Below are 115343 nucleotides of genomic sequence, written 5' to 3'. Positions count from 1 at the left end.
CCAGGTCTCGCGCGACGGCACGCTCGTGCAGTGCGATCCCCACCAAATCGATGCGATCAACCTTGCCCAAATGTCTGGCCCCATAGTCCACGGTTCGAACGAAGTTCAGGACTTTCTATCCGCAAGAAGCGGATTTTTTCGTTCGGCTGCCTTCAGAAACACGCCGGAAATGTACCCGATGATTCCGGAAGGTGTCTGGCTAAATTCGCGGTGGAATCGCAGTTTCATCGCATAAATATGCTCATTTGCACACCGATCTTGGAATGGCCGCGACGGACTTGCTGAGCTCTTCAAGTGGGGTAAATGGAGGCATGCGCGCGGAGGAGTTCGATGTGGCTTGCCAGCGGTGTCAGGCACCAACCGCAACCACGGCTTTGCCGACGATACAATGCTTTAGCCCAAAGCGAAGGCAGACTGCGGCAGGAAGTGGCAATGCAGGGCGCAAATTTCACCGGCGCTTGCGGCTCAGCGCACGTCGTTCTGCAAAAATATGCACTGCCCACGCCCGAGGGGTCCACCTTACACTTCTCCCGACACAGAGGAGCGGAGTGGTCATGAAATTTAAATCCGGTTTGTTGCTGTTGTTGGCTCTCGCCGCGCCGTTCCCTTCCGCGGTGCTTGCCAAGGATACCGTGAAGCTCGCGTTCATCGGCCCGTTGTCGGGCGGCAATTCCGCACCGGGCCTCGGCGGCCGTAATTCCGCGCAGCTTGCGGTTCAGCTGCGCAATGCCGATCCGGCGGCGAAATACACCTATGAACTCGTTACGTTTGACGATGAGTGCAAGCCCAATGTCGGCATTCAGGTCGCAACCAAGGCGGCTTCCGACAACTCCATCATCGCCGGTATCACGCATTACTGTTCCGCCGTCGGTATTGCCACCGTCGATACTTATTCGCGTTTCGGTCTTCCTGTGGTGGTGTGGGGTGCGATCCTGCCCGAAATCACCTACGGCAACGATTACCGCGAAATCCATCGCGTCAACGGCACCATGATCAACGAGGGAAGGCTGGCCGCGGATTTCCTCACCAAGCAGGGCTACAAGAAATTTGTCGTCGTCCATGACACCACGGACTACGGCAAGGGCCAGAACAAGTATTTCACTGAATATCTCAAGCCGACCGGCGGCGAGATCGTTGCGACATTTCCGGTCAGTCCTGACCAGCAGGACTTTACGGCGGAGCTTACCAGGATCAAGGAGCTCAAACCCGACCTCATTCTGATCGGCGGATTGACGCCGCTCGGCGTTCGCCTGCGCGCGCAGATGGATCGCGTCGGCGTCACGGCCCAGCTTGCCGGTGTGTCCGGCATCATGACGGCCGGTTTCCTCGAAGGCGCAGGCGCGGCCGGCGAGGGCACGATCTCGTTCCACAACGGCGCACCGATCAGCAAATATCCGCAAGGCCAGGCCTTTCTCGACGCCTACGCCAAGGCCGGTTTCCGCGAGGACCCCGACGCCTACGGCCCGTTCGCCTATTCCGCCACCAATCTGGTGATGGACGCGATCGAAAAGACCGGCCCCGATCGCAAGAAGATGAAGGAGGTGCTTAACGGCACCAAGGGCTACAAGGCGCTGGTCGGCGAGATCAACTTCGATGATCACCGCCAGAACATCGTCAACGCCAATGTCTACGTGGCCCAGGACGGAAAGTGGATCTATTGGCCGGATAGCGACTATGCCGCCGGCAAGAAGAGGCTGGCCAGGAACTAGCTCCATCACGGCGAGCTTCGGCTCGTCACTTCCTTCGCTCTTCGAATTTCTTTGCCACCAGGACTCCGCGATGGACATCGGCATTCTTGCCCAGCAGCTTTTCAACGGCCTGATGCTGGGCGTGATCTATGCGATGATCGCGGTCGGCTTCTCGCTGTTCTTCGGCGTGCTCGACGTCATCAAGTTCTCGCACGGCGATGTCGTCACCGTCGGCGCATTCTCCAGCCTCGGCGCGGCCGGGATTGCGGGAGGTCTGGTTGCGCTGCCGCCCGTGCTGGCGCTGGCCTCGGGAATAGCTGCGGCGGTGGCGATAGGCGCGCTGGCCGGCGTCATCATCGGGCGCGTTCTTGTGCTGCCGTTGCGCCATGCACCCGGCGTCAACGTGCTGCTGGCCACCTTGATGGCGGGCACCGTGCTGCGCGAAGCCATCAGGCTCGGCGTGCCCAACGGTGGCAATCCAAAACCGTTTCCGGCACTGCTGCCGGGCGGCGCCATCAAAGCCGGTTCGTTCAGTGTCGGCATCGACAGCGTGATGATCCTCGCCGCCGGCCTGCTGCTGGTGCTGGGGACGCACCTTCTGATCACCCGCACGCGATTCGGTCTCGCCATTCGCGCGGTGGCCCAGGATGGCGAGGTGGCAAGGCTTTCGGGGATCGATTTCCACGCGGTGGTTCTGGGGACGTTTGCGCTGGGCTCCGCGCTCGCGGCGTTCGCGGGCTGCATGCTCGGGCTGTACTACCGCGAGATCAATTTCAACATGGGCGTCCTTCTCGGCATTATCGGCTTCGCTTCGGCTGTCGTCGGCGGGCTCGGCAGCATGCTCGGTCCGATCATTGGTGGTTTCCTGTTTGCCGGAGTACAGACCCTGGTCGTAGTCGCGCTGCCGATTTCGAGCGCGTACAAGGACGTGATCGCTTTCGCGGTGATCATCATCCTGATCGCGATCTTCCCAACCGGCCTGATCGCCGAGCGCCGAAGCGAGCGGGTGTAATGAGCAGCATTCCTTCCCCGATCCCCGTCTTGTCGCCGCTTCGGATGCAGCGTCATCCGCGCGCCGTGGTCGTGCTTACGGTGGCTTTGCTGTTTGCAGGCGGTGGCCTGATGATGCATGCGGAGTCGCAGATTCAGGTGCTCGGCCTGCTCGCGGCCTTTCTGGCGGTGTTTGCGATCGCCGATCGCACGCCGCTCGGTCAGGACGTCTCCGCCATCTGCAGCGACTACAGCGGATTCGCCAACGCCGTCGCTTTCGTCTGCGCACTGGGCCTGATCGTCGTCTTTCACGGCGAGCACTACACGCTCTTGATGCTGGCGACCGTGGCGCTGTTTTCCACGGCCTGTATCGCGCTAAACCTTCAACTGGCGTTCGCAGGAATTGCCAATTTCGCCGGCGCGGCATTCTTTGTACTCGGTTCGTATACGGCTGCCGTAATGACGGCGTATGCCGGGATTCCGCATCTGATGATCCTCGTTGTCAGCGGCATCGTGACCGGCGCGATCGGAGTTATTCTGTTGCTGCCGGTGTTGAGGACCCGCGGGCACTATGCAGCACTTGTGACCATCGCATTCGGCCTGCTGCTGCGCAGCCTGCTGGAGGTGAACGACACACTGGGCGGCCCGCAGGGTATGAAGATCAAGGGTTTTTCGATCTTCGGCCTCGACTTCAACCGGATATCATCGATCGGTCCGTGGGACGTGTCATTCTATCTGCCCTATGCAGTGCTTTCGATCTGCATTTTCGCGGTGGCCTTCACGCTGATCCGCCGCATCGAGCGGTCCTGGATCGGGATCGCGCTGGACACCGTGCGCAGCGATGAGACCGCGGCCTCGGTGTTCGGCCTGTCGATCGCCCGCTGGAAGGTCGTAGCCTTCCTGATCGGCAACGCAGTGATCGGTGTTGCCGGGGCGGTCTACGGCATGATGAACGGGTTCGTGACGCCGAACGGGTCCGGGCTCGGCGACTCCCTGTTGATGTTGTCGATCATCGTGCTCGGCGGGCTCGGCAATTTCTGGGGTGCTGTGGTCGCTGCCATGGTGATCCTCGTCATCCCCGAAAAGCTGCAGGCTATTCAGGAATTCCGGCTGCTGATCTTTGCGTTGCTGGTGCTGGGTATCCTGCTGTTCCGCCCGTCGGGCATTTTGCCGCGTCCGATCCGCGATCTGTCGCGCTTCATCGGGCGGCCGGGAGCGGACGCATGAACGCTCCCTTGCTGGCCTGCGGCGGCCTCACGATGCGCTTCGACGGTCTGGTCGCGCTTGATGGTCTCGATATCGAGATCGACAAGGGCGAAACTGTCGGGTTGGTCGGTCCCAACGGATCGGGCAAGACCACGTTCTTCAATGTGGTGACCGGGCTTTACAAGCCATCGGCCGGATCGGTGCGCCTGGATGCGCGCGATCTGTTCGCCAAGCCGCCGCAAATGATCGGCAGGGCAGGCGTCGCGCGAACCTTCCAGCGCTCGCGGCTGATGTTGGACCAAAGCGTCTTTGACAATATCGCGGTCGGCGCCCTGTGCAGGCTCGATCTGGGGCTGTTTACCAACCTTTTTCGCCGCCGCCGCTGGCGCGGCGAGCTGAGCGGGATGGTCGAGCACGCCCGCGCGCTGGCGCATCGCTTTAATCCCGTCATTGCTGACCGGCTGTTTCAGCCTGCCGGCTCATTCACGATGATCGACCGCCGGCGGGTCGAAATCTGCCGCGCACTGATCGGTGCGCCACGGCTTCTGTTGCTGGATGAACCGTCGGCGGGCATGACGCATGAAGAGACGCGCCAGTTGATGGACGATCTGCTGGCGTTTCGCCAGGAGATGCCGGATCTGGCAGTGATCCTGGTTGAGCACGAAATGGATGTGATCCGCCGCGTCTCGGACCGCTGTGTTGTGCTGAATTTCGGCCGCAAGATTTTTGAGGGCACGTTCGATGCGCTGATCGCCAATCCCGATGTCCAAACTGCGTATCTGGGAGTAAGTCAATGATCGCCGGCGCCACCGCAACGCGCAAGCTCTCGGCCATCGGCGTCACCGCCGGTTACGACCGCGCGGATGTGCTAAAGGGTGTCACGGTGGAGGTGAAGCCGGGCACGGTGACGTGTATCCTCGGCGCCAACGGCGCCGGGAAGAGCACGCTGATCCGGACCATTCTCGGCCTCAACCGCGTCCGCAAAGGCGAGGTGTATTTCGGCGGCGCTGCGATCGCAAATATGCCGACCCACAAGATCGCAGCGCTTGGTATCGCCACGGTGCCCGAGGGCAACCGTGTACTGCCGCGCATGACCGTGCTCGACAATCTGAAAGTCGGCGGTCTCCTGATGCGGGACTCCAGGCGTGTGGCCGCGCGCATGGAAGAACTGTTCGAGACATTTCCGCGGTTGAGGGAGCGGCGAGGTCAGTTGGCCGGCACGCTCTCCGGCGGCGAGCGGTCAATGTTGTCGATTGCACGCGGGCTGATGACCGACCCCGAGCTGGTGATATTCGACGAGCCGTCGCTTGGGTTGTCGCCGCTGTTCGTCTCCGAGGTATTCGGAATTGTACGTCGCCTGAAGACGGCCGGGCTGTCGATCCTGCTGGTCGAACAGAATGTGCGGCAGACGCTCGACGTCGCCGACTACGGCTATGTGCTGGTGCAGGGCCAGGTCGTGGCGGAGGGCGATGCGGAGTCGCTGAAGCAGAATGCCGAGCTCCACAAGGCATACTTCGGCGTTCACTAACAAAGAAAGTAAGGGGAGCGAAATGGGACTTCAGGTTTTCGATCGCGTCAATCCGCTGCGCAAGCCAAAGGGCTTTGAACCCGTGGTGCAACGATGGTCCGCCGGCTTTGCCAACAAGTGCGAAACGCTATGCGTGGCGTTTCACGGCATTCAGGGACGCGACGCCGAAAGCGTCTATCGGTCGCCGTTCTTTCCCTGGATCGAAAAAGCGATCAGTCTGCCGAGCGGCCCGACGGTGCACGACCATGCCTGGTTCATCGACCAGAACGGCCTCTATACCCACATCGTCGCGGCTTATTGGGTAGATCGAGAGCGTCGCGATGACTGGCTGGCCGATCCACACCTGACGGCCTGGTGGACCGACGCGGCACGTCTTGCCGAGCCGAGCGGCTATTTCCGTGAAAGCGTCACCGTGCCGGTGGAGCGGCAGGAAACGCTGTACTGGAAGGATTACCCGGCCGCGCTCAGCCGATCGCCTGAAGTGGCGGTCTATCCGACTCCCTATTGCGGCTACTACGGCGCCATGCGGGATCGGATTCCGCTGGCCGCGGTGGATGCGCTGGCGCCTGCCATAAACGAGTTGCCGGCGCCGGTTGTCCGCGATACCCGGTTGGCGCGTTGGCGCATCGTCACGCCGCAAAACTTCACCGTTATTCGCTCCGCCGCGTATTGGGGCCGTTGCGATCCGGCGCAGACCGAAGATTATATGCGCGATCTGCGCGCGCCGCTGGAGCGCGGCATGGCCTATCTGCGGGAGAGTCCCCAGGCGACCGGCTGCTGCTCGCTGCGCTTTCAGCAGACCTGCGATGCCGAAGGCAGGCCGGAACTCGAAACCCACGCGCTCGGCTATTTCCTGTCCCTGGAGCACATGGAGAACTGGGCCGAGCGCCATGCGTCGCACGAGGCGATCTTCACCGCCGCGATCGCGCGTTATCGCAAGTTCGGCAAGGCCAATCAGCTCCGTACCTGGCACGAGGTGTTCGTGCTACCGGAGCAAGGCCAGATCTTCGAATACGTCAACTGTGTGCCCGGCACCGGGTTGTCGGGCTATTTCGTCGGTGAACGCCTGTGATCGCGCAGCGGATATGCCTGCAGGGCACCGAAGCCGGCATGGAAGCGAGCGGCTGCAATCATAAGAAGGGTTCGTGATAATGACGTCATCCGTGAAAGTTGCTGCCGTCCATGCAGCGCCGGTGTTTCTCGATCGCGCGGCGACGGCGGCGAAGGCGATTTCGATCATCCGTGAGGCGGCCCGCGGCGGCGCGCAGCTGATCGCGTTTCCGGAGACCTATATTCCGGCATTTCCGGTCTGGGCGGCGCTGTGGGCGCCGATCGAGAACCACGACCTGTTCGTGCTGATGGCCGAGCAGTCCGTCGCCATCGCGGGTGCGGAAATCGCGGCGTTGCGGCGTGAAGCCAGGTCCCTCGGCGTCACGATCTCGATGGGCATCAGCGAGAGCTCGCCGACCAGTGTCGGGTTGATCTGGAACAGCAATGTTCTGATCGGCCCTGATGGCGCCATTCTCAACCATCACCGCAAGCTGGTGCCTACTTTCTACGAGAAGCTGATCTGGGCCGCGGGCGATGGCGCCGGGCTCCGCGTCGTCGACACGCCGGCCGGCCGTGTCGGAAACCTGATCTGCGGCGAGAACACCAATCCGCTGGCGCGCTATGCGCTGATGGCGCAGGCCGAGCAGATCCACATCTCGAGCTGGCCGCCAATGTGGCCGACGCGGCGGCCGAGCGCAGGCGGCAATTTCAACAATGTCGCTGCCAACCGCATCCGCGCCAGCGCGCATTCGTTCGAAGCCAAGGCGTTTGGCATCATCACCGCTGGCTTCATGGATGCGGCGATGCGCGAATTCCTGATCGCGCGCGAACCATCGGTCATCGACGTGATCGACCGCACGCAGCGGGCGGCGAGCTTCTTCGTCGATCCCACGGGAGAAGCATTCGGAGACGTCCTGCAGGATCAGGAAGGCATCGCCTACGCGGAATGCGACCTGCAGCGCTGCGTCGAACCAAAACAGTTCCACGACGTGGTCGGCTATTACAACCGCTTCGATGTGTTCGATCTCAAGGTCAATCGCAAGCGGCTGGTTCCCGCGACATTCATCGACGCTGTTTCGACCGATATCGCACCCGTGCTGGCCGAGCAGGGCGCGACGGCTGAGGCCATCTCATTCCACAACGGCGGCAATCTGGATTCCTGACCCGATCCGAAGATAATTCAAACCGAGAGAAGGCGCGCCAGCAGGTCATCACCGGTCGTTACACGAGTCTGCCACAACCGCCCAAACGGGCGACGAGTGCCGGATGGTGCCGGTCTCCGTCGTGCCCATGGCGCGATGCACAACTGCGTCATCGTCGGACTGGCGTTCCGAGCGCCAATCTCGCAAGATGGGCCGCGCAAGTCCATTGGTTGCCAAGTTGGTTGCTCAATCCTGTCAGGACTACTCGTGTTCGATTGGAACGATCTGGTTTATTTTCTTGAACTGGCACGCCAAAGCCGCCTCATGCCAGCCGCACGGCGGCTGAAGGTCGACCATACTACCGTCAGCCGGCGTATTGCCGAGCTGGAGAAGAGCCTCTCGGTCAAGCTGTTTGATCGCAAGCCGGACGGCTTTGTCTTGACCGAACACGGCCATCGCCTGTTCGCGATCGCCGAACGTATAGAACAGGAAGCGTCTTCCGTTCAACAGGCGTTGGGCTCGGACGCGAGCACCGCCACGGGGCGGGTGCGCGTTGCGACCATGGAGGGGATCGCCGCCTTTTTTCTCGCGGAACGCTTCACGGAGCTGGCGGTGGGGAGCCCGGGAATAACGGTCGAACTTGTGACCGAGCGGCATCTGATCAGCCTGACCAAGCGCGAGGCGGACGTCTTTATCAGTTTCGTGCATCCCGACGGGCAGCGGCTCGTTGTCAAGAAGGTCGGATCGTTTCGTCTCGCTCTGTATGCGAGCCACGCCTATCTCGCCCTTCGCGGGATGCCGGCCAATCGGGCCGAACTCGCGTCTCATACCTTCGTCGACTATGTCGAGGACCTCATCGCTATCCAGCCGGTGCATTGGCTGCTGGATGTGCTTGAGCCGACTAACGTCGCCTTCCGCTCGTCGAGCATGCATGCGCAGCAGAACGCCGTGGCTGCGGGTGCAGGCATCGCGCTGCTGCCGCTGTTCTCTGCCAAGGCGAACCCGATGCTCGTTCCCGTGCTCCCCGATGAGGTCAAGGTCTATCGCGACGTTTTCCTGTCGGTACACCAAGACATCGAATTCATGGCTCGGGTCCGTTCAGTGAGCCGGCATATCGCCAACGTCTTCGACCGCGACAAGGCTTACCTGAACGAATTCTGAGAGGCAGCCGCATCGCCGGATCATTCACTGATCCGTCAATGAAATGATGCAACAGGCTTGTTCGCACCAAGGTGGGCTGTCCCCGACGCCAACGGGGCGTTTGGGCAAGATGTCGGATCCGGCTCGCGGGAAGCCTGGGACCGTGTGTACACCCAGAAGTCAAAATGGGATCATTGAAGATCGTTGTCAGCTTTCGTGGTCGCGTTGCAAGTGCAACGCGTGATGGCGCGGTTCGCGCGAGGCCGGTCGCTCGGACGGGTCGCGGCCAAGCTTGGGCTTCAAATCCAGGAGGTCGATGAAAGCGTCGGCCTGACGCCGAAGTTCATCGGCGATCATCGGAGGATGGCTGGCAATGGTTGAGACGACGGTGACGTGAACCCCTCGACGTTGCATCGCCTCCACCAGCCGGCGGAAGTCGCCGTCGCCCGAGAAAAGAATCATCTGATCGATATGTTTGGCAAGCTCCATGGCATCAACAGCGAGTTCGATGTCCATGCTGCCCTTCAGCTTGCGATGGCCACTGGCGTCGGTGAATTCCTTGGCCGCCTTGGTGACCACGGTATAGCCGTTGTAGTCGAGCCAATCGATCAAGGGCCGGATCGACGAATATTCCTGATCCTCGATGATCGCGGTGTAGTAGAACGCGCGAAGTATTGTGCCGCGACTTTGGAACTCCTTGAGCAGTCGCTTGTAATCCACATCGAAACCAAGCGCCTTGCTGGTCGCATGAAGATTGGCGCCGTCGATAAGGAGTGCGATTCTGCTACAGCTCGATGACATTCAGTCAATGACTCCCAAATCGGACGGCAAGGAATTAGAGACATCAGTTCACGTCGTGCGTTTGCGCCGCCACGAAAAGCGGGCCGGAGCAGCATCGCGAGTAGACTTGCCCATCAAATCATAGAATGGGACGGGGTCTCGTTGTGGTGCGGAGCGACGCCCGCCGGGCGCGGAGAACGTCTGCTTGAGCTTGTTGATGGCGCGAACGGCGAAGCCTAGTCCGAACGGTATGGTCTGGCGGAAGAAGGCGATCTTCTTCACGTAGTTCTCGACATGCCATTTGACGTGCGCACCGTCGCGGAACAATATCACGTCGCCGACGCCATAGCGCTTCGGTAGTTCGCCCTCGCTCTCGAGTACGATCGATCCTTCGAGGATCATGATGGTCTCGTCGACGTCGTAGTACCAGTTGAACTTGCCCTCGGTGCAGGACCAGATCAGGGTCGTGGCAGTGCCGCATGCGCTGCTCGACAGTACGTGCGAGCGGGCTTCTGGATTGCCCTCGAGGATCCAGGATGGCTCGATCGGCGACGGCTTGAGATCTACATTGCAATGGCCGGTTTCAATAAGCGCAAGCGGCATCGATGACCTCGACGGTTTGAATAAGCATGCACGGCTTCAAAGCATCCCGGCGGCGCTAGTAGCGGCTGTCATTCTTCCGGGAGCCGCATATTATCCCAAAAAAACTGAAGGGGCCACTTTGCCGCAAGTAGCTCTGCGGTGCGCCCAACGGGTTGCTAAACGGGGGTTACCTCCAAAGAGGCACCTCAGGCCGTGTCCAAACTTGAGATGAAGCTACAATGCGAGCTACCCTCTGATCCCTGCCGATTGGCGCCGGGGATGCGGTGCCGCGCAGGCGCCTTATAGATCTGGTCGCGCCGTCATCTTCGTTGCTTCACTCTTGAAAATGCAGACCATCAGATCACCCTGAGGCATCAGCCAGCCGCCGCAGCGAGGGAGCGATTGATGGTTTGGCGTACGTCAGATCGAACTTCGATCACGACGGGGCCGTTGGCCGACATTGCTTCCGCGACGATTTCGGCCACCTGGGCTGCGTTCGTGATCGTATAGCCCTGCGCGCCGAAGGCGCGGGCAAGAGCCGCAAAATCGGGATTGGATAGATCCGTACCCCAAGGGCGGTTCGGAAATGCTCTTTCCTGATGTGAACGGATGGTGCCGTACGATTGGTTATTGGAGATCACGATCGTTATATTAAGCCGGCGGGCAACGGCGGTTGCCAACTCGTTCCCGGTCATCAGGAAGCCGCCGTCGCCGCAAAACGCGATCACCTGACGATCCGGATAACGAAGGCTCGCGCTCAATGCAGAAGGAACACCACTGCCCATCGCGCCGCAGGCGGAGCCGAGCAGTCGAGCTGACGGCTTGAAGCGGAATATCCGGTGTACCCAGGCGGCGAAGTCGCCGGAGTCGGTCGTCACGATACCATCTGCTTTGAAATGCTTGGCGAAGGCCGCAACCGCATGGCCAAGGACATCAGCGCTGGGGATACGCTGCTCGGGCCATGCGTGCACTGCTTCCCGAGCTTTCGCCGCGGCTTCGATCCACCCATCGCGCTCGCGTACGGCGACCGGCAGGTCGAGCCAGGATCTCAAGAAGGGGTGCGCCGACGAGACGATCGCAACATTCGTATGGAAGCGAGTCCCGATGGTATTCGGATCGGGGTAGACGTGAACCAGAGGCTGAGACGTCGGCGATTGTCGCGGAAATCGAAATCCGAGAGAAGACAAGTCGCCGAGCCGGGTTCCGATCGCAACGATCAGATCCGCTCGCTCAAAGAGTCGAACATGAGCTGGCGAGGTGAAGAAGCCAAGGTGCCCAATCCAGAGCCGGTGATCGTTCGGGAATTGATCTTGCATCTTGGTGGTGACTGCCACCGGAATATTCCAGCGCTCGCTCAGTGCGATCAGATCCTTGCGAAATTCCGCCGTCCGACACTCTCCTCCGACCAGCAGAATCGGCCTCTCCGCCTTTCCAAGCAAGGCGGCGGCCTGCTCGACGGCGGCTTGACTGGGCTCGGCTCGCGCGACGCCGTGAACCCTGGCGGTGAGCAGGCCGGCGTCCATCTCGAGAACATCTTGAGGGAGCTCGATCACAACCGGCCCTGGCGTGCCGCTAAGTGCCACGGAAAATGCGCGCGCCACCATCTCGGGTGCCTGGGCCGCTGAATCGATTCTGGTGGACCATTTAATAAGGCCACTGAAGGCCCGCCCGGTGTCGATCTCCTGCACTGCGTCGCGTTTCAAATTCGGCGTGTCGACCTGACCAACCAGCAGTATGAGGGGTATGGCCTCCTGCGAAGCTACATGGAGACCAAGCGCCGCGTTGGATGCGCCCGGTCCGCGGCTCGCCATCACCACACCCGGGCGGCCGGTGAGCTTGGCGTCGGCGACTGCGGCAAGACTGGCGCTTCCCTCGTGGCGGCAAGTCACGAGATCGATCTCGTAGCGTTCGTACAATGCGTCAAGGAGCGCAAGAAAGCTTTCGCCGGGTACGCCAAATGCCCGGTCGACGCCGTGCGCGATCAGAGAATCAACGATTAGATCGGCAACCCGAGAAGCCATGCCACACCATCTCAATTTGCGAACCGCTCCATCTCACGCCGCAAGCTTTGCCGTGTGCGCGAAATCCCAATACAGCTTCCGCGCACGTGCATAGAGGGGGCCGGGCGTGAGCTGCCGGTCGTCGATACGGATGACCGGCGCTACCTTGGCGAAATTGCCGGTCGAAAAGATCTCGTCAGCGGCGAGGAAATCGACATAGCGAAGCGTGGCCTCTATCACGGTGACGCCTTCGCCACGCAATAATTCGATCACCCGCTGCCGGGTGATGCCGTTCAGGAAGCTGCCATTCGGAGCAGGCGTGTAGACAGCCCCATCTTTCGCCATGAACACGTTGGAATTGCCGAACTCCGCGACGTTGCCGAGCATGTCCAGCATCAGGCAGTTCTGGAAGCCGCGAGAGGCGGCCTCGATCAGCGCACGCGAACAGTTCGGATAGAGACAGGAGGCCTTGGCGCCGACCGGCGCGCATTCGGCCGTGGGTCTGCGGAACGGCGACAGCGTGATCGCGCTGCCGACAGGCTTCGGGATCGGCGCTTCGTAGATGCACAGGCACCAGTCGGTCGTTTCCGGATCGAACAGCACTCCGCCCCCGACGCCGTTCTGCGGCCAATACATCGGTCGGATGTAGAGCTCGGCACCGGCTGAGAAGCGGGCGATGCCTTCGTGCGCCAGACCCAGCCAGGTATCGAGATCGACGATGGGCTTGAGTCCGAAGTAGACCGCGGATTGATTGACGCGCGCGCAATGGCGGTCCAGGTCAGGCGTAACGCCTTCGAAAGCGCGTGCACCATCGAACACGGTCGAGCCGAGCCAGAGCCCATGGGTGCGTGGCCCCATGATCGGCACATTGCCCTCGTGCCACTGGCCTTTGAAGAACGTCCATGTCCGCGAATGGCTGACGGACTTGCTGCTCGGAATCATGACGGTCCTCCTAGGCGACTGAGTTACGGTCCATAGATCACCAGTTCGGTATCCGACAGATCGGCAAGCCGGGGGCACTGCGGACCCTTGAAGTATTTCCGGCCGCGCCGCTCGCGATAAACGCCGACCAGGTCCTTCATGCCGCCATTGGCGTCGAGAGCGACCGAGATCCGGCCGCGCCGGAGCAGGAAGCGGCCGATAGCGCCGGCGCAGGCGACATAGTCGGCCACATCGTGGCAATAGATCAGCTGCATCGCCGGCAGCGCGATCCGGCGCTTACGCATCGGCTGCAGGACGAAGGGAAAGCCGCGGCCATCGGCCGCGCGGCAGGCCAGGCTGAGGCAGCCGTAGGCCGCGTGCCGTGCAAGCAGCGCGACGTCGGCTTTGGACAAGCCGCCGATCGCCTGCGCGTCCTGTTGCACGACCTCGACGCGCATGCCCTTCGCCGAACGCGACAGCGCGGGAAAGGAAAAGAACAAGCCGCCGCAATACGCGCGGAATCCCTGGGCCTCGATGGTCGGCCAGGTCCAGTGTGCCGGGCTGATGTTGATGTAAGTGACATGCTCGTGGCGTTGCGCGACCTTGGTCAGCATCGACGCGTAGTTGCGAAAGGCGGGTTCCACATACCAGCTGGAAACATTGCAGCGGATGCAGGTCTCGCCGCCGTCTTCCCGTGCGGTGTAGATCAATAGCAGAACACCAACGGGCGTCCCCTCATGGTCGAGCATGTAGCCAAAGCGCGGGAATCCTTCGGGCACCTCGCGCACGGACGTGCGCCGGAGCCCCTCCATCCAGTAGTCGCGCGAGCGGCCCTCAAAGCCGCGCGTCAAGAGATCGGTGACGGCGGCGAGATCGGCTCTTACTATCTCGCGGCATCGGATCATGGTCCGAACTCCGTCATACGATCCGCTCCCGCTTCTTCGTCAGCAGGTCGGCGAGCGGATCGCGGCCGTCGTCCGGCGCGGGAATCTCCGGACGGGCGGCGCCCAGCTTGCGTCTGTGGCGACGAGCCGGAATTCCGGTTACGGAGCGAACTCCCTTCTTGCGCCTCCTACCGTTACCCATGGTGCCCGAATGCGCGGTATCCGCCGCGGTCCTGGACCGGCTTCGTTCGGCTCCTTCCGTTGAGCGCCAGCGGCCTTGAGCGTGCGGCTCGCTGCGACGCCATGTACAGCAGCCAGTTGCGGTAAATGCGCCTGGCCGGCAGATGCCAGGCGTTTCTCAGATTTTTTGCCAAGTGATCGGCCGGGAAATCGGCGAAAAACTCTGGACGTCTGTCCGCAAGGGCTTTTCGCCGGAAGGTGGTCAGGATCTCTTCCGCCTTCGTGCCAAAATAGCCTTTCGGTATCGTCGGACAGACTTCGTTCTCTCCCCGGAGGAACCGGCCCATGTCCCTTCTGTATTCGCCCAATAGGCTCTGGGTCTCGTATTCCGGATGGCCCTGGAAATGGACGAAAAGGCTCTTCTTCTGCTGCTTGACGAAGCAATCGACGCCAGCCTCCGCCGACTTTGTGAGAACGGAATATCCGCAGCTCGCGATAGCTTCCTCCTGCACCTCGTTCCACCGGGCGTGCGGAATTCTGAAGATCGCGGGAATGTCGTGCATCAAGGGATGATCTCTCGTCTTCGTTTGAGCGAAGACGCCGATGCATTTGGCAGGCAGCTTGTGGCGTTCCACGCCGTCCATGTGCAGTACGGCCGCATGGACGGCGAGACAGGAATACACCGACGAGATCGTATTCTCCCTGGCCCAGTCCATGACCTGGGCGAGGGTGGTCCAATATGGCTCTTCCGTCAGGCGGGCAGCTCTCGGTTCGGCGCCGGTCACGATTATTCCGTCCAGGCTGCCGATCACCAGATCGTCGGTGCTGCGGTAGTATCGACGCACGTAATCGCGCCCCCATTCCGAACGGGGCGTGCTCTCCATCGTGTAGAAGTGCAGCCTGACGAGGAGCCTTCCGGCCGCTGCGCCGAGCAGGTCAAACAGCTGGCGCTCGGTGGACATCAAGGCGGCGTCCGGCATGTTATTGATCAGCCCGATATCGAGACACTCCGCCCGGTTTTCCAGTGACGCCTTTGCGGCGGCGCTTCCGCTCGGTGCTCTCGAGAAGAGGTGGTGGTCGTAGGCGTCTATGTCGACTAGGACAGGCATCGGAATGCCTTCATGGCTGTGTGGGTTCAATCCGCGGCATGGAGCGCCTGATCGAGGTCGGCGATGATGTCGTCGACGTGCTCGATTCCGACGCTCAGCCTGATCATCTCGGGCCGCACGCCGGCCTTTTTCTGCTCTTCCTGCGACATTTGCCGGTGCGTGGTTGATGCGGGATGGCAAGCGAGCGATTTTGCGTCGCCAATGTTGACCAGCCGCTTGAATAGTTTGAGCGCATCGTAGAACCGCTTGCCGGCCTCGAACCCTCCGGCCACGCCAAAGGTCAGCAACGAACACGCCCGGCCGCTCAGATACTTCTGCGTCAGTGCGTGATAGGGGCTGTCCTGGAAGCCCGCGTAGTTCACCCATCCGACGCGGCGATCGTTGCGCAGAAAGCGCGCGACCTTCTCGGCATTCTCGACGTGGCGCTCGATCCGCAACGCGACGGTCTCGATGCCCTGGAGCAACAGGAAGGCGTTGAGCGGCGCCAGGATGGAGCCGGTGTTCCTCAAGGAGACCGCGCGGCAGCGCGCGATGTAGGCGGCCGCCCCGTAGCGTTCGGTGAAGACCAGCCCGTGGTACGATTTCTCCGGCTCGTTCATCATCGCAAAGCGCCGGCCATGCTCCGCCCACGGGAATTTGCCGCCGTCGACGATGATTCCGCCGAGCGTGGTGCCGTGCCCACCCATGAACTTCGTCAGGGACTCCACCACGACGTCCGCGCCGTATTCGATCGGTCTTAGCAGGATCGGGGTAGCCACCGTGTTGTCGACGATCAGCGGCACGCCGTGCCTGTGGGCGACTTCCGCCATCGCTTCGATGTCGCAGACGTTTCCGGCCGGATTTCCGACGCTCTCGCAGAACACCGCCCGCGTCTCGTCGTCGATCAATCTTTCGATGCTCGCCGGACAGTCGTCTTCCGAGAATCGGACCGTGATGCCCTGCCGCGGCAGAATGTGCGCGAACAGCGTATGTGTGGTGCCGTAGAGTTGCGGGACCGAGACGATGTTGGTGCCCATCTCCGCGATGTTGGTCACCGCATAGTTCACCGCGGCCTGGCCACACGCCACGCTGAGCGCCTCGACGCCTCCTTCCATTGCGGCAACGCGCTTCTCCAGCACTGCGTTGGTCGGATTGCCGATCCGGGTGTAGCGGAAGCCATCCACTTCGAGGTTGAAGAGCGCGGCGCCATGGTCGGCGCTGTCAAAGGCGTACGAGGCCGTCTGGTAGATCGGCACGGCGACGGCCTTGGTGGTCGGATCGTTGTCGAAGCCACCGTGGACGGCGAGGGTCTCTCTTTTCATGGAGGTTGGCCCTCTGGCTCTTCGGTCGTGGGCTATCTCGGGATTTCGTTGGAGCATTGCATTTCCTCGAATGCCGAAAATCGTCTAGCGATCGTTCGGCGGGAAGCCGAGCAGGTCCCGCACCGCGGTAGGCCATCTGGCGACGTTGCTGCCGTGTGTGTGGAACATGGCGACGGCGAGGCGGTCCATTCCGAAGGCCACGCAGGCGGTATGGGCCGGCTCCCCGGAGGCATCCGCGATGTCCCAGGCGATGCCGAAATGATCGCGGTGGTAATTGAAGCTCATGCAGGCGGTCGGTTGCTCCTCGGAGCGCAGAGGCACCAGCAGCTCGAACTTCAGCGCCTGCTGCTGCTGGCTCACCGCCTTCATCCGTCCGACACGGCCGAAAAACGGATCGCTGGCGTAGTCGATCCTGAAGGTCAGCCCGAGATCGCTGGCGATCTCCTGTGCAAGCATCATCCAACGCTCCCGGAACTGCGAAACGTGGTCGGGGCTGCCGATGCAGACATATTCGCGCATCCTGAAGGACTGCAGCCGGTCGAGATGGCGCGAGGGCTCGCGACGGAAGCAATCGGCGGCCACGTCGAAAAGCCAGCCATCCGCCGGCACCGGACCGCGGCTTGCCGCGATCGGGTAGACGGGATAGCAGGCGGCCGGCGACAGCACGAGGTCGGCCGGCGACAGCGCGGCAGTCCAGTCTCCCCCGGCATCGAAGCGGCCGACCGCTACGTCGATTTCGCTTTCCGTGCCGTGCAGGCCGCAGACGCAACCCAGCAGGTTCGGGAAGCTCTTCAGATAGCCCGACCGCTCGAGCTGCCCGCGGTTCATGACGGGAGGGAAGCGCATCACCTCGGCGTCTGGTTCGCGATACCGCGTGATCAGCGCCGCAAGCCGCTCCACGATGTCTTCATAGAGTGCGGTGCGGGCATAGATCCCCGGAGAGCCCATCCGGTGGAACAGCACATCGGCGAGATGGTCCAGCGGATCGGCGGGTTCAACCGGTGCGGCGGCAAACATGGCCACGTTCATATCGAGCCCCATTCCTTCGAGGAGAAAATCAATCGCGCAGCGACACCGGGACGGCGCTCATCAGCGTGGCGCTACCCATGCTGGCGAGGATGCGGTCGTTGTTGATCATGATTGGAGCTGAAAGCACGTCGCGGAGGTGGCGGCCAATGCTGACGTCGGTGTCGTTGCGGTAGCCGGACAGGCCGCAGGCGCGCATCGCATGCAGCACGGCCGCGACGGCGAGCTCGGAGGCCTCCACCTTGAGAAGGTTGATCGAGGACTGAAAGTCGATGGACGACAGCGCGCGCTCGTCCTGTTCGCGGGCCGCATAGGACTCGAGATTCGCGGTGATGATGGCGCGCAGTTTCGTCAGCGTCATCTTGGCGGCGGTAAAATGTGACGCGCCGGGAGGCATGTTGCCGCCCGATCCACGGGCGGCCTTGCGGATGAATAGCTGCGCGCGATCCACCGCGGCGGCCGCAATTCCCGCCCAGACCGACGACCAGCACAGGTGGGCGACCGGCGTCATCGTTTGCGCATGGATCCTGTCGTAAGGCACGGGGAATATCTGTTCCGCGGTGCCCTTGAAGTTCAGCTTGAAGCCGGCGCTGCAAGTTCCTCGCATGCCGAGTGTTTCCCATGCGAGAGTGGGCTCCAGCGAATAGTCGTCCCGGGTGATGGCGAGCATCACTTGGTCGGATCCGGCGGCCTCGTCTGCACGGCGGGCGATGGTGACGATGCCGTCTGCCTCGGCGCCGTAGGAAATGACCGTCGCGTCGCGCAGCAGCGAGATCTCGGTACCGGCGCGCTCCACGGCCGCCGAGCTGAAGCGGATGTTCCCGCCGTTCTGGCCTTCCGTGGTCGACGACGCCAGCAGCAGCTGTTCGGTCGCCACGCGGCGCATCAGTTTTTCGTGCCAAGCGCTGCCCCCACCGTGGCGGACAAGACACGCGACCTTGGTCTGATGCATCGCGAAGATCATCCCGGCCGACGCACAGGCGCGGCCGAGCGCGTAACACATGTCGGTTACGTCAGACATCGATGCGCCGTCTCCGCCGAATTCGATCGGGATCTGGGTGCCCAGAAGCCTCTGCTTGCGCGCCGCGTCGATGGCCTTCCGCGGGAAGCGCGCCTCACGGTCCACCGCTTCGACCTCCGTCGCCGCCGCCTCTGCGACGACAGCCGTCCGCTGCTGGAACGAGGCGCGGTCGGAACTGAATTGTACTCGGCTGGTTTCCGGGGCGAAGTTGCGGAACTGGACTTCCTGCACGTTCATGGCCCAAAGCCTCCCATCTAATGGTCGGACGACCCGCCCCTGATGGTTGGACGACCCGCACCGCGTTGAGATGATTTCCGCGCGAATTCGAGGGCGGCAATCTAACCGAGGGCGGCAATCTAACCGACCGTGGCTGCGGAGTCGGCGGCGCAAAGGTGGATATCGATGAGCAATGCGCTTCCGAGCGAGGTACCTCCGAAGTAGAGCTATTGACCTGGGTTGCAGTCAGCTATCTTCGCATCGACGACGATCGTGCCATTTCACGCGATGTATGGGGTTGAAATGCAATACTTAAGCGCCAGCGTTCAAGACCGTGTTCTTTTCGTCGTCAGGAGCGTCCTTGAGCAGAACGCGATCACCGCGGATGTCCACCCGGAGTCGCGGTTGGTAGATATCGGACTGGACTCGATGGATATGGTCGCCCTAATGCTCAAGGTCGAAGCCGAGTTCGATCTCACCCTTCCTCAACCCGAGATTACGCCCGAGAATTTCCAATCGGTGAAGACGCTGGAGCGGCTGATACTCAACCAGCTCGGACCCGGAGCGGGATGAAGCGCTTCGGGAGGCTGTCCGCGCCGACATCGATCAAACTCATCTGCATGGTCAGGTCATGGAAGCAGGGGTGATCCAGCGGGCGACTGGAAGTGGCGCTCCGCGGCGCAGGCCCTCCGTCGCCAAAACCTGGCTGAAGGCCATCGAATTGATCTCGCAGATCGAGGCCGAGCCGCATCGACTGTTCGCTGACGTCGTGGAAGACTGGGCGCAGCGGCAACCCGGGCGCCCCGCTTTGCTCTCGGATGGCCAATCCTTCACCTACGGGGAACTCGCCGCGCGGGCCAACCGATATGCGCGCTGGGCACTGAGCCTCGGCATCCGTACCGGCCGCACCGTTTGCCTTCTGATGCCGAACCGGCCGGACTATCTCGCCTGCTGGCTCGGTATCAGCAGGGTCGGCGGCACGGTGGCGCTGATCAACACCAGGCTGGTCGGACCGTCGCTCGCCCACTGCATCGATCTCGCACGCGCCGATCATATCATCCTTGCCGCCGAGTGCGGGGATGCGTTCGAGACCGCATGTCCGCATCTGGATCGTGTGCCGCCAACCTGGGGTCTCGGTGTCGGCGGCGCAGGCGCCGATCTGGATGCGGCGCTCGCGGCCGCGGACACCCGCCCGCTGTCCTCCGCCGAACGCGGCCACGTCACGATCGATGGACGCGCGCTTCTCATCTTCACCTCGGGCACCACGGGGCTGCCGAAGGCGGCGAACGTCAGTCATCGCCGCATTCTCAGCTGGGGAGGGTGGTTTGCCGGGCTCACTGACGCTTCCGTGGACGACCGTCTCTACGATTGCCTGCCGCTCCACCATTCCGTGGGTGGTGTCGCCGCGCCCTGCAGCATGCTTCGCGCGGGCGGTTCGGTGGTGATCGCGGAGAAATTCTCCGCAACGAACTTCTGGGACGACATCGCGCGTTTCGACTGCACCGTCTTCCAATATATCGGCGAGCTCTGCCGCTACTTGCTGAAGGCGCCGCCGTCCGGGCCAAGAGCAAGACACAGGCTGCGGCTGGCAGTCGGCAACGGGTTGCGCGGCGACATTTGGGAGGCATTTGCCGGGCAGTTTGCGATTCCTCATATCCTCGAATTCTACGCCGCGACGGACGGCAATTTTTCGCTGTTCAACGTCGAGGGAAAACCCGGCGCGATTGGCCGAATCCCGCCGCTGCTGGCGCATCGCTTTCCCGCCTCGATCGTGAAGCTCGATGCCGACAGCGGCAGCCCGGTCCGCGGCGAGGATGGGCTTTGCATCGCCTGCGCCCACGGCGAGATCGGTGAGGCGGTCGGGCGCATCGGCACAGCAGATCGGGGCGGCGGCCCCTTCGAGGGCTACACCGATCCGGCCGAGACCGAGAAGAAGGTGCTGCGCGACGTCTTTGCCGAAGGCGATGCCTGGTTCCGCACGGGCGATCTCATGCTGTGCGACGAACAGGGCTACTTCCATTTTGTCGACCGGGTCGGCGACACGTTCCGCTGGAAGGGCGAGAACGTCGCGACCAGCGAGGTGAACGACGCGATCAGGGACTGCTGCCCCGGCGTTCTCGATGCCTCGACCTACGGGGTCGCTATTCCCGGTGCCGATGGCCGCGCCGGCATGGTGGCTTTGGTAGTAGACCAAGAGTTCGATTTCAGGATATTCGCGGAACACCTGGCGCGCCGGCTTCCGGTCTATTCGCACCCGGTCTTCGTCAGGTTCTGCCGCGCGCTCGACGCCACCGAGTCCTTCAAACAGAACAAGCAGCGGCTGATCCGCGAGGGATTTGATCCCTCGGTCGTGGCCGATCCGCTGTTCCTGCGTGATCCGGCGACCGGCGACTATTGTCCGATCAACCGCGCCGTCTACGCGCGCATCGTGGAGGGCGCAGTCAGGTTTTAACGTCGGCTCGCAAGCCGTTTTTCTTGAGAGGTGAGGTGTTCCATGTCAGTGAGGTCAAGGATTTTCTCGGCGATGCAGCAGATCGCCGAAGAACAGAAGGTCACGCTCCCGCCGCTGCAGGACGATCTATCACTTCACGACACCGGCTTCGATTCGCTGGCGTTCGCTATCCTGGTCGCGCGGCTGGAGGACGATCTCGGGATCGATCCGTTCACCATTGCCGAGGATGCCGCCTTCCCATCGACTGTCGGCGAATTCGTCAGAGTGTACGAGAATGTCCCCGCCTGAGACCTTCGCGTTGCGCGAATATCTCGGCCCGGAGCTGAAGGGTCGTACGATTTCCGATGCCCGGCACAGCGTATCGCTGACCGACATTCGCGGGCACAGCTGTCTGATCGGCCGATCTCGCGAGCTCTCCGGCCGATCGGTGCTGCTTGCGGCGTCGGGGCAGCTGCAGTCCGCGCTCGCCATGATCGAGCTCGACGGTGTCGCCCGCCGCATGCTTCTGTGCCCGCCCGACCTCGATCCGGATCACATCCAGGCGCTGCTTGCGGATGCCGAGATCGACGCCATCGTCACCGACCGGCCGGACCGATGCGATGCCGGCAAATATTTGGTCGTCGGCGTCGGTCTGCCCGATCCTGCGGTGGTGCCATGGAAGACCGAGCGCGCGACAGAATGGCTGATGCTGACCTCGGGCACATCAGGGCCGCCCAAGATCGTCGGACATACGCTCGATGGACTGGCCGGCGCAATCATCGCCGAAGGGGCTGCGCGCCACCCGAATGCGGCCTGGGCGACGTTCTACGACATCCGCCGCTATGGCGGCCTGCAGATATTGCTGCGCGCCGTGATCGGCGGCGGATCAATGGTGCTGTCGGAGCCCGGAGAAGCCATTGCGGATTACGTGGCACGGCTGCGCGCGGGCGGCGTCACGCACATCTCCGGGACGCCGTCGCACTGGCGCAAGCTCCTGATGAGCGGTGCTGCAGCGAACTTCTCGCCGCGCTATGTCCGTCTGTCAGGCGAGATCGCCGACCAGGCCGTGCTCGACGGCCTGGCCCGTGCGTTTCCGCATGCGTCGATCGGCCATGCCTATGCTTCCACCGAGGCCGGGGTCGGTTTCGCGGTCGACGATGGGCGCGAGGGTTTTCCCGCCGACTTTGTCGGGCGGAACCGCGACGGCGTCGAAATGAAGGTCGTCGACGGATCGCTCCGGATCCGCTCCCATCGCGCGGCGCACGCCTATATCGGCGCCGACGCGCCACCGCTCGCCGATGCCGAGGGCTTCGTCGACACCGGCGACATGATCGAGCTGCGCGGCGATCGTTACCACTTCGTCGGACGGCGCGGCGGCATCATCAACATCGGCGGGCTGAAGGTCCATCCCGAGGAGGTCGAGGCCGTGATCAATGGACACGAGTCGGTGCGGATGTCGCGCGCGCGGTCGCGCAAGAGCCCGATCACCGGCGCCATCGTGGTCGCCGACATCGTCCTCGCCGACGGCGCTGATGCGGGTCGCCAGGAAACGATCCGCACGGAGATTCTCGGCCGGTGCAAGGACTCGCTGGCGGCATACAAGGTGCCTGCGGTGATCCGGTTCGTCGAACGCCTCGACGTCACCACAGCGGGAAAACTGGCGCGGGCCGATGCGTAACGTTCTCGTCACCGGCGGCAGCCGCGGCATCGGGCTTGCGATTGCGCGCAGGCTCGTCGCATCCGGCGACTACAAGGTGATCGCGGCCGCGCGCCGCGAGAGCGAGGATCTGGAACGGGCCATCCGCGAGGCGGGCGCGGACCGCCTGCACTTCAGGGCGTTCGATCTCGGCCAAACAGACAAGATTCCCGCCTTCGTGAAGGAACTGCGCGACGCCTTCGGCGCGATCTACGGCCTTGTCAACAATGCCGGGATCGGCACCGAAGGACTGCTGGCCAATATGCGCAATTCCGAGATCGAGGCGTTGATCCGTCTGAACGTGCTGTCGCCGATCGTTCTGACCAAATACGTGGTGCGCCATATGATGGCCGACGGCGCCGGGCGCATCGTCAACATCTCCTCCATCATCGCCTCGACCGGCTACAACGGCCTGTCCGTCTACGCCGCGTCCAAGGCCGCGGCCGGCGGCTTTACCCGTTCGCTGGCCCGCGAAGTCGGCAAGCTCGACATCACCGTGAACGCGATCGCGCCCGGCTTCGTCGACACCGAATTGACAAAGTCCCTAGACGACGACGGCCGCCGGCGCATCGCCGGCCGCAGTGCGTTGCGCCGCTTGCCCGAAGCCGATGACGTCGCTTCCATGGTCGAATATCTCCTGGGAGAAGGCGGCCGGAACATCACCGGCACTGTTCTGACCGTGGACGCCGGCAACACCGCCTGACGCCGCGACGGCAGGCATGCGCCTTCGCGGTGCACCGCATTTCGTGCCCCTTTGAATGGAAGCCAGTTATCGAAAACTCGTGCAGCCTCCCGCGCAGCAAAGAATACGGGAATTAGGAAACGACAGGTTCAATCGAAAACGTTCCGGATTTTCTCATGCAGGGGGCTACGTCTTACTGTGCGCTTCCAGCCGACCTACGGTGGTTACTGAAGTCAAGCTCTCGATCTGGTTGGCCATCGCGTCGCCTGATGCTGGAAGCCGCTTCCTTGGATGTACCCCTTAAGAGTTTCCCAGCAGCGGGCAAGCGAAGTGCATAAGGTGCGTGATGACGCATTGAAAAGGCCATCTCACCGTGCGGCGGTTGATGGCAGATGGGTCGCCCAATGAAAAACAGGTCAATCCTAGGCAAGGATGACGTAGCTGTCGCCTACGAGATCTCGGGCACGTCGCGCATCGATTCGGACAGGACGCTATTTGCCCAGAACACAATGATGCGCCTGCGAGTGGAGGGACGAGCGGCGCCCGTGTGGACCGCTGCCGCTGTCGTCGTGATGACGTGGGCGTCCCAACCGCAGGCTTTCCCGGATCAGGCGCGATACGCGGCGGCGGATGAGCAACGCGCGACGAAGGCTCGGATGGCGGCGCTACATCCGTAGCACAGGGCAGCGCCTTCAAAGCTTGGAAAGGAAGGGGCTGATGAACTGGTCCTTTGGTTTAGCTCCGCGACTTTTGCTCATGGCATTGGCCTCGTTGGCCGCAACTATTCAGCCGTTCGCTGCGGACGCCCAGACTCAAAATGCCCGGATGCAAGGCGTTCGCCCGTTGCCTCGCGAGGTTCCGCGGCAAAAGCCGCAAGTGGCGATGAACGCCTGGACGGTCGGTGTTGCAGGAGGCCTTCTCGAGGGAGCGCCAATCCGCCTGGCGGCGGAGATCGCCCGTGTCGTCGATGACGGAAACAATCTGCACGTTCTGCCGGTCGTGACGCGCGGCGCTACGGAAAATGTGAATTCACTGCTCTATTTGCGCGGCATCGATGCCGCGATCATCAATTCGGACGTCCTGGAGGAATACAAGAGCCAGGTGCCCGATATTCAGCAGCGGCTTGCCTACATCCTGAATCTATTCCCGTCCGAACTTCATATCTTCGTTCGTCCCGAGATTCAGGGTCTGAACGATCTCGTCGGCAAGAAAGTCAACTTCAATACCCAGGGTACCGCGGCGGCCTATTCGGGCCCATTGATCTTCAGTCGGCTCGGCCTCGAGGTGGAAAAGACGTTCATCCCGCATCAGGTCGCGCTCGAGCAGATGCGTAAGGGCGAGATGGCGGCTGTCGTCTTCATTACCTCGAAGCCGGTCGATGCTTTCGTGCGTGGCCGTTGGGAGCCAGGATTCAAGTTCCTGCCGATTTCCTATGACAGCAAGTTCGAGGACTATTACCTGCCCGCCGCGCTGGATGCCACGGACTATCCCAATCTGATCAAGCCGGGCGAACGTGTAACCACGATTGCCGTTCCGACCGCTCTTGTTGCCTTCAATTTTCCCGCCAAATCGAACCGCTTTCAGCGCATCGCGCGTTTCGTCGATCATCTGTTCTCGCGGATCGGCAAGCTGCAGGAGCCTGGCTTCGATCCGAAGTGGAAATCGATCAATCTCGCGGCGACGGTTCCTGGCCTCGTGCGCTTCCCGGCGGCGCAAGCCTGGCTCGAACGCCAGCAGCGCGCAACGCATGCATCGCAATGAGAGGCGCGGCCATCCCAATTGCAGTTGGAATCGCGCTCACAAGCGGGATTGCCTGGACGCAAGGGGCCGTAGATCCTGCGGCGCAGCTTCGCGACTGCAATTCGATGGAGCGCGCCGAAGGGCCGGAGTGCCCCGCCCAGGTGTCTCGGCCGATTGCTGCTGCGCATCAGGTGGCCTCCCAAGGAGACAACTGGATCGTCAGCCAAACAACCTCGCCAGTTGACTATTCATCGTTGATCACCGCGACGACCGCATCGGGCAATGGTGCAGCCCAAGCCGAAATGAAGCTTTCAATTCGTTGCCGCGGAGGGCGGACCGAATTGGTCGTCGCGGGGCCCGGCATCTCCGGCCGCGGCGGCGACTACGCGATTTCCTATCGTGTTAACGATGGTCAGCAGGTGCGGGCCGCGGCAGCGCTGCCAGCGTCCGGAGCCGGGGTCGCGTTCGGAGGGGACGTGATTGGCTTGCTGCAATCCCTTCCAGACATGGGAAGCCTCAGCGTCCACCTTGTACCTCGCACGGGAGGCGCGCTGGACGGAACGTTTTCGCTCCGCGGGTGGGAGGCGGTGCGCGCGAAGATGACTGTTGCGTGCAAATGGTCACACCCGATCGCGAAGCCGAACAGGTGATGGTGTCCGATGAAGTTTGTACATAGGAGAGCCCGATGAACATGTTTCAACATATTGCAAGCGTAACCACCATAGGAGCCATAACAGTCTTATTCGTCCCGTCGTTCGCTGCGGCGGAGCAGGGCGGACGCTACTGGGTGCCCACAACGACGTATCCCACTCTGTACCAGACGCGCGTCGCAGAAAGAGCTGCCGCCCCGCGTAAAGCCACCACACGTAGTAAAGCCATCACGCATAAACGGGAACGGTCCGTTCTCGCCGCGAACGCTCGGCTTGCATCCGACTCCAAGGTGCATCGTCTAGTTTTGCAGGTGAACACGAATGACCCCGCCGCGATGAATCTTGCGCTCAACAACGCAACGAACGTTGCGCAATACTACAAGGATCTCAGTGAGAACGTAAAAATCGAGGTGGTCACGTTCGGGCCCGGCCTGCATATGCTGCGTGATGATACTTCGCCGGTAAAGGCCCGTATTGAGGAGATGGCGCTGAGTAGGCCGGAGATATCGTTCAAGGCCTGCGGCAACACCCAGGAAAGAATGCACAAGGCCGAGAACAAGGACATCCCAATTGTTGCTCAGGCCCAGGTGGTGAAATCAGGCGTGGTGCACGTGATGGAGCTGCAGGAAAAAGGGTGGTCCTACGTAAAGCCCTGAGCGAGGCGGGGGGCTCGCGATGAATAGCGACCCCCGCGCCCTTTGGGATGAAGAGGGGCGCAAGCTAGCGGGAGCGGAGACGGCCAGGTCGGTTAGCTGGCCGGGGCCGTCTCCAGTTACCCGCAACGCTCATCGATGCTCTATCGTTCCCGCAAAGCCTCCTGCTTGTACCTTGCCAGCGGCGAGAGCAGGTAGCTCATCATGGTGCGCGAGCCGGTCTTGATCTCAACCGTCACGGCCATCCCGGGCCCAAGCTTGACGAGTTTCTCGTCTACCTGCATGGCCGCGCGGTCGAGCGAGACACGAGCAGCATATTCCAGCTCCTGACCTTTCGGCTCGCTGCTGTTCGTTGCCGCGCCCATAGCCCGGTCATTCGAAGTGCCCTGTTGCCTGTCGCGCGTGATGGCATCGGACGAAACGCTGAGCACTTCTCCATGAAGAAGCCCGTAGCGCGTGAAGTTAAATGTATCGACCTTGATCTCCGCTTTTTGTCCCGGATGCACGAATCCGATGTCGCGGTTGGAAAGCATGGCCTCGATCTCGAGCTGGCTCTCGCTCGGAACCACCACGGCGAGCGCCTGAGCAGGCGTTACCACGCCTCCCACGGTATGAACGGCGAGCTGTTGCACGACGCCGTCGACCGGCGCGGCCAAACGCTGGAGTTTCGTGCGCCGTTCCGCCTTGATCACCTCCTGTGCAGCGCTCGCAGTTTTCTGCTCGGCTTTCGCGAGCGCGTCATAGGTCGAGCGCCGATACTCCGCGGCCGTCTTTTCCCTCGTTTCCTTCAGTAACGCGATCGCGGCATCGGCTTCGCGCAGTCGGCTCTGCTGCAGCAGGAGGTCCTGCTGAAGGCCGACCAGTTCCTGGTATTCGGAAAGATAGACGACCTTCGAAGCCAATGCCTTGTCCACCAGATTCTTGCGGATGTCCACGCGCTCCTGCAGCACCGGTATCGTCGCCTGCAGCTTCGCGACGCTCGCTGAAGTGGTCGCCCGCTCTGCTTCCTTCTGGCCCTGCTGGCGTTCGATCTCGGCGAGCTTGGCATTCTGTTCGGCGCGCTGGCTGATCAGGAACTGACGATGCATCTCGATCTCCGCGGCGCTTGCGCTCTGCGGTGGCCGGAAGGCGGCAAGCGGATCCTCTGCGAGCCCGGCGCGCAGCCGGGCGGCTTCGAGTTCGGCCGCCAGGAAATCGCTCTTCTGGCGTTCGTTGTCGGCTTCCGTCATCGTCGGGTCGAGTTCGATAAGAGTGTCGCCAGCTTTTACGGTCTGCCCGTCGCGGACGTGGATGGCACGGACGACGCCCGTCTCGAACGGCTGGATCAGCTTGGTGCGCCCGCCCGGCACGATCTTGCCGGTTGCGGTGGCGACGATATCGACGCTGCCGAATGACGCCCACGCCACCGCGAAGCAGAAGACCGCGATGATGCTCGCGCCGATCGCGCGCCCGATCGGCGACGGCGGCGTTTCAGTGATCTCGAGCGCCGCTGGCAGGAACGCGATTTCCTGCTCGCGGCGGCGAGCCGGAGCCGGGGTTTTCGGAAACGGGACGATGTTTCGGCTAGCGGATGTCATGGATACCGGCCTGCAGATAATGGAGGTTTGCGTAACGCCCGTTCGAGCGGATCAGCTCATCATGGCTGCCGTCCTCGACGATGCGGCCATGCTCGAGCGTGATGATCCGGTTCGCATTGCGCACGGTCGAGAGCCGATGGGCGATGACGAACACGGTCCGGCCGGCGGCAATTCGCTTCATGTTCTGCTGGATGGCACGCTCGCTTTCGTAATCGAGCGCGCTGGTGGCCTCGTCGAGGATGAGGATGCGCGGGTCGGTAATGAGCGCGCGTGCGATCGCGACACGCTGGCGTTGCCCGCCCGACAGGCTGCTGCCGCGTTCCCCGACGACGGTGTCGTAACCCTCGGGCAGTTCCAGGATGAAGTCGTGAGCGCCGGCGAGCGATGCCGCCTCGATGACGCGCTCCATCGACATCGTCGGATCGGCCAGCGCGATGTTCTCGCGAATCGAGCGGTTGAACAGCACGTTCTCCTGAAGGACGACGCCAATCTGGCGCCGCAGCCAGGTCAGATCGACCATCGCGAGATCGACGCCGTCGACCAGCACGCGTCCGCTCTCCGGCACATAGAGACGCTGGATCAGCTTGGTGATGGTGCTCTTGCCCGAGCCGGACGAGCCGACGATGCCGACGACCTGGCCGGGTTGGACGCTGAATGACACGTTGTGCAGCACCTCGGGGCCGTCGATGCGGTAGCGGAACGTCGCGTGATCGAACGTGATCTGCCCGCGGATCGGCGGCAGTGCGGCGCGGCCGGGACTGAAGCTCGGCTCCGGGATGGTGTTGAGGATGTCACCGAGGCGGTCGACTGACAGACGGGCCTGATGGAAATCCTGCCACATCTGGGCGAGACGCAGCACCGGCGTGCTCACACGTGCGGCCAGCATGTTGAACGCGACGAGCTCGCCGACGGTGAGATCACCACCGATCACAAGTCTCGCGCCGAAGTAAAGCGTTGCCGCGACGACCAGCTTGTTGATCATCTGGACCGCCTGGCTTGCCGTATTGTTCAGGCTAAGCACGCGGAAGCTGGCGCTTACATAGCCGGCGAGCTGCTCCTCCCACCGGCGCTGCATCTGCGGCTCGACCGCCATGGCCTTCAGCGTCTCGACGCCCGTGACGCTCTCGACCAGGAAGGCCTGGTTCTCGGAGCCCCGATTGAACTTCTCATCGAGGCGCCGGCGAAACAGCGGCGCAGCGAACACGGAAATGCCGATGTAGAACGGGAATGACGCCAGAACGATAAGCGTCAATGTCGTCGAGTAGTAGAACATCACTGCAAGGAAGACGACGGTGAACAACAGATCGATGACGAGCGTAAGCGCCGAGCTCGTCAGGAACTGACGGATATTCTCCAGTTCGCGGACGCGCGCGACCGAATCGCCGACCCGGCGGGCCTGGAAATACGCGATCGGTAGCGCCATCAGGTGACGAAACAGCCGGGCGCCGAGTTCGACATCGATGCGGTTCGTGGTGTGCGCGAACAGATAGACGCGCAGCGTTTCGAGAATGGCCTCGAACACGGTCAGCGCGACAAGGCCTATGATCAGAACGTCGAGCGTACTCATGCTTCGATGCACGAGCACCTTGTCGATGACCACCTGGAAAAACAGCGGTGAGATAAGGGCAAAGAACTGAAGGAAGAACGACGCGACCAGCACTTCGCTGAGAAGACGGCGATACTTGTGGACCGCGCCGACAAACCAGCCGATATCGAAGCGGCGGGAGAGATCGGTCAGGGACGCGCGCCGCGTCATCAGGATGATGTCGCCGCCCCAGATTGCCTCAAGCTCGGCCTGCGTCATTGTTTCGGGCCGGGGAGACAATGGGCGCTGAACCATAAGCTTGTCGTCGACGACCTGGCCGAGGATCAGGAAGCCGCCGTCGCGCAGCAGGGCGATGCCCGGCAGCGGTGTGACCGCAAGCCTGCTCCAGTTCGACTTCTGTGCCCGAGCTTTCAGCCCGAATTCCTTGGCGCAGCGCAGAATTTCGGTAACACCCAGCTTGGCCGCGCCCATGCGATGCCGGATCTGTTCAGGATCGGCCGCAATGCCATGGCATCGTAACAGGATTGCCACTGCCACGAGCCCAGACTCGTCCTCGCTCTGAGGCACGATGCTCGCAGCCTCGAAGTCGGTTCTGGCCGCCTGGAGGGCCATATCGCTTCGTTCGCTGAAGCACGCACGCATCAATGAATTGCAGGCCTGCATTACGGTATCGCGAGCGCGTGTTACGGGGGCGACGGCGCGGCGCGCCAGACCACGCACGGTGACACTCATGTCAGCGAGGGCATGGAGCACCCGATTGATGACGTTCTGCGATCCCGTCAGGATCAAGCGGCCGTCCCAGATCTCCTCGAATTCCGCGCGCGTCATCAGCTGCGGACGCGACGCAGTCGGATGGAGCACGAGCGCCCCGTTGTCGTCGACCTTGCCGAGAAGCAGAAACCCGCCGTCGTGCAAAGATGCGATCCCAGGCAGCTGGATGCTCGCAAGTCGCTTCCAATGCGTCGTTCGTGAACGGACCTTGACTCCAAACTCGCGCGCGCAACGAAGCAGGGCGCGGATACCTATTGTGCTGCTTCCACAGCTATCGCGGAGCTGCTCGGGCTCGGCGTGGACGCCATGAAGGCGCAGGAACAGAGCCAGGGCTCGAAGCCCATGGTCTGCGGCGTGGGCATTCCCATTCTGCATCGCCATAATGTTTTAACTCAACCCTTCGCGGCTACCGGCCGCGTGTGATGTTCCTTCTCTGCATTCCCAAACTTTGATGGTGCCGCACCCGGGTGCTGATGCGCCCGGGTGCGGGAGGGGATCAGTGCGGTCTGGTCAGGATAGCGTCCTGCGCCCAACCGGCCGCTTGCGACACGGCTGACACGATCTGCCCGGAGTCGACCCGGCCGGTGTTACCGGCCAGATATTGGTTCAGCAGCGCAAAGCTCTGGCTTGCCAGGGACGCCGTGGTCGTACCCGTCGCGAGCTGAGGATCCGTCACGAACGCCTGCGGCCTACCGGTTGCCAGCGTGCTGGTGAACGACTCCACATGTTGCTGCAGCCGCTCAAAGCCCTGGTTCGCCAGGAACCCTGCGCTCGTCGAGGTCGAAGCCGGAGGACTGGTCACGCTGGTGGTCTGCGGCGACGTCGTGGTCGTTGTCGTCGTGGCCGCAGGCCGCGGATCCGTCACGATGATGGTCTGCGGCGCGGCCGTCGCCACAGCGCCGGTGACCGGGTCCTTCGCGCTTGCCGTCAGCGAGAGCTCTGCGACGGGATGACCTCCGCCCCTGTAGTTCGATGTCAGAGTCAGTCCGCTCTCGACCTGCGCGGCCGTCAGGGTGATGTCCCTTCCCCTGAACGTCTGACCATCGAGTGCGGAGGTGATCGACTCGTACTTCGGCAACCCCCTGATGTTGACGGTCACGTTATCGTTGGGGTCGGTCGTTGTCACGCCGACTCCCAGGTCGACCGTACCACCTCTGCCGTACACCTTGAGCGAATCGTCCGCGACGGTGAGGACCGGCGCGATCGCTGACGGGGCCGTTGGGGTGGTTGGCGTCGTTGGAGTCGTCGGCGCCGTTGGGGACGTCGGAGTGGTTGGGGACGTCGGCGTCGCCGGGGTCGCATCGATCTGAAGACCGGAGAACGTCTTCACCGCGCCCGAAAGGTTCGCCGCGAGCCCGCCTGAATCCTTGATGCTCGCGCCGGTCGGAAGATTGACTCCCGTGATGGCGAGCGCCGAGGTGTCCTGGTCAGTCGACGCAACAGTGTTCTTGAAGATGAGCGAGCTCGTGCCTGAGCCACTGACATAGGTGGCCTTTCCGCCATCGTTAAGCGACAGCGTCGGCGTGCCGGTGACGGTCACGGCCTCGCTGAAGCCGAGCGTCATTGTGATGGTGTCGCCGTTATCTGCGATTCCCGTCCCCGGTGAAGCGGACGCCTGCGTCACCGTCGGCGCCAGGTTTACCGGCGTGGTTGGCGCAGTTGGGGTGGTTGGCGTGGTTGGGGACGTTGGCGTCGTCGGGGTCGCATCGATCTGCAGACCGGTGAACGTCTTCACCGCACCCGAGAGGTTCGCCGCAAGACCGGAAGTATCCTTGATGCTGGCGCCGCTCGCAAGATTGACCCCGGTGATCGCAAGCGCCGACGTGTCCTTGTCAGTCGGTGCGACGGTCGTTTTGAAGGTGAGCGCACTCGTCCCGGACCCGCCCACATAGGTGGCGGTCGCGCCATCGTTGAGCGACAGCGTCGGCGTGCCGGTGACGGTCACGGCCTCGCTGAAGCCGAGCGTCATTGTGATGGTGTCGCCGTTATCTGCGATTCCCGTCCCCGGTGAAGCGGAGACCTGCGTCACCGACGGCGCGACGTTTGGCGGCGTAATCGGTGTCGTCGGCGTGGTTGGCTGCGTCGGCGTCGTGCCGCCAGCACCCTGCCAGCCGATCGCCTGCGATCCAGTGACCAGCGTCATGTTGCGAAAATCGACGGCAGTCGTCTCGGGCGCCGTCGACCGATAGATGCCATATTCCCAGTAGGTGCCGTCCCCATAGCCGAGCGGGCCGGAATAATCCACCACCTGTTTGCCGTCGATCGAGACGTCCAAATACCCGCCGCCGCTGTTCGAGACATTGGACTGGATATTGATGTCGTAATATCGGCCCGGCACAATCGGATTCGGATCGGTCCACAGAGTCATCATGTGGAGATCGGAAGACGAATTACTGGGATTCCCACCGGGCAGAACATAGCGGGCGACAATTTGCAGATGGTCGCCGTCCATCTGGACCGCGAACGGCGGTGAGGTCCCCACGCCGCCCGTAACGTCGTCATTGTGCATTTGACCGACGATAAACCAGCCATTCGAGCTGTTCTGAGTGTTAACAAATGACCCATTGGGCCCATTGGCCTCCACCATCAACTGATAGTCGATGCCAATCGGAGTACCGGCCGGCATATATGCACCCCAGCTGGTCTTGACGCCCGTCGAGGCATTTTGAATTTCAGAGCGATCAACGTATGAGCCATCAGCACCCGCTGCCCAATTTTCGCCCTGGCGGAGCTCGAACCGCAGGGTCTGCGGGTCGGGGTTGGTTATACTGTAGCTCCTACCCTCCGTCTCAACTTCGTAGGAGTCGCCACCGATAAGAAAGTAGGTTCCAGGCGTGGTCTTGAAATTCGTGATCGTGCCGGTCGTATCCAATTCAGGCCTCCATCGAGAAGTTGTTTCTCGTATCGTTGATGTTGACGAGGGAATTCCACTGCCGCGCATGCGATGACGCGCGACATACTGCATGCTCGCAGCGACTGGCTTCGCGAACACATTTCAACGCATCGCAGCCTCGGACCGCGAGCGGATTTCAATGCATCGCAGTCTGGACCGCGAGCACACTTCAAAGCAGTGGGATTGTGCCCCCCCGACTGCTGGCGTGGGGGTTAATAAGCAAAAGTGGCGAAAAAAATTTCAAAATGTGATTTTATACGCATGTATACCGCGTCGCCAGCATAGCGTTGAAAACATGCGCGATTCACCTACCAATCGGAGAAAATTGAATGGGTCAGCGTGGTGCATAAGTTCCGAGCGCGACGAGTGCGTGATTGGCTTCCCGTCTTGGCTCCCATATCAAGACGGCGTCTGCCGGGCGCCAAGGTTCAGCCGGGCCGGCGACGACGCCATGCCGCCACCACCGACAGCGACCACGACGAGCCGATCTATTCCAATCGAACCAAAGATTAGCCAATCAACGGCCCGAACCTGCTTAGGATCTCCGATATCACCTATGTCGCTGTCGTGGGCGGGGCTCGTGCTTCAGATTGATGGTCTTATCGAGCCTGTGCGCGAAACAGATCGCCGTTCCCCATCTCCGGCTTCTTCTGTCGCATCGCTCCCCTTCACGCAATCAGGACTGCTGATTTGAGGGAATCTTGCAATCTCAAAACCGCAGCGGCGCCAAAAACCGGCTCTCAACTCAACGGCCTGGTGACTTTTTCACGGACGACAAGATTACTGCTTCGACCCCGAGTGATTGGCCTTCGGTGTTCGGACCGCCACTGCTGCCCGTCATCTCCATTTCGTCCATATGCAGGATGTCGGTCTTCCAGTCGCCAACCGACCATCACGATCCGGCTGTTCTTGCCGTTGATCGCCGTCCGCTCCTCACGAGCTCCGGCCACGAGCGAGGCGCTGAGAGCACATTGTCGCGTTCTGTGCGATCGAGAAAGACCGGCGGCCGAAGCCGCCAAACGGCGGCTTATTCACCTCGCGGTGTCCAACGGCTCAACCGCTCACCCGCGCGCTGCAACACAGTCTCTAGGAATACGATCGAATGATTAATCGACCATATCTCTAGTAATAGCTCCTTCCCATGTCGCGCGCGCCCTCCTATACGCCACCCTCCGATAAAGGCGGAGATAGGCGTTACACATCGCATCGCGCGAGAATGCGGTTTCAACGCGCCGACGCCCCTCGATACCGAATTGATTAGCAAGCGCACGGTCATTGAGGAGTCTGAGCACACGATCGGTCAGCACCCCAGCGTCGTGGCTCGGCACAAGAAATCCCGTCTGGCCCTCCAGGACCAATTCGGGAGTGCCCCCATCGTTTGTTGCTACGATTGGCTTACCCAATGCCATGCATTCGGTAATTGCGTTGGAAATGCCTTCCCCGTGTACCCGGCTGTTGGTAACGAGAACTCCCACAGTGAAGACATTGACGATACTTTCTACATCTTTCCGCCGACCCAGAAACTTTATCCGCGGCGAATACTCAGGTGGGACGCTGTCGTGCACTTTCCGCATCATTGCACCGTCGCCGACAGCCACAAAAGTAACATCGTCCCTGAGGTGGCAAATGCGGCAGGCCATTTCGACAAAGATTGCATAGTCCTTTTTGGGTGTGACGTTGGCAACCATCCCGACAATGTGGGGAGTCGCGATTCCCAAGCTGCTGCGAAGCTCGACCTCGTCCACCAAGTTAGAAAGTCTTTCAGGATTGAACCCATTATAGATGCATACACCTTTGCGTTCGGGAATATCGTAGGCAGCCAGGCCTGCGCGCGAATTGGCGACAACAATGTCTGAAAACGGAAAAGTCAGCTTGCCCCTTAAATAGTCCTTATTCCACAGTGTCATATGCGGCGGCGCGTCCCGCACAAAGCCATTGACGAAAGCGGCGCCGCACAATTTCGCAACTGGAGCTGCATAAATGGAGCATATCGAGCCCCACGAGTGGACGATATCAATTTTCAAATCAGAGGTCAGATCGTACAAACTCTTGAAAAGGCGAAAATCCCTCCTGCCTTTCCGAATGAGCGGAATGTATTGCGCATGTTCGCTGTCAATTTCGTATTGATCATCCTCCTCATAGGTAACCGCGACGAATGACTCTATGTCGCGGTGAGGGACAAGCCCCTCCAAAAGTTCGACGATTTGTCGTTCTTTTCCTCCCCGGCCTATGCATTCAGTAAAGTGCAGTATACGCATCTCAGCGCTCTCCCACGCGGCCTGCTTCAGTCCAAATCGCAACGAGGCGGTTCAGCGAAAAATTCAACGTTCAACCGCGCTCGATGTAAAGCTTATCATTTGCAGCATTTGGGCCGCCGCCGATTGCATGCCGCTCATGCGAACCTCGAACCTGGCCCTCGTGTCGAATGGCCCCCCAACGCCGACGCGAGGAAGTGCAAAATGGTTTGAGTTGCGGTCGGATACTTGCCCATTCCGCGTTGTTACTGCGGTCGAAAAGCCTATTTCCTTCGCGAGATGTGCTTCGCGAGGACCACATGCTCTGGAGTCGCCGTAAGGATAAGCGAAGTGCCGAACCGGAAGCTGCAGCAATTGCTCCAGATAGCAGCGGTTATCCGCCATTTCGGCTCGCGCTGCAGGAGCATCCAGGGACGACAGTGCTGCATGCGAAGCGGTGTGCCCGCCAATTGACGCGAGAGGATGCCGCGAGAGTTTTTGAAGCTCGCGCTCATTCAGGAAATATGCCTCATTCAAAGCCGATAGCGATATACCCGCCTTGTTGAACGTTGAGGCGAGCATTGCAGCCCGGTGATAATCTTGGTGAATCCACTCAATTACCTTGTATAAGCCCGACACCTTTTCGTGAAACTCGGGACAGTGGAACTTCATGTCCATCGCATCGATCGTAACCATGTCTCCAATGCGAAATACTTCGCGCAAACCCAGCCACCACGATTGCAGCGTTCGTGTGAGGGCGCCAGTGGGAACGTACATCATGAATGGGGCATTGTTTCGCTCGAGGATTGGAAGCGCAGTCGCGAGGTTGTCGCGATAGCCGTCGTCAAAGGTAAGCACCGCATAGCGGCACGGTCCGGGATCCGTGGCCAATCGCTCGAGACATGTCTCGAAACTGACAATCTCCCACCCTTCTTGCCGCAGCCAATTGAGTGAATATTCGAAAAGAGCAACTGAAGTCCCGGTCGTCAATTCCGAGCGAAAATCTTGTTGAATCTCATGGAACATCAGGATAGCTGCCCTACCAGCAAAAATCCTGCGGAAGGTTGGCATTAGCCCGGACCGATGAGCCAATTGGATCATGCTGTCCTTGAGAACCTGCTTCACTCTAACCCCTCATCAGAAAGAAACGAACCTCTCATCAGAAAGACACTGCCGCCTTGGCGAATTGACCTGACATTTCCGATTGCTTTCTGTGCGCGGTCTGTCGCCAATGTTCGTCTTCAGAATGATATTGTGAGCAAAAACTCAAGCAACGCGTTTGCGGAATAAGAAACGATTGAGCCCTTCTGTTTACTCGACGCGATTCCCACACGCAATTCTGCGGACCGTTTACTCACTTGTAGGTACCTCCAAATTCGACACCTCCATTGAACAGCTTTCGCCGCATAGTTTTCTTCCTCCAGCCCATCGATCACAGTCTCTGCGTTCAGCCCATAAATGTAGGCGAAGGAGGGGAGTTTGAAGTGGGAAACCGCGTTAGTACAGCGGGAACCATCTCAACCAAGCGTACCAGCGTTGCAGACATTTGTGTCCGACCACTCTCGAAAGTGGAAACATCAATAGAAAGGTGAATCACGCGCGCCCAATCACAGCACCTCACACGCCCGATCACGGATCTCGTCGCGGCGCTCGACGGCGATCGCGAAATAGTTCGTGCTGCGCTGAGGAAGGAGGTGTGCTTCCTGGAACCCCGATAAATCGAGGCCGGGGTCGTTGTGGGCGACGCGGTTCGGCAGTACGACGCAGTAACCGCGCTGCGCCAGCCAATCGAACAGGTCGGCCTTAGGATACATCCCACCCGATCCGCTCTCGAACATGATCGTCGGCCGGCTGCTCGCAATCAGCTTCTCCGCGCCGCGCAGGACGCCTAGCTCCGCGCCTTCCACGTCGATCTTCATCGCATCGACATCCGTGGCCGTGACCACCGTGTCCAGGCGCTGCACCGGGACCTGGATCTCGCGAACGGTCGACCGGCTACCCAGCGTCCTGTCGAGCGACGAATAGCCGGAGCGGTTGAGGTCGATGAAGAACGCCGCCAGTTCCTCGCGCTCGCCCGCCGCGATAGAGTGGACCTCGATCTCGGGGAAGCGCCGCCGGAGCGCTGCCGCTTTTTCGGGGATGGCCTCGATCGCGATGATTTTGCGCGGGCTGCTGTGTCGCCGGACGCCGGCCACCACGGAGCCGATATGTGCGCCCACGTCGACGAATGCCTTCCCGTCGCCACAGATGCGCTCGATCAGGCGCCTGGCCGTGCTGTCGTTGGAAATGCGCCCAAGCGATTCATCCTGTCGCACGGCTGCTCTGAACAACTCGACCCGCTCGCGCAGAGACAGTGCGAAGCCGCCGACTCGCGTCCCTATGATCGCTTCCTTCAACATCGCAAAAACTCCCTGTTAAGTTCCGAGCCTCTCACGGGCGGCGCACTTAGCTGTAGACACCGAATTTCTTCTGCACGTTATGCAAAAAGTCTTGCGCTCCGCGCCTGCAGAGGATGTCGGGCAGCGCGCTAGTCTCCCAAGCGGAATTGCTGTCCTGTAGGCTTTCTCGACGTTGGAAGGCTTTGAGTTGATCCTCTGGCAATTTGAATTTGCTTTCGAGGATCTTGTAGAGTTCACCCTTCCAGCCGTCGCATTGTCGTCATCCGCTCCGCAGCAAACGCTTGCCCACCGTCCTTGCCCTGAAGTTCGAGAGAACGTCGGCATATACCCCGACGATCTTTTCGACGGTGAGCGCCTGGTCGTACCTCGCCATTGCCGCTCGCCCCCGGAACTCGCTGCTCCGCGACCAGTCAAAAACCTCTCGAAGGTTGCGGGCAATCGTGCCGGCGTCCTGCGGACAGATCCGCGTCCCCGCGATGCCGCTTAACAGCTCGCCAACGTCGCCTACCTCCGTCGCCACTACCGGGCGATTGCACGCGAGAGCTTCCTTGATAGAGGTCGGCGACCCCTCATAATCCGAGCAGAGAAGCAGGGCGTCGGCCGCGCTGTAGCACCACGGCATTTCGCCGTTCGGCACATTGACGACCGTCATCAACTCTGCGTCGACGTCCTCCTGTACGAGTCGCTCGACTGACGCTCTTGCCAGATCGTATCTCTTCTCAGGGCGCGCCGGATCAAATGGAAACAGAACGATATACCTGTCTTTCGGCCACCCCAGCCGCGCTCGTGCTTTGTCGCGATCGTACGGCTTGAATACGTCGAGGTCGACCCCGCAGGGAATTACGACTCCCGGAATCCGTCTCCGCATCCCCTCCGAAACGACTATGACGGCATCGGCGAAATGCGACACAGCCCGTGTGCACAGCCTCTCAAAGATATTTTTGCCAAGTACGTCAGTCCCGTGCAGCGTGATGACGAGTGGCGCCTGCGACCGAAACATTGCAGGATATGCCGAATAACCGTAGTGCGCATGGACGATGTCGTATGCCTCCGCGCTCGTCATTCGCATGACGTCAAGAGTGCACCTCAGATAGTTCATCTTGGACTGGAATCCGAGAATATTGATAACGTCGACCGTGTGGCCGAACCGGCGCAGCTGCTCTACCTGCTGGCACACGAAGGCTCCGGAGCCCGGTCTGTGCGGACTCGGATACATGTTGGTGACACAGAGGATCCTCACGATTAGTGTTCCCTCAACGCTTGGCACGAACTGCCAGCGAGTCACTGGTCTGCGCCGCGAACCTCTTTGAGCCGTCGTCGGATCTCTGCCGGGACGCCCATCACGAGCGCACCGTCGGGCACGTCCTTCGTCACCACCGCACCGGCGCCGACGACGGCGCCAACGCCGATTCTGACGCCTGGCAGTAGGTTGGCTCCCAGGCCGATCGCCGCGCCGCGCGCGACATGGGGCCCGAGCATGGGCGAACCGTCGTAGCCGTTGCGGCCGATCGCATTGTCGTTCGAAGTGCCGACGCAGCCCGAAATGAACACGTCGTCTTCGATCGTCATATTGCCCGCCAGCCAGGTGTGATCCTGCACCCGGACGCGATCGCCGATTCGCGTGTTGTAATTGACCGTGACGTAACGTCCGATGACAGTCTTCGAGCCGATCCGTGATTGTTCACGGATCGAGGCGCCGTCACCAATCAGGGTCCCCGCGCCGACCGAGACGTCGTAGAAGATTACCGCGTGCGGTCCGATAGAACAATCGGCGCCGATATCGACCCATGCCTCGAAACGCGGCGCGCGCGACAACGCGCCGGCCCCCTTGGGCGCCTTGCCGATATAGGCTCCCGGGAAGATTTCGACGTTGTCCCCGATTCTTGCGCCGCTCTCAATCACGACATGCGGGTGAATGACCACCCCGTTGCCAATCGTAACATCAGGCCGCACCACGGCGAACTCGGCGATCGTCACGGCCGCACCGATCGCCTCGGTCTCGACCACCGCCCATGCACTGATTCGATTCATCGCCACTCCTTCCCGGCCTCGGCGCGCAGCGCGGCGGGCGAATACGTTGATTTCCGTCGCAATTTCTTGTGACCGTCCTGCTCGGCCGCAGCGCGCGCAATCGCGGCGATACGGCGCACCTGGTCGCGTGCGAGCTCGGGGAACATGGGCAGGGACAATGATCGAGCGGCCATCGCTTCGCAGTACGGCAAGTCGCCCTGCCTGTAGCCGAGATGGGCGAGGGCAGGCTGTAGGTGGAGCGGCACCGGATAATGGATCCCGGTAGCTACGCCAGCCTGGTCGAGCTTGTTCCGCATTGCGTCCCGCTCGTTCGTCTCGATCACATACAAATGGTAGACGTGCGTCGACCCCTTTTGAACGAACGGCGTCTTGATCCCCGACTGCGCCAACTCCACGGCGTACCACTCCGCAGCGCGCCGCCGATTGGCGTTCCATTCATCCAGGCGCCGCAGCTTGATCTGCAGGATTGCCGCCTGGAGAGTATCGAGCCGGCTGTTGAACCCGATCTCGGCGTGGCTGTAGTGGCTGGTTCGACCGTGGTCACGCAGTCGTTCGATCCGCTCGGCGATCGCGGCACTGTTGGTAGTGACCGCTCCGCCGTCGCCATAGGCCCCGAGGTTCTTCGCCGGATAAAACGAGAAACATGCGACATCGCCGAGCGCCCCAGTTCGGACCCCCTGATATTCCGCCCCGTGCGCCTGGGCCGCGTCCTCTAGTACATAGAGGCCGCGCCGCCGTGCGATGTCCTTGATTGGACCCATGTCAGCGGGCTGGCCGTAGAGGTGGACTGCGACGATCGCTCTTGTACGACCCGTTAGGGCGCGCTCGATCATCTTGGGATCGATCGTGTAGGTGTCTGGATCGATATCGACGAACACGGGCCGCGCACCCGTCGCCACGATGGCGGCCGCGGTGGCGATGAAGGTATGAGCGGTTGTAATCACCTCGTCGCCATGACCAATATCCAGGGCCCGCAGCGCCAGATGAAGCGCGTCCGTGCCGCTCGCCACACCGCGCGCGTGGCGCACCTGGCAATATGCGGCGAAATCTCTTTCGAACGAGGCAACCGCCTCGCCGCCGATGAATTGCGCGGAGTCGAGAATGTCCCGAATTGCTTCGGCCATCTCGTCCTTTAGCGTCTCATATTGCGCTTTAAGATCGACGAACGGAATGTGCATTTGTCGAACCTCACGAGAATCCGTCTCTGTCACTGGAGAACCTCATCGGGCACCGTGCCCCCGCAGCACCGCGGGAAGCGTCAGCGCAATCAACTTCAGGTCGGTCCATAAGGTCCAGTTCATTGCATATTCGACATCCATCTCGAGCATTACCTCGGGGCAGACACGACCCCGGCCGCGCACCTGGCAAATTCCGGTGATGCCGGGCTTCACAATGTGACGTTTATGGTGCCAGTCCCGGAAGTATTCGAGTTCATAAGGAATCGCCGGCCGCGGACCGACGATGCTCATTTCGCCCCGCAATACATTGAGAAGTTGCGGCAGCTCGTCGAGGCTGGTTCTCCGCAGCCAACGCCCCACGCGCGTCACGCGAGGATCGTCTGTCAGCTTGTATGGGGCATCGGGGTCGTTCGAGAGGGGTTCCTTTGCCCAAGCCCGCCGGATCGCATCGCGATGGACGTTTTCGTCGGCGTTGTGGCGGAGCGTCCGGAATTTGAAGCAGTTGAACGGTTTCTCGTCTCGCCCGATCCGACGTTGGCGAAAGACCGCTGGTCCGGGACTATCGAGATGGATTGCTATCCACACCACCATGAAGATGGGAGCCAGCACCACGATCGCGAGAACGCCGATCGCGACGTCGAGCGCCCGCTTGCCGAATTCCCGCGGGGTCGCCTTCCGTCGCGTGGCTTCATGCGACGGCAATTTCGGGACCTCCCGCCGGCATGTTCCGCCGCCGAAACATCCGTTGATCCTTACCGTTGCTACGGTGTTTGTGCTTGAGCCGTAGACACGCCGATGCCGCCTCGAGCGCTTCGACAACGCGCAGCCCGTGCAGTCCGTCCGCGCGCGGCCGTTCCCCGGTCATGATCGCATTGACGAAGTCGAGTAACTCGAGTTTCAGCGGTTCGCTGCTGGATATCGCGGGGATATGCACGTCGCCATGATGATAGGCCGATTGGAAGTCGGCGTAGGAGTCGCCGTTAATCTGCGGCCTGAATCGCTTCTGGTAAACGCGCACTTTCTCGGACGGCTGCACGTCGTCGAACACCAGCATCGCATCGCTTCCGACGACCGTGATCTGGCGCACCTTGACCGGGTCCAACCAGGAAACATGCACATGGGCGGTCGCGCCGCTCTTGAAGCCCATCTTGGCGTAAACAACGTCCTCAACGTCAGGCAGAACGTGCGCGGAACCCCAGGCGCCGATGGTTTGCGGCACCTCCTCCAGCAGGCAGAAGATGATCGAGAGGTCGTGCGGCGCCAAGTCCCAAAGGACATTGGCGTCCTGCCGGTAGAGACCGAGATTCAGGCGCCGCGAATCAATGTAGTAAAGCTCGCCGAGAGAGCCGCTCTGGATCATCTGGCGCATGACGCCCACCGCCGGGTGATACTCGAACGTGTGCCCGACCATCAGAACACGCTTGCGATCTTCGGCGATCGCATTCAACTCGCGGCATTGCGCGCTCGTCATAGCCAACGGCTTCTCAACGAGCGCGTGCTTTCCGGCCTGGAGCACCGCCCGCGCCAATTCAAAGTGCGTCTCCACAGGGGTGGCGACAATGACCCCGTCGATAGAAGGGTTATTCAGCACCGCGCCGATATCACGCGAAACATCGACAGAAGGATATTGTGAACGGACATATTCCAATCTGTCAGGGTGCAGATCAGCGGCCATCGAAAGCCTTGCGTTGCGTATATCGCAGCTGACACGGATGTGTTTCGCACCCCAGTAGCCGCAACCGATGACGGCGAGCGACGGGCCGCCGTTCGCGGTCCGAATTTCCGCGTTATTCGCCATGTTGGTTCCCTGTTTGAAGGCCTCAGCGTGCGTTCATTCAAGATAACCGATTGGGCGCGCACGCTGCTGAAGAACACGGATTATGATCTACGCTCTTTTGGGGTACACAGGTCGGAATACCCCGCGCTTCGCTCGCCTCCGTCCTTCAGTGGAAACCTGGCGGCCTTTCGTATAGGACTCCCCAAGAGGAGCACAATCTCGAGGTCGCGGACGATCCGCAGGATGCCCGGTGGCCTCGCCGAAGGATGATGCGACAACCCAGGACGGAACGCCGACGCCATGGACACGGGCTCTTCGATCGCGCTCCTGATCCGCAGTGACACTCCATCGTCCGACGATTGCAACCTGGCGGAAATCCTCGATTTTTTCGGAGTTCCATGGACGGCGCTGACAGTCAGTGAAGCGAACGGGGGCAATGTAGCCTCGCTGACGGCAAGTCATCCGCAGTTCTCCATCCTGACTTCCGCGCCCTGTCTTGCTGAAACCCTGCAGCCCTGCAAGGCCGGAACGTTTCCGGCTTGGTTGGCGGCAGCCGCTTCCGTGTTCGTCTATGGATTTCAAGCTGTGGATCCCTGCAGGGCTCTGCTGCGCCAGATCACGGGAGACCCGGAGGCGGACATCCGCGGCATCGACGCGTGGCCAATAACCGTGTCCGTCACTGATGCTTTTCCAGACATGTGCGGCCCAATGTCGGCCCTGCGGATTCAACTGGAGCCCGGCGCCGCGGATGCGGCGCTTGTCATCCGGGATGGTGGCGAATTGCAGAGCATCGTCGGGGCGCCCGAGGGACACCTGTTCGCCGGATTTGCCTATTCCGGCGTGCGCTTTTTTGCCGATGCCTCACTGGCGATGGTGGACATTCGCGAACGCGCTGCGACCTATTTTGATGTGAAGAAGCGTTTCGCCGGTGCGGTGCCAGTCGTGATGTATCTGAAGTGGTCGTTCCGCGACGTCTGCTGGACCGCCTCCGAAACAAACGCGTGCCTGATCATCGACGATCCACCCCTGAGGCCACGGTACGGCTTTCTCGATTTTGGCGAACTACTGCAGTTGGCCAACAAGCAGAGGTTCGCGACGACCATCGCCTTCATTCCATGGAACTGGCATCGAACAAATCGCGACACCGTTGCCGCCTTTCGGAAAAATAGCGAAAAACTGTCCGTCTGCGTGCACGGCTGCGATCACACCCGTAGTGAATTTGCAGCCCGTTCAGCCGACCTACTCGACAGAAAGCTGAAGACCGCCAGGTGTCGGATGCAGTCCCTTCTCAACGAGACCGCGCTTGATCATGAAAACGTGATGGTTTTCCCGCAAGGGGCATTCTCGCCCGAGGCGGTGTCGGCTCTCAAGCGACATGGCTTCGTCGCGGCAGTGAACACGGAAGTCGCACCAGCCGATGACGCGTCGAACGAAACGACACTCGCAGACCTGTGGAGTGTCGCCATCGTTCGGTATGGGGGATTCTCGATTTATACCCGGCGGTATATTGACCACGGCATTGAAAACTTTGCATTTGACGGAATCCTGGGCAAGCCGTGCTTCGTTGCCGGGCATCACGACCTTTTCCGAGGCCACGGCAGCGAACTAGCGGAGTTCCTCCGACAGCTTGCATCCTTGCGGTGGAAGCTCTGTTGGCGGACTCTCGGGGACGCCGTTTGCCACAGCTACAGCATTCGACCCGACGGCGTAACGATCATAGTGAAGATGTTTGCTGAACAACTCCGCATCGAAAACATGGAGGCGATGACGCGACGGATCCAAGTCGTGAAGCAAGAACCACAGGTCGATTCTTTGAAAGATGTTACAGTCAACCAAGACGTCGTCGCGTACGAATGCATGGACGGATGCATTCGGATGATCGTCGATATCCCGCCCGGCAGGACGGCGGATATACGCTGCGTTTATCACGAACAGCCGGATGCTTTCGCGCATTCAGAATCGGTCTCATACCGACTTGGGGTGGCGGTTCGGCGATATCTATCCGAACTTCGTGACAACTACGGGTACCTTTTTCGTTTTCGCGTATAGCCGGGAGGCGGACCGCAACGAGCGTGGTCATGCTGTTTCGGCCCAGGCACGATGCTCCTGGCAGATCGCTTCCTGCTCCGGCGTGCTCCGACGCCTGACCCGATACGTGGCGTTCAACAGGTCGTCACTCGGCCTCCCGCGCAACCATCCTGTCTTCCCTTCGTCACAACCAGAATAGGTAGCCCAAAAAAGTTGAGGCTCTGCGCGGATGAAAGAATACACTCGGGTAGGGGTGCCGATCGACATATTATCTCTGAATGAAACCGTCGACCTTGCAGACAAACTCATGAGCAGCCGCCGCCGTTGCCAGCATAACGTGATGCGGCTGATGGATTAAGATGAAAATTGCGGTGTTCGGACTTGGTTACGTCGGCATGACGACGGCCGCTTGCCTCACCAGGCAAGGCCACGAAGTCGTCGGTGTCGACGTCAGCGATGAAAAAGTGGCGATCGTCAACGCGGGCAAATCGCCAATCACGGAGCCCGGTCTCGATCAACTTGTAGAGCGTGCTGTCAGGAAAAATTTGCTGAGCGCGACGAAGGATGCCAGCGGACATCTCGACAGTTGCACCATGGCCATAGTCTGTGTGGGAACGCCTAGTGCGCCGGACGGATCTCACAACATGAGCTTTATCGCGGAAGTTTCCCATCAGATCGCGGAGCTGGTCGGTCCTGCTCGCGCGACGACGTTGACGATCGTATTTCGCTCCACGATGCGGCCCGGTACCATCGAGGAACTGGTCCTTCCGATTTTCGAGGACGCATTGAAGGGCAGGACGGACCTCGTCGAGGTTGTCTATAACCCCGAATTCTTGCGCGAATCGGTGGCGATCGAAGACTTCTTCAACCCGCCGAAGATCGTGATTGGGACGAAGGACGGGGAAAGGTGCGCGGCTCTTGACGAGTTGAACGCAAGTATCGCGGTGCCGGTCTTCTACACGAATTATCGCGCGGCAGAGATGACAAAATTCGTCGATAACTCGTTTCACGCAGTAAAGATTGCTTTTGCCAACGAAGTCGGTCGCGTTTGCGATAAGCTCGGTATTAGCGCGACCACTGTTCATAAGATTTTCATCTCTGATACCAAGCTCAACATTTCCCCCTATTATTTGAGGCCGGGTGGCGCATTCGGCGGCTCATGCTTGCCGAAAGACGTTCGTGCGCTCCAACACATCGCAAGCGACGTCGGGGCGCATACTTGGCTCGTGGATTCGGTTCTGAGATCGAATGATGAGCATAAGAATTTCCTGTTTGAGAATTGCCTGAAAGCAGTCCCGGCGGGCGGGCGGGTGCTTATGCTGGGGCTTGCCTTCAAGGAGGACAGCGACGATCTTCGCGAGAGTCCCAATATCGACTTGGCTCGCAAATTCCTTCGGTTGCACATCGGCTTGTCGATCTACGACCCGCACGTCGAGCCGTCGAAATTGTTGGGTCAGAATCTTGGCTATGCGTTCTCCAATTTGCCCGCGCTCCGCAAATTACTAATCCCAAAGTCGGCCGCCGAGTCGGAGCTGTTCGATCTTGTCATCGATACCCGAGGGTGGGCGAAACATATGGCGTTACACGCCAGGCGGATCATTGATGTCAACACTCTTTCATGACGACGGCGTTGCACGCCACGATCAAGCGGGTGTTGGTTCGGTTCGCCGCCGGGTGCTTATCATCGTCGAAAATCTTCCGGTACCGTTCGATGCCAGAGTGTGGTCGGAAGCCAGCACATTGGCGCGGCATGGTTATGAAGTGTCGGTAATTTGTCCCAAGGGACCGGGCGCAACGGCCTCATTTGAAATTATCGAGGGAATCGCGGTTTATCGCCACTGGTTGCCGGGAGAAGGTCGTGGGGTGCTGGGCTATCTTGCCGAGTACAGCGCGGCATTATTTTGGGAGTTCGTGCTGAGTTTGAAAATTCTCACAACGCGCGGGTTTGATGTAGTCCACGCGTGTAATCCGCCGGATCTCATTTTCGTAGTTGGTGCATTTCATAAGTTTCTATTTGGAAAATCTTTCATTTTCGATCACCACGATATCAGCCCGGAGCTTTACGAGGCGAAATTCGGACGTCGTGGCCTGCTCTGGCAGGTTATGGTCCTACTTGAACGCATTACATTCGCATTGTCTGATGTATCGATAGCAACCAACCAATCATATCGTACCATTGCCATTGAACGAGGGCGAATGAACCCTGATCATGTGTTCGTTGTGCGCTCCGCTCCAAACCTTTCGCGCGTTCGCTCATTTCCACCAGACCCGGCCTGGAAGAGGGGGCGGAAATTCCTTGTCGGATATGTGGGTGTTATTGCAAGGCAGGAGGGGATCGATCTGTTGCTGGAATCAATCAGGCACATCCGCAGGATACGAAATCGCGATGATGTCCAGTTCGTCATTGTCGGGGGTGGGCGGGAATTGGAGGAGCTCAAGAAGCTTGCAATGGCTTTTGAACTGGACGAATTGGTTACGTTCACTGGCCGTGTTGATGACGCTACACTATTCACAATACTCTCCACGGCAGACGTCTGCGTAAATCCGGACCGCCCCAGCTCGATGAACGACAAATCAACGATGCACAAGATCATGGAGTATATGGCGTTGGGTAAGCCTATTGTTCAATTTGACCTCACTGAAGGCCGTTTTTCGGCTGGAGAGGCATCCTTATATGTACAGAATGCGGATACTGCGGAGTTCGGCGACAAGATATTGGAACTTGTAGATGATCCAGTGCGACGCGATGCTATGGGTGCATTCGGCCAGAAAAGAATCTATGACGAACTCGCTTGGCACCACGAGTCGACAAAGCTCTTGGGTGCCTATGAAAAAGTATTCAAACTAAAAGAGAAATGCGGATAGGTCCTATTCTCTTCGCATCTCAGCAAGCTTTCGATAACACCCGTCGCAAACAAAATAATAACATAGCGCGGCCGGATTTAACCGCGCTAGCGAGGTCGTGCTGCCAGTGAAGCTGCGCACCGTCAGTCAGGGTCGTCGTGACGAGACAGGTGCTGACGGCCCGATTGTTAGCATCAAATTTCGGTAATGGACGGCAGTCGTTTCAGGCGCCGACGACCGATAGATGCCATATTCCCAATAGGTGCCCTGCCCATAGCCCAAAGGACCCCGATAGTTCACAACCTGCGAACCATTGATCCAGACGTCCAAATACCCGCCGCCGCTGTTGGAAAAATTGGCTTGAGCGCGAATGTCCTTGTAGACGCCAGGAGTAATTGGAGTCGGATCGGTCCACAGCGTGATCATGCGGAGAGCGGGAGACGAATTACTGGGATTCCCACCGGGCAGAACATAGCGGGCGACAATTTGCAGATGGTCGCCGTCCATCTGGACCGCGAACGGCGGTGAGGTCCCTACGCCGCTCGCAATGTCGTCATTGTGCATTTGACCGACGACAAACCAGCCGTTCGATCTGTTTTGAGTGTTTACAAATGACCCATTGGGCCCATTGGCCTCCACCATGAACTGATAGGCCATGCCAATCGGAGTACCGGGCGGGATAAATGCACCCCAGCTGGTCGCGACGCCCGTCGACTGATTTTGAATTTCAGAGCGATCACAGTACGAGCCATCACCACCCGCTGCCCAATTGTCGCCCTGATGGACTTCGAAGCGCAGAGTTTGTGGGTCAGGATTGGTCAGGCTATAGCTCTTACCCGCCGTCTCAACTAGGTAGCTGTCGCCACCGATAAGAAAGCGGGTTTGCGGCTTAGCCGAAAACGACGTAATCGACGGAACAACTGTTCTAGTTCTACTTACAGGCTGCGATGCGGCGCTCGTATTGTCTGCCATATTGCTGTGGGTGCCAGCAAAGCTGTGAGTATCGTCGGACAGGCCCTCGGCCAGTAAATTCCACGAACCACCTGCGTCGACTATCCTCGTATCGAGGGATGTCGATCCACTAGAGATGTTCGCGACGCTGCCAGCCAGCGCAAAGATAAGGGGTATCATTATTGTCATTTGCTATCCCCCTTGTCTGTATTCTACTTGTAGTCCGAGCAAGATTACAGCAACGCTCTATCGTGAAATTCGATCAGCGTGCTGCCGCAAAAATGCTTGGCCACTTGTGAAAAGAGCTCATTCAAATCCCGATACAATTTTCGACTGATTCAATCGAAGGAAAATAAGGACTACCACCAGGCATGAGCGCCCGAGGAATGCATCGTGAATTGTATGGCGTTGTACAGAATGCGAGATAACACGTGCGCACCGGAGCATCACGCCTCGTGGCCGGACCCGAAAGAGCCGCGCCTGCGCGACGAGCGCCACCGTCCGCCGTCGGCGCAGGATCGCTAGCTTGATGCGCTAGAGACGCCGCGACAGCAGCTCCGGCGCACTGCAGTGTAGGATGTCCGAATAGGGGATCCTCACGGGCAAAACTTTCCCTACTCCCCCCAGTCGCCTCGCATTGAGCCGTTGCGTACGGCGCTTTACCGCGAGAAAGGCATGATCCGACCCATCGCTGACGGTGAGCTGCAGGCAATCGTACGGTGCGTGATCGTCGAAGATCTGTCGTTGCTGGCTAGTCAGCCTCTCGCGGACCGCAGCCGGATCGAAGCTGATGACCAGACGGTTCGGCGCGAACAGCGTCTCGGCCTGGAGCAATGGCGGCATGACGATCCTGTTCGAAGCTAAGGGTGTGAAGCGCTGCGCCAGGCGGGCAGCCCAGGCGGTCGGCTCCGGGGTGAAGGCCGTGCAGGTGAGGTTCTCGTCCCGCAGCGCCTCGGCGAGCAGGGCCATTCCCCAGCCGCGGTACTTCGCATGCACGGACCAGGAGGAGAGATTACAGACGAGCGCTACTTCCCCGGCCATCGCTGTTGCGCCGACGGTTAGGGTCGTGGCCAAGCCTTCGATCGACGGCGCCGCCAGAAAGGCCGAGAGGGGTAGGGGGATGCCCAGTATAATCCTCGATCTCGAGAAGCAGGGTTCAAACGCTAGCGATTCCGCGCCGAAGCCAAGAAGACTATCGGACCAGGCAACGGGCGAGATGCCAAGCACGCGCTCGCAAATCGCCTGGAGCTCCCGCCGCAGCCCGTCACCCTGCGGGATCACCCCGTCGTGGCCTGGCGCCAGCCCCCGTGATGCCCTGATGGCCGAATGGCATCGAGACATTCCGGGTTCTGCAGCGCATCGCGGTTCTGGACAGGGCGGCCATTCACCGCATCTCGCGCAGCGGTTTCGGACCGCTTGCCGCTAAAGGTCTCAGCAAGCGCCTCGACCTGTGCAATGCACGCCGGCACGAAAGCCGGGAAGCCCGCAGCGCGCGCAAGCTCGGAGCGGATGTGCTTCGCTAGCCTGAGTACCAGACCGTCGCGCAGCACGACCAGGAGAACCATGTGCGTGCCGCCGGTAGAACGTCGCGCTCGAGATCCCCTGCTTGCAGCAGGATATCAGCGGTCGCCGCACCCGCCTCGTGCTCACGCAAAATCCCGATGATCTGCTCTTCCGTGAAACGGCTCGGCTTCATGGTCTATCCCTCCCGAGGTGAGGGACTCTACCCAGTCTTGGAGGAGTTTGCGGGGGCTCAGACCACACCTCGTAGGTAACCCCTATTATCCGCCAAACGGCTTCGGGATTCCTGAACAACTGATATGCATTTGGCTATGCTCGTTTTTGATCGGCTACGAGCCTTTGACTTCGCCGGGGAAAAAATGACGCGCGTCGAGCAAACCGCCACAGCTTTTCTTTTATGCGGCTGATTTATCGCCAATGTCAGCGACCGGATCAATTACGTCAGCAAGGCCCGGCGAACCATGTGGAAATCGGGGATTCGCCGCAAGGCAGGATTTCTCGCGGCTGCGGGGCTGCTCGACTATGCTCTGCAGTTGGGGGCGCCTGTCATCCTGGTCCGCCACGTGACCACGCAGGAGTTCGGGGACTACCGCCTGGTGTGGCTGGTCGCCGAAACAGAGTTGATCCTCCTTCCCCTGTTCTTGCCGCAGTCTCTATTCTTTTTCCTGCCGCGCGCCGCTCCCGGAACCCGCCCAAAGTTGGTTGGCAACACGTTCGCAAGTCTCTTCGCTCTTGGGGGGGCTCGCGATTCTGTTGCTTTTAGGGCTGATTCCACGCGAGGCCCTTGCAGCACAGGAGCTTTATGAGACAGGGCATGAGTACATCCACAAACCTTGAGGAAACGGCTCCCCCGCCCGATGGCGCGCCCAAAAGCCAGGGGATCGTGATTCACGCTGGCCGCGCCATCTCGGTCGTCTTGTATGTCACCGTTGCCGCCCGGCTGCTGAGCATCGTCAGCCAGGTGCTGACGGCTTCGGCCTTTGGCGTTGGCCCAACCATGGACGCCTATACGGTGGCGCTGATCGTGCCCACAACCATTTCTGGCATCTTGACCACGGCGGTGGGCGCGGCATTGATTCCGGTCTTTGTGGACTACCGCGAAAACAAAGGCGAGGCGGAGTCCATGCGCCTGCTCCGGGTAGCGATGACGCTGGGCACGCTGATTGCGCTGGTGGTGACAGTGGCGCTGGCCGCGGGCGCACCGCTGGTGGTGACGATCTTCGCCCGGCAGATGGATGCCCCCACGCAGACGCTGGCGGTCATCCTCCTGCGCTTCTTGATGCCCGTGCTCTTGCTGCAAGTGCTGGTGACGCTGGTTGGCTCCGTTCTGAATGCCTATGGGCGGTTTGCTGTGCCATCGCTGGCTCCCGTCACGATTACGCTGAGCACCATCGCGTTTCTGCTGTTTGCGCCTTCCTGGGGCATCTATGCCCTGGGCTGGGGCACGATTGTGGGTTATTCGCTGAATTTCTTGCTGCTCGTCGTTGCCTATCTGCGCATGGGGCTGCGCTTTCATTTCGATTTTTCCTGGCGGCATCCGGGCATTCAGCGCATTGCCGCGCTTTCCACACCCATGCTGATTGGGGCACTGATGGTCAACGGCAACAGTCTGGTCGATCAGTTTATGGCTTCGCTCTTGCCGCCGGGCAGCATTGCCTCGCTCAGCTACGCGATCAAGCTGGTGGATATGCCCTCGGGGATCTTTTATACGGCGCTCTCCACGGCGCTCTTGCCGATCTTCGCGCTACAAGTGGCCCGCCGCGAATTTACGCTCTTAACCACCACCTTCCGCCAGGCGGTCATTTTTTCTGCAATCATCCTCTTGCCCGCTGGCGCGCTGCTGAGTTCGTTGTCGCGCCCGGTGGTGGAGATTTTCTATCACCATGGCAATTTTAGCGCGCAGGCCACCGATGTGGTGGCGTCCGCCGTGATGTTTCTCGCGCCGAATATATTCATCGTCACCTACGGCTTTATCAACGGGCGGATGTATAACGCCCTGCAAGATAATCGCACGCTGCGCAACGTCGCCGTGCTTTCGCTGGTGCTCAACGCCGTCCTGGACTATCTGCTGATGCAAATCTGGGGCGTGGCAGGTATCGCGTTCTCTACCACGCTGACCTATCTGATTGGCGCGCTAACGCTGCTGCTCATTCTTAACAAACGGCTGCAAGGGCTGCGCCTGCCGCAGCTTGGCCTTTCGCTGGGCAAAACCGTCGTGGCGGCGGTGTTCCTGTGGCTGACGTGCGCGCTGCTGGCGAAGCTGCCCCAGATGGCCGCGCTGCCGCCGCTGGTACAGATCGTCTTGCTGAGCGCTGCGGGCCTGGTGATCTATGCTGCGCTGCTGCTGGTCTTGCGCGTGCCAGAGGCGAGCCAGCTCTGGACCATATTGTGCAGTCGGCTGCACTGGGGCCGCGCGTGGGCAAAACCCGCATAGGCCGCAGATGAGCGTATCGATGTTTGCGTACCCTGCGAGGAAGGAAGAACTTTCCATGAGTGTACAAGCGGCTAGCTCCCCATCCAAAAGCCTTAGTCTGGCAGACCTGTTCAGGCAGGCGCGTGGTATGGTCGATGTCATCAGACGAACACGCTCGTGGACCTGCGTGCGCCTCTTCTGGTTGGGCGAGCGCAACCCTCGCCGCGTCCCCGGCGCGTTTCGCTTTCCCTTCGGGCCGGTGCGCTATACGGACGCCGGGGCGATGCTGTCGCTCTATCGTGAGATTTTTCTGGACCGCGGCTATGAGGTCGCCGGATTAGGCGATGCGCCCGTGATCCTTGATTGCGGTGGGAACATTGGCATGAGTGTGATCTGGTTCAAGCAGCGCTATCCGCGTGCCCGCATCACCGTCTTTGAGGCCGACCCGCAAACCGCCGACCTCCTGGAAGAGAATGTGCGCGCGCTAGGCCTCACCTCGGTCACGGTGGTTCGCGCCGCCGTCAGCGATGCCGCTGGCAAGGTATCGTTTGTGCCTGAGGGATCGCTGGGCGGCCATGTCGGCGAAGGGCCAGGGGTGCTGGTGGACGCGGTGCGTTTAAGTGACCTGATTACCGAGCCGGTGGATTATCTCAAGGTCGATATCGAGGGCAGCGAATTTGGCGTGATCAAAGACCTGTGCGCCACAGGCAAAATGGGGTTGGTCAACTATCTTTCGTGCGAATTGCACTGCAATCCTGCTGTGCAAGACCAGGTGGCGGAACTGTGGACGGCGCTTTCGGAAGCGGGCTTCCGCATCACGGTTAGCGACGCGAGGGTGGATGCTGAACTGCCAGGGCCCCCCATGCCCACGCCGTTTTCGTCGGCACCGAGCGCGAAATATCTCGTCTGGCTCTATGCCTGGCGAGTGTAGGGATTCGGACCGCATCTTGCCATGAGCAGAGGAAGAGGACGTCGTTCAGCTTCATCGGAATGGCGGCACGCGACTGCAACCTATCTGGCGAGCTCGCCGAACGGCTCACCCGGCTTCGCTGGTGCTTTGGGCGTTTGGATTCGGTCGGCAGGCCGCGACGATCGGCGCGATATCGCTTTTGCTCTCAATTGCCTTGAGCGTCCTTGTTATTCGGCCTCGCCGGCGCGGTGGCAGGAACCACGTTGTTTGGGAGTGGATCAGACTTTGAAAGTCGCCTTTGTGGTTGCGGTCGGTGTGCTGGTCGCTCACATCGTCTCCTCCGAGCTAGACACATCCGTTCTTCTGCGACTCGTGGCAAAGTCTTCGGCGTTTATGACGACCTTGCTGCTTGGGTTCGTGTTCACAAAGGTCCATCACTCCTTGATATCTTGGTTTCGCGCAGCTGAGGCGACCGCGAGCTAGCCGAGCTGACAACAAAACGTCTCAGCATTGTTTCACCGCTTGAAGGAAAACGCCGCTAGTAACTAAGTCCGCTGGGGTAAGATTCGTAAACCGCCTTGCAAGATGCGGGGCTTCCAGAGTGGACGGTCGGGTTACGGTCTCTTTGCAGAGCGTTCTGAAGCCTTCTTTGTCGAGAAGGCGCATATGAGTCGAAAGCGGCTCGCGATTTAAGTGCCACGATCGCTTTCCACGAATGAGGGCCCATTTCAGATCGGAATAGGACCAATGGCCGTTCCACTCCGCTGCACACCCGTGACACTTGAAGTCGACCACATGGGACATGAAAGCTCCGGGCTTCAACCACCGCCTCATGGCGTTGTATGCTTCGCTCAATGCGTCTACATGCTCTAGCACTGCCTGCGAAAACAGCATGTCAATCGTCCCGTCCTCGATCACGGTCGCGTCCAGCCAAGGTGCCCGTAACTGAACAACCTCCGCCTGCGAGGCGCCGTGCAGCGCCGCCTCGATCTCGCGTATCCAGGTCTCGGATATGTTTACGGCCCTGTTCGTAATTAGCTGCTCGGGGAACCGATAGCTTTTCAGCTTCGGGAACACGTCGGGAAATTCAGCTTCGTCTGGAATATCGGCGCGCTGGCCAAACAACTCAGCTAGTTCATGAAGCACTTGGATATTTCGCTCCGCTGTAACGTGCGAGATGAAGTCAAGCGCATAGTATTTGGAAGCTCCCGACAGGAGTGCTGCAATCCCGGTCCCCAGCGAGTCGCCCGGTCCGAGCTCTGCGATGACCTGAGGTCTCGTATCAAGCCCGCTTTCTGCCGCTTTCACGAGATGCCTTAGCCAGACGCTGTAGCAGTATCGGGCCGAGATTGTGCCGCCCGTTCCTTTGTCCCTGCGAGCAAGATAGTCTCTGACAGCTGGGATAGCTGTCACGCCCGGCACGAATGTCGCTGCATTGAAAACAATAGACCGCGTGCTGTACATCTTGTCGCCTCCAAGTTCATCGACAAACCACAGAAGCTCCTGACACAGTATCGCGACCAGCGCGTCTGAGCGTCAAGAAAGAATCGCCCGACATATCCGCGATCTGCTGGCCTGGGCTTCTGCTGTGATCGAGAATGGGTAATCCGAAAGGGTCAAGCCGCGGACCGGTTCAAAATACTATGCTGCCAGGTGTGAGTTTGGATGCCATGCGTTTGCAGCCTGCAAGATCTGAAAAGGCGGGCGTCTGCAATGCTGGCTTGCTCAACCAAGCTGCGCTGTCGTCCGGCCCGCGGTAGTTCAGGGTTTGCGTCAGGAGGAGTGGGTAATGAGTAGCATGGTTCAAGAAGAGGGACAGAGATTCGAGTTTGGGAATAACTGGCACCACTTCATTCAAAAGAATTTCGGACCCGAGAGGGTACGGATTTCCAAGAAGCACCTTCTCGATTTTATCGAACGGGACGATCTGAAGGGGCTAACGTTCCTCGATATTGGATGCGGAAGCGGACTTCACTCCATTGCCGCCCTAGAAGCAGGCGCAGTATCGGTTCGTGGCTTTGACTATGACGCGAATTCAGTCGCTACGAGCCGATGCGTGCAGGCTCAGGTAGGTAATCCCTCTAATTGGACCATCGAGCAAGGCTCCGTTCTTGACGACACATTTGTGAAGAACTTGGGGGCATACGACCTGGTCTATTCATGGGGGGTTCTGCATCACACCGGAGACGTCTGGCATGCAATTCGCAATGCCGCAGCGTGCGTTAGGCCCGGTGGTATGTTTTATATCGCTCTCTATTCAGCGGACGCTCAAGTCAACCCGCCGCCGGAATTCTGGCTCGACGTTAAGCAAAGGTATGTTACGGCGGGATGGCTGAAGAGACGCTACATGGATCTTTGGTACGTCTGGCGCTTTCAGATGCACTATAATCCGCTGCGGCTACCTCTGTTTCTGTGGAGGATGCACGAATACAAAAAGAATCGCGGCATGAATATGTTTACGGATATTCGTGATTGGCTTGGCGGTTGGCCGATGGAATTTGTCTATGACAAAGATGCCGTCTCCTTTTGCAAGGAGCTCGGTTTCAGCTTGCAGAGGATGGCGACCGGTGAGGCGAACACGGAGTTCTTGTTCATAAGGTCGGCCTCGCCTAAGTGAGCGCAAATCATGAGTGGGTGCTCTCACTCGTGTCTTTAGGTAAGGTAAGATCGGCGTTACAGCGGGCGGCATCGGGGAGACTTCGATCTGTTCGAAGAGGGCGGGTTGTAGGGCAAGGCCTCCAGTGTGATAGGTGGTGTGTTCGGCGGAGAACCACTTCCCTCGCTCGGCGATCCAGAGCTCTCCATGCCGATCGACGTCCCGGCTTAGCGCGTACCCCATTCCGCGAATCTGCTGCTCTGGGCTTCTCCTGCGCTCGAGAATAGGTAATCCGAAAGGGTCGAGCCGCGGACCGGTTCAAAATACTATGCTGCCAGGGTGTGAGTTTGGACGCCATGCGTTGACGTCCTCTCATTAGGGAGCTCTTTTCAAGCATGTGCGGAATTTCCGGTATTTGGGAGCGTAATGGTTGCAGCCTGCAAGATCTGAAAAGGCGGGCGTCTGCAATGACGCAAACCCTGAGCCACCGCGGGCCGGACGACAGCGGAGTTTGGTTAAGCGAGCAGGCCAGCATTGCCTTCGGGCAGCGTCGCCTGGCAATTATCGACTTGTCCTCGATGGGACATCAACCAATGGTCTCGGCCAACGGCCAATATACAATTACGTTCAACGGTGAAGTGTATAATTTCCGAGAACTGAAGGCCGAATTGGAGCGTTGCGGAGTCCGGTTTCGAGGGCATTCAGATACAGAAGTTATTGTCGAAGGATTCGCCCAATGGGGCGTCAAATCGACCATCGCCCGTTTGAACGGGATGTTCGCAATTGCAGCGTGGGACGCCGGAGAGCGTCAACTGTTCCTAGCTCGTGATCGAATGGGCGAAAAGCCGCTTTATTGGGCGATTTTCGATGGACTAGTTTTGTTCGGATCAGAGTTGAAGGCGCTGCGCGCTCATCCCGGTTGGAAGCCAAGTCTCAATCGTGGAGCGATCACTGCCTTTCTTCGGCATGGTTATGTGCCAGGTCCATTCACGATCTATGAAGGTGTCTACAAACTGCCGCCCGCCGGGTTCGTCAAAATTGCGGGCGGCGGCGGCGCCGAAGTGGGCACGTACTGGGATCTGGCCAGTGTTGTTTCGCAGGGGCAACGGAATACGCTTCGAGCCGACGAAGAGGGACTGGTCGACGAGCTCGAGGCGTTGCTGCATGATGCAGTATCGCGCCGCATGATAGCGGATGTTCCGCTTGGCGCCTTTCTGTCGGGCGGCTATGACTCATCTACTGTCGTCGCACTGATGCAGAAATCTTCTCTGAGACCAGTCAGGACGTTTACCATCAGCTTTGAGAACGCGGCATTCGACGAAGCGAAACACGCTGAGGCTGTTGCGCGACATCTTGGGACCGACCATACAACATTTCCCGTTGGCGGCGCTGACGCTCTCGATGTGGTGCCGAAGTTGGCCGAGATGTATGATGAGCCATTCGCCGACCCCTCCCAGATCCCGACCCATATTGTTTCCGCGTTGACGCGAAAACGCGTCAAGGTGGCTCTGTCGGGAGATGGTGGAGACGAATTGTTTTCCGGGTACAACCGGTATCAATGGGCGCAGAACGTTTGGCGACCGAGTGCGAAGATGCCGCTTGCGTTCCGCCGCCTCGCGTCTTCAAGCATTCGCGCTGTGCCGCCTAGCGCCTTCGATAGGATAGCGCGCTATGTGCCATACCTTCGGCGCGTGCCACGGGTCGGCCAAAAGGCCCATCGGTTGGCGCAAATTCTTTCATTTCCATCGATCGATTCCATGTACCATCAAATTGTTGCCTCGCATCACCCGAACCCAGACAGTCTTGTAAATGGGGCACAAGAGGTGCGGACGGCCTGCTGGGGTCAAAACCTCGAGGCCCTTTTGCCAGGTCCGGTGGACCGTATGCGCTACCTGGACATGTGCACGTATTTGCCCGATGACATCCTGACTAAGGTTGATCGCGCCTCTATGGCTGTCGCTCTTGAGGTGCGTGTTCCGCTCCTCGACCATCGCCTGGTCGAATGGGTCTGGAAGCTGCCGTCATTTCAGAACGCGCGTGCCCGGCGCCCCAAACATTTGCTCCGGTGTGTTCTTGCCCGCCATGTGCCCGATCGTCTGGTTGAGCGTCCGAAAATGGGGTTCGGGGTTCCGCTCGCAGACTGGTTGCGCGGTCCGTTGCGCGATTGGGCCGAAGACCTGATGAACGAGGCTAGCCTGAGCGCCGATGATATTTTTGACGTCGAGGGCATTCGCTCGCTCTGGGTCGAATTCTTGAGCGGGAATAATGAGCGGTATTTCCTCATTTGGAATGTTCTTATGTTTCAGGCGTGGCATCGTCGGTGGGGCGATGCGTCAGTGGCTGACACCGGAACAAGACGCTTGGCATCCCTTTTGAATTGAAGATATGGCGATGGCGGTCCCACGAAGCTCGGGGTCTCAGATGCGAATTCTCTCGATAGATTTTTCCATTCCCTATCTATTGAAGGATGATAACTATCCGATCGGCGGCTGGGCCGTCCAACTTTCAATATGGCTTCGCGCGCTTGAAAACGCCGGTCACGAAGCCGCTCTCCTTACCTGGAAGGGTGCTTTGGCCCATGTAGGTTCGGGCCAGCAAATCAAACTCATCGAAACCTATGATCCCGAACATGGGGTGCGGGTTGCGAAGTATTTCTACTCATATATTCCAAAAATATTGGCAGCCGCCCGCGCCTATCATCCAGATATCATGATCCAAGGCGTATGTGGGGTCCATACCGCCATCATGGCTTTCGTCGCCGGCCAACTAGGGATTCCGTTCGTTCACCGCGTTGTCAGCGACATGAACGTCGATGAACGATGCAAAGTCGGGCTTCGATTTTATGAATGGTTAGCGTATTCTTGGGCTCGGCATCGAACAGCGGCATTTCTTTGTCAAAATGAATATCAACGCGAAAAATTGGCAGCGCTGTTTCCGGGCACGCCTATACACGTCCTTCATAATGCCGTTGTCGTAGCAGAGGACGCGCCCGCTCCTTTGCTGCGCGCAGAACGCAGATATGTCGCCTGGCTTGGTGTTTTCCGCCATGGAAAGAATTTGCCACTGCTTTTTCGAATCGCCCAGGAATTTCCGGCCGTCAAATTCCGCGTGGGGGGGATGCCAGAGCGACAGGTTGATCAATCGACGCTGGACGCCGTGAATGGCCTGCGCCATCTGCCAAACGTGGAACTGGTTGGCCTTGTCCGGCGGGCAGACGTTCAACAATTTCTATCGGAAGCGACGATGCTTCTCTCCACATCGGATTTCGAAGGCTTCTCGAACGTGTTCCTGGAAGCTTTCGCCGTGGGCACACCTGTCATAACGCGCCGGCAAGTCGATCCGGACTCGATCGTCCTGCGTCATAGCCTTGGCGCATCGGCTGAGGACGAGTTGGCACTTTCCAAATCCGTGAAGATGTTCTGGGACATGGACGCAAATGAATACAACGCGCTCGCTCAACGATGTCAGATCTATGTTAAGGCCAATCACTCGCCGACGGCAAAAGCTCGCGAGTTAATTGCGGCTTTAACGCCTCTCGTCGCTAAGTCAAAACACCCGGGGCAACCACTTTGAAATGGCCCACTCGAACCTTTGTGACAACGCCTGGTTCGATCAAGCAGATGGAGAAGCATGTGATCGCGCGGAGAGCTCCGGCGGTTGGATTGCTCTCGGTACGTTTAGAGTAGATCAACCAAATTCGATAGGTCGATGAGTGCATCTTTAAGCCATAGCGGCCGAGCGCCTTATCATCTCACGTTGCCGCATTCGGTCGCGCAAGCTGGCACCGGCGCCTTTTTCTTTCTGTTGTTCATTTTCATGTGGCCCTTCCAGCGCGTGCCATTTCTGACGGACAATTTGTTCGGCATCCAGGGGTTTAAACCCTTCAACTTATTAGCAGCAATAGTCTTGGCTTATCTGGTGTTCGACACTGCGCTCCTACATGCGAGCGACAAAATCGAACGAACATCCATCAGAATTTTTCTCCTGTACTTCGCAACTCTTGCCATCGCCCACATTCGATCAGTTCCAAATGCGCCCCTTTTGCATAGTCGCTTCCCTGATTCATTTCCAGAGTCCTACTTTGACTTTGTACTATCGGCTTGCATTGTGCCGACCTTTTACACTCTATCCTTCCTGTTTACCCTTAAGCGGATGTGCTCCTTTCAGGAGCTCGAGAGGATCACGACGGTGATCTGCCTTTCGATACTATTGCTATCAATCGCTTTTGTCGCGCTCGTGCTGATGAATCCGTCCGTTCTGCTTTCAGGTCACGCGAGCGGAATAACTGATAGCGACCGGCGCGAAATGGCCCAGTTGTGCACAGCGTATTTGGGGACCCATTACAATGTGATTGGAAGCATGTACATTTCTACTGTACCCTTGTTGCTCTATCGAGCTCTTACGCGCGGCGGTCTCTGGATCGCACCCCTGTGTCTATCGCTCCTGGCGGTTCTTCTCCTCGAGTCACGAGGCGCGCTTGTCACAGTAGCAGCTTCGTGTTCCCTGTTTCTGATCCTGCGGCGCAGGTTTGTCATTTTAGTTCTTGGTGCTGCGGCGGCTGGCGTCACATCGTTGGTGTGGATCGGACCAACCGTTAACGCTCTTCTTTCGATCGGGTTGGGTAGCAGTTCCGGCGTCTCGGCCGATGCCTTGCTGACGGGCCGAGTTGATTACATTTGGCTTCCGCTACTAGAGGAATGGACGAGCAATATCGGCCTGTTCCTGTTTGGCGCTGGTCGCTACGGAATGGCGACGAGCCAACTTTGGGACACAGGAACCCTGATACAGGCCAGCGTAGCGCATAATGCAATTATCGAATTCTTTCTTGATTGCGGGGTGATTTTAACCGGTGTGCTTCTAGTTTTCCTTATCGTTGGAACAGCTACCGCCTGGCGAGTTGGGCGAAGGTTGAATAGTGACCTATATTGGGCTCTGTTCGCGAGCATCTTTGGTTGTGGGATTAGTATGGCGACTGGGCGTGACATCCTTCCAACAATTGAAAACATGTATGCATTTCCGATCATTGCGATGATGATCAACTTGGCGCGGTTGCGGTATCTCGCGAGGCAACCGGCGCCACGTGAATGATTGGCTTGCGGACAACCCATTGCGCCGAGCCGTTACCGATACCAAGCGTGGCCGCCGTAACTCTTGGCAACGATCCGCTGTTTTTCTTCCAGTGAGCAACACAGGCGAGCGCCCGTTGCCACTACTTCCAGCCGGGAGACCTTCGACATAGGCGTATGGTCAGTCATACGCCTAAGTCTTCACTCTACGTCACACTCCGCAAGGCTGCCTTCGCCGAAGCGATACGCCTAAGGGGCATCCTTGCGGGTTCACCAGTCACTGGAAAACCCGATAGTTTGCTGTAATATTGTAAGCGCGTAGCTCACCGTCTCCCTCCGGTGACGGCCGCCTTGTCGGGTTAAGCCGAGTGCTGTGCAACAGTCCTTATGGACGGCAATAAGTGCAGTACTCAGATTGAACGGTTCGAGGTTGTTGAGACTGGTCGTCGCCGAAGGACCATTTCGGCAGCACAGCCGGCGTTGCTGACAACGATTGGCAGACTCATTGCTATCATTTCCAATGCGGCAAGGGGCGCCGCTTCGTAGAGACTACAGAGGACGCTAACGTCAAAAGGGCTCGTGTAAGGTCGCACGACCTGAGGGAGTTCGGCGAAAACCGCGGCCGCCCTCGCACGAATTGTCCAGAGTGCATTGAAGCCGACCAATGAGTCTCGAGGATAGTATCGCTTTCGCGACCAGGGCATGGGCTGTCGGATTCCAATGAGCATCTCTTGGATACTCAAACCGACCACCGTGAAGCTGAAAATCGGCAAAGAACAGGGGATCCATGTCAATCACTTCGTAGCCCAACGTTTCCGCCGTCTTGCGAAACACAGTCCTCATGACATCAAAGTAGCTTCCTTTACCAGCGTTCGCTGCATCCGGATATCGGAACCCGTCCATCGTAAACGTAATGCGGTCTGGTTGGAGGCCAGTATATTTCGGCAGATCCCGAAAGAACGCGTTGATCGCTGCAATAGACGCCTCTATTCGCGCCGGATCCGGACTAGCATCCGTATTACCTGCATAAACTTTTGTGGGACTATCAATAACAACAAAGGCTCGGAGCCATTGCGCATTCGATAGCGTCTCCTTAATTTGCAAATTAAGGAAGAGGTACCGTGCAAGGGCACTCATCTTTAGAACAGACCGAATTGCTCCCACGTGAAACTCGAGCAATTGCAAACGGAGTTGCTCGCTTGTCTCTGGGGCGTAAATCCAGAAACCGGGGACCTGTCGACTATAGCTCAAGTGACTTTCATCATAGTCGTTCGAAACAACGTTTATGATCAACGCCTTCGCTTTGTATTCTCGAGCTGCATGCGCAGCCCAGACAAGGTATTGACTCAGAGGCGCACCTGATGCGGCAAAACTGTAAACTCGAAGTTTTCCCTTGAGGGATTCAGATAGATGGCCTTGCGCGGTACTATCGGACGGGACAGCTAGGGCTTCGATGTATGAGTCCCCGATGACACCGATCAGCGGCAGTGGGTCATCTTCTCGATAGTCGAGCTTGTTCACCCATCCAGCGTTATTGGTACGGCCATAATTGACCATGGTTAGGTCCCAGTCCTTGGAGTAGACAAACGAACGGTTAGGCGTGAAGTGAAACACTGGATCGATTCGCGTGACTGGAACGACAAGTGGATTGGCCGCAACAGGAAGGAAGCGAAGAACACATTCCGCTACCGCCAGAAAGCCAATAACAGCAATTGCAACTGTTGTGCCGCCTAGTAGAATCTCTTTGGTTTTCACTGCCCCTCCTTCTATGTCCGGTGGATCGTGTGAACTCATGTCCCATTGATAAGCGATCTATCGGCAATCGTACCCCTACGCTGAGGCGAGCGACGATACCCAAGGTGAGGGACGCCCAGCGGCTTGGGTTAACACTTTGGGACTACTCGTTAAGGATGCGCAAGACAGGCGGCGCACCATGCTGAGACGTGTTCGTTGAGCTAGGTGGTAAAACAGCATCGGGCCATTTGCGCAGAACCACGTTTCAAGCCCGGCTCCCAGCGCCGAGGCTGGTCGGCGCGTCCGCTGCCAGAGTGATCGCGGATCAGGTGAAGGAGTGTGATTCCAATCAATCGATGGCTCACGTACGAATACGCTTACCTTTGCCTGCGTCTCGTTCAACAGAGCTGCAGTCTCTGGAGCCGACTGTCCTGCGCCGACGACGACGTCGCGACCTTTGAACTGACTCAGGGCGCACTACGCTGGCGCGAGACCTCCGCCTCGTGCGATGCGCCGCTCACCGACCTGCAGGCCTTCCGCTACAACATGGTCGGCGCGTTCTTCAACCAGACCCTGCCGTCCTCGATCGCCGACGACGCGATGCGTCTCTGGCGGTGAACCGGATCGGCGCTGGTTGGCGCGCGGCGACCCAAGGCCGGCTGTGCCCGAGGTCTGACCATTCGGCGAAACGACCCGGACGGCCGCTATCGCGAAAACCGCATGCCAAAACGGCGCCCAGCCCCAGGGGGTACCCCGTTAGCTTCCTTGCTGTCGCCTCTGGGCTTACGCAACATAGTAGGAACGGACGAGGTTTTAGTGAGTGCGAGGTTTTCGTGAGTGAATGGCTCAGTGACCGCATTCTCAGTGACCGCATTGTCGAGGAAGCTGCTCGTCGGATTTACGAGTCTCAGCAATCAAGGCTTTCGGATCAATCGACCACCGCCGCAAAGCGGGCATGGCGAAGCGAGGACGTGCCGGCGAAGTTTTGGGACAGTTATCTCGAGGACGCACGGTCAGCGCTTTCTTTCGACGGTCGAATGAAGCAGTCAACCCACGAGAACTTTGTCCGGGACGAAGCGGCGCTCCCCGGATCGGACCGGACGTTTGGCCTTGTGATGGCAGCAGCTTTGGCCGTTTTAAGCCTCTTGAACGGCTGGCATCATGGCCGGCTGTGGCCCTGGATGCTGCTGGCCGCCATGCTGTTTGCGGCGGCGGGCTGGCTCAAGCCCTCCTGGCTTCATCCGCTCAATGTTCTGTGGATGATGCTCGGTCTCGTCCTGGCCAAGATCGTCAACCCTATCGTGATGGGACTGTTGTTGTTCGGCACGATCCTGCCCACGGGCCTGATCATGCGCATGCGGGGCAGGGACCTGTTGCGGCTGAAGCGGGAACCGGCTTCCGACACCTACTGGATCGCGCGCCCGCCGGGGCCTCAGCCTGAAACCATGAGGGATCAGTTCTGATGATAGATTTTCTTGCCGAGCTGTGGCGCTTCATGCGCGTGCGAAAGAAATTCTGGCTGCTGCCGATCTTCGTAATGATGGTGGCGTTCGGCGGCCTTATCGTGCTGACCCAGGGCACGGTGTTCGCGCCGTTCATCTACACGGTTTTCTAAGGGTATGCGCACCCTCGGCATCTCCGCATTCTATCACGACAGCGCCGCCGCGCTGGTCGAGGACGGCCGCATCGTCGCGGCCGCGCAGGAGGAACGCTTTACGCGCAAGAAGCACGATGCCTCGTTTCCGCGCAACGCGGTCGGCTATTGCCTGGATGCCGCCGGCGCAAAGCTCTCCGAGATCGAGCACATCGCCTTTTACGACAAGCCGTTCCTGAAATTCGAACGGCTGCTCGAGACCTACATCGCGATGGCGCCAAAGGGGTTTTCTTCCTTCAAGATGGCGATCCCGCTCTGGCTTAAGGAAAAGCTGTTTCAAAAGAGCCTGCTACGCAAGCAATTGAAGCCATTTGACGAAGAAATTTCGTCCGACAAATTGCTTTTCACCGAGCATCATCTGAGCCACGCGGCGTCAGCCTTTTTTCCATCGCCGTTCGAGAAGGCGGTGGTGCTGACCATGGACGGCGTCGGCGAATGGGCGACGACGTCGGCTGCGATTGGCGAGGGCAACAAGCTCGAAATCTTTCAGGAGATTCACTTTCCCCATTCGCTGGGACTGCTCTATTCCGCGCTCACCTATTACACCGGCTTTAAGGTCAATTCCGGCGAGTACAAGGTGATGGGGCTCGCCCCCTATGGCGAGCCGAAATACGCCAAGCTGATTCTGGACCATCTTATTGACCTCAAGCCGGATGGCTCGTTCCGGCTCGACATGTCCTATTTCGACTATTGCACCGGGCTCACCATGACCAATGAGCGGTTCGCAAAGCTGTTTGGCGCGCCGGTGCGCACGCCCGACAAATTGCTGACTCCGTTTCACATGGATGTCGCGGCTTCTATCCAGGCCGTACTTGATGAGGCGGTGCTGCGCCTGACGCGGAGCCTTGCGAAGAAGACCGGTGCGCGCAATTTGTGTCTTGCCGGCGGCGTGGCGCTGAACTGCGTCGCCAATGGCAAGGTGATGCGCGACGGCAAGTTCGACAAAATCTGGATCCAGCCGGCGGCGGGTGACGCCGGAGGGGCGGTTGGGGCGGCGCTCGCCGCCTATCACCAGTTCAAGGGCAACCCACGCATTCTTGCGTCGTCCGACGGCATGTCGGGCGCGTTCCTCGGGCCTCAATACTCACAAAGCGAAATCGAGCGCAGGCTGAAGGAGGTGGGCGCGCGCTTTGACGTGCTGTCCGAAGATACTGTCATCGAGACCACCGCAAAGGCGCTTGCCAACCAGCTCGCGGTTGGCTGGTTCCAGGGCCGCATGGAATTCGGCCCGCGCTCGCTTGGCGCGCGCTCGATCCTCGGCGATCCCCGCTCACCAACCATGCAGAAGAACCTCAACCTGAAGGTCAAATATCGCGAGAGCTTTCGGCCCTTCGCGCCCGCGGTGTTACGGGAGGACGTCGCGGACTGGTTCGAGCTCGACTCCGACAGTCCCTATATGCTGATCGTCGCCGACGTCCTTAAGGACAAGCGGCGCGCGATGAGCGCGGACGAGCAGGCGCTGTTCGGCATCGACAAGCTCAACGTGTCGCGCTCGGAAATTCCGGCCGTGACCCATATCGACTATTCCGCGCGCATCCAGACGGTGAGCCGCGACACCAATCCCAAGTTCCACCGGCTGCTCACCGAATTCAAATGGCTCACAGGATGCCCGGTGCTGGTCAACACCTCTTTCAACGTACGCGGCGAGCCGATCGTCTGCACACCGGAGGACGCGTTCCGCTGCTTCATGGGCAACGAGCTCGATTTGCTGGTTGTGGGCAATTGCGTGCTTAGGAAGCCGGAGCAAAATCCTGCGCTCAAACAGGACTATAGCTCGGCTCTTGAACTGGACTAGGCGCCCGAGGTGACGGCTGTTCACCTCGCTCGCGCAGGTTCGAGCTGTGCTGGCGACCTGGAAGGACGACTACAACAACGCCCGGCCACACAGTGCCCTGGGCAACCTCACACCGACTGAATACGCCAATCGCAGCGCTCCTGGGCCGCAACGGGGCGGGGCGCTGCGCTATGCCGCGGGCTCAGCTCACCTCACATAGCGGATGATGTTCGATTCAGAGAATCTCCTGGTTGATTTGTCCCAGGATCTCATGTGAGCGAACATATGTCTGACAGTATGCGTCCGCTGAAGGCCGCCTTGTCAGCTGAGGCGCATCCCGAAGATCTGTTTGCCTGTATCGAGGTCGGCGCCCACCGACAAGAACTACAAGATCTATGTCGATGCGCCGTCGAAAGATCGATAGAGGTTCTCTGCCGCCACCTTGTCGGGTGCGAACTGACCGGCAAGATACGAGCCGTCACATACAGTACGGTTTGCATATATGGTTGACGCTTCGAAGCCGCGGGGCCGGGTGGATATCCAGGTCGGTGCGGGACGTCGTCGCCGGTGGAGCGACGAGGTCAAGGGCGGATCGTGGCGGAGTCGTATGCGCCGGGCGCGGTCGTATCGGAGGTGGCACGCCGGCACGGCATCTCGCTGCAACATCTTTTCGTGTGGCGCAAGACGGCGCGTGCCGGCTGCTCAGCCTGCCGGCCGACGAGGCGCCACTCTTCGTTCCGGTGGTGACGGAGCTGCGTAGCGCTGGGCCGGGCACGGAAGCGGCAGCACGGAGCTCGACAACGATCAGCATCGAGATTGGCGGTGCGGTGGTTCGCGTGGCGGTCGGGGTCGACCCGGCGTGGCTGCGCGATGTGCTGCGGGCCGTGAGGGCGGCCACATGATCGCGGCTTCGGCGGGTGTGAAGGTCATGGTCGCGACGAAGCCGGTGGAGTTCCGTAAAGGTGCCGACGGTCTCGCCGCGCTGGTGCGCGAGCAACTCCGCCATGATCCGTTCTCGGGAACGATTTTTGTCTTCCGTTCGAAGCAAGCGAACCGCTTGAAGATTTTGGCCTGGGACGGGTCCGGCCTGGTGCTGCTGTGGAAACGTCTGGAACATAACGCGTTCCGCTGGCCGCCGATCAGCGATGGTGTGATGCGGCTCTCCGCCTAGCTTAACAAGGCCAAGTACTCACAGTTGAGTAGTCACTACGCCCCGGTTGAATTCGATCGAAGTGCTCTTATAACCCTCTTGCTTATAATCGCGCCAAAGAAGTGCCTTACCCAGCACCATTATAACCGGAGGGTAAGTGATGGGCGAATTTGATCTTCCGGTAGCCGTCATCGGTGCAGGGCCGTTTGGCGTCTCAACCGCGGCCTACTTGCGGTCTCTCGGAGTGGAGTTCCGTATCTTTGGCTCACCAATGAACCGCTGGCGGACGCAAATGCCGGCGGGCATGTTCCTCAAGTCTGAAGGATTTGCTTCGAACCTCGCCGATCCGTTCGGGCGTTGTACCCTGCAGCAGTTCTGTCACGAGGCAGCGTTGCCCTACGAGGGTGAACGTGTATCGCTCGAGACATTTACCCGATACGCCATGTCGTTTCAGCAGCGGCTCGTTCCCATGGTTGAAGATGTATCAGTCACGATGCTGGATCGACAGGCCGACAAGTTTCAGATGCGACTGGCCACAGGTGAAGAAGTAAGAGCCAAAAAGGTGGTTGTCGCGACGGGCCTGTCGAACGCCGAATACATCCCCGCTGAGCTGGCGAGATTGCCTGCAGAATTCCTGTCGCACAGCAGCGACCACTACGATCTAGGCAAATTCAAAGGACGCGAGGTGGTCGTCATCGGCAGCGGTCAATCGGCGCTCGAGACGGCGGCTCTCCTAAACGAAAGGCAAGCGACAGTAAGGCTCCTCGTGCGGCGCTCGTCAATCGAGTGGCATGATGGCCCAACACCAGGGCCGCGATCTTTATGGCAACGGGTGCGCCGGCCAGCGTCGCCGATGGGAAACGGGCTTAAATTGTGGTTCTGCGCGACCGCCCCGATGATGTTCTATCATCTGCCCGAGCAAATACGCGTCGGTGTGGTGCGGACGTACGGACAAGGTCGCCGCACATCTCTAGAGCTGCTTGGCCCGGCAGGTTCGTGGTGGCTCAAAGAGCGGATCGTGGGTCATGTACCGATACTGCTCGGTCACAGCGTGCTGGGAGCCGAAACGAGCGGAAGCAAGGCGGTGCTGCACGTCAAGGGCTCAGATGGCATGCCCCGCCATTTGACCGCCGACCACGTCATTGCTGCGACCGGGTATCGCTTTAATGTTGGATCACTCCCATTTCTAGCTGAGAGGCTAAAATCTGGGTTGCGCTGCGTGCAACAGGCTCCCTCGTTGTCGCCTGGCTTCGAGTCCTCGATCCCGGGCCTCTATTTCGCAGGCATAGCGAGTGCGTATAATTTCGGACCGGTGATGCGGTTCTTATGCGGCACCGACTATGCGGCCCGGTGTATCTCCGACGATATTGCCCGTGAACAACGCCGTTCTCCGTCGTCCGTTTCCGTCGGCCTTGCTTCCGCACGCAACCGAACCGCTTGTTGAGACAAATGGCGAGCGCGAATCTCTTGCCAAGTCGAACGGAGAGCGCGACCGAGGGTTCGTCGCCGTTCCCGGTACTCATCCTGAAGACGGGCCACTATGCCTTGCACCATGGCGGCCTCGGTATCATTCGAAGCCTGGGGAGCCTCGGCGTTCCAGTATTTACAGTTATTGAGGATCGCTTCGCACCAGCGGCCGTTTCCAAATATCTGAAAGGAAAATTCGTCTGGGACACGCGCGATCTGCCAAGATCGCGGCTGCTCGAGGGGCTGGAAAGAATTGGGCGACAGCTGAAACAGCCCACCATCCTCATTCCTACAGATGATGCCGGGGCGATCTTGATCGCAGAAGAGGCTCTCACATTGCGGCAGTGGTTTTTGTTTCCGGAAGTACGATCAGACATTCCCCGGAGCTTGGCCGACAAATCACGCCTGCAGGCTCTGTGCAGGCAGCTCGGGGTACCGTATCCTCGAGCCATATCGCCCAACACGATTTCGGAGATTTATGAATATATCGACGCTGCAGCTTTCCCGGTGGTGGTCAAGCCAGCGAAGCCATGGCTTAAGCCAAATGTCAAAACGTCTATCGTCTACTCCCCGAAGGAGCTTCTCGATCTCTACCGCCGGTCAGAAGAACAGGTCCGTTCCAACCTGCTGATCCAGGAACACATTCCTGACGGCGAGGATTGGCTTTTCAACGGATATTGCAGCTCGACTTCGGAGTGTCTAGCTGCCTTCGCAGGCAGGAAATTACGCTCCTTTCCGCCACACTTGGGTTCTGCCACGTTGGCCAGATCTGTCACCAACCCCGCGCTCCTCCGGCAGGCCGAGGCGCTGGTCAAAGCCATTCCTTATGTCGGCATAATGGATGTCGACTATCGATTCGATAAACGAGACGGCCAATACAAGCTTCTGGATTTCAACCCGCGGGTCGGCGCTCAGTTTCGATTGTTCGAGGATGGCGAGGGAATTGATGTCGCGAGGGCGCTTTATCGTGATCTTACGGGTCAGTCCGTGCAGAGGTCTCCGCAGACCGATGGGCGAGTGTTCGTTGTCGAGCCCCATGATTGCCTGACCAGCATCCACCACCTCTTGCGTCGAGAACTATCGGTCAGAGATTGGTGGCGATCATTCAGGGGGACCAAGGAATTTGCCTGGCTCAGATGGAATGATCCTGTTCCCTTCATCATGATTTGGATACGCCTTGCCATGGCAAGCGTCGCAATAGCGGTGCGAGTTCTGCATTTTCCGTTCCGGAAGTCGCAACCCGAGCGCTGCTAAATCCAAAGAACGCATCCCGTTAGATGACGCATCATCTCCCTGTTAGACTTGAGCAAGATTGCATCGTTGACGATGACGTATGAGAGCGCAGTTGAATGTCCTCGCCATTGTAGGCTAATTTGCGTGCGCCTGAATGGTTCGTGGATCAGCCACTGCGGGCGTTGGCAGCGGATTAGCTAGTGAGGATTCTAGCGGGCCCAAATGAACCCTGTTCTGAAAAAGTAGCCTGTTTTACGGCGCGAGCCGGATTGGGCAACTGCCCGGATTTGGCGCACTCTTCTCTGGTAGAGCGGCCATCATGCTTTTTCACGAAACGCAGCGCTTGCGACCCTGGACGAGTCCTCAGCACGATCTGAATTGGCCGAGGACCGCGGATCTTGAGAATCTACTTCAATTGCTTGTTCGGCGCGTTGCATATCCGTACGGCACTTTCGGTCATGCCGATTGTTGGTGAGGATGGTAGCCTCATCCCGAACCCGTAAGTCGCACTGTCCTCGCCTTTGCCGATGCTTCAGAATCTTGTCGAACCGCGTCTGCAACAGGTCGCTCGATCCTGTCATCTTGGGCGCTTGGACGAGGTTCCTGCCCGCTGGTGCGGATGCTTTGAGACAGATCGCGCAGCATTCCTATAACGATTCCAAGAAGCAGCCCTCCAACGGTCGCTATTCCAAGCACGATTCTAGGCTTTGGCGAACTTGCCTTCAAAGGAGGCGACGCCGCGGTAACGAGACTCGCATCAAACACCGGCGAGGATTGTTGTTGCGTCGCTTCTGTCTTGCGCAGCACGTGGCGAAAATTATCATAGGCGCTTTTTGATGATTCCGCAGCAGCTACCAATTTATCGATGGTAGCAGCTGAATCCGCCGGCTCTTTCCGATTCTTACTATAATCCTCCAGCGCCTTTTGGGCAGCTAATGCTTGAGTGCTCAAGTCGTTCAGTCGATCCTTAACCCACTTCTCGTCTTGCAAGCCGGCCTTGTCCATTTGATGGGTAATATATTTTTCGGCAACAGCGTTTAGGATCTGCGCCGCTCGATCAGGATCTTTTGAGTCGAAGGTAACCTCGACAAGATATGTAGCGCCGACACGCTTGGCCGAAAGCTTGCGTTCGAAAGGTTCCAAGGCATAGCGCGCGGCGCTAACTTCCGTCTGCGGCTTACTCCAGCCGAGCAGCCGGGATATCATGCCGCTGCCTTGGCCGGTCGCAAATTCCGGGTCTTGAGCAAGGCGGAGTCTGTCGATCACGGCGCTAGCGATGCTCTCAGACTTTATGATTCCGATCTGACTTTGCACGATCGTTGACACCGCCGCAGCGTCCACAAAGGTCGTTTTCGAGTTTACGATGAGCAGCGCCTTGGCGGTGAACGTCGGTACCGCGGTGATGAGGTAAAGTGTAGCAACGCCAAGCGCCGCGAAACATGTCAGCGATATGATCAGTACATGTCGTCGTATAAACGCCAGCACGCCCAGCACTTCCGCCAGGGAGACGACCGGCGCCGGACGAAATTCAGGCGGCATCTTGTCCCGATTTTCCCAATTATCCGTTCTATTGGTCTGCAGCATTTTTGTACCGGCGCTGATGGTTGAGGCTGCGCGATGATGCCCAACCGGCCGCTACCGACGCTTGCTGGGGCCGCCCTGTCGCCCTCGACCGAATGTGTCGGAGGCTACGTAGGGGCCGGCAAATTGGTGAAGCACGCATGCTAATGGCACTCTACGACATGGTCGCTCATCTCCGGCCAAATTAGTACATTTCGGGTCACTGGATGGGAACGGCAAAAAGGGGGTAGCTACAATAGTCCATTGAGCCGCGGCGGTGGGGAACTAGAATTGTCGAAAAGCAATCCGCTCGAAGTGCCATCCTGGTTGAAATAGGAACGCGAATGGAGGGAGGTCGGTCGTCAAAGCACCGGCTCCAGCGTCAATGAGGACCAGAACACAAGCTTTGCAGATTGCCCGTTTCGACGGTTGCTCGGAAGCAGCACGTCGGCGGGCTGTTGCGCGGTCAGATGGATCTCACCCGATAACAGCATCCGCACAGGGAATTGCCACTATGCTGAACGCCAAACTGCGCAGTTGGTCCTATATCGATGCCTTTGGCAGTAACATCGGTCGTTGCATCAAATGGGGCTTGGTGGCTGTTGGCCTGACAATTTCCATCACTCAAGCAAAGGCCGAATATCGGGTAAGCATTGGAGATGTCCTGGAGGTCGCGGTGGCAGGCGTGCCGGAGCTACGGCATCGTGCTGCCGTCCAAATGGACGGGAACATTTCGTTGCCGCTGGTCGGGATGCTTCCAGTGGCCGGCCTGCCCTTACCGCAGATCCGAACCAAAATCGGGGCGGCACTGGCCAGCAAGGTGTTTCGACAGAGGACTTCGGATGGCCGCGAGGCGGTCATCGTGATCGACGCGAATGAGATCACGACGACCGTCGTGGAATACAGGCCGATTTACGCAACTGGAGACGTGTCGAAGCCGGGTGAGTACCCTTATCGTCCGTCTATCACCGCAGGCCAGCTCGTCGCCGTGGCAGGCGGCTACGACATCATGCGTATCAGAATGAATAATCCGTATCTCGAGTCAGCGGACTTGAGAAGCGAGTACGGATCGCTTTGGACAGAACTCGCCAAAGAACAGGCGCGTATGTGGCGCATCAAGAATGAGCTCGGAGAGGCGACGCAGCTCAATCCAGGAATTCTGACGGACGTACCCGTAGCTCGATCGGCGGTTTCGGAAATCGTCAATGCAGAAAGCGAATATTTGAAAACGAAGCAGAGTGACTATCAGCAGGAAAAGACGTTCCTTCAGCGCGGCGTCCGACAGGGAGAGGATCAGGTCCGCGTGCTCTCCGAGCAGCAGAAAAAAGAGGAAGAGGGATTTCAGTCAGATCTCGAAGAACTGCAGAAAGCGTCCGATCTCTACGGCAAGGGTTCCCTGACCAGCCCTCGCGTTACGGATGCGCGGCGCGCGGTGCTGCTGTCAGCAACTCGGAAGCTGCAGACCTCCGCGCAGCTCCTGCAGGTCAAGAAGCTACAGGACGAGGTCACCAGAAAGCTGGCAAAGCTCGACGACCAGCGGAGGCTTGACCTGCTCCGTGAGCTACAAGACACCAGCGTAAAGCTCAACCAAATTCGCGAAAAGCTGCAGAGCGTCGGCGAGAAGCTTCAGTACACCGCGATGGTTCGATCACAGCTCGCTCAAGGAGTCGGCAGTAAGCCCGACATCGTCATCATTAGGAAAGGCGAAAAGGGGCCGGAACGGATTATCGCGAGCGAAGATATCGAATTGCAGCCGGGTGATACCGTCGATGCCAGCCTGCGATACCAGGATGGTCCTGACGCGCCTTCCCGAAGGCTAGGCAGCAGTTCTTCAGCTATCCCATTGGGGATGGGGCGGACCGAACCGACCGAGGGCGATTCGCTGCGCGAGATGGCTTCGGAACGGAAGGGCGCTTCGTCTGGGAGGTGACTGGCGACGCCGCTGACACAATGCAGCGTCGGCCTATTCATTTCGAACGGAGGGGCCATGTGAACTCCGTTGGTCCTCGGTCAGGGAAAGCCTTGCGCCGAAATGTGAGACATTAGACCACCTGAATGCGCAAGCCATGTAGACGCCTCCCGCGAGGTGGTGGCGAAGCGATCAAATCACACCTCAAGGGCAGGCACTAACATGCGCATCGCGATGATCGGAACGGGTTATGTGGGATTGGTGTCCGGTGCCTGCTTTGCCGATTTCGGCCACCAGGTCACCTGCGTGGACAAGGATGCCGGCAAGATCGAAGCCCTGCGCCGAGGTGAAATCCCGATCTTCGAACCCGGGCTTGACGCGCTGGTCGCCTCCAACGTCAAGGCCAGGCGGCTCGACTTCACCACCGACCTTACCGCGCCGGTCGCTGAAGCCGACGCCGTGTTCATCGCAGTTGGCACGCCGTCGCGCCGCGGTGATGGTCACGCCGATCTGAGCCATGTCCACGCTGCCGCCCGCGAGATCGCGGCCGCGCTGACCGGCTTCACCGTGGTCGTCACCAAATCGACCGTGCCGGTCGGCACCGGCGACGAGGTCGAGCGGCTGATCAGCGAAGCCAATCCGTCGGCGGATGTGGTCGTCGCCTCCAATCCGGAATTCCTGCGCGAAGGCGCGGCGATCCGCGACTTCAAGTTCCCCGATCGGATCGTGGTCGGAACGTCGGACGAGCGCGGCCGCAAGGTGCTTGGCGATATCTACCGGCCGCTGTCGCTTAACCAGGCACCCGTGATGTTCACCGCACGGCGCACGGCCGAGTTAATCAAATACGCGGCGAACGCCTTCCTCGCCACCAAGATCACCTTCATCAACGAGATTGCGGATCTCTCCGAAAAGGTCGGCGCCGACGTCCAGGAAGTCGCGCGCGGCATCGGGCTCGACAACCGCATCGGCTCAAAGTTCCTGCATGCCGGCCCGGGCTTCGGCGGCTCCTGCTTCCCGAAGGATACCCGCGCGCTAGTCAAGATCGCGCAAGACCATGACGTGCAACTGCGCATCGTCGAGGCCGTGCTCGGCGTCAACGACATCAGAAAGCGCGCGATGGCGCGCAAGGTGTTGAACGTCGTCGGCGGCCTGCGCGGCAAGACGGTCGCGGTGCTCGGCCTCACCTTCAAGCCCGATACCGACGACATGCGCGAGGCGCCATCGATCCCGCTCGTCATCGGTTTGCTCGATATGGGCGCCAAGGTGCGCGCGCACGATCCGGTCGGCATGGAGCAGGCGCGCAAGGAATTGCCTGACATAGAGTATTGCAAAGATCCTTACGCTTGCGTCCGCGGCGCCGATGCGCTCGTGATTATCACGGAATGGGCGCAGTTCCGCGCACTTGATTTGAAGCGCCTGAAGCGCGAAATGGCGCAACCTGTGATCGTCGATCTGCGCAATATCTATCGACCCGACGATATGGCTGCTCTCGGCTTCCTTTACGAGAGTATTGGGCGGCGCCGAACGAGCCCGATTAAGTTGGTGGAGGGCGGCCGAGCTAAATTGGCACCACAAGTCAGACGACACTCTGTTTGACGTCAATGCAGTTCCGGATGTGTTTGCGACACCCTCCCGCGCGCCCAGTCAATAGCAACTGCTCAGTTCGAGTTGGAGAGGGCGCGCTCAGCCGAAGCAAGTTTTCTCCGCAAAATCTGTGGAGGCGATTTAGCGGAGCTTGAACCGATGGACCGCAAATCAGCTCTCAACGGACTGAAGATGGTCCGGCGGTACTCGAATCGCTTTCAGATGCGGCGTGACCGGCTGTTGCGTGAGGCGTTCTGGGCAAACGCGCAGAACGAACCCAATTTCTAAACTGTTAATCGAAGAGAAGGAGCGGGTTGGCGGTTCGCGGAACAAGGTTCGTCGTTCGGCGTGTTGTGTGCCTCCTTAGTGGGCAGGCAGCACCGCATCAGCCTGGCGGTTGTCGTTTCTGACGATGATGATTGCGTCCTTGCGAATGGTAAATCGGGCGCCGAGCAGTTTGGGCACCTTGTCGGTGAGGGGCGAGGGCTGTCGCTCCATAGGACACGCGGCCGGGCCGCGTCTGATCCGGAATTTTGCTGGTGCACTATGGAACGAGCACTGCAACGTAGAAAATCAGGAGGAATTCCGGAATGTATTTAGCGGCGTTTGGTGCAAGAGGATAAGCCGATGATAGAGGACGCCGCGAAAAAAGGCCGCAACGACAAGTAGGGATCTGGCGCCAACGCCAACAGGGAACCCAGTCGGCCCTACCGACGCGTGCTGGGTCTGCCCTGCCGCCATTGACTGAATGTACCGGAAACTGGGTAGAGGCCGGCAAATTGGTAAGGGGTATAGTTCATCGCACGCTGCCTAGTCACTCCGGCTTCATAGCTGAATCAGTAACGCTCCGGGTCGCTGAATGGGAACTGGCAATAAATGAGTAACTACGATGGTTCATTGAGCCGGGGCAGTGCGGGACTAAAATTCGAGGGCCCTGCGTGCGAGTAATAGATTCGCATCAGCGGAACGGATAATGACTCATCTCAACAGGCCGCATCGCGATGATGGCGGTGATCGCAAATGGCTCGCCCGGTAATTCTCAACGGTAAAATGAACACCCCCGGTGCCGTCGCACCAGCGTCGCGACACGATTCGGACGAGGCGCCGTTTGCGCGGAAGACCAAGAGACACCTAGTCACGCAGGGACGATCTGCGAACCCGTGGATAGCCGCGGCTGTGCTCGCGATGACATGGGCATCGGAAACCCAGGCTTCCCCTAAACAAGCGCGACACCCGGCTGATGCCCAACACGCGATGGCCGCCCGCAGTTTCGCTTTCGATGGAATGGTAGTCTACGGCGGCTTTGAGGCCTTACCGTCGAGCAGCGACAGAAACGAAAGATCGGTGCAGGTCGCGCAAGCAGCGACCAGCGATGCAGGTCGGCCTCGGGAACGAGAATACCACTGGGCGGAGACACTATCCTGCGAACTCACCATGGCGAGGCGCGATATCGAGTTGCTGCAACGTCTCGAGCTGGAGCACGATCGGGCCGAGTGGCTGGCGCAGGATCTTGCGGCTGCTCGGCGCGAAGTCGAAACCCAGACCGTACTGGCGGCGAAAGCAAGTGAAGAAGCGTCCCGGTTGAAACAGGCAAAGGCGAGTGGCGGGACGGAGTTGGAGACATCTTTGCAGCAAGAGCGCGAGCGGTCCGCGCGCCTGGAGCAGGATCTTGCGGCGGCGCGGCGCGATGTCGAGACCCAGACGGCACTGGCGACAAAAGCAACTGAGGAAGCGTCCCGGCTGAAACAGGCAAGGGGGAGCAGCGAAGCGGAGCTGCAGACGTCTCTGCAGCAGGAGCGCGAGCGGTCCGTGCGGCTGGAGCAGGATCTTGCGGCGGCGCGGCGCGAGGTTGAGAGCCAGACGGCACTGGTGGCGAAAGCAAGCGAGGAAGCGTCCTGGCTGAAACAGGCAAAGGAGAGCAGCGAAGCCGAGCTGAAGAAGTCCCTGCAGCATGAGCGCGAGCGGTCCACGCGGTTGGATCATGATCTCGCGGTGGCGCTGCGCGACGTCGAGACCCAAACGGGATTGGCGGCGAAAGCAAGCGAGGAAGCTTCCCGGCTGAAACAAGCAAGCGAGAGCAGCGAAGCGGAGCTGCAAGAGCCTCTGCAGCAGGAGCGTGAGCGGTCCGCGCGGCTGGAGCAGGATCTTGCGGCGGCGCGGCGCGACGCCGAAACCCAGACGGCCCTGGCGGCAAAGGTAACCGAGGCAGTTATGCGGGCGAAGGGAGCTGCGGAAGCAGATGCTGCCGAGCTCAGGAAATCGATGCAGAAGGAGCGCGAAAGGGCCGACGCACTTGCGCAAGGCCTCTCGATGACGCGCAGCGCACTCTATGCATATGAGGCCCGCGCCCGCAAACTTGAAGACGAGACGGCCGAACTCAAAGAGGCGGCCGCAAACGGCGCGCCATCGCTTCGCAAATCCGCACAGGAAGAGCGCGATCGGGCGGCGCGACTGGAGCAGGATCTCATAATCGCACGTCGCGATCTCGATACGCAGGCTGCCTTGGTGGCCAAGGTGAACGAGGAGGTCACGCAAGCGAGGCAGACGGCGGAGCGCGATACCGCCTCGTTGCGCAGCTCACTGCAGCAGGAGCGGGCTCGGGCAGAACAGCTCGAGCGGGATCTCGCGTTTGCGAAGCAGGTTGCGCCCACGGTTGGTTCGAGCGCGCGGGACAAGCCCACGGAAAGCGCGAAGTCAGTCGCCGACCGGTCACCAGCGGCTCGCGTTCGGAGTGATGGCCAGCCCAATTTCAAGAACTCCGCAGTGGAGGCAGCGTTGCTTGCGCGCGCGACCGCGCTGCTTGGGCAGGGAGACATAGGCGCGGCGCGGATTGTGCTGGAGCGCGCCGTCGAGATGGGTAGCGTCCAGGCAAGCTTCACGCTCGCAGAAACTTATGATCCCCTGATCCTTGCCAAATGGGGAACTCTTGGAACGCGCGGCGATGCAGTCAGAGCGCAAGACCTCTATGCGAAAGCCGACGCCGCAGGAATCAAGGAGGCGAAAGCGCGGCTTGAGGCGCTGCGCCGGTAGCATCAATTTGAGCGATACGGAAAGTGTCCGATATGATCTTATTAACCGGAGGCGCCGGCTACATTGGTTGCCATGTGTCTGTCGCGTTACTCGATGCCGGCCTCGATGTCGTCGCAGTCGACAATCTCTCCAACAGCAACAACGCCTCTCTCGAAAGGGTGCAATCCATCTGCGGGCGGTCGCTCGCCTTTTGCCACGCCGACATCCGCAATGAGGAGGCGATTTACAAGCTATTGCGTGATTGCGAAGTGACGGCGGTTATCCATCTGGCGGGGCTGAAGGCCGTGGGTGAATCCAACGCGGAGCCGATGACCTATTACGAGAACAACGTCCTGGGAACGATGCGGCTTTTGTCAGCCATGAAGAGGGCAAGCGTGAAGACGCTTGTCTTTAGTTCGTCCGCAACTGTCTACGGGATTCCGGCGTACCTGCCGCTCGATGAGAAACATCCCCTCGGACCGACAAATCCATACGGTCGCACGAAGTTCTTTGTCGAGGAGATGCTGAGAGATATTTACAGGTCCGACGCCGACTGGCGGGTTGGTATCCTGCGGTACTTCAATCCGGTTGGCGCTCACGAAAGTGGGCTCATCGGAGAAGATCCGGTGGGCATTCCGAACAATCTGTTGCCGCTCGTAGCGCAGGTTGCAGTTGGAAAGCGAGAGAAAGTGCTGATTTGTGGAAACGACTATGACACCCCAGATGGCACCGGCATTCGCGACTTCATTCATGTCGTCGATCTTGCATCCGGTCATCTAAGCGTCTTGAACCACCTGAAACAGTCCGGGGTGCTCACGGTCAACCTTGGAACAGGCAACGGCCACAGCGTTTTGGAAGTGATCCGGACATTTGAGGCGGTGAGCGGGAGGTCCGTTCCGCATCAGATCGGCGAACGCCGGGCGGGCGATGTCGCCGCCTGTTATGCCGACCCGACATTTGCGGAAAAAACGCTGGGTTGGAAATCAGTGCGATCGTTGCCGCAAATGTGCGCGGATCATTGGCGTTGGCAATCGAACAATCCGGACGGCTATCGCGGTACGCAGCTGTTGCAGTACCAGGCGAATAAACTGAAACTCAAGGTCGGGTAGGCCGCGGCTTCGAAATCTCGCCGGCGACTGACCAGCACCGCTCGAAAGCATTTCGATTGGCACGCCTCGGTCCGCGCGCTCACGTGAGCGTACGAGTTTGCCGGCGCTTGCTCTGCCTATTTGCCGAGCCGCAGCACTGCGTTAGGCCGTCGGTTGATGTTCTTGCGTATCAGGCTGATACTAGGAACCTCGACGTGACTTGTTTGGTGGTTGATCACTTCCATTCGCTCGGGTCCGTCGATTTGCTTGATGTTTGAGACCATTTCGATCGAATTTGGAAGTTGTTCGCTTGTACTCGAGCCGTCACTTATCGGTCGCACCAGTGAACCGTTGTTCATGCCCCAAATCGCCGCTTGAGTCCGGTTCTGGACCCGGATCTTGCGAAGGATAGCCTTGACGTGGACCTTCACGGTCGCCTCCGCGATATCGATCTTGCGCGCTATGCACTTGTTGGAATCGCCTGCGATCAGGCATTGCATGATTGATTTTTCCCGGGGGGACAGTTGTTGCGTAATGCTGCGCTCCGGCGTGAAGGGGATCGCCCGCGCATTGTCGTTGCGCGGCTCTGCCTTGGCGAAGTGGTCGCTTTCGGAGTGGAGAATGGATGACATGAATGCCGGCGGGAAGATTGTCTCGCCCATCATCACCAGTTCGATGGATTTGATGAATACATCGCACGTCATGACATCTATGAAATAGCCGCTGGCGCCCGCCCGAAATGCCGAAACCATCTCGTCCCGCCGATAGTGATCGGCCACGACTGCGATGCGTGCTTTCGGATGCCGCTCCCGCAAGAGCTCGATTTGTTCAACCGCGGCTTCGAAATCCTCGCCCGCATGGACAATGAGAACCAGCGATGGGTGTGATTGGAGTTTGCCCGGCGACAAATCGTCAGCGCATGACACCGAAGCGAGGGTACGAAAATTTGCCGCGCTTAGAATTCTAGCAATTCCCTCTCTGATTAGAACGCTTTTCCCGACGATGAATGTTGCAAAAGATTGCCGCCTCGGCATTTTACTCTCCCAGCCATTACGCAAATTGACAATATCAACACTTCCGAAGACACCGTAATTTCGAACTTGAATTAGCGCTTTTCCGAGTGATTGAGTCTTTTTCTCCGTCGTCTTGTTTTTTGCAATTTGGCAGCTTCAGTCGGGTAGGATTTTTCTCCTCTCACAACATCGGGTTGGTATATTTTGAGCGCCCAAAACTAATAAGCGTTTGTGAATGTTAGATTCGAATTGCCGCTATCCCTATATACCTTTGGTTATAGTCCCTGCTAGCGCGGAGGCATGTCGTTATAGTAGCAAGCCGTGTTCGCGACATTCTCTGAGCGAGTTAATAGTGCGAAGTCCATCGAGCGTTGCAGAATTTCGATCGAAGCTACCACTTGCCAGAACTTGATCCGCGCGATTGAGGGGTGAAAAAGGTCTCTCGCGCTAACCAGTCTCGCAGTTCGCTAACTAATCCCGCAGTTCTACGGGTGCTTTCGTCGTCCAGGAATGTGTAGAATCTTAATGAAGCGCCGGCAAAGGGGAAGCCAACCTCTCTGCCTTCGTCTTTTGCGATGCGGCATTAGCCATGCTGTCCTGATCGATATATTATGCATTGGGGTATCGAGCAGGGGGGTGAACAAAGGCTGGGGGCGGGGTTTAACATTGGGGACAGGCTGAGGACTGCCCAATGCGTCGTATCACCGTCGTGATTGCGGATCGGCATCCCGTCGTGTTGCAGGGTTTGAGCAATGTGCTTGGGGCCTATTCGGATTTCAACATTGTTGCATCTTGCACCGATGGTGCGGGCTGCATCGAAGCAATTCGGAATCTGGCGCCGGACATAGCTATTCTCGACGGCTCGATGCCTGGCGTGACCGGGCCGGAGATCCTCTCCATCAAAAATGCCGAGAATCCTTCAACGCGGTTCGTCTTTTTCACCGCATCCGAGGTGGAACGTGAGTTGGTCATGGTAGCCGCGGCCGACGGTTACAGCTACATCTCAAAGGATGTGGCGCCCGAAATTCTCGTGCAGTCCTTGCGTCAGGTTGCGGGAGGTCGGCGGCTGTTGCCGCCGCCCACAGCCGATCAAGCCGTATGTCGGGAGCAAAGCGTGATTACGGAGAACGCACTGGCTGTGCTGACAGACCGGGAGCGCCAGATCATGCGGTTGGTGTCCGAAGGGCTGTCGAACAAGGAAATTGGCCGACGCCTGAACATTACCGACGGCACCATCAAGGTGCATCTTCATCACATCTTTCAGAAGCTTGAAATCAGCAACCGGACGGTACTCGCGGCCATGGCGATCTCGCAGGATGACGGTGCTGGTATCGTTCCGGAACATGAATCATCGCGGATTCGTCGTGAACGAACGTAGAGCGAGATTGGAATCTCGCAACGCGAATGGGAATTGCCTCGATCACAGGCAGTGTGATCTGCGCTTGTCAGTCAGGATGGGGCACGCCGCGTGGCGCGCTAAAAACGACAGAACGCCGAATCGCTTGATTGCGTGCTGTCAAATCATGAAGAGTCCCGAGCCGGATGCGCGGTTTAAAAATTTGACGCGGCCCGGCTGCATGATTCAATTTCGCCAGGTCCTCCACGTTCTACCGAGGTTTCCCGGATCAAAGAGAGTCTGGAGACGACCAGCGTGAGCAGCCTGAGCTGCGCGCGCCGCGGTGTCAGCCGGTGGGCTGATGTTGAGGTATCGTTCGTTCAGGTCCGATCATCTGCCGCGGAATTGCGGTCGGCGTTTGGCGACGAAGGCGGCGATTCCTTCTTGCGCATCATCCGTGCGGCTGGCCGCGACGATAGAATCTTTTTCGGCAGTGAGTTGATCCGACAGGCGGGTTTCTAATAACTGTCTCAGCATGCGGCGGACGGCGCCGAAGGCGCGCGTCGGACCCGCGGCAAGTGTCGCGGCGCGGTTGAGCAGCAAGAGCTCTTGTGTGCGTCGCATTCCGACCATGCGCGGCAGGAACCAGATATTGCCGCCATCGGCCCTCAGGCCGAGCGCCCCATAACCCAGCGCAAACCGCGCATCGTCGGCTGCCACGACAATGTCGGCGGCGTAAAGCAGTCCCATCCACCGCCACCGGCACCGCCGCGCACCGCGGCGATCACAGGCGCGTCGATGCTGGTTAGCCGCTCGATCGCCAGATGATAGCTGTGCGGCAGGTTCAACTTGGAAGGAGCCGTTGGCTCGACAGATTTTCCCTTAAGTCTAGCCAGAGTTCCATCGACGAATTCTGGAAAACGTCAAATCGCAGAAACGAATGGGCCGATACATCCGCGTTATGGCGAGCAATGCGGGACGGCCACCTCGCGCGTTCTCAATCTCTTGGTCGCTTGCGGCGTTGCTTGCGGCCGACATACTCGTTGCACGAAGCCATACTCGTTGCGTGAAATAGATATGTTCTAATTTACAATCTAAGCGTTTGTCGAGTCTGTAAGTATTCTAACGACCATACCGGTGTGACCAGAAAGCGCATCTGGTACTAGCGGCGAGGGCGCTGGCACAAGATCGGCGGAGTTGTAAGGGCACTTTGATGCGTCTGTCCGGATATTTGAGGTCGTCGTTTTTCTCCTGTGCGTTGATGAGCGTCGCATGGCCGATCAGTTTCCTAAGCGAGACGCACGCGCAATCCAGCCTCCCACCGGTGACCGTCGATGCCCCTGATGTTCGTCGGCCAGTATCGGCAGCACGCCAGGCCGCGACAACCCGACGCGGCGCTACGGTGCGGCGAGCGCGATCTCCGGCATCTGCTGCAGCAGCCCGGCCCATCGAACAAGGGCCCGGCTCTCAGGGCCAGCGTGACGCTGATGGAAGCATCGGTGTTGTCGCAACGCAAAGCAGCGCGGGCACAAAGACGAACACGCCCCTGATTGAGACACCGCAGTCGATATCAGTGATCACGAGAACCCAGCTCGAATCACAGGCGGTAAGAAACGTATCGCAGGCGCTGAACTACACTTCAGGTGTTTTTGGAGAGCCGCGCGGGCAAGTAAACGGATATTTCGAGTTTCCGTACATAAGAGGATTTAGCCCGGCGGGCTTTCTTTACCTTAACGGCCTGCAACTGCTCGGCGCGAGCGCCGGGCTCCAGATTGAGCCCTATGGCCTGCAACGAATCGAGGTGGTCAAGGGGCCCTCATCGATCCTTTATGGCTCCGGTCCGCCGTCGGGCATCGTAAACCTTGTCAGCAAGATGCCAACTGCAAAGCAGTTCGGAGAGATTCAATTGAGTGGTGGCGATTTCGATCGCAAGCAGGTTGCCTTTGACATTGGCGGCCCTGCCGATCCGCAGGGCCAGTTTCTTTATCGGCTAACCGGCCTTGTCCGCGATGCGCAAACGCAAGTCGACTTTACGAGGGATGATCGCTATTTCATCGCGCCGGCCGTGACCTGGCGTCCGAACGAAAACACAAGCTTCACAGTGCTTGCGCAGGCCCAAAAGGCGAACTCGGGCTTCTTCAATTTTCTACCGGCCCAGGGTACATTTTTGCCGAATGTGAATGGCAGGATTTCAACGAGCCTTTACGGCGGTGATCCAAATTTCAACAGGTCAACCATTGAAAGCGCGGCTGTCGGCTACCAGTTCGAGCATCGTTTCAGCGATGTCGTGACGGTGCGTCAGAACTATCGTCACGCATGGCTGGATGTAAATGCTGACAATATTTTTACCGGCGCATTCCTCCCAAATCAGCAGCGGATCGTGACGCGCACCGCATTTAGCAACAGGGACAGATATGACGCTGACACGCTCGACAATCAGGTGCAGCTGAATTTCAACACGTTTGATCTCAGACACACCGTCCTGGCAGGATACGACTTTCAAAACAGTGTTCAGGACAAAAAAACCGGGACCGGGGTCGCACCGTCCTTGGATCTGTTCAACCCGACATATTACGTTCCCATTACGGCTCCTGCCTTCACGGTGAATACGACACAGGATTTTCAGCAAAACGGAGTCTATCTTCAGGATCAAATCAAGTTCGGCCGTTTCGTTACGCAGCTTGGCATCAGAAACGACCGCGCCAATACGGATACTCTGAACAACTTCACAAATAAAACGGCTTCTCAAACAGACGAGGCAACCACCAAAAGGGCCGGGCTTCTCTATCTGTTCGACAGCGGCGTAGCGCCTTACGGCAGCTATTCCGAGTCGTTTCAGCCTCAGCCTGGTACTGACTTTTTCGGCGCAGCTTTCAAGCCAACGACCGGAAAACAGTGGGAAGCCGGCGTAAAATATCAACCCACCTTTTTCAATGGGCTTTTCACCGCCGCCGTTTTCGAGATAACAAGACAGAATGTTACGACACCCGATACCGCCCCCGGCCACCAAGGTCGTTCGGTCCAGCTCGGTGAGGTGGTTTCCCGCGGCCTCGAACTTGAAAGCCGCGTCAGCTTGACCAACGAGTTGGATATCCTGGCGGCCTATACGTATCTCGATGCGAAGGTGACGAAAAGTACGAATTTGCTGGGCGACCTCGGCAAGCGTCCCGTAGGAATTCCGACAAATGCGGCTTCACTTTGGGCCGATTACACTTTCCGCAGTGGTGCCTTGAACGGGTTTGGCGTGGCTGGAGGCGTTCGTTACACGGGTTCGACGGCAGCCAATGCAGACAATTCGATAGAGGTTCCGTCATACACTTTGTACGATGCTGCAATTCACTATGAACTGGCATACCTTGATCCACGATTGAAGGGCTTCAAGTTGGCCGTGAACGCAACAAACCTGTTTGACCGCGTCTACACCGCATCTTGCCTCTCGACGACAAATAATCAATGTTTCTACGGCCTGCGACGGACCGTATTGGGCTCGTTGACGTATCGGTGGTAGTATGGTCCACGACAGCGCAGCCCTTTCGGTAAGGATTTGGTGCGGCGTTCACAGGTGGACGAGTCTCATCTGCACGCTTTTCCTTTTGATGCTATGTATCACCGGGCTGCCACTCATCTTCAAGGGAGAGATCGACGATTGGCAGTACGAGAATGCCCAGTCGTCTTCCGCTTCTCATGCGCAACCGCTCTCACTCGATGCGCTTGCTGATATCGCAAGAAAGCGATTTCCCGGTGAGTTTATTCAGTTCCTGTTTTGGCATCCCAATGTTCCGAACGCCGTCAGTTTTGGACTCTCGCCAACACTTCGTGGCACGTCGGCAGCCGGGCTGCACGGTCTCGTAATCGACTCCCTCAATGGCAAGATCATCGAGGAGCCGAAGCCAAGGCGGGGCATCACATTTTATCTCCTGAAGACGCATACCGATATGTTTCTCGGGCTTCCTGGCGGCTTGTTCCTCGGTGCGATGGGGCTAATTCTTCTGGCATCTCTCGTCTCGGGAATCGTGATTTACGGCCCGTTCATGCGCCATCTCGATTTCGGCGAAATCCGTGCCAGACGTCGGCACCGGATTCGCTGGCTCGATCTTCATAATTTGCTGGGCATCATCACGGTGACCTGGCTCTTTGTTGTCGGCCTGGCGGGGGCAATGAACACATTGGCGGCTCCGCTTTTCGATCTATGGCGAGCACGGGAGCTTCCGGTACTGGTCGGGCTTCAGGGCGCTGGTGAGCCAGCCAAGACTGAGCTAGCCAAGACATTGACGTCTATCGACGATGCGGTTGCTGCGGCTCGGCGGGCGAGTCCGGATATGCGGCTCGTTAGCGTTGTCTTTCCCTATTCTCGAATGACCACTCCGCATCACTATATGATTTGGACGAAGGGCACTACCCCGGTGACTGCACACCTGTTTGCACCCGTGATGATAAACGCTGAGAATGGTGAGTCAGCCGGCGTGTTGAACCTGCCCTGGTACATACGGGTCCTGGAGATGTCGCGTCCTGTCCATTTTGGAAACTATGGCGGCCTTCCCCTCAAGATTCTGTGGGCTTTTCTCGATATCGTGACCATCATCGTGCTTTCGACCGGAGTCTATCTCTGGATTATCAAGTTGCGCGCTTCCCGAAGCGGCATCAAAGCGCGATCATTGGTCGGTGCCTCAACTGTTCTTCAAGAATAATGGCGTAATGCCCAAACCGGGACGCAGCAGGAACCGCACCTTTCTATGGCCCGCCATTGTTGGTGTTGCTACGGCAATTGGACTCATCTCTGCACTGCTTGGCGATGGTATATGGGACGTATTGTCATGGCTAACGCTGGCTCTTCCTGCCGCATTGGCAGCGAAGGGACTTCGGCAAATTCACCGTAAAGGCTTTTGATCCCGCGTCAGGTGAGTCCAACCATGGCGCTGCAGCGGATGCGCCGAGCAATGAGGCCACGCCTCACTTTTCTTGACTGAATGCTCGGAGAAATTCAATAAGTGGAGGTTACTAGTAGAGCCTCGATCGGTACGCCTCCTCCATGGTCTTCTCAGCCACGTCTACTGACACGGCCGCCGTCTGCTCGGCGATGATGCGGCCGAGGGTCGGGAAGCTGTGGCGTTCAACTTGCACCTCGGGATCCCACAGCTTCGAGCGCATCAGCGCCTTGCCGCAATGGAAATAGCATTCGTCGACATGCACCTTGAGGCCGATCGTCGGCGCGATGTTCTGCACCGCTAGCGGCGTCAGCAGTGCCATATCCTGCGTGATCTCCGCTCTTCCGTTGATGCGCGATGCATCCAAATTGAGTGGCCGCCCAATCAGCCTCGAAAGGCTTGGATGCGATTTTCGTCTGTGTCGTTGTGTGTACTCTTGACGGCGTGTTCCACGAACTCGGCACATCCGCCTTCAACCACCATCAGTGCGCCAGACCCATCGAAGGCCGCCGAGTCGCTCAAGAAGGTTGCCGCTGAAGCCAAGCTTGAGGAGCCCCTTGAGATTTCGGCGTCCATCCGAGCCCATGCAATATCGTCTATCCCGTGGATTATATGTCTCCGGAGTGGCGCTACAGAGCTCTCAAAGAGGCGTCCTCTTGCGGTCTTCTACAAAGGTGATCAATACGTGACGGCCCGAATGTCGGTCATTGTTGACGGTTGCGAGGGCCAGGCGTTCACCGCATTGAAGAAATGAGCGCTGCAGCGTCTCGCGCAAGGTGAGCTGGTGACGAACATCGCTGGCGATCTCGGTCCGTCCCATCGGTATGAATTGCCGGGGGTTCGTCTCAAAGTATTCGATTAGTTCGTCGAGTTCGTCTTGTGTAGGCCGTCGGTCACGCTCCTTGCTCTTTCCAACCAAAATTGAGATGACTTAGCGCGACGCGTGCGAGGCCGGCTTCCTCGGCAGAAACCTCGATGCCGTGCACAGCGGCGGCGTGCGTGATGATTGTGCGGATGAAAGACAAATCGATCGACAAGGTCGCGGCGCCAGCGCCTTGCTTGGCGCGCTTTCTGCCAAACTCAATCAGCCGCTCTCGATTGAGCGCGGGCAGCTTAACACTGCCAAGCTCAGTCTTGAGCGACGCCATTACGGCGGCTTTCGACCGGCGAGGGGGCTATCCAACTTCGCGCATGTCTTCGTCGTGCAGGTCGATCAGATCGCCAAATATGCGAACGTTCAGGATTACGCGTGGCTTGGACGATCCGTTGCGGTCGATATTGCGCTCCATCTCGAGCGCCCATTCTTCTCCGTCCTTGCGCCGCCGGAACGTCTCGGCCACATAACGGGTCTTGCGGCGGACCTGGACGCGCCAGTTTCCGGATGCCAACTGGGTGAAGGTTGCCACGCATGTGCACTCCGGCCTTCGTGTGCACTATGTGTGCACCGAGAGGTCAAAACGGGTACAAACGTGTGCAATTTCGTCTAGTTTGGAGTGCACACGTTCGCTGTTCATCCCATTGAGAGAGTAAGATAAACTGTTGAAATATCAAGACTATCACTTTTCCGTGGCGCCCATGATGGACTGGACCGACCGGCATTGCCGCGTGTTCCACCGTCTGATGAGCCGCCGCGCACGGCTCTACACGGAGATGCTGACGACCGGCGCCATTATTCGTGGTGACCGCAGGCGGCTGCTTGGCTTCGATCCAAGCGAGCATCCGGTGGCGCTGCAGCTCGGTGGCTCCGATCCGGCCGACCTCGCCACCGCTGCGAAGATCGGCGAGGAATTTGGCTACGATGAAATCAACCTCAATGTCGGCTGTCCGTCCGACCGGGTGAAGGACGGTCGCTTCGGCGCGTGCCTGATGGCGGAGCCGGCGCTGGTGGCGGACGGCGTTGCCGCGATGAAGCGCGCAGTCAAGATTCCGGTCACGGTCAAATGCCGGATCGGCATCGACGACCAGGATCCGGAAGTCGCGCTCGACGTGCTGGCGCGCGGCGTGGTCGCGGCCGGTGCCGACGCGCTGATCGTGCATGCCCGAAAGGCCTGGCTCAACGGATTGTCGCCGAAGGAAAACCGCGACATCCCGCCGCTCGATTACGACAGGGTCTACCGGCTCAAGGCGGCGCTGCCGAATGTGCCCGTCATCATCAATGGCGGGATCGGCAGCGTTGCAGAGGCTGCGCGGCACCTCGATCATGTCGACGGTGTGATGCTGGGGCGGGCGGCCTATCAGGAGCCGTGGCGTTTGCTCGAGGTCGATCCAAAATTGTTCGGCGAGGCGGCGCCATACGCCAGCATGAAGGACGTCTTCGAAGCGATGTTTCCCTATATCGAAGACCAGTTGGGGCAGGGAGCAAAGCTGCATTCGATGACGCGGCATTTCGTCGGCGCGTTTCACGGCGTGCCCGGCGCGCGTGCCTTCCGTCGCCATCTGGCGGAGAAAGGCGTCAAGCCGGGCGCCGGCGTCGGCGTGCTGCGCGATGCGATCGCGCTGGTCGAGGATCGCGCAGCGGCGTTGGCAGCGGCCTAATCTGTCAGGCCGCCTTGGCGGCCTGCGAACAAAAGCCAAAGGCCGCGACCGAAGCTTGTGCCTTCGTCGCTTCAAATTTCGCTCGCGCCACCTCAATAGCCGGCCGGTTTCGCTTCGCCCAGGCATGTCTATGTCCTGAACTAGCTAGCCGATCGCATTTTCCGGAGCGTCTCCGCGCCAGGCCCGCGCGATCAGTTCGCGGATTGCTTCTCGCTCGATCGGGCGTGGATTCCAGTAGGGGTTCTTCACGGCGAGGTCGGCGGCCTGGTCGATGCCGCTCTCGGGCATGCCGATCTCGCGCAGCGATGCCGGCGCAGCAAGCTTTCGCGCCAGATCGTGGAGGCCGAGCGCGGCGTCGCTCACGCCGAGCGCGGCAGCGATGCGTGTCATCGCGTCAGGTGCAGCAGGCGCATTGTAGGCGAGGGCATGCGGGAGAATGACGGTGTGGGTTTCCGCATGCGGCAGATTGAACGAGCCGCCCAGCGTATGGCAGAGCTTGTGATGCAGGGCCATGCCGACGGCGCCGAGGCAGATGCCAGAGAGCCAGGCGCCATAGAGCGCGTCGGTGCGCGCGGTCTTGTCGTTTGGCTGGGCGCAGATTTTCGGCAGCGCATGCGTCAGCGTGCGGATAGCCTCCTGCGCCATCAGCGATATCACGGGATTGCGGTCGCGCGCGTAGAGCGCCTCGACGGCGTGCGCGATGGCGTTGATGCCCGACGTCGCCGATAGCTTCGGCGGCATCGTCATGGTGAGGTCGACATCATAGATCACGACCTCGGGAAGAATTTTCGGGCTCGACTGCGTGGTCTTGATCCCGCCGCTGGTCTGGCCGACGACCGGCGTCATCTCCGAGCCGGCGTAGCTGGTCGGCAGCACGATCTGCGGCAGGTCGGTTCGCAAGGCGATCGCCTTGCCGAGGCCGGTGGTCGAACCGCCGCCGATCGCCACGAGACAATCGGCCCGCACCTCGCGCACGGTTTCCATCGCCCGTTCCGTCACCTCGACGGGCGTATGCATGACGGCTCCGGTAAATACGCCGGCGAAGTGCTCCCCGATCATCTCTCGGATGCCGGCGACCAGATCTTTCTGGCGCGGCGTCGCCAGCACGAGCGCGCGCGTGACGCCGAGACGGGACAATTCGTCGGGCAATTGATGCAGCGTGCCGGTGCCGAATACCACCCGCATCGGTGCGCTCTGGTAGACGAAGTCTTGCATGGCTGCTCCTTTGCGGAAGATATAGCCGGCCCCGGATCGTTCCGGAGCCGGACTTTCCGCATTGACGCTCCGCCTCAAGAAGCGGGCTGTGCAACCTTGCGCAAGCCGGCCGTCTCTTCAAGGCTGCTTGCGGGGGCGGTCGCCGACCGTCGAGCCAGCAGGATGATCGCCCCGGCGGCGATCGCGGAGACGCCGATCGACAGGAACATCGGCGTCGGGCTCTGGTAATATTGCTGAAGTGCGCCGGCAACGAACGGTCCGAGAATGGCGCCGACGCGCGCGACCCCGAGTTCCATTCCAACCGCGGTGGCGCGCACGCCGGTCTCGTAGGAAGCCGCGGTAAAATTGTTCAGCACGAACTGCGCGCCGATGATGAAGAACCCGGCGGCCGCGACCGACGTGATGTTGACGATATGATCATTCAGCACCACGAGGGAGAGCACCGCGACGCCGCCGATCGCCCACCAGGTCGCGATCAGGCCGCGGCTGCTGCCGGACTTGTCGACCAGATGCCCAAGCACGAGAGCGCCGACGAACGACATGATCTGCATCAGCGCCCCGAAGCCGAAGCTGGCCGCGAAGGTTTCGCCACGCTGCATCATCACGGTCGGAATCCATCCCGACAGGCCGAAGATGCAGAACAGGCTGAGGAACGCCGACGCCCAGATCGCGAACGTGGTCCGGCGATATTTGGCGTGAAGCAGCACCGCCACCGAATTGACCGGCTTCTCGGACTCCCCGACGGCAATTTCGGCCGACTGATAGACACTTGCGCGCTCGGGCCGAAGCTTGCTGAGCATGTCGCGGATTTCGCCGGTGCGGCCTTGGAGGGCAAGGAATTTCGGTGACTCCGGCAACATGTAGTGCATGAAGGGAAGCAGCAGGAATGACAGCGAGCCAAGCCAGTACAATGCCGTCCAGCCGAACACAGGCGTTGCGAACACGCCGGCAACACCGGCGAGCGTTCCGCCGAGCGCCCAGCCGAGCGCGACCCCCCACAGCGCAAAGGTGTTAGCCACCCGCCGCGGCGCCAGCTCGTTGATGTAAGTCGTCGCCAAAGGCAGCAATACGCCGAGCCCGATGCCGGTCAGAAGCCGCAGGATGCAGAATGAAAGGAAAGAGTCCGCGGACGTCGCGGTCAGCAGCGTGAAGATGCTGGTGATCCAGAGGCCCCCGAGCAGGGTGCCGCGGCGGCCGAGGCGATCGGCGATGATGCCGTGGATCGCAGCCCCGAGCAGGAATCCAACGAGGCCGCTGGAGATCAGCAGTCCCGCCTGGCCGGCCTGCAGGCCCCATGGCTTTGCGACGTAATGGATGACGTAGGCCGGATTGAACGTGTCATATCCGTCGAACAGCGTGAGCAATCCCATGATGGCGCCGAGGCGCCAGTGAAATTTGCCGACCTTTGCCTCGGCTAGTTCCTCGTGAAGATCGATTGCTTTCGCAGTCATCGCCGTATCCCTCCCAAGATTGTGTTTGCGTACTGTGAGACCGCTTATTCCGCGGCTTGATGGATGCTTTGCCCGGCGACGGTGGTTTCGCCGAGATCGAGCTTGAACAGGTCGATGGCGTTGCGTCGGCCGATCTTCAGGCGATCATTCTCACTGATGCTGGCGCTGTTGAACCAGTCGGAGGCGTGATCGACGTTTTCGAACGGCCAGTCGACCGAAAACAGAATGCGGTCCGCCCCGATCTCGAGAATGGAATCGATCAGGGTTTGGGTACGGAAATTCCCTGAAGTGGTCAGGAAGAAGTTGGCGTTGAAGTAGTCGCAGATCTTCTTCTTCGCCTTGTGCTTCGGCGGTGCCTTGACCCAGCCGTTGCGGTGATCGACGCGCCACATGCTGTAGGGCAGGCCTTCGCCCATGTGGCCGAGGATGATCTTGAGTTTTGGATGGGCGTCGAACAGGCCAGATCCCATCAAGCGCAGCGCGTGAACGGCAGTCTCCTGTCCGAACGCCCAGGTCGGGCCCATCAGCCACGGATGTCCTTCATAGATCGCGCAGTCCTCCGGCAGCGGATTGCGCGGGTGCAGGTAGAAGGGCAGGCCGATCTGCTCGACCGCCGCCCAGAACGGCCAGTACTGCGGCAGGTCGTAATAGACGGGGCGCTTGCCGTCGCCGATTTGCGAAAAGCCGTTGACCAGCGCGCCGCGGAAACCGAGCGTGTTGATGCAGCGCTGGAGCTCCTTGATCGCAAGATCCGGATCCTGCATCGGCAGCGCCGCAAATGCCTGAAATCGCGACGGGCGTTTTGCCACTTGCTCGGCAAGGAAATCATTGGCCCGGATCGCAATCTCGTTGGCGCGGGCCGCATCGGGAATCGCCTGCACCGCGGGCGCGTTCAGGGACAGGATCATCATCTCGACGCCGTGGCGGTCCATCTGCGCCAGCCGCTTGTCCTGGATATCCAGCAGGCGATCCTTCAGCTCCGGCCAGTAGGAATCCGGGACGAAGCCCGCCGAATCCATCAGCGTGTCCGGAATGGCGAAATGTTCTTCTAGTGCGATCTTGCCCTGCATGATGTCCTCGCGGATGTCTGATGTTGATTAGTATTGGCCTTTAATATTGGCCTTGCGGCGTCAGCCCGAGCGCGAGCTGGCCGTACATGGTGCCGACGGCATCCCAGTTCATGCTGATGTGGCGACCGACGGCATTGGCGTCGCGCCAGGCGCGCTGTACCGGATTGGAAAGATCAAGGCCGAGTCCGCCGGTGGAGGCGTTCAACGCTTCGGTGGCGCGAATGGCTAGTGCGACCGAAAAGGCCTGGCCGCGGCGGCTGACGATGCGATCCTCTATCGAGATCGGCTTGCCGTCGCGGACCGTCGCCGCACGATCCCGGAGATCGCGCAGCAGCACTTCGCGCGCCGCATCGACCGAGGCGGTCGCTTCCGCAACGCGCAACTGGATGGTCGGAAAATCCGCCATGCGGTTGTTGTGGCCGGCCACCGCGCCGCGGGTGATCCGTCGCGATGTCACGGCAAGATAATCCTCCAGCGCGCCGACCGCCGCGCCGACCGCGGCCGAGGCCAGGCAGGAGGGAATGTTCGACAGCATCGGGATCGAGAAGGTGGGGTTATTGGCATAGAGCGCGGCGCCCGGCGTCTTTCCGGACGTGGTGTCGGCGAACGACAGCAGGCGGTGCGCGGGCACGAACACGTCATTCAGTACCAGCGTCTTGCTGCCGGTACCGCTGAGGCCGACGACATTCCAGGTATCGTCGATGACGTAGTCGGCCGCCGGAACCAGCAGGAAGGCCGGCGCAAGCTGGCCGCTCTCGGTCTTCGAGGGCAACAACGCCGCGCACAGCGACCATTGGGCGTTATCGCAGCCGCTGGCAAACGACCAGCGCCCGGTGAGGCGATAGCCGCCGTCGACCTCGATTGCTTTGGCGGCCGGCGCGTAGGAGCCGCAGGCCACCGCGTCGGGATTGCTGGCCCAGACGTCGCACTGCGCGCTTTCCGGAAATCCTGCGATCAGCCATTGATGGGCCGCGAACAGGCCGCCGACCCATGCCGTCGAGGCGCAGCTTTTGGCAAGCTCGATGTTCAATTCGACCAGCACGTCGAAATCATGCTCGTAGCCGCCGAACATCGCCGGCTTGACGATGTCGAAATAGCCGATGTTGCGCAGCGCGATGATGTTCTCTTCGGGAACGCGGCCGGCCTTTTCCGTGGTGTGGGCGCGCGCCTTGATCTGCGGCGCGATCTGCGCCAAGCGGCTGCGCAGCTCGGCAATATCAGGACGAAGCGACGGTGACACCGGCACGTCCTTCAACTGGGTGACTGATACCATTGGTTTGCTCCGTGTCTTCGATGGGTTGAAAGGCGGTCAGGCGGCTCGCGCGGTTCACGCGGCCTGGCTGTCGTGCGGCACCGAGAAACAGTAGGTCGCATCCTGGTAGATCAGCGGCTCGATCGGATCGCGCACGTTCACGACCTCGGCTTCGCCGATGAAGATCGTGTGCGTGCCGTAGGGCACGGCGGCCGCCTTTTTACAGAAGATGTTGATCTGCGCGTCGGCGAGGTAGGTGACGCCATCGGCCGAGGTCTTCCAGTCGCCGAGCCCGAACCGCTCCTCGGCCGGGAGCGCGCCGCTGAAGGCGGATGAAAGCGGGACTTGATCGCGGCGCAGCACGTTGACGCAAAACCGGCGTGCCAGCAGCATGATGTCATGCAGCAGCGTTGCCTGGTTGATGCAAACGATCAGGGAAGGGGGATCGAGCGACAGCGACGTCACCGCGGTCGCCGTCATCCCGTGCCGGCGATCCTGGTCGGCCGAGGTGATAACCGACACCGCCGCAGGAAATCGCCGCAACGCGCGCTTGAATGTTTCGCGCAATTCGTCGGATGCCGAACCCAGCGACATGATTTCCTCCACTGAAATCCGCTCTTGTTCGGCGGCTTAACTTTCTCAAACAATAATTGCATTTACAAATATCGCAAGGGAAATTTTCAAATGCAACAATTGCCTTGAAAAACGATTCACGTCCGGTTATTGGAAGATCGCAAAAGTTGCACCAAGGCAGGACACAAGACTTTGTACAGGCTGACAAATTCCTTTCCCTACCTTCTCAACCGCGTCGGCGTGCAGATGGGTGAGCTGTTTTCCAGGCGCATTGCCGGCTACGGCGTGACGCTGCCGATGTACCGCGTGATGGCCGCGCTTTGGGAAACCGGCGACCAGCGGCTCGGCGATCTCGCTGCGATGACGACGATCGAGATATCGACATTGTCGCGGCTGGTCGGCGAGATGAAACGGCGTGGCCTCGTCACGCGCGCGCGGCTGAAAGACAACGGCCGCACCGTTGCGATCAACCTCACGCCGAAGGGGCGGACGCTGGTCGAAGAGTTGATCCCGATCGCGATCCACTTCGAGGAGGTGGCGGTCCGCGATTTCCCGTCGAAGAACATTTCGGACCTGAAGACAATTCTGGCAGAGATCTACGAGAGCCTGAAGTCGCTCGAACCTGAGATCGAGGAAGCCAACAAGGCGCGCAAGGCGGCAAAGTCGAAAGGCTGACTTCCAGCAACAACCAGTGAGATGCGAGACCTGGGATCGCGTCGCAATGGCGACGTTAGCTGCGCATCGTGGCCCGGAAGCCCACGAAGCTCAATGCAGCCGCCACGGCGACGGCAATCCAGCTCGCCCAGAACGGCACAGCGACGCCATTCAAGGTGACGGACCAACCCATCACAATCCGGATCAACTGCAGCAGCGCGATCAGTGCAAAGATAGCGGCGGCAAACGTGCAAAAGGTTCTCATCGTCATGGCCCATCTCCGATGGCACACGAGGACGTGCTCGTCCCCACAGCCAAAATGGGGATAGAGCGGAGCGGCGGCGACTCCCGCTAAGCAGGGGAGGAGCTTAGCAGAGCCATTCTCGATGTGTCGCACAATCGCCGTTTCGCAACGCCACAAGTCGGGATCACTTGTGGCTGGCGACAGTGGTCTCTCGAAGTATTGCGCTGGCAGCCTGCAGATCTGGTGTCTCAAAGCCCTCAGTGAACTGGCGATGGAGCGGGGCGAGCAGGTCGTGAGCCTCGCCGCGTCGACCCTGTTGTGTCCAAAGTCGTGCAAGGCTTGTCGCCGCGCGCAACTCCCACAGCTTGGCGCCTTGCTGGCGCGCGGCCGCAGCCGCATGCCCGAACCGTGCCTCCATGGCGGTCGGATCGGCCTTCGGAAGCCGCAGCATCAGCTCGCCCATCATCCGATGGAGTTCGGCCTCGAACCACCGCTCGCCGGTTTCTTCCGCTCGGTCCAGCGCTTCGCCAACAAGATCCAAGCCCTCGTTCACTGCGCCGGACCGGCCGTGGAGCTCAGCAAGCAGGCTTCGGAAATAGGGGACCAGGAAGCCCGCTCCGGTGGCCTGCCACATCGCAAGTCCCTCTCGGATCTGCGCGATACCAGCCCCAAAATCCCCAGCCTCGCCCAGCGTCCAGCCGCGAACGACGATGCCGGCTCCGAGGAAGTGTGGGGAGTCCTGCTCGGCTGCAAGCGCGATCAGCGCATTCGCCCGATCTCGGGCCTCGTCGTGGTCCTGGCGGAGCTGCGACAGGATGCAGCCGTAAAGCAGGGCATAGCCGAGGGTGTTGCGGTGGGACAACGCCTTCGCGTCTGTCAGTGCCTCTTCGCTCCTCGCCTGGGCCTGTTCGGGATAGCCGAGGGCGAACAGTCCCCAGGACAGAACGGACAGTCCCGCCACGCTTGGATCCTGCGCGAACAGGAAGGCAAGCGACCGATGGGCGGCCGGATCGTAGAGAGCGAGCGTCCGCTCCAGATGGCCGCGAGCAGCCACTAACTCGCCGCGAAGCAACTCAGCGGTTCCGACGATGCGGTTGCCGATGGTTTCGGCGGCGGCATCGTTCTGTTCCTGGGCCCGGCGGAGTAAATCCTCGCCTGCAGTTCGACCGGCCTCGAGCTCCGCCCTCACGACGTGAAAAACCCACTCCCCGTAGAGAACAGGGAAGAGCCGCGACGTATCGCCGAGGCGCTCGCACAAGTCTCGGGCCCGTGCGTTGGCCCGCCCGACCTCCGGTGCGGCCCAGCCCTTCGCAGCCATCAGGGCGACACCGAGTGCGACTTGCAGTTCGAGCTCCCGCCGCGATCGTGTGGCGTCGTCGGGGAGAGCAGCGATCAGCTCGAGCCCTTTGCTCAGTTGCGTGATCGCCTCTGCGGTGGCCGAGCGCGCGATCTCTGTTTGTCCCGCCCTCAGCCAATAGTCGATCGCCGGTTCGACCAGCCCCGCCTCCATGTAATGGTGGGCCAGAAGCTCGGGCTGCGCCTGCACGGTCTCCGGAAAATGCTGCTCGATCGCGGCGGCGATCCGGGCGTGCAAGCGTTGCCGCTTGGCGCGCACCAGGGTCGCATAGGCGGCGTCCTGCACGAGCGCATGCTTGAAGCTGTAGGTCGCCTGAGGCGGCGTCCCGCGGCGGAACACCAGGCCCGAGCCGACGAGGTCGTCCAACGCCGCCTGCAGGTCGCTCTCCGGCAGCGCCGCGGTCATCGCCAGCAGTTCGTGCGAGAATTCCCGGCCAATCGCGGCCGCCACCTGGGCGACCTCCCGGGCCGGGGCCAGCCGATCGAGCCGCGCCAGCAGCGACTCCTGCAGCGTGGTGGGGATCGCCATCGGCGGCAGCGGCCCCGCGAGCGCGTAGTGGTCGCCCTCATCGCGGAGCAGATTGGCCTCCAGCACGGTGCGCGTCAGCTCCTCGACGAACAGGGGCACGCCGTCCGTCTTGGCGACGATCTGGTCGAGCACCGGAGGTGGCAGTGCTTTGCCGCCGCTCAGCCGCGTGACCATGGCCGCACCCTGCCGGCGGCTCAACCGGCTGAGGGTTAGCGCGGCGACATGGGCATGGCGCGTCCAGGGCGGCTCGAACTCGGGCCGGAAGGTGATGAGAACGAGCACGGGGGCGCCTTGCACCCGGTCGACCAGGAGATCGAGCAGCTCGAGCGAGGTCGGGTCGGCCCAGTGCACGTCCTCGTACAGGGCGAGGACGGGCCGGCGCGTCGCGAGGCCCAGCACCTGATTGACCAGTTCCTCGAGCGTCCGCTCCTTCTGCCGATGCGGGCTCATGTCGAGCGGCCCGTAGCGCGCAGCCGTCTCGAGCGACAGCAATGCCGCGAGCAGCGGGGCCACCGCAGTGACATCATCGCTCGAGAGCGCAAGCAGCGCCTCGAGCTTGTCGAGCCTCGTTGCGGCAGGATCGTCCGCGGCGAAGCCCGCCGCCCGCTCCAAAAGCCCGATCACCGGATAAAGCGGGCTGGTCTGATGGTGCGGTGAGCAGTAGTGGCTCAGGGCGGTATGCGGCTCATCCTCAAGTCGCCCGCGCAGCGCCCGCACGAGGCGCGACTTGCCGATGCCAGGCTCGCCCGCCAGCAGCACCACCTGGCCCTCACCCTCCTTGGCTCGCTCCCAGTGCTCGAGCAGCAGGCCGATCTCATTCTCGCGACCGACCAGCGGCGTTAGGCCGGCGCCGTGCAACGCCTCGAACCGGCTCTCGGCGCTGCCCTCCCCAACCACGCGCCACGGCCGCACCGGAACGGGAAATCCCTTCAAGATCTGCATGCCGAGCTCGGCGAGCTCGAACAGCCCGCCAATGAGCTCCCGGGTGCGGGCGGAGATCACCACCGTGCCCGGCTCGGCCAAGGTTTGCAGCCGCGCCGCGAGGTTCGGCGTGTCGCCGACCACCGTCTGCTCGCGCGCGGCACCTTCGCCGATCAATTCGCCGACAACCACCGGGCCGGTCGCGATGCCGACACGGGCCGCCAGCGCCTCGCCATGCGCCGACCCCAGGCGGCGCACCGCCGCGGCCGCGGCGAGCCCGGCCCGCACCGCGCGCTCGGCCTCATTCTCGTGGGCGCGGGGATAGCCGAAATAGGCCAGCACACCATCTCCCATGTACTTCGCCACGTGCCCTTCGAATCGCGCGATCGCGCCCGCCACTGCGCTCTGGTAGCTCCGCAGGACTTCGGCCATTTCCTCCGGATCGAGCCGCGCCGCGAGCGCGGTCGAGTCGACCAGATCCACAAACATCACGGTGAGCTGGCGACGCTCCGCCTCGGGAGTCTTTCCGGGGACAGTGTCGCGTGCGGCTGCGGCAGGGGTGGTCGCCGAAATTGAGCTGGCGCGCAGGGCGGCAATGGCGGCGAGCAGTTTGCGGCGATGGCCGATCGAGGCGACGCCGAGCCCGATCAGATCCTCAGCCGTAAGGTCCATGAGGACCTCGGCGTCGATGTCGTTCTCCCGGAACGCCTGTTCGTACTGTCCCAGCCCCAGACCACACAGCCAAGCCGCGACGTCCATGGGCGCCTCCCGGCTCACTCAGAGCACCAGGTGCTTAAGCCTACTGCAGAATGGCCGGGACCGCACCGGGAAACACCACGAGCTGATTGCAAGGGAAGAGCAGCTTCTGGCCGATCGCGTTGAATCGGCATGCCTGCGTCGCTTCTTGGATGCTAAGCGGACATCATCAACGTATAAGTGCGCGCCCTAGTTCGCCGCCGCGCGGCGCTTGCTCCTGCCTGCAACGTCGGGATAGCCGTGCAGCATCACCTTGTCGGCCTGCACGCCCCAGCTTTCCAGGCGATCGAGAAAGCTCATGCCGAGCAGGTTGGTCTTCATCTGCCCGCGCGGCACCACCAGCGCCGGAACTGATTTCTCGACGAGCTGACCTACCGCAAGGCGATCGAGCGTCAGCCGCGCCGCCTTGGTGTGACCGCCGGCAGTTTCGACGTCGACATTGTATTCGAGCATCTCGATCGGCAGGCCGATCGCCTTCGCCGTCTCCCAGGTCAGCACCACCGACGTCGCGCCGGTGTCGATCACCATCGGCGCCTTGACGCCGTTGATCTTGGCATGCAGCGCGAATTCGCCGGCCTTGCCGCGCGCGATCTGCACGGCGGGCGCCGGCTCCAGGCTGCGTTGCCGCAGCATCTTCGTGACCGAGTTGCTGGCGCGCGCGATCTGGTTCGGATCGCCATAGGCGACGACGGCGCCGGCGGTGGCGGCGAGCATCGCCAGAACGAGCATGACACGGATCACAGCGCGCCTCCGCCGGTTGGTCCCAAGATTCGTCCTGGAATCAGCCGCGCTCGGGGCGCGGCGGCATCTGCACGAGGCCGGCTTCCGCCATGCGCGTCGCAAGCCCTTCCATCACGGCTAATCGCTCCGCGCTCTCCATGCGGTGCCAGCGCGCGATCTCCGGCAGCGTTCGTCCGCAGCCGAAGCAGAGTTTGGTTTTGGGGTCCATCATACAGACTGCGATACACGGCGTTTCTTTGCTCATTTATCGATAGTGAAATGGTTTGCGTCACTTGCGCAAGCGCTCCAGCTACAACCCGGTTACAAGCCGGTTCCTGCACTCATGATCGGTTTGTGACGCGTCCGCCGTTTGTCGTCGGCTGTGAAGGTGGGATCGGGCTGCAGGGGCGGGGCCTCCTCGGCCATCGGCGCCAGCGCACTCATCACGCGCTCCGGCGGGAAGGTGACGATGACTTCGGTGCCGATGCGCAGCTTCGATTTCAGCGTGAAGGTACCGCCATGCATGTCGATCAGGCTCTTTGCGATCGGAAGGCCCAGCCCCGCGCCCTGTTCGGCCGATTTGATCGAGTTGGAGCCCTGGCCGAACGAGGCCAGCACGACCGGAATCTCATCCTCGGCAATGCCGGAGCCGGTGTCCTTGACGCTGAGATATTGCCCGCCGGAAGCGGTCCAGCCGACCTTGAGCCAGATATCGCCCCCCTGCGGGGTGAACTTGATCGAATTGGACAACAAATTGAGCACGACCTGGCGCGTGGCGCGTTCGTCGCCCCAGATCCGGGGCATGCCGTGCTCGAACACCTCGTGGATGGTGATGCCGCGGCTGGTCGCGCGCAGCTTCAACAGATGGTGGCAGTCGGCAACGACGTGCACCAGCGACACCGCTTCCTCGTTCAGCTCATAGCGGCCGGCCTCGATCCGTGACAGATCGAGAATCTCGTTGATGAGATTGAGCAGGTGAACGCCCGAATTATGGATGTCGGCGGAATATTCCTTGTACACCGCCACCGTATGCGCGCCAAAGATTTCGCTCTTCATCACTTCGGAGAAGCCGAGGATCGCGTTCAGCGGCGTGCGCAACTCGTGGCTCATCTGGGCCAGAAAGCGCGACTTGGCGACGTTGGCGGATTCGGCGCGGTGCCGCGCTTCGTCCGAGATCGCCTTGGCCTGTTCGAGTTCGCCGATCAGCGCGTCCTTTTCGGCGCGCGCTTCCAGGGTCGCCAGCGTCGTCGAATGGAGCTGATGGGCGAGCAGGGCAAAATAGGCTTCGGCGGCGACCGCAAGCAGCGCGAGCGCGTAATTGTCGAAGGTTCCGCCCATGATGAAATTGAGCGCGATCGCCGCCGTCACCGGCGCGGTCGCGGCCATCGCCGCGATGGGGAGCGTTGCCGCCAGCATGCTCGACACCGCGATCACCAGCAGCATCAGGAACATCATCATCGTGTTCGAGACGACGTCGAGGCCGGCCGGATGCAGCAGGATCGCCGTCCAGCTCAGGCCGTAGAGCAGGTCGAGCAGCACGAACCGGGTTTGCCACCTGCGCGTGGCGGCGAGCGAGGGCTGCTCGCCGAGGAAGCGCCAGCAATTGCGGATAATGGCGGCATGGATGCAGAGCATGCCGACGGTCCAGACCGCGGCCGGCACGACGGCCTTCCAGAGGCCGAACAGCACGCCGGTCGCAACCACCAGCAGCATGACGACAAAGGAGGCCGATACCCGGGTCTGGGCGTATTGCCGGAGCAATTCGGTATCGAAGGCCGGGCGGGTGCCGCTTGATGACGTTAACCGATCCCGCGCCTCGCGCACCCGCTGCGCCGCCACGCGCCGGGTGTTGACCGGCGGTGCCACCGGCGCTTCTGCCGGAAGCTGCACGACCTCGGGCTTTTCTGCGGGGTTACTCATCAAACAACACAAATCCTGCCCGCGAACGCGCGGGCTTTTTGCATTGTCTATCTGTGGCCCTAAATCATTAAGCGATGACTTAAAGAGCTAAAAATTTCCGTTAACGGGAAGTTAAAATTAACCTGTTCCCCATGTGGAACCCCGCTTCTGAGGGGACAAGAAGCGGGGCCTGATATCGGATCTTAACCGGCTTTTTTAACTCACCGCTCCAGCCGGGCCATCAGGCTCGACGTATCCCAGCGCTTGCCGCCCATCTTCTCGACCTCAGCGTAGAACTGATCGACCAAAGCGGTCACCGGCAGGTTGGCGCCGTTGCGGCGGGCCTCGGCGATGCAGATCGAGAGGTCCTTGCGCATCCATTCGACCGCAAAGCCGAAATCGAACTTGCCCTCGTTCATCGCTTTGTAGCGGTTCTCCATCTGCCACGACTGCGCCGCGCCCTTGGAGATGGTCTCGACCACGGCCGCAACGTCGAGCCCCGACTTCTTTGCGAAATGAAGGCCCTCGGACAGGCCCTGGACCAGACCCGCGATGCAGATCTGGTTGACCATCTTGGTGAGCTGGCCGGCGCCGGCGGGCCCGAGAAGTTTGCACATCCTGGCGTAGGAGCCGGCGATGATCGGCTCGGCCGCGGCATAGGCATCTTCCTTGCCGCCGCACATCACCGTCAGCACGCCGTTTTCCGCACCGGCCTGGCCGCCGGATACCGGCGCGTCGATGAACTTGAAGCCGGCCTTGGTGGCGGCGGCGTCGAGCTCGCGGGCAACCTCGGCGGAGGCGGTGGTGTGGTCGACGAAGACAGCACCCTTTTTCATGCCGGCGAAGGCGCCGTCGGTACCGATCGTGACCGCACGCAGGTCATTGTCGTTGCCGACGCAGCACATCACGAAATCCTGGCCATCGGCCGCGGCCCTCGGCGTCGGCGCCGTGCGCCCGCCGAATTTGTCCGCCCATTCCGCAGCCTTGGCGCCGGTCCGGTTGTACACGGTCACCTCGTGGCCGCCTTTTTTCACCAGATGTCCTGCCATGGGGAAACCCATGACGCCGAGACCGAGAAAAGCGACTTTAGCCATGTGTGTTACCTTGAAGTTTTGCCGGCGACATTGGGCTGGCCGGACGGGTGTTCTTGAGGGAGCCGCACCATACAAGCTGCGCAGGGCAGGGCAACGCCTTCGTTTGGCGGGCGGGGCCGGATTTGTGCTAGGATAGCGGTCTCAAGAACTTCACAAAAAAGGGAGTGACATCGCATGGGCGTCAGCGTGGGCGTGCTCGACCATTTCAATATCCGGACCCGCAACCTTGCCGATACGGTCCGGTTCTATGAGGACATTCTGGGCCTGGAAAAGGGCGCCCGGCCGAACTTTGCTTTCCCCGGGGCGTGGATGTACAGCGAGGGCAAGGCGGTGGTGCACCTCGTCGATATCTCCAGGACCGAGGAACCGCAGAAGCCGGATTCCGGCGTCGTCCACCATGTCGCGTTTGCCAGCTACGGCTTCGACGGCATGAAGCGGCGGCTGGAAGCGAAGGGCATGGCATATGACTCCCGGCAGGTGCCGGGCGGTGACCTCTGGCAGATCTTCGTCAATGACCCCAACGGCGTCATGATCGAACTGAACTATGAGGCCGCCAAGGAGACGGCCGCAGCCCCTGCCGAGCGGCGGGATGATGTGGGAGCGAGGTAGCCTTTTGCGCTGAACCGCTCTATGGGTCGCATCGGACTAGAGCATGATCCGGAAAAGTGGGGACCGGTTTTCCCTCGCGACAAACGCGGAACGCGTTTGCGCGGAGATCATGCTCAAATCAAAGAGATAGAGCGGGATGATGTTTCGAAGAAATATCATCGCGCTCTGGCGTTTTGGAACGAGGCCCACTTTTCGGATGTGCTCCAAGGCGGGTCGGGTCGCGTCAAGAAAAAGCGCGTCGATACAAGAGAGTAGAGCCCGGTTCTCACTCAGGACCGAAAGGGCTTCAGGAGATGCGCGAGTGAGCGTTACGCAGCAACAGGTTCTCGATTCCCTTGGCGGAGTGGTGTCGCCGCGCGGCGTGCCCTTGACCAATGCCAACGTGCTGTCGGCGATCTCGGTCACCGACGGCAAGGTGTTCTTCTCCATCAACGTCGACGCCGCGGAGGCCCGCGTCTGGGAAAGCGTGCGCGCGCAGGCCGAGGCCGCCGTGCGCGCGATTCCCGGCGTCACCGCGGCGATGATCGCGCTGACGGCCGAGCGCAAGCCCGGCTCGCCATCTGCAGCACCTGCGCCGCATCGCCATGCGCATTCACATTCTCCCGGCGTGCAACCGGTCGCCGCGCATCGCCCGCCGCAAGGCGCGGCGTCGCCGATGTCGAAACAGGCGGAGATACCGGGCGTTGCCGCGGTTATCGCGGTGGCCTCGGGCAAGGGCGGCGTCGGAAAGTCGACCACCGCGCTCAACCTGGCGCTGGGTCTGCGCGACCTGGGCCTGCGCGTCGGCCTGCTCGACGCCGACATTTACGGCCCATCGGTGCCGCGGCTGACCGGCATCAATGAGAAGCCGCAACTCGATGACAACAGGAAGATGATTCCGATCCAGCGTTTCGGGCTTTCCATCATGTCGATCGGTTTTCTGGTCGAGGAAAACACCGCGATGATCTGGCGCGGGCCGATGGTGATGTCGGCGATCACCCAGATGCTGCGCGACGTGGCGTGGGGTACGCTCGATATTCTGGTCGTCGACATGCCGCCCGGCACCGGCGATGCGCAATTGACGCTGGCGCAGAATGTGCCGCTGAAGGGAGCGGTGATCATCTCGACCCCGCAGGATCTCTCGCTGATCGACGCGCGCAGAGGGCTCGCGATGTTCAGGAAGGTCAACGTGCCGGTGCTCGGCATCGTCGAGAACATGAGCTACTTCCAGTGCCCCGAATGCGGCACGCGCTCGGACATTTTCGGTCATGGCGGCGCGCGGCATGAAGCGGAACGGCTGGGCGTCCCGTTCCTGGGCGAGATCCCGCTGCACATGTCGATCCGGACCACCTCCGATGACGGTAACCCGGTGGTGGCGAGCGAACCGGACGGCCCGCATGCCGCGATTTACCGGGCGATCGGGACCAGGGTTCGCGACCAGCTTCAGGGCGCTATCGCCGCGGCCTGAAGCCCTTATCCGTCGTCCCTAAGACTTTGGTTTAATCAGTGCAGTCATGCCTTTGTCGCGTTTTCGATAGCGAACTTCCGTGTTAAAGCCGCCCCCGCCAGAGCGCCCCGGATGACGTGGAATTCGCCCGCCGGAGGACAGCTCGAGGAATATGGGAAACGACCCGTCTTAAGGAGACTTGAATGAAGCGTCGTGATTTTTTGAAGGTTTCAGCGGCCGGTGCTGCCGCGACAGCCGTTGCCTCGCCGGCGATCGCGCAATCATCGCCTGAGATCAAATGGCGCCTGACGTCGAGCTTTCCGAAGTCGCTCGACACCATCTATGGCGGCGCTGAGCAGGTGGCGAAGTTCGTCGCCGAGATGACCGACAACAAGTTTCAGATCCAGGTGTTCGCGGCCGGCGAAATCGTCCCCGGCCTGCAGGCGCTGGACGCGACGTCGAACAACACCGTCGAGATGTGTCATACCGTCTCGTACTACTATGTCGGCAAGGACCCGACCTTTGCGATCTATGCCTCGGTCCCGTTCGGCCTCAATGCGCGCCAGCAGAATTCCTGGTGGTACCAGGGCGGCGGTGAGGCGCTCGGCAACGAGTTCTTCAAGAAGTTCGGCGTGATCGGCTTCGCCTGCGGCAATACCGGCGCGCAGATGGGCGGCTGGTTCCGCAAGGAGATCAAGACGGTTGCTGATCTCTCGGGCCTCAAGATGCGCATCGGCGGGATCGCCGGACAGGTCTTTCAGAAGGTCGGCGTGGTGCCGCAGCAGCTCGCCGCCGGCGAGATATATCCGGCGCTCGAAAAGGGCACCATTGACGCGGCCGAGTGGGTTGGTCCCTACGATGACGAAAAGCTCGGCTTCGCGAAGGTCGCCAAGTACTACTACTACCCGGGCTTCTGGGAAGGCGGTCCGATGGTCCACGCGTTCTGCAATCTCGAGAAGTGGAATTCGTTGCCGAAGAACTACCAGGCGATTCTCACCAATGCCATGGCCCACGCCAACACCTGGATGAATGCACGTTACGACATGCAGAACCCCTCCGCGCTGAAGCGTCTGGTCGCCGGCGGCACGCAGCTACGTCCCTTCACCAACGAAGTGCTGGAAGCCAGTCTGAAGGCCACCAACGAGTTGTGGGCTGAGCTCTCGGGCAAGAACGCCGACTTCAAGAAGTCGATCGACGCGATGCAGGCCTACCGCTCCGACCAGTATCTGTGGTGGCAGGTTGCCGAATACACCTACGACAGCTTCATGATCCGCTCGCGCACCCGCGGCTGATTACGTCTTAAGTCGTAGAAAGCAGCCCGGCCTTCGCAAGGAGGCCGGGCTTTTTTCGTTTTGCCCGTATAGTTCGGGATGGAAATCGGGAACCGATTGTTCCATGCTGGCTGTGAAGGCCTCGCCAAGAGGGCCACGACACGCTCACCAACAGGGATGGATTCAATGAAAAGAAGAGATTTTCTTAAAGTTACAGGCATTGGCGCGGCCGGCGCCGCAACGCTGGCGGCTCCTGCCATCGCGCAGTCGATGCCGGAGCTCAAATGGCGTTTGACCGCGAGCTGGCCGAAATCGCTCGATACGCTATGGGGCGGTGTCGAGTTGATGACGAAGCTCGTTGCCGAAGCCACCGACAACAGGTTCCAAATTCAGGCCTTTTCGAGCGGCGAAATCGTGCCGGGGCTGCAGGTTCTGGACGCCGTCCAAAACGGCACCGTCGAGATGGGGCATACCGCGTCCTACTACTACTTCGGCAAGGATCCGACTTTTGCTTTTGGTACGGCCGTGCCATTCGGCCCGAACCAGCGTCTCAACCAGGCCTGGTACATGCTGGGCGGCGGCAGGGACCTGCTCAACGAGTTCTACAAGAGCTACAACGTCACGTCGTTTCTGGCGGGCAACACGGGCTGCCAAATGGGTGGCTGGTTCCGCAAGGAGATCAACACCGTCGACGACCTGAAGGGGCTCAAGATGCGCATCGGCGGCCTCGCCGGCCGCGTCATGCAGAAACTGGGCGTCGTGCCGCAGCAGCTTGCCGCCGGCGACATCTACCCCGCGCTGGAAAAAGGCACGATCGACGCCGCGGAATGGGTAGGCCCCTATGACGATGAGAAGCTCGGCTTCAACAAGGTCGCGCCGCATTATTATTATCCCGGATGGTGGGAAGGCGGCCCGATGCTGCTCGGGCTCGTCAACCTGGATAAGTGGAATTCGCTGCCGAAGTACTATCGAAGCGCTATCGAGCAGGCGGGCCAGTCCGCCAATAGCTGGATGATGGCCAAATACGATCAGGGTAATCCGCTGGCGCTGAAGAAATTACTCGCCGGCGGCACCAAGCTGCACGCCTACTCGCCGGCGATCATGCAGGCCTGCCTCAAGGCCACCAAGGAAGTATACGCCGAAACGGCGGCGACCAATCCGAACTTCAAGAAGGTCTTGGAGTCGCTGAATGGTTTCACGGGCAACGGATACCAGTGGTTCCAGGTCGCAGAGCTCGGTTACGACAGCTTCATGGCGCGCAATCCGCAGAGCTGATCGCGTCGTAGCAGGTTCGACAAACAAAAAACCCCGGAGCGAAAGCTCCGGGGTTTCTTCTTGGGAGAAGCGAAGGCCGCTATTGTTTCGGCCCGCCGAAATCCAGCATCGGTGGCAGTTCGATCTGCGGCACCTCGATCCTGACCTTGCTGAGATCGACGTCGAGCGGCTTGTCGAGCAGGGCGGTAACCACGACAGGGAAGGCGATCACGATCGCCACCATGACCGCCTGCAGGCCGATCCAGGGCACTGCACCCCAATAGATATCGGAGCTCTTGACCTCCTTGGGCGCGACGCCGCGCAGGTAGAACAGCGCGAAGCCGAAGGGGGGATGCAGGAACGACGTCTGCATGTTGACGCAGAGCATGACGCCGAACCAGATCAGGGCGGCATCCGGGCCGACGACTGGTGTCAGAATCTTCTGCGCGATCGGCGCAACCATGGGCAGGATGATGAAGGCAATCTCGAAGAAGTCGAGGAAGAACGCCAGGAAGAAGATGAAGAGGTTGATGAAGATCAGAAAACCCCAGACGCCGCCCGGAATCGAGGTCAGGTGGTGCTCGAGCCAGACGCCGCCGGAGACGCCGAGGAACACCACCGAGAAGCAGGTCGAGCCGATCAGGATGAAGACCACCATGGTGGAGAGGCGCATGGTCGTCGAGTAGCCCTGCTTGATCAGGTCGCGCAGGTCAGGAATGCGGACGGCTTCGAGACAAAGCCATACGATGGCGAGATAGACCACCGCGAAGGTTAGCTTGAACGCGAGCCCCTTGCCGAGGAGAACTCCGATGATCGCGCCGATGCCGGCTGCGACGATGCCGACGATCAGCATCTTTTGGCCCTTGTTGCTCAGGTCCTTGTGATGGATTGCGGCGAGAATGATCGCGCCGATGGCGCCCATCGCGCCGGCTTCGGTCGGCGTCGCCAGACCCAGCATCATGGTGCCCAGCACCACGAAGATCAGCACGGCCGACGGAATGATGCCCATCAGGCATTTGCGCCAGAGCGGCCAGCCTGTCAGCGTTCGCGCTTCCCTGGGCACCGCCGGCACGTGACCGGGCTTGATCAGTCCGAGCATGAACGTGTAGCCGGCGAACAGGGCGATCTGGAGCACCGAGGGGCCCCAGGCGCCGAGATACATGTCGCCGACCGATTTGCCGAGCTGGTCGGCCATCACGATCAGCACCAGCGAGGGCGGCACCAGCTGGGTGATGGTGCCGGATGCAGCCAGCACGCCGGTGATGTAGCGCACGTTGTAACCATAGCGGAGCATCACCGGCATCGAGATCAGCGCCATGGCAATGACTTGCGCCGCCACCGTGCCGGTGATCGCGCCAAGGATGAAGCCAACGATGATGACGGAATAGCCGAGACCGCCGCGGACCGGGCCGAACAACTGGCCCATCGAATCCAGCATGTCTTCAGCGAGGCCGCACCGTTCGAGGACGGAACCCATGAAGGTGAAGAAGGGAATCGCGAGCAGCAATTCGTTGGAAAGCACACCGCCGAAGATGCGTCCGGGAATCGCCTGCAGGAAGTTCATGTCGAAGTAGCCGAGATAGATCGACAGGAAGCCGAAGGACAGCCCGAGCGCGGCCAGCGTGAAGGCCACCGGAAAACCGATCAGCATGGCCAGAATCAAGCCGCCGAACATCAGCGGCGGCATCATCTCCAGCGTGATCATTGGGTCGGCCTCTCGTATTTCGCATCGATCACGACATAACCCTTCAGTGCAGCGATGCGCTTGATCACCTCGGAAACGCCTTGCAGCGCCAGGAAAACGAAGCCTACGGGAACGACGAGCTTGATCGGCCAGCGCAGCAGGCCGCCGGCATTGCTCGACGTCTCGCCGACCTCATAGGCCTGAAGGAAGAATGGCCAGGATAGATAGCTGAGCAGCAGGCAGGACGGGATCAGGAAGCACAGCGTGCCGATCAGGTCGAGCCAGAGCTGGCCGCGCTCGGACAGCATCAGATAGAGAAGTTCCACGCGAACATGCTCGTTCTTCTTGAACGTGTAGGAGGCGCCGAACATTATGAACAGGGCGAACATGTACCACTGCAGTTCGAGCCAGGCGTTGGAGCTGTAGCCGAACGCGTAGCGGATCATCGCATTGGCCGCGCTCACCACGCAGGCTGCGAGCACGAGCCAGTTGCAGACGCCGCCTAGTTTCTCATTGAGCCAATCGATAGAATTACTCAGTGCCAACAATGGGCTCATTACGCTCTCCTCGGACGCGTCATCGACGCGTGCCGGATGTCTTCATTGATATTGCGTTGCCATCTCGCGCCGGCCGCCTGGAGCTGCCGCCATGCACCAAACGCGCAAGGCCGCTCCCGCGCTTAAAACGCGCAGGCCCGCAGCTCATTCGCAGATGCGATTGCAACGATAAATCCTCCCCCGTCTCGCGCTACCGCCGTCTTGACTGCAACCCAAGGGATGCAGCGGCCTGTTCCGGCCGTGCTGGCGTGAAGCAGCCGCACCATTTCAGCGCGCTGCGGCGGCGTCAATCGGAAAATGGACAAATTGACGCGGGGACCAATTCGTTGGTTGGCCTGATGAATCCGCGTTGAGGAGGGTGGTAAATTTACGGGCGGTAATCAGCCGCCGGTCACGCTCATGTGGCGCGAGACGCTCGGGCGGTTATGCCGGCGGTCGATGATGAAGTCGTGGCCCTTCGGCTTCAGCCCGATCGCGCGGTCGATGGCGGCCGACAGCAAATCATTGTCGGCGGAGGCGCGCAGCGGTTTGCGTAAATCGGAGGCATCTTCGTGGCCGAGGCAGGTATGCAGCGTGCCGGTGCAGGTGATCCGTACCCGGTTACAGGACTCGCAGAAATTATGGGTCATCGGCGTGATGAAGCCGAGCTTGCCGCCGGTTTCGGCAACGCGGACATAGCGGGCGGGGCCGCCGGTATCGTCGTCGAGGTCGGTCAGCGTGTAGTGCTTGGCGAGGCGGGCGCGCAGGAGCGACAGCGGTACGTACTGATCGATCCGGCCTTCGCCGATGTCGCCCATCGGCATCACTTCGATCAGCGTCAGCGCCATGCCCTTGCCGTGCGCCCATTCCATCAGCGCGGGGATTTCTTCCTCGTTCATGTTCTTCAGCGCCACTGCGTTGATCTTGACCGCAAGGCCTGCGTCGCGCGCGGCTTCGATGCCGGCCAGAACCTTGTCGAGATCGCCCCAGCGCGTGATGGCGCGGAATTTATGCGCATCGAGCGTGTCGAGCGAGACGTTGACGCGGCGAACGCCGCAGTCGCGCAATTCGCCGGCGAAGCGCGCCAGTTGCGAAGCGTTGGTGGACAACGTCAATTCATCGAGCGCGCCGCTTGAAAGATGCCGCGACAGCGAGCGCACCAGCGACATCACGTTGCGCCGGACCAGCGGCTCGCCGCCGGTGAGGCGGATCTTGCGCACGCCCTTGGCGATGAAGGCCGAGCACAGCCGGTCGAGTTCTTCCAGCGTCAGGAGATCGGCTTTCGGCAGGAAGGTCATGTCCTCGGACATGCAATAGAAGCAGCGCAGATCGCAGCGATCGGTCACCGACACGCGCAGATACCGGATGGTCCGGCCGAACGGATCGACCATCGGCTGGAACAACTGATCGGGTAACGGGGATCCGCTCATTCAAGCTGCCTTGCAACTGCCTTGTACCGAGGTCTTCACGTGTTGGCTCGCTAGCATAATCTAGGCACGTTGCAAGGCGCCTACAACAAGGCGCCTACAATCAGCAAGCTTGCGGGTGCAGTGCGAGGTGCAGGGGGGCCGTCGGGATTCAGCGGGCCGCGGGCTGCGCGGGGGCCGGGTTCGGCGCCGCGGCAGCCTTGGGCGGCTTCGGCTTCTTCGGCCGCATCGGCTTGCGCGCCTTCGGCGGCGGCGCGGCGGGCCTGAGTTCCGCGAACACCGGGCTGGGCTCGATGATGGTCGTCGGCGGCGAGGCAAAATCGCCGGGATTGCGTATCACCTGGACCGGAATCGTGACCGGCTGGAACTTGGGGCCGGCAAAGGTGACGGAGAAGCCGGCGTCGGGGGCGGGCACGTCGATCGAGCAGGGGGTTTTGCAGGCCGGCCCGAGCGAGGTCGTGGCATCCGCTCCCGGTGGCGCCGATTCCAGCGCAACCTTCACCAGCGGCGGCGCCGGCTTGAAGGAATCGAGAGAAAGCGACGAGCAGCCGGCGAGGCTCGCTCCGGTGAGGGCAATCGCGATGACACGACGCATGATTGATCACTCTGAACTTGCGGCAATCCGCCACAATCCCCAATGGCGAACCATAGGAGCGCAAGAACAAAGCTACAACCAATCAGGGCAAAATCGTTAAGGGATGGTTAACGTCAAATATTAGCGATTTAAATATGATAGATAAATCATATGGTTATGATCAGGATGGAACTTTGCTGAGGCTTTCCACCGCCGCCGGCAGCTCGCGCATATGGCCGATCAGCCGATCGGGCTTCAGTTCGGCGATCGGCACGTCGGTGTAGCCGAATTCGACGCCGATCACGGGAATGCCGGCCCGCCTCGCCACGCCGACGTCGGGGCCGGCGTCGCCGACCATGATGGTCGCAGCCATGTCGCCGCCCGCCCGTGCCACCGTCTGCTGCAGGATGATGGGGTCGGGCTTCGAGACGCCGAACGTGTCGGCGCCGCAGATGGCAGAAAATCGTCCGCTGAGCCCCAATTGGTCGAGCAGCAGCTTCGACAGCCATTCCAGCTTGTTGGTGCACACCGCGAAGCGGCAGCCCTGTGCCGCAAGCTCATCGAGGGCGGCTTCCAGCCCCTCGAACGGCCGCGAGGCATCGGCAATATGGGCGGCGTAATAGTCGATGAAATCCTTCATGAGGCGATCGACGTCCGCAACGCTCATCATGCGGCCTTCCAGTTCGAGCCCGCGCTCGATCAGCTTGCGGGCGCCGGCGCCGATCATGTTGCGCGCCGATTTCAGCGGCACCGGCGGCACGCCCTCGCGGTCGAGCGCGAAATTGAGCGCGGCGATCAGGTCGGGTGCGGTGTCGACGAGGGTGCCGTCGAGGTCGAAGACAACAATGCGGGGAAGGGTCATGGGAATTCGCTAGCGGCAGGCAAAGCATCATGCAAGTACGGAAGTTCAAATCCACAGGAGGAACCGCCATGCGAGAGTTCGCCGGCAAGACGGCCTTTGTGACCGGCGGAGCCGCAGGCATCGGACTTGCGCTCGGCCGGGCGTTTGCTCAATCCGGCATGAAGGTGATGCTGGCGGATATCGAGACGGATGCCCTGCAGGCCGCCGTCAAAAGCCTGCAGGAAATCTCCCCCAACATCAGCGGTACCATCTGCGATGTGGCCGACGCGGAAAGCGTCGAGCGCGCGGCGCGGGCCACATTCGATGCGTTCGGGCGTGTCCATGTCGTGTGCAACAATGCGGGCGTCGCTGCGGGCGGCGGCATCGACCACATCTCGCTGGATAATTGGCGATGGGTCATCGACGTCAACCTGATGGGCGTGCTTCACGGCATCAAAAGCTTCCTGCCGCATATCCGCGCCCATGGCGAAGGCGGCCATATCGTCAACACCGCATCGATGGCGGGGATGCAGGGTGGGTTGGGATTTAGCCCCTATGCGGCGAGCAAGTTTGCGGTCGTCAACATGTCGGAAGGCCTTGCCCTGCAGCTCAGGCCGCACGGGATCGGCGTAAGCGTGTTATGTCCACACTTTGTGCGCACCGGCATCGGCGAGAGCGGGCGCAACCGGCCAGAGCGTTACGGCCAGCCGCAACCGCTCGATCCCGCCAGTCCGGCGGCGGCGATGGTGGCCGAGATTGCAAGGCAGAATGGGGCGGGGCTCGAGCCTGCGGCGGTCGCCGCGCGCGTGCTCAGCGCGATTCGGGACGATGAACTCTACATTTTCACCCATCCCGGCATGCGTGCCGAGGTCGAGCCCCGTTTCGCGGCCATTTTGGCCGCACTGGACAAGGGTGCCGGCCCAATAATCCCGGGCGTGTCGGGCCCTCATGACGCTGTTCCTGCCGGCAAAACGACGCTAGACATGCGCCCGCGGAACGGCGGATTTCGGAAGGCATTCGGCACGTGGATATGGATGGACTTAAACGGCAGGCGGCGGCACAGGCGCTGGAGCACGTGCAGGACGGCATGAAGCTCGGGCTCGGCACCGGCTCGACCGCCAGGCATTTCGTCGACCTGCTCGGCCAGAGGGTTGCCGGCGGGTTACGCGTGGTGGGCGTACCGACATCGGAAGCGACCCGCGCCCAGGCCGAAGCGTGCAATATTCCGCTGACGACGCTCGATGAAGTCGACCGGCTCGATCTCACCGTCGACGGCGCCGACGAACTCGATGGCGCGCTGAACCTGATCAAGGGCGGCGGCGGCGCGCTGTTGCGGGAGAAGATCGTGGCGGCGGCCTCCGATCGCATGATCGTGATTGCCGACGATACCAAATGGGTCGATGTTCTCGGCCGTTTCCCCCTACCTGTGGAGGTAATTCCGTTCGGGCTGGCCGCAACCCAGCGGGCCATGGCCACGGCATTTGCTCAAAGCGGCGTTTCCGGGCAAATGGGGCTCCGCAAGGGCAAGGACGGCCACTTTTTTGTCACCGATGGCGGCCACTGGATTGTCGATGCCCATCTCGGGCGCATCACGGATGCGCCGCGTCTGGCGGGCCTCTTGAGCCTGATCCCGGGTGTCGTCGAACACGGGTTGTTCATTGGCCTGGCCAGCACCGCCGTCCTGGCAGGTGCCCAGGGAATTCGCGTAGTTGAGCGGCGGTAACGCCGGTAATCGAGGAGAATTGGAATGAAGAGCCTTTCACGGATTTTGTCGGCGGCCGGCCTCGCAGTCGGACTGGCCCTGACCGCCGTTCCGGCCGACGCGCAGCAGAAAAATGCACCCGCCGCGACGGCGCCACTCAAGCCCGGCTCGCCGGCGGCGCTCGCCGCCGCCAAGGAAATCCTGGCGATGAAGAACGCGAGCGCGATGTATGCCAACGCCGTTCCCAATCTCGTCGAGCAGACCAAGAACGTGCTGATGCAGAGCAATCTGAACTATCAGAAGGACCTCAACGAGGTCGCCGTGATCGTTGCCAAGACTCTCGCCGGCCGCGAGAAGGAAATCGGCGAGGGCATGGCGCAGGTCTACGCCAACGAGTTCACCGAGCAGGAGCTGAAGGACCTCGTCACCTTCTACAAGTCGCCGCTCGGCCAGAAGCTGCTCTCGAGCGAGCCCCGTGCCATCCAGTTCAGCATGTCCTACATGAACCAGTGGGCGCAGCAATTTGCCGAAACCATCAACGGCCAGTTCCGCGCCGAGATGAAGAAGCGCGGCAAGGAAATCTGATCTTTAGCGAAGCATGCCCTCGGACTTGATCCGAGGGTGGACTTCCGGTTCGCGTAAAGAAAACGCGTCAAACAAAAAGAGAAACCAGAGGCGACTTCGGGCGGGGTTGAGATGGCTGAGTTCGACGTCGATCTGTTCGTCATCGGCGGTGGTTCGGGCGGCGTTCGCGCCGCCCGCATCGCAGCCAACCATGGCGCCAAGGTCATGGTCGCCGAAGAATATCGGATGGGCGGCACCTGCGTGATCCGCGGTTGCGTGCCGAAAAAGCTGTTCGTGCTCGGCTCGCACGTCCGCCACGAGATCGCGGACGCCGCCGGTTTCGGCTGGACCATATCGGACGTCTCCTTCGACTGGCCGACGCTGGTCGCCAACAAGGAC

General features: G+C 60.2%; 102 protein-coding genes and 2 pseudogenes (3 of these 104 cut by a window edge). 52 read left to right on the top strand and 52 right to left on the bottom strand.

Features of this window, described 5'->3' with window-relative positions; translation table 11 throughout:
• Positions 1–43, bottom strand: the 5' portion of a protein-coding gene (locus V1286_RS19150; RefSeq protein WP_334489747.1) for an NAD(P)/FAD-dependent oxidoreductase. Its footprint begins 1394 nt before the window's first position; only the first 43 of its 1437 coding nucleotides appear in the window; its start codon is at positions 41–43; its stop codon lies beyond the left edge, outside the window.
• Between V1286_RS19150 and V1286_RS19145 the strand changes: the two genes are divergently transcribed.
• From V1286_RS19145 to V1286_RS19105, 9 genes are all read left to right on the top strand, one after another.
• Positions 1–235 carry the 3' portion of a hypothetical protein gene (locus V1286_RS19145; RefSeq protein WP_334490265.1) on the top strand. The gene continues 59 nt to the left of window position 1, outside the view, so the window shows 235 of its 294 coding nt (coding positions 60–294); the start codon falls outside the window, past its left edge; it ends in the stop codon at positions 233–235. The two genes, V1286_RS19150 and V1286_RS19145, sit on opposite strands and share 102 nt — an antisense overlap.
• Positions 236–554: 319 nt before the next feature.
• Entirely contained in the window at positions 555–1709 is a 1155-nt protein-coding gene (locus V1286_RS19140) for a branched-chain amino acid ABC transporter substrate-binding protein (protein ID WP_334481722.1), read from the top strand.
• A 70-nt stretch (positions 1710–1779) separates the two neighbouring features.
• Positions 1780–2700, top strand: coding sequence for a branched-chain amino acid ABC transporter permease (locus V1286_RS19135; protein WP_334481721.1), 921 nt, complete (start codon positions 1780–1782; stop codon positions 2698–2700).
• The gene (locus V1286_RS19130; protein ID WP_334481719.1) at positions 2700–3905 is read left to right on the top strand and encodes a branched-chain amino acid ABC transporter permease; all 1206 of its coding nucleotides are present in this window, start codon (positions 2700–2702) and stop codon (positions 3903–3905) included. Before V1286_RS19135 ends, V1286_RS19130 begins: the two co-directional genes overlap by 1 nt.
• Positions 3902–4681: an ABC transporter ATP-binding protein gene (locus V1286_RS19125; RefSeq protein WP_334481717.1), complete on the top strand. Its 780-nt coding sequence runs from the start codon at positions 3902–3904 to the stop codon at positions 4679–4681. Before V1286_RS19130 ends, V1286_RS19125 begins: the two co-directional genes overlap by 4 nt.
• Positions 4678–5412, top strand: a complete 735-nt coding sequence (locus V1286_RS19120) for an ABC transporter ATP-binding protein (protein ID WP_334481716.1) — start codon at positions 4678–4680, stop codon at positions 5410–5412. Before V1286_RS19125 ends, V1286_RS19120 begins: the two co-directional genes overlap by 4 nt.
• A 22-nt stretch (positions 5413–5434) precedes the next feature.
• Entirely contained in the window at positions 5435–6484 is a 1050-nt protein-coding gene (locus tag V1286_RS19115; protein ID WP_334481715.1) for a phenylacetaldoxime dehydratase family protein, read from the top strand.
• A 79-nt stretch (positions 6485–6563) separates the two neighbouring features.
• The gene (locus tag V1286_RS19110) at positions 6564–7625 is read left to right on the top strand and encodes a carbon-nitrogen hydrolase family protein (RefSeq protein WP_334481713.1); all 1062 of its coding nucleotides are present in this window, start codon (positions 6564–6566) and stop codon (positions 7623–7625) included.
• A gap of 246 nt (positions 7626–7871) precedes the next feature.
• Positions 7872–8765: a LysR family transcriptional regulator gene (locus tag V1286_RS19105; protein ID WP_334481712.1), complete on the top strand. Its 894-nt coding sequence runs from the start codon at positions 7872–7874 to the stop codon at positions 8763–8765.
• 186 nt (positions 8766–8951) lie between these two features.
• On the opposite strand, the gene V1286_RS19100 is transcribed toward V1286_RS19105, so the two are convergent.
• From V1286_RS19100 to V1286_RS19060, 9 genes and pseudogenes are all read right to left on the bottom strand, one after another.
• Positions 8952–9545, bottom strand: coding sequence for a LabA-like NYN domain-containing protein (locus V1286_RS19100; protein ID WP_334481711.1), 594 nt, complete (start codon positions 9543–9545; stop codon positions 8952–8954).
• Positions 9546–9692: 147 nt separating this feature from the next.
• Positions 9693–10127, bottom strand: a pseudogene (locus V1286_RS19095) (cupin domain-containing protein); the annotation flags it as partial.
• Between the two features lie 353 nt (positions 10128–10480).
• Positions 10481–12127 (bottom strand): thiamine pyrophosphate-dependent enzyme, encoded by a 1647-nt coding sequence (locus V1286_RS19090; protein ID WP_334481709.1) that lies wholly within the window; start codon positions 12125–12127, stop codon positions 10481–10483.
• A gap of 33 nt (positions 12128–12160) precedes the next feature.
• A complete protein-coding gene (locus tag V1286_RS19085; protein WP_334481707.1) occupies positions 12161–13048 on the bottom strand; it encodes a branched-chain amino acid aminotransferase in 888 nt (295 codons plus the stop codon).
• Between the two features lie 23 nt (positions 13049–13071).
• Positions 13072–13932, bottom strand: a complete 861-nt coding sequence (locus V1286_RS19080; protein WP_334481705.1) for an acyl-CoA acyltransferase — start codon at positions 13930–13932, stop codon at positions 13072–13074.
• 173 nt (positions 13933–14105) lie between these two features.
• Entirely contained in the window at positions 14106–15200 is a 1095-nt protein-coding gene (gene metA / locus V1286_RS19075; protein ID WP_334481703.1) for a homoserine O-succinyltransferase MetA, read from the bottom strand.
• Between the two features lie 26 nt (positions 15201–15226).
• Positions 15227–16501, bottom strand: coding sequence for an O-acetylhomoserine aminocarboxypropyltransferase/cysteine synthase family protein (locus tag V1286_RS19070; protein ID WP_334481701.1), 1275 nt, complete (start codon positions 16499–16501; stop codon positions 15227–15229).
• 84 nt (positions 16502–16585) lie between these two features.
• Positions 16586–17530 (bottom strand): amino acid--[acyl-carrier-protein] ligase, encoded by a 945-nt coding sequence (locus tag V1286_RS19065; RefSeq protein ID WP_334481699.1) that lies wholly within the window; start codon positions 17528–17530, stop codon positions 16586–16588.
• 28 nt (positions 17531–17558) lie between these two features.
• Complete coding sequence (locus V1286_RS19060; protein ID WP_334481697.1) at positions 17559–18785, bottom strand: acyl-CoA dehydrogenase family protein; 1227 nt, start codon at positions 18783–18785, stop codon at positions 17559–17561.
• Between the two features lie 282 nt (positions 18786–19067).
• Here V1286_RS19060 and V1286_RS19055 point away from each other — a divergent pair, with 282 nt between their 5' ends.
• From V1286_RS19055 to V1286_RS19020, 8 genes are all read left to right on the top strand, one after another.
• A complete protein-coding gene (locus V1286_RS19055) occupies positions 19068–19337 on the top strand; it encodes a phosphopantetheine-binding protein (RefSeq protein WP_334489744.1) in 270 nt (89 codons plus the stop codon).
• A 58-nt stretch (positions 19338–19395) separates the two neighbouring features.
• Positions 19396–21216: a long-chain-acyl-CoA synthetase gene (locus tag V1286_RS19050; protein ID WP_334481695.1), complete on the top strand. Its 1821-nt coding sequence runs from the start codon at positions 19396–19398 to the stop codon at positions 21214–21216.
• Positions 21217–21258: 42 nt separating this feature from the next.
• A complete protein-coding gene (locus V1286_RS19045; protein WP_108513955.1) occupies positions 21259–21504 on the top strand; it encodes an acyl carrier protein in 246 nt (81 codons plus the stop codon).
• Entirely contained in the window at positions 21491–22873 is a 1383-nt protein-coding gene (locus V1286_RS19040; RefSeq protein ID WP_334481691.1) for a class I adenylate-forming enzyme family protein, read from the top strand. The genes V1286_RS19045 and V1286_RS19040 overlap by 14 nt, the downstream gene beginning before the upstream one ends.
• Positions 22866–23594, top strand: a complete 729-nt coding sequence (locus V1286_RS19035; RefSeq protein ID WP_334481689.1) for an SDR family NAD(P)-dependent oxidoreductase — start codon at positions 22866–22868, stop codon at positions 23592–23594. The genes V1286_RS19040 and V1286_RS19035 overlap by 8 nt, the downstream gene beginning before the upstream one ends.
• Before the next feature lie 735 nt (positions 23595–24329).
• Complete coding sequence (locus V1286_RS19030; protein WP_334481688.1) at positions 24330–25334, top strand: TAXI family TRAP transporter solute-binding subunit; 1005 nt, start codon at positions 24330–24332, stop codon at positions 25332–25334.
• Between the two features lie 104 nt (positions 25335–25438).
• Positions 25439–25963, top strand: a complete 525-nt coding sequence (locus tag V1286_RS19025) for a hypothetical protein (protein ID WP_334481687.1) — start codon at positions 25439–25441, stop codon at positions 25961–25963.
• A gap of 35 nt (positions 25964–25998) precedes the next feature.
• Positions 25999–26619, top strand: a complete 621-nt coding sequence (locus tag V1286_RS19020) for a DsrE family protein (RefSeq protein ID WP_334481685.1) — start codon at positions 25999–26001, stop codon at positions 26617–26619.
• A 140-nt stretch (positions 26620–26759) separates the two neighbouring features.
• On the opposite strand, the gene V1286_RS19015 is transcribed toward V1286_RS19020, so the two are convergent.
• The 11 genes from V1286_RS19015 to V1286_RS18965 form a co-directional block, all read right to left on the bottom strand.
• Positions 26760–28193 (bottom strand): HlyD family type I secretion periplasmic adaptor subunit, encoded by a 1434-nt coding sequence (locus V1286_RS19015; protein ID WP_334481684.1) that lies wholly within the window; start codon positions 28191–28193, stop codon positions 26760–26762.
• Positions 28180–30891 carry a type I secretion system permease/ATPase gene (locus V1286_RS19010; RefSeq protein ID WP_417021159.1) on the bottom strand — a complete coding sequence of 904 codons (2712 nt, stop codon included), beginning with the start codon at positions 30889–30891 and terminating at the stop codon, positions 28180–28182. Before V1286_RS19010 ends, V1286_RS19015 begins: the two co-directional genes overlap by 14 nt.
• 115 nt (positions 30892–31006) lie before the next feature.
• On the bottom strand, positions 31007–33382 hold the full coding sequence (locus V1286_RS19005; protein ID WP_334481683.1) for a heparin lyase I family protein: 2376 nt from the start codon (positions 33380–33382) through the stop codon (positions 31007–31009).
• Positions 33383–34509: 1127 nt separating this feature from the next.
• Positions 34510–35661 (bottom strand): glycosyltransferase family 4 protein, encoded by a 1152-nt coding sequence (locus V1286_RS19000; RefSeq protein ID WP_334481682.1) that lies wholly within the window; start codon positions 35659–35661, stop codon positions 34510–34512.
• Positions 35662–35724: 63 nt separating this feature from the next.
• Entirely contained in the window at positions 35725–36762 is a 1038-nt protein-coding gene (locus tag V1286_RS18995) for a polysaccharide deacetylase family protein (RefSeq protein WP_334481681.1), read from the bottom strand.
• Between the two features lie 482 nt (positions 36763–37244).
• Positions 37245–38036, bottom strand: a complete 792-nt coding sequence (locus tag V1286_RS18990; protein ID WP_334481680.1) for an FkbM family methyltransferase — start codon at positions 38034–38036, stop codon at positions 37245–37247.
• Between the two features lie 259 nt (positions 38037–38295).
• Positions 38296–39276: a glycosyltransferase gene (locus tag V1286_RS18985; RefSeq protein WP_334481679.1), complete on the bottom strand. Its 981-nt coding sequence runs from the start codon at positions 39274–39276 to the stop codon at positions 38296–38298.
• A gap of 41 nt (positions 39277–39317) precedes the next feature.
• Positions 39318–40067, bottom strand: coding sequence for a hypothetical protein (locus V1286_RS18980; protein WP_334481678.1), 750 nt, complete (start codon positions 40065–40067; stop codon positions 39318–39320).
• Positions 40064–41245, bottom strand: coding sequence for a DegT/DnrJ/EryC1/StrS family aminotransferase (locus V1286_RS18975; RefSeq protein WP_334481677.1), 1182 nt, complete (start codon positions 41243–41245; stop codon positions 40064–40066). The genes V1286_RS18980 and V1286_RS18975 overlap by 4 nt, the downstream gene beginning before the upstream one ends.
• Positions 41246–41287: 42 nt before the next feature.
• Positions 41288–41947 (bottom strand): sugar transferase, encoded by a 660-nt coding sequence (locus tag V1286_RS18970; RefSeq protein WP_334481676.1) that lies wholly within the window; start codon positions 41945–41947, stop codon positions 41288–41290.
• Positions 41934–43043 (bottom strand): Gfo/Idh/MocA family protein, encoded by a 1110-nt coding sequence (locus tag V1286_RS18965; RefSeq protein WP_334481674.1) that lies wholly within the window; start codon positions 43041–43043, stop codon positions 41934–41936. The genes V1286_RS18970 and V1286_RS18965 overlap by 14 nt, the downstream gene beginning before the upstream one ends.
• Before the next feature lie 279 nt (positions 43044–43322).
• Here V1286_RS18965 and V1286_RS18960 point away from each other — a divergent pair, with 279 nt between their 5' ends.
• From V1286_RS18960 to V1286_RS18950, 3 genes are all read left to right on the top strand, one after another.
• The gene (locus tag V1286_RS18960) at positions 43323–45071 is read left to right on the top strand and encodes a polysaccharide deacetylase family protein (protein WP_334481672.1); all 1749 of its coding nucleotides are present in this window, start codon (positions 43323–43325) and stop codon (positions 45069–45071) included.
• Positions 45072–45409: 338 nt separating this feature from the next.
• Positions 45410–46672, top strand: a complete 1263-nt coding sequence (locus V1286_RS18955; protein WP_334481670.1) for a nucleotide sugar dehydrogenase — start codon at positions 45410–45412, stop codon at positions 46670–46672.
• Positions 46653–47915, top strand: coding sequence for a glycosyltransferase family 4 protein (locus tag V1286_RS18950; protein WP_334481668.1), 1263 nt, complete (start codon positions 46653–46655; stop codon positions 47913–47915). Before V1286_RS18955 ends, V1286_RS18950 begins: the two co-directional genes overlap by 20 nt.
• 126 nt (positions 47916–48041) lie before the next feature.
• On the opposite strand, the gene V1286_RS18945 is transcribed toward V1286_RS18950, so the two are convergent.
• The 4 genes and pseudogenes from V1286_RS18945 to V1286_RS38955 form a co-directional block, all read right to left on the bottom strand.
• On the bottom strand, positions 48042–49025 hold the full coding sequence (locus tag V1286_RS18945; protein ID WP_334481666.1) for a heparin lyase I family protein: 984 nt from the start codon (positions 49023–49025) through the stop codon (positions 48042–48044).
• Positions 49026–49379: 354 nt separating this feature from the next.
• Positions 49380–50126, bottom strand: a complete 747-nt coding sequence (locus V1286_RS18940) for an acyl carrier protein (protein WP_334481664.1) — start codon at positions 50124–50126, stop codon at positions 49380–49382.
• Positions 50123–50410, bottom strand: coding sequence for a hypothetical protein (locus tag V1286_RS18935; RefSeq protein ID WP_334490264.1), 288 nt, complete (start codon positions 50408–50410; stop codon positions 50123–50125). The genes V1286_RS18940 and V1286_RS18935 overlap by 4 nt, the downstream gene beginning before the upstream one ends.
• Positions 50343–50541: pseudogene (locus tag V1286_RS38955) on the bottom strand (transposase); the annotation flags it as partial. The gene V1286_RS18935 and the pseudogene V1286_RS38955, both read right to left, overlap by 68 nt.
• A 639-nt stretch (positions 50542–51180) precedes the next feature.
• Between V1286_RS38955 and murJ the strand changes: the two are divergent.
• Entirely contained in the window at positions 51181–52800 is a 1620-nt protein-coding gene (gene murJ, locus V1286_RS18925; protein WP_334481662.1) for a murein biosynthesis integral membrane protein MurJ, read from the top strand.
• 127 nt (positions 52801–52927) lie between these two features.
• A complete protein-coding gene (locus tag V1286_RS18920; protein WP_334481660.1) occupies positions 52928–53710 on the top strand; it encodes an FkbM family methyltransferase in 783 nt (260 codons plus the stop codon).
• Positions 53711–53815: 105 nt separating this feature from the next.
• On the opposite strand, the gene V1286_RS18915 is transcribed toward V1286_RS18920, so the two are convergent.
• Both V1286_RS18915 and V1286_RS18910 read right to left on the bottom strand, forming a co-directional pair.
• Entirely contained in the window at positions 53816–54019 is a 204-nt protein-coding gene (locus V1286_RS18915) for a hypothetical protein (RefSeq protein WP_334481659.1), read from the bottom strand.
• Positions 54020–54193: 174 nt separating this feature from the next.
• Positions 54194–55153, bottom strand: coding sequence for a methyltransferase domain-containing protein (locus tag V1286_RS18910; RefSeq protein ID WP_334481657.1), 960 nt, complete (start codon positions 55151–55153; stop codon positions 54194–54196).
• Between the two features lie 325 nt (positions 55154–55478).
• Here V1286_RS18910 and V1286_RS18905 point away from each other — a divergent pair, with 325 nt between their 5' ends.
• The 4 genes from V1286_RS18905 (at position 55479) to V1286_RS18890 (ending at position 61373) form a co-directional block, all read left to right on the top strand.
• Positions 55479–56306 (top strand): class I SAM-dependent methyltransferase, encoded by an 828-nt coding sequence (locus V1286_RS18905; RefSeq protein WP_334481656.1) that lies wholly within the window; start codon positions 55479–55481, stop codon positions 56304–56306.
• Positions 56307–56680: 374 nt separating this feature from the next.
• Positions 56681–58666, top strand: a complete 1986-nt coding sequence (gene asnB, locus V1286_RS18900) for an asparagine synthase (glutamine-hydrolyzing) (protein WP_334481654.1) — start codon at positions 56681–56683, stop codon at positions 58664–58666.
• 40 nt (positions 58667–58706) lie between these two features.
• On the top strand, positions 58707–59858 hold the full coding sequence (locus V1286_RS18895; RefSeq protein ID WP_334481652.1) for a glycosyltransferase family 4 protein: 1152 nt from the start codon (positions 58707–58709) through the stop codon (positions 59856–59858).
• Between the two features lie 135 nt (positions 59859–59993).
• Positions 59994–61373: a hypothetical protein gene (locus V1286_RS18890; RefSeq protein ID WP_334481651.1), complete on the top strand. Its 1380-nt coding sequence runs from the start codon at positions 59994–59996 to the stop codon at positions 61371–61373.
• Between the two features lie 388 nt (positions 61374–61761).
• Here the strand turns inward: V1286_RS18890 and V1286_RS38950 are convergent, their stop codons facing one another.
• Positions 61762–61944: a glycosyltransferase gene (locus tag V1286_RS38950; RefSeq protein WP_417021158.1), complete on the bottom strand. Its 183-nt coding sequence runs from the start codon at positions 61942–61944 to the stop codon at positions 61762–61764.
• Entirely contained in the window at positions 61919–63106 is a 1188-nt protein-coding gene (locus V1286_RS18885; protein ID WP_334481649.1) for a hypothetical protein, read from the bottom strand. The genes V1286_RS38950 and V1286_RS18885 overlap by 26 nt, the downstream gene beginning before the upstream one ends.
• A 318-nt stretch (positions 63107–63424) precedes the next feature.
• Here V1286_RS18885 and V1286_RS38945 point away from each other — a divergent pair, with 318 nt between their 5' ends.
• From V1286_RS38945 to V1286_RS18845, 9 genes are all read left to right on the top strand, one after another.
• The gene (locus V1286_RS38945; RefSeq protein ID WP_417021157.1) at positions 63425–63703 is read left to right on the top strand and encodes a hypothetical protein; all 279 of its coding nucleotides are present in this window, start codon (positions 63425–63427) and stop codon (positions 63701–63703) included.
• A gap of 215 nt (positions 63704–63918) precedes the next feature.
• Positions 63919–64548: a hypothetical protein gene (locus V1286_RS18875; RefSeq protein WP_334490261.1), complete on the top strand. Its 630-nt coding sequence runs from the start codon at positions 63919–63921 to the stop codon at positions 64546–64548.
• The gene (locus tag V1286_RS18870) at positions 64548–64700 is read left to right on the top strand and encodes a DUF5989 family protein (protein WP_417021156.1); all 153 of its coding nucleotides are present in this window, start codon (positions 64548–64550) and stop codon (positions 64698–64700) included. The genes V1286_RS18875 and V1286_RS18870 overlap by 1 nt, the downstream gene beginning before the upstream one ends.
• Positions 64701–64704: 4 nt before the next feature.
• Positions 64705–66534, top strand: coding sequence for a carbamoyltransferase family protein (locus V1286_RS18865; protein ID WP_334481647.1), 1830 nt, complete (start codon positions 64705–64707; stop codon positions 66532–66534).
• 16 nt (positions 66535–66550) lie between these two features.
• On the top strand, positions 66551–66733 hold the full coding sequence (locus V1286_RS18860; RefSeq protein ID WP_417021264.1) for an integrase core domain-containing protein: 183 nt from the start codon (positions 66551–66553) through the stop codon (positions 66731–66733).
• Between the two features lie 347 nt (positions 66734–67080).
• A complete protein-coding gene (locus V1286_RS38940; RefSeq protein WP_417021155.1) occupies positions 67081–67260 on the top strand; it encodes a transposase in 180 nt (59 codons plus the stop codon).
• A gap of 151 nt (positions 67261–67411) precedes the next feature.
• The gene (gene tnpB / locus V1286_RS18855) at positions 67412–67684 is read left to right on the top strand and encodes an IS66 family insertion sequence element accessory protein TnpB (RefSeq protein WP_334481645.1); all 273 of its coding nucleotides are present in this window, start codon (positions 67412–67414) and stop codon (positions 67682–67684) included.
• Positions 67685–67823: 139 nt separating this feature from the next.
• The gene (locus V1286_RS18850) at positions 67824–69107 is read left to right on the top strand and encodes an NAD(P)-binding domain-containing protein (RefSeq protein ID WP_334481644.1); all 1284 of its coding nucleotides are present in this window, start codon (positions 67824–67826) and stop codon (positions 69105–69107) included.
• 5 nt (positions 69108–69112) lie between these two features.
• Positions 69113–70384: a carboxylate--amine ligase gene (locus tag V1286_RS18845; protein ID WP_334481643.1), complete on the top strand. Its 1272-nt coding sequence runs from the start codon at positions 69113–69115 to the stop codon at positions 70382–70384.
• Positions 70385–70849: 465 nt separating this feature from the next.
• Here the strand turns inward: V1286_RS18845 and V1286_RS18840 are convergent, their stop codons facing one another.
• On the bottom strand, positions 70850–71947 hold the full coding sequence (locus V1286_RS18840) for a Wzz/FepE/Etk N-terminal domain-containing protein (RefSeq protein ID WP_334481641.1): 1098 nt from the start codon (positions 71945–71947) through the stop codon (positions 70850–70852).
• Positions 71948–72437: 490 nt separating this feature from the next.
• Between V1286_RS18840 and V1286_RS18835 the strand changes: the two genes are divergently transcribed.
• Both V1286_RS18835 and V1286_RS18830 read left to right on the top strand, forming a co-directional pair.
• Positions 72438–73853, top strand: a complete 1416-nt coding sequence (locus V1286_RS18835; RefSeq protein WP_334481639.1) for a polysaccharide biosynthesis/export family protein — start codon at positions 72438–72440, stop codon at positions 73851–73853.
• 201 nt (positions 73854–74054) lie between these two features.
• Positions 74055–75428, top strand: coding sequence for a UDP-glucose dehydrogenase family protein (locus tag V1286_RS18830; RefSeq protein WP_334481637.1), 1374 nt, complete (start codon positions 74055–74057; stop codon positions 75426–75428).
• Between the two features lie 351 nt (positions 75429–75779).
• Here V1286_RS18830 and V1286_RS18825 read toward each other — a convergent pair whose 3' ends face one another.
• Complete coding sequence (locus tag V1286_RS18825) at positions 75780–75914, bottom strand: hypothetical protein (RefSeq protein ID WP_334481635.1); 135 nt, start codon at positions 75912–75914, stop codon at positions 75780–75782.
• A 687-nt stretch (positions 75915–76601) separates the two neighbouring features.
• Between V1286_RS18825 and V1286_RS18820 the strand changes: the two genes are divergently transcribed.
• A complete protein-coding gene (locus V1286_RS18820) occupies positions 76602–78446 on the top strand; it encodes a coiled-coil domain-containing protein (protein ID WP_334489736.1) in 1845 nt (614 codons plus the stop codon).
• Positions 78447–78478: 32 nt separating this feature from the next.
• Entirely contained in the window at positions 78479–79534 is a 1056-nt protein-coding gene (galE, locus tag V1286_RS18815; protein WP_334489733.1) for a UDP-glucose 4-epimerase GalE, read from the top strand.
• 116 nt (positions 79535–79650) lie between these two features.
• On the opposite strand, the gene V1286_RS18810 is transcribed toward galE, so the two are convergent.
• A complete protein-coding gene (locus V1286_RS18810) occupies positions 79651–80547 on the bottom strand; it encodes a response regulator transcription factor (RefSeq protein ID WP_334481634.1) in 897 nt (298 codons plus the stop codon).
• A 670-nt stretch (positions 80548–81217) separates the two neighbouring features.
• On the opposite strand from V1286_RS18810, the gene V1286_RS18805 reads away from it, so the two are divergent.
• Positions 81218–81904 carry a response regulator transcription factor gene (locus V1286_RS18805; protein WP_334481633.1) on the top strand — a complete coding sequence of 229 codons (687 nt, stop codon included), beginning with the start codon at positions 81218–81220 and terminating at the stop codon, positions 81902–81904.
• A gap of 348 nt (positions 81905–82252) precedes the next feature.
• Here the strand turns inward: V1286_RS18805 and V1286_RS18800 are convergent, their stop codons facing one another.
• Positions 82253–82612, bottom strand: a complete 360-nt coding sequence (locus tag V1286_RS18800) for an enoyl-CoA hydratase/isomerase family protein (RefSeq protein WP_334481632.1) — start codon at positions 82610–82612, stop codon at positions 82253–82255.
• A 463-nt stretch (positions 82613–83075) separates the two neighbouring features.
• On the opposite strand from V1286_RS18800, the gene V1286_RS18795 reads away from it, so the two are divergent.
• Together V1286_RS18795 and V1286_RS18790 are read left to right on the top strand one after the other, a co-directional pair.
• Complete coding sequence (locus tag V1286_RS18795; RefSeq protein ID WP_334481631.1) at positions 83076–85370, top strand: TonB-dependent siderophore receptor; 2295 nt, start codon at positions 83076–83078, stop codon at positions 85368–85370.
• Between the two features lies 1 nt (position 85371).
• Complete coding sequence (locus tag V1286_RS18790; RefSeq protein WP_334481629.1) at positions 85372–86550, top strand: PepSY-associated TM helix domain-containing protein; 1179 nt, start codon at positions 85372–85374, stop codon at positions 86548–86550.
• A 310-nt stretch (positions 86551–86860) separates the two neighbouring features.
• Here V1286_RS18790 and V1286_RS18785 read toward each other — a convergent pair whose 3' ends face one another.
• The 3 genes from V1286_RS18785 to V1286_RS18775 form a co-directional block, all read right to left on the bottom strand.
• Entirely contained in the window at positions 86861–87109 is a 249-nt protein-coding gene (locus V1286_RS18785) for a PNPOx family protein (RefSeq protein WP_334481627.1), read from the bottom strand.
• A 571-nt stretch (positions 87110–87680) separates the two neighbouring features.
• Positions 87681–87935, bottom strand: coding sequence for a hypothetical protein (locus V1286_RS18780; RefSeq protein WP_334481625.1), 255 nt, complete (start codon positions 87933–87935; stop codon positions 87681–87683).
• A 27-nt stretch (positions 87936–87962) separates the two neighbouring features.
• Entirely contained in the window at positions 87963–88193 is a 231-nt protein-coding gene (locus V1286_RS18775) for a hypothetical protein (protein ID WP_334481623.1), read from the bottom strand.
• 130 nt (positions 88194–88323) lie between these two features.
• Between V1286_RS18775 and dusA the strand changes: the two genes are divergently transcribed.
• Complete coding sequence (gene dusA, locus V1286_RS18770) at positions 88324–89322, top strand: tRNA dihydrouridine(20/20a) synthase DusA (RefSeq protein WP_417021263.1); 999 nt, start codon at positions 88324–88326, stop codon at positions 89320–89322.
• Between the two features lie 144 nt (positions 89323–89466).
• Here dusA and V1286_RS18765 read toward each other — a convergent pair whose 3' ends face one another.
• The 5 genes from V1286_RS18765 to V1286_RS18745 form a co-directional block, all read right to left on the bottom strand.
• A complete protein-coding gene (locus tag V1286_RS18765) occupies positions 89467–90537 on the bottom strand; it encodes a maleylacetate reductase (protein ID WP_334481620.1) in 1071 nt (356 codons plus the stop codon).
• Between the two features lie 74 nt (positions 90538–90611).
• On the bottom strand, positions 90612–91988 hold the full coding sequence (locus V1286_RS18760; RefSeq protein ID WP_334481619.1) for an MFS transporter: 1377 nt from the start codon (positions 91986–91988) through the stop codon (positions 90612–90614).
• Between the two features lie 44 nt (positions 91989–92032).
• On the bottom strand, positions 92033–93058 hold the full coding sequence (locus tag V1286_RS18755) for an amidohydrolase family protein (protein WP_334481617.1): 1026 nt from the start codon (positions 93056–93058) through the stop codon (positions 92033–92035).
• A 40-nt stretch (positions 93059–93098) separates the two neighbouring features.
• Entirely contained in the window at positions 93099–94331 is a 1233-nt protein-coding gene (locus tag V1286_RS18750; RefSeq protein ID WP_334481616.1) for an acyl-CoA dehydrogenase family protein, read from the bottom strand.
• Between the two features lie 54 nt (positions 94332–94385).
• Positions 94386–94904, bottom strand: coding sequence for a flavin reductase family protein (locus V1286_RS18745; RefSeq protein WP_334481614.1), 519 nt, complete (start codon positions 94902–94904; stop codon positions 94386–94388).
• Positions 94905–95075: 171 nt separating this feature from the next.
• Between V1286_RS18745 and V1286_RS18740 the strand changes: the two genes are divergently transcribed.
• Complete coding sequence (locus tag V1286_RS18740; RefSeq protein ID WP_334435320.1) at positions 95076–95558, top strand: MarR family winged helix-turn-helix transcriptional regulator; 483 nt, start codon at positions 95076–95078, stop codon at positions 95556–95558.
• Between the two features lie 55 nt (positions 95559–95613).
• Here V1286_RS18740 and V1286_RS18735 read toward each other — a convergent pair whose 3' ends face one another.
• The 6 genes from V1286_RS18735 to V1286_RS18710 form a co-directional block, all read right to left on the bottom strand.
• The gene (locus V1286_RS18735) at positions 95614–95808 is read right to left on the bottom strand and encodes a hypothetical protein (RefSeq protein WP_334481612.1); all 195 of its coding nucleotides are present in this window, start codon (positions 95806–95808) and stop codon (positions 95614–95616) included.
• Between the two features lie 157 nt (positions 95809–95965).
• Positions 95966–99346, bottom strand: a complete 3381-nt coding sequence (locus V1286_RS18730; protein ID WP_334481610.1) for an adenylate/guanylate cyclase domain-containing protein — start codon at positions 99344–99346, stop codon at positions 95966–95968.
• A gap of 186 nt (positions 99347–99532) precedes the next feature.
• Complete coding sequence (locus V1286_RS18725) at positions 99533–100084, bottom strand: TIGR02281 family clan AA aspartic protease (protein ID WP_334481608.1); 552 nt, start codon at positions 100082–100084, stop codon at positions 99533–99535.
• Between the two features lie 40 nt (positions 100085–100124).
• Entirely contained in the window at positions 100125–100328 is a 204-nt protein-coding gene (locus tag V1286_RS18720) for a DUF1289 domain-containing protein (protein WP_334481606.1), read from the bottom strand.
• A gap of 56 nt (positions 100329–100384) precedes the next feature.
• Entirely contained in the window at positions 100385–101983 is a 1599-nt protein-coding gene (locus tag V1286_RS18715) for a sensor histidine kinase (RefSeq protein ID WP_334481604.1), read from the bottom strand.
• A 200-nt stretch (positions 101984–102183) separates the two neighbouring features.
• Entirely contained in the window at positions 102184–103056 is an 873-nt protein-coding gene (locus V1286_RS18710) for an NAD(P)-dependent oxidoreductase (protein WP_334481603.1), read from the bottom strand.
• Positions 103057–103230: 174 nt separating this feature from the next.
• Between V1286_RS18710 and V1286_RS18705 the strand changes: the two genes are divergently transcribed.
• The 4 genes from V1286_RS18705 (at position 103231) to V1286_RS18690 (ending at position 107637) form a co-directional block, all read left to right on the top strand.
• Entirely contained in the window at positions 103231–103665 is a 435-nt protein-coding gene (locus tag V1286_RS18705) for a VOC family protein (RefSeq protein ID WP_108513757.1), read from the top strand.
• Positions 103666–103966: 301 nt separating this feature from the next.
• Positions 103967–105112 (top strand): Mrp/NBP35 family ATP-binding protein, encoded by a 1146-nt coding sequence (locus V1286_RS18700; protein ID WP_334481600.1) that lies wholly within the window; start codon positions 103967–103969, stop codon positions 105110–105112.
• A 182-nt stretch (positions 105113–105294) separates the two neighbouring features.
• Positions 105295–106383, top strand: a complete 1089-nt coding sequence (locus tag V1286_RS18695) for a TRAP transporter substrate-binding protein (protein WP_334481598.1) — start codon at positions 105295–105297, stop codon at positions 106381–106383.
• A gap of 165 nt (positions 106384–106548) precedes the next feature.
• Positions 106549–107637: a TRAP transporter substrate-binding protein gene (locus tag V1286_RS18690; RefSeq protein WP_334481596.1), complete on the top strand. Its 1089-nt coding sequence runs from the start codon at positions 106549–106551 to the stop codon at positions 107635–107637.
• A gap of 79 nt (positions 107638–107716) precedes the next feature.
• Here the strand turns inward: V1286_RS18690 and V1286_RS18685 are convergent, their stop codons facing one another.
• The 5 genes from V1286_RS18685 to gph form a co-directional block, all read right to left on the bottom strand.
• Positions 107717–109321, bottom strand: a complete 1605-nt coding sequence (locus tag V1286_RS18685) for a TRAP transporter large permease (RefSeq protein WP_334481594.1) — start codon at positions 109319–109321, stop codon at positions 107717–107719.
• Positions 109318–109857, bottom strand: coding sequence for a TRAP transporter small permease subunit (locus tag V1286_RS18680; protein ID WP_108513752.1), 540 nt, complete (start codon positions 109855–109857; stop codon positions 109318–109320). Before V1286_RS18680 ends, V1286_RS18685 begins: the two co-directional genes overlap by 4 nt.
• 380 nt (positions 109858–110237) lie before the next feature.
• Positions 110238–111266, bottom strand: a complete 1029-nt coding sequence (gene moaA, locus V1286_RS18675) for a GTP 3',8-cyclase MoaA (RefSeq protein ID WP_417021154.1) — start codon at positions 111264–111266, stop codon at positions 110238–110240.
• A 148-nt stretch (positions 111267–111414) separates the two neighbouring features.
• Positions 111415–111858 (bottom strand): hypothetical protein, encoded by a 444-nt coding sequence (locus V1286_RS18670; protein WP_334481592.1) that lies wholly within the window; start codon positions 111856–111858, stop codon positions 111415–111417.
• Between the two features lie 160 nt (positions 111859–112018).
• Positions 112019–112699: a phosphoglycolate phosphatase gene (gph, locus tag V1286_RS18665; protein WP_334481590.1), complete on the bottom strand. Its 681-nt coding sequence runs from the start codon at positions 112697–112699 to the stop codon at positions 112019–112021.
• Positions 112700–112728: 29 nt separating this feature from the next.
• Between gph and V1286_RS18660 the strand changes: the two genes are divergently transcribed.
• The 4 genes from V1286_RS18660 to gor form a co-directional block, all read left to right on the top strand.
• Positions 112729–113769, top strand: coding sequence for an SDR family NAD(P)-dependent oxidoreductase (locus V1286_RS18660; protein WP_334481588.1), 1041 nt, complete (start codon positions 112729–112731; stop codon positions 113767–113769).
• On the top strand, positions 113709–114401 hold the full coding sequence (rpiA, locus tag V1286_RS18655) for a ribose-5-phosphate isomerase RpiA (protein ID WP_334481586.1): 693 nt from the start codon (positions 113709–113711) through the stop codon (positions 114399–114401). The genes V1286_RS18660 and rpiA overlap by 61 nt, the downstream gene beginning before the upstream one ends.
• A gap of 24 nt (positions 114402–114425) precedes the next feature.
• The gene (locus V1286_RS18650; RefSeq protein ID WP_334481585.1) at positions 114426–114965 is read left to right on the top strand and encodes a DUF2059 domain-containing protein; all 540 of its coding nucleotides are present in this window, start codon (positions 114426–114428) and stop codon (positions 114963–114965) included.
• Positions 114966–115076: 111 nt separating this feature from the next.
• Positions 115077–115343, top strand: partial view of a glutathione-disulfide reductase gene (gene gor / locus V1286_RS18645; protein WP_334481583.1) — the start only. The gene runs 1119 nt beyond the window's last position; 267 of the gene's 1386 nt are visible here — the first part of the coding sequence; it begins with the start codon at positions 115077–115079; its stop codon lies off the right edge, out of view.

It is taken from the genome of Bradyrhizobium algeriense (assembly GCF_036924595.1).
Classification (GTDB): domain Bacteria; phylum Pseudomonadota; class Alphaproteobacteria; order Rhizobiales; family Xanthobacteraceae; genus Bradyrhizobium; species Bradyrhizobium algeriense.
The sequence above is the reverse complement of the archived record's forward strand: the minus strand, read 5'-3'. Positions and strand labels throughout refer to the sequence as shown.

What these genes read in the sequence shown, in the direction of transcription:
- V1286_RS18790 (WP_334481629.1), top strand. Translation starts at nt 85,372, where the DNA reads ATGGTCCACGACAGCGCAGCCCTTTCGGTAAGGATTTGGTGCGGCGTT.
- V1286_RS18765 (WP_334481620.1), bottom strand. Translation starts at nt 90,537, where the DNA reads ATGCAAGACTTCGTCTACCAGAGCGCACCGATGCGGGTGGTATTCGGC.
- V1286_RS18695 (WP_334481598.1), top strand. Translation starts at nt 105,295, where the DNA reads ATGAAGCGTCGTGATTTTTTGAAGGTTTCAGCGGCCGGTGCTGCCGCG.
- V1286_RS18705 (WP_108513757.1), top strand. Translation starts at nt 103,231, where the DNA reads ATGGGCGTCAGCGTGGGCGTGCTCGACCATTTCAATATCCGGACCCGC.
- V1286_RS19010 (WP_417021159.1), bottom strand. Translation starts at nt 30,891, where the DNA reads ATGGCGATGCAGAATGGGAATGCCCACGCCGCAGACCATGGGCTTCGA.
- V1286_RS18690 (WP_334481596.1), top strand. Translation starts at nt 106,549, where the DNA reads ATGAAAAGAAGAGATTTTCTTAAAGTTACAGGCATTGGCGCGGCCGGC.
- V1286_RS18870 (WP_417021156.1), top strand. Translation starts at nt 64,548, where the DNA reads ATGATAGATTTTCTTGCCGAGCTGTGGCGCTTCATGCGCGTGCGAAAG.
- metA (WP_334481703.1), bottom strand. Translation starts at nt 15,200, where the DNA reads ATGCCTGTCCTAGTCGACATAGACGCCTACGACCACCACCTCTTCTCG.
- V1286_RS19065 (WP_334481699.1), bottom strand. Translation starts at nt 17,530, where the DNA reads ATGAACGTGGCCATGTTTGCCGCCGCACCGGTTGAACCCGCCGATCCG.
- V1286_RS18730 (WP_334481610.1), bottom strand. Translation starts at nt 99,346, where the DNA reads ATGGACGTCGCGGCTTGGCTGTGTGGTCTGGGGCTGGGACAGTACGAA.
- V1286_RS18950 (WP_334481668.1), top strand. Translation starts at nt 46,653, where the DNA reads ATGTCAACACTCTTTCATGACGACGGCGTTGCACGCCACGATCAAGCG.
- V1286_RS19020 (WP_334481685.1), top strand. Translation starts at nt 25,999, where the DNA reads ATGAACATGTTTCAACATATTGCAAGCGTAACCACCATAGGAGCCATA.
- V1286_RS19070 (WP_334481701.1), bottom strand. Translation starts at nt 16,501, where the DNA reads ATGAAAAGAGAGACCCTCGCCGTCCACGGTGGCTTCGACAACGATCCG.
- V1286_RS18710 (WP_334481603.1), bottom strand. Translation starts at nt 103,056, where the DNA reads ATGGCTAAAGTCGCTTTTCTCGGTCTCGGCGTCATGGGTTTCCCCATG.
- V1286_RS19135 (WP_334481721.1), top strand. Translation starts at nt 1,780, where the DNA reads ATGGACATCGGCATTCTTGCCCAGCAGCTTTTCAACGGCCTGATGCTG.
- V1286_RS18895 (WP_334481652.1), top strand. Translation starts at nt 58,707, where the DNA reads ATGCGAATTCTCTCGATAGATTTTTCCATTCCCTATCTATTGAAGGAT.
- V1286_RS18920 (WP_334481660.1), top strand. Translation starts at nt 52,928, where the DNA reads ATGGTCGATGTCATCAGACGAACACGCTCGTGGACCTGCGTGCGCCTC.
- V1286_RS18845 (WP_334481643.1), top strand. Translation starts at nt 69,113, where the DNA reads ATGGCGAGCGCGAATCTCTTGCCAAGTCGAACGGAGAGCGCGACCGAG.
- gph (WP_334481590.1), bottom strand. Translation starts at nt 112,699, where the DNA reads ATGACCCTTCCCCGCATTGTTGTCTTCGACCTCGACGGCACCCTCGTC.
- V1286_RS18975 (WP_334481677.1), bottom strand. Translation starts at nt 41,245, where the DNA reads ATGCACATTCCGTTCGTCGATCTTAAAGCGCAATATGAGACGCTAAAG.
- V1286_RS19080 (WP_334481705.1), bottom strand. Translation starts at nt 13,932, where the DNA reads ATGATCCGATGCCGCGAGATAGTAAGAGCCGATCTCGCCGCCGTCACC.
- V1286_RS18660 (WP_334481588.1), top strand. Translation starts at nt 112,729, where the DNA reads ATGCAAGTACGGAAGTTCAAATCCACAGGAGGAACCGCCATGCGAGAG.
- V1286_RS18905 (WP_334481656.1), top strand. Translation starts at nt 55,479, where the DNA reads ATGAGTAGCATGGTTCAAGAAGAGGGACAGAGATTCGAGTTTGGGAAT.
- V1286_RS19120 (WP_334481716.1), top strand. Translation starts at nt 4,678, where the DNA reads ATGATCGCCGGCGCCACCGCAACGCGCAAGCTCTCGGCCATCGGCGTC.
- V1286_RS18850 (WP_334481644.1), top strand. Translation starts at nt 67,824, where the DNA reads ATGGGCGAATTTGATCTTCCGGTAGCCGTCATCGGTGCAGGGCCGTTT.
- V1286_RS18825 (WP_334481635.1), bottom strand. Translation starts at nt 75,914, where the DNA reads ATGGAGCGACAGCCCTCGCCCCTCACCGACAAGGTGCCCAAACTGCTC.
- V1286_RS18780 (WP_334481625.1), bottom strand. Translation starts at nt 87,935, where the DNA reads ATGGCGTCGCTCAAGACTGAGCTTGGCAGTGTTAAGCTGCCCGCGCTC.
- V1286_RS18680 (WP_108513752.1), bottom strand. Translation starts at nt 109,857, where the DNA reads ATGAGCCCATTGTTGGCACTGAGTAATTCTATCGATTGGCTCAATGAG.
- V1286_RS18945 (WP_334481666.1), bottom strand. Translation starts at nt 49,025, where the DNA reads ATGATACCCCTTATCTTTGCGCTGGCTGGCAGCGTCGCGAACATCTCT.
- V1286_RS19055 (WP_334489744.1), top strand. Translation starts at nt 19,068, where the DNA reads ATGCAATACTTAAGCGCCAGCGTTCAAGACCGTGTTCTTTTCGTCGTC.
- rpiA (WP_334481586.1), top strand. Translation starts at nt 113,709, where the DNA reads ATGGATGGACTTAAACGGCAGGCGGCGGCACAGGCGCTGGAGCACGTG.
- V1286_RS18650 (WP_334481585.1), top strand. Translation starts at nt 114,426, where the DNA reads ATGAAGAGCCTTTCACGGATTTTGTCGGCGGCCGGCCTCGCAGTCGGA.
- V1286_RS19125 (WP_334481717.1), top strand. Translation starts at nt 3,902, where the DNA reads ATGAACGCTCCCTTGCTGGCCTGCGGCGGCCTCACGATGCGCTTCGAC.
- V1286_RS18795 (WP_334481631.1), top strand. Translation starts at nt 83,076, where the DNA reads ATGCGTCTGTCCGGATATTTGAGGTCGTCGTTTTTCTCCTGTGCGTTG.
- V1286_RS19015 (WP_334481684.1), bottom strand. Translation starts at nt 28,193, where the DNA reads ATGACATCCGCTAGCCGAAACATCGTCCCGTTTCCGAAAACCCCGGCT.
- V1286_RS19140 (WP_334481722.1), top strand. Translation starts at nt 555, where the DNA reads ATGAAATTTAAATCCGGTTTGTTGCTGTTGTTGGCTCTCGCCGCGCCG.
- V1286_RS18890 (WP_334481651.1), top strand. Translation starts at nt 59,994, where the DNA reads ATGAGTGCATCTTTAAGCCATAGCGGCCGAGCGCCTTATCATCTCACG.
- V1286_RS19050 (WP_334481695.1), top strand. Translation starts at nt 19,396, where the DNA reads ATGGAAGCAGGGGTGATCCAGCGGGCGACTGGAAGTGGCGCTCCGCGG.
- V1286_RS18840 (WP_334481641.1), bottom strand. Translation starts at nt 71,947, where the DNA reads ATGCTGCAGACCAATAGAACGGATAATTGGGAAAATCGGGACAAGATG.
- V1286_RS18910 (WP_334481657.1), bottom strand. Translation starts at nt 55,153, where the DNA reads ATGTACAGCACGCGGTCTATTGTTTTCAATGCAGCGACATTCGTGCCG.
- V1286_RS19085 (WP_334481707.1), bottom strand. Translation starts at nt 13,048, where the DNA reads ATGATTCCGAGCAGCAAGTCCGTCAGCCATTCGCGGACATGGACGTTC.
- V1286_RS18990 (WP_334481680.1), bottom strand. Translation starts at nt 38,036, where the DNA reads ATGTTGAAGGAAGCGATCATAGGGACGCGAGTCGGCGGCTTCGCACTG.
- V1286_RS18865 (WP_334481647.1), top strand. Translation starts at nt 64,705, where the DNA reads ATGCGCACCCTCGGCATCTCCGCATTCTATCACGACAGCGCCGCCGCG.
- tnpB (WP_334481645.1), top strand. Translation starts at nt 67,412, where the DNA reads ATGATCGCGGCTTCGGCGGGTGTGAAGGTCATGGTCGCGACGAAGCCG.
- V1286_RS19045 (WP_108513955.1), top strand. Translation starts at nt 21,259, where the DNA reads ATGTCAGTGAGGTCAAGGATTTTCTCGGCGATGCAGCAGATCGCCGAA.
- V1286_RS18745 (WP_334481614.1), bottom strand. Translation starts at nt 94,904, where the DNA reads ATGTCGCTGGGTTCGGCATCCGACGAATTGCGCGAAACATTCAAGCGC.
- V1286_RS18810 (WP_334481634.1), bottom strand. Translation starts at nt 80,547, where the DNA reads ATGCCGAGGCGGCAATCTTTTGCAACATTCATCGTCGGGAAAAGCGTT.
- V1286_RS18785 (WP_334481627.1), bottom strand. Translation starts at nt 87,109, where the DNA reads ATGGCACTGCTGACGCCGCTAGCGGTGCAGAACATCGCGCCGACGATC.
- V1286_RS18960 (WP_334481672.1), top strand. Translation starts at nt 43,323, where the DNA reads ATGGACACGGGCTCTTCGATCGCGCTCCTGATCCGCAGTGACACTCCA.
- V1286_RS19130 (WP_334481719.1), top strand. Translation starts at nt 2,700, where the DNA reads ATGAGCAGCATTCCTTCCCCGATCCCCGTCTTGTCGCCGCTTCGGATG.
- V1286_RS19030 (WP_334481688.1), top strand. Translation starts at nt 24,330, where the DNA reads ATGGCATTGGCCTCGTTGGCCGCAACTATTCAGCCGTTCGCTGCGGAC.
- V1286_RS18820 (WP_334489736.1), top strand. Translation starts at nt 76,602, where the DNA reads ATGACATGGGCATCGGAAACCCAGGCTTCCCCTAAACAAGCGCGACAC.
- V1286_RS18720 (WP_334481606.1), bottom strand. Translation starts at nt 100,328, where the DNA reads ATGAGCAAAGAAACGCCGTGTATCGCAGTCTGTATGATGGACCCCAAA.
- V1286_RS18685 (WP_334481594.1), bottom strand. Translation starts at nt 109,321, where the DNA reads ATGATCACGCTGGAGATGATGCCGCCGCTGATGTTCGGCGGCTTGATT.
- V1286_RS18805 (WP_334481633.1), top strand. Translation starts at nt 81,218, where the DNA reads ATGCGTCGTATCACCGTCGTGATTGCGGATCGGCATCCCGTCGTGTTG.
- V1286_RS18800 (WP_334481632.1), bottom strand. Translation starts at nt 82,612, where the DNA reads ATGGGACTGCTTTACGCCGCCGACATTGTCGTGGCAGCCGACGATGCG.
- V1286_RS19025 (WP_334481687.1), top strand. Translation starts at nt 25,439, where the DNA reads ATGGAGCGCGCCGAAGGGCCGGAGTGCCCCGCCCAGGTGTCTCGGCCG.
- V1286_RS19115 (WP_334481715.1), top strand. Translation starts at nt 5,435, where the DNA reads ATGGGACTTCAGGTTTTCGATCGCGTCAATCCGCTGCGCAAGCCAAAG.
- V1286_RS18835 (WP_334481639.1), top strand. Translation starts at nt 72,438, where the DNA reads ATGCTGAACGCCAAACTGCGCAGTTGGTCCTATATCGATGCCTTTGGC.
- V1286_RS18715 (WP_334481604.1), bottom strand. Translation starts at nt 101,983, where the DNA reads ATGAGTAACCCCGCAGAAAAGCCCGAGGTCGTGCAGCTTCCGGCAGAA.
- asnB (WP_334481654.1), top strand. Translation starts at nt 56,681, where the DNA reads ATGTGCGGAATTTCCGGTATTTGGGAGCGTAATGGTTGCAGCCTGCAA.
- V1286_RS18955 (WP_334481670.1), top strand. Translation starts at nt 45,410, where the DNA reads ATGAAAATTGCGGTGTTCGGACTTGGTTACGTCGGCATGACGACGGCC.
- V1286_RS18670 (WP_334481592.1), bottom strand. Translation starts at nt 111,858, where the DNA reads ATGCGTCGTGTCATCGCGATTGCCCTCACCGGAGCGAGCCTCGCCGGC.
- murJ (WP_334481662.1), top strand. Translation starts at nt 51,181, where the DNA reads ATGAGTACATCCACAAACCTTGAGGAAACGGCTCCCCCGCCCGATGGC.
- V1286_RS18980 (WP_334481678.1), bottom strand. Translation starts at nt 40,067, where the DNA reads ATGAATCGAATCAGTGCATGGGCGGTGGTCGAGACCGAGGCGATCGGT.
- V1286_RS19040 (WP_334481691.1), top strand. Translation starts at nt 21,491, where the DNA reads ATGTCCCCGCCTGAGACCTTCGCGTTGCGCGAATATCTCGGCCCGGAG.
- galE (WP_334489733.1), top strand. Translation starts at nt 78,479, where the DNA reads ATGATCTTATTAACCGGAGGCGCCGGCTACATTGGTTGCCATGTGTCT.
- V1286_RS19110 (WP_334481713.1), top strand. Translation starts at nt 6,564, where the DNA reads ATGACGTCATCCGTGAAAGTTGCTGCCGTCCATGCAGCGCCGGTGTTT.
- V1286_RS19060 (WP_334481697.1), bottom strand. Translation starts at nt 18,785, where the DNA reads ATGAACGTGCAGGAAGTCCAGTTCCGCAACTTCGCCCCGGAAACCAGC.
- V1286_RS19100 (WP_334481711.1), bottom strand. Translation starts at nt 9,545, where the DNA reads ATGTCATCGAGCTGTAGCAGAATCGCACTCCTTATCGACGGCGCCAAT.
- V1286_RS19090 (WP_334481709.1), bottom strand. Translation starts at nt 12,127, where the DNA reads ATGGCTTCTCGGGTTGCCGATCTAATCGTTGATTCTCTGATCGCGCAC.
- V1286_RS19000 (WP_334481682.1), bottom strand. Translation starts at nt 35,661, where the DNA reads ATGCGTATACTGCACTTTACTGAATGCATAGGCCGGGGAGGAAAAGAA.
- V1286_RS18830 (WP_334481637.1), top strand. Translation starts at nt 74,055, where the DNA reads ATGCGCATCGCGATGATCGGAACGGGTTATGTGGGATTGGTGTCCGGT.
- V1286_RS18735 (WP_334481612.1), bottom strand. Translation starts at nt 95,808, where the DNA reads ATGACGATGAGAACCTTTTGCACGTTTGCCGCCGCTATCTTTGCACTG.
- V1286_RS18965 (WP_334481674.1), bottom strand. Translation starts at nt 43,043, where the DNA reads ATGGCGAATAACGCGGAAATTCGGACCGCGAACGGCGGCCCGTCGCTC.
- V1286_RS19035 (WP_334481689.1), top strand. Translation starts at nt 22,866, where the DNA reads ATGCGTAACGTTCTCGTCACCGGCGGCAGCCGCGGCATCGGGCTTGCG.
- V1286_RS18750 (WP_334481616.1), bottom strand. Translation starts at nt 94,331, where the DNA reads ATGGTATCAGTCACCCAGTTGAAGGACGTGCCGGTGTCACCGTCGCTT.
- V1286_RS18935 (WP_334490264.1), bottom strand. Translation starts at nt 50,410, where the DNA reads ATGGTTCTCCTGGTCGTGCTGCGCGACGGTCTGGTACTCAGGCTAGCG.
- V1286_RS18760 (WP_334481619.1), bottom strand. Translation starts at nt 91,988, where the DNA reads ATGACTGCGAAAGCAATCGATCTTCACGAGGAACTAGCCGAGGCAAAG.
- moaA (WP_417021154.1), bottom strand. Translation starts at nt 111,266, where the DNA reads ATGAGCGGATCCCCGTTACCCGATCAGTTGTTCCAGCCGATGGTCGAT.
- V1286_RS18755 (WP_334481617.1), bottom strand. Translation starts at nt 93,058, where the DNA reads ATGCAGGGCAAGATCGCACTAGAAGAACATTTCGCCATTCCGGACACG.